General features: G+C 45.3%; 78 protein-coding genes, 1 pseudogene and 1 riboswitch. Of the genes and pseudogenes, 38 read left to right on the top strand and 41 right to left on the bottom strand.

Features of this window, described 5'->3' with window-relative positions:
* Positions 1-88 (top strand): annotated as a pseudogene (locus tag ACRN9H_RS14995) (IS5/IS1182 family transposase); the annotation flags it as partial.
* A 7-nt stretch (positions 89-95) separates the two neighbouring features.
* The gene (gene blaOXA / locus ACRN9H_RS14990; RefSeq protein ID WP_432314851.1) at positions 96-980 is read left to right on the top strand and encodes a class D beta-lactamase; all 885 of its coding nucleotides are present in this window, start codon (positions 96-98) and stop codon (positions 978-980) included.
* A gap of 148 nt (positions 981-1,128) precedes the next feature.
* Here blaOXA and ACRN9H_RS14985 read toward each other — a convergent pair whose 3' ends face one another.
* The gene (locus tag ACRN9H_RS14985) at positions 1,129-2,040 is read right to left on the bottom strand and encodes a LysR family transcriptional regulator (protein ID WP_220773329.1); all 912 of its coding nucleotides are present in this window, start codon (positions 2,038-2,040) and stop codon (positions 1,129-1,131) included.
* A gap of 120 nt (positions 2,041-2,160) precedes the next feature.
* On the opposite strand from ACRN9H_RS14985, the gene ACRN9H_RS14980 reads away from it, so the two are divergent.
* Together ACRN9H_RS14980 and fusA are read left to right on the top strand one after the other, a co-directional pair.
* Entirely contained in the window at positions 2,161-6,714 is a 4,554-nt protein-coding gene (locus ACRN9H_RS14980; RefSeq protein ID WP_432314849.1) for a biotin carboxylase N-terminal domain-containing protein, read from the top strand.
* A gap of 585 nt (positions 6,715-7,299) precedes the next feature.
* Positions 7,300-9,393: an elongation factor G gene (fusA, locus tag ACRN9H_RS14975; RefSeq protein WP_432314847.1), complete on the top strand. Its 2,094-nt coding sequence runs from the start codon at positions 7,300-7,302 to the stop codon at positions 9,391-9,393.
* A gap of 164 nt (positions 9,394-9,557) precedes the next feature.
* Here the strand turns inward: fusA and ACRN9H_RS14970 are convergent, their stop codons facing one another.
* Positions 9,558-10,445, bottom strand: a complete 888-nt coding sequence (locus ACRN9H_RS14970; RefSeq protein ID WP_220772421.1) for a LysR family transcriptional regulator — start codon at positions 10,443-10,445, stop codon at positions 9,558-9,560.
* A 93-nt stretch (positions 10,446-10,538) separates the two neighbouring features.
* Between ACRN9H_RS14970 and ACRN9H_RS14965 the strand changes: the two genes are divergently transcribed.
* Positions 10,539-10,691: a hypothetical protein gene (locus tag ACRN9H_RS14965; RefSeq protein WP_220772419.1), complete on the top strand. Its 153-nt coding sequence runs from the start codon at positions 10,539-10,541 to the stop codon at positions 10,689-10,691.
* A 276-nt stretch (positions 10,692-10,967) separates the two neighbouring features.
* Here ACRN9H_RS14965 and napB read toward each other — a convergent pair whose 3' ends face one another.
* Together napB and napA are read right to left on the bottom strand one after the other, a co-directional pair.
* A complete protein-coding gene (gene napB / locus ACRN9H_RS14960) occupies positions 10,968-11,399 on the bottom strand; it encodes a nitrate reductase cytochrome c-type subunit NapB (protein ID WP_432314845.1) in 432 nt (143 codons plus the stop codon).
* On the bottom strand, positions 11,396-13,891 hold the full coding sequence (gene napA, locus ACRN9H_RS14955; protein ID WP_432314843.1) for a nitrate reductase catalytic subunit NapA: 2,496 nt from the start codon (positions 13,889-13,891) through the stop codon (positions 11,396-11,398). The genes napB and napA overlap by 4 nt, the downstream gene beginning before the upstream one ends.
* 703 nt (positions 13,892-14,594) lie before the next feature.
* Here napA and ACRN9H_RS14950 point away from each other — a divergent pair.
* The 4 genes from ACRN9H_RS14950 (at position 14,595) to ACRN9H_RS14935 (ending at position 19,833) form a co-directional block, all read left to right on the top strand.
* Positions 14,595-15,890: a cytochrome c gene (locus ACRN9H_RS14950; protein WP_432314841.1), complete on the top strand. Its 1,296-nt coding sequence runs from the start codon at positions 14,595-14,597 to the stop codon at positions 15,888-15,890.
* Between the two features lie 18 nt (positions 15,891-15,908).
* On the top strand, positions 15,909-16,388 hold the full coding sequence (locus ACRN9H_RS14945; protein WP_076497719.1) for a (2Fe-2S)-binding protein: 480 nt from the start codon (positions 15,909-15,911) through the stop codon (positions 16,386-16,388).
* The gene (locus ACRN9H_RS14940) at positions 16,372-18,678 is read left to right on the top strand and encodes a molybdopterin cofactor-binding domain-containing protein (RefSeq protein ID WP_432314839.1); all 2,307 of its coding nucleotides are present in this window, start codon (positions 16,372-16,374) and stop codon (positions 18,676-18,678) included. Before ACRN9H_RS14945 ends, ACRN9H_RS14940 begins: the two co-directional genes overlap by 17 nt.
* 96 nt (positions 18,679-18,774) lie before the next feature.
* A complete protein-coding gene (locus ACRN9H_RS14935; protein ID WP_432314837.1) occupies positions 18,775-19,833 on the top strand; it encodes an XdhC family protein in 1,059 nt (352 codons plus the stop codon).
* 33 nt (positions 19,834-19,866) lie between these two features.
* Here the strand turns inward: ACRN9H_RS14935 and ACRN9H_RS14930 are convergent, their stop codons facing one another.
* Genes ACRN9H_RS14930 through ACRN9H_RS14920 form a run of 3 tightly spaced genes read right to left on the bottom strand, consistent with a single transcriptional unit; the run spans position 19,867 to position 24,333 of the window.
* A complete protein-coding gene (locus ACRN9H_RS14930) occupies positions 19,867-21,045 on the bottom strand; it encodes a lipocalin-like domain-containing protein (RefSeq protein ID WP_432314835.1) in 1,179 nt (392 codons plus the stop codon).
* Positions 21,045-23,669 (bottom strand): FtsX-like permease family protein, encoded by a 2,625-nt coding sequence (locus tag ACRN9H_RS14925; RefSeq protein ID WP_432314834.1) that lies wholly within the window; start codon positions 23,667-23,669, stop codon positions 21,045-21,047. The genes ACRN9H_RS14930 and ACRN9H_RS14925 overlap by 1 nt, the downstream gene beginning before the upstream one ends.
* A complete protein-coding gene (locus tag ACRN9H_RS14920) occupies positions 23,659-24,333 on the bottom strand; it encodes an ABC transporter ATP-binding protein (RefSeq protein WP_107883652.1) in 675 nt (224 codons plus the stop codon). The genes ACRN9H_RS14925 and ACRN9H_RS14920 overlap by 11 nt, the downstream gene beginning before the upstream one ends.
* A gap of 428 nt (positions 24,334-24,761) precedes the next feature.
* A riboswitch (glycine riboswitch) is annotated at positions 24,762-24,886 on the top strand.
* A 249-nt stretch (positions 24,887-25,135) separates the two neighbouring features.
* On the opposite strand from ACRN9H_RS14920, the gene ACRN9H_RS14915 reads away from it, so the two are divergent.
* The 3 genes from ACRN9H_RS14915 to ACRN9H_RS14905 all read left to right on the top strand — a co-directional run bounded on the left by ACRN9H_RS14915 (position 25,136) and on the right by ACRN9H_RS14905 (position 33,034).
* Complete coding sequence (locus tag ACRN9H_RS14915; protein WP_432314832.1) at positions 25,136-26,494, top strand: alanine/glycine:cation symporter family protein; 1,359 nt, start codon at positions 25,136-25,138, stop codon at positions 26,492-26,494.
* A 128-nt stretch (positions 26,495-26,622) separates the two neighbouring features.
* Positions 26,623-31,995 carry a PAS domain S-box protein gene (locus ACRN9H_RS14910; protein WP_432314830.1) on the top strand — a complete coding sequence of 1,791 codons (5,373 nt, stop codon included), beginning with the start codon at positions 26,623-26,625 and terminating at the stop codon, positions 31,993-31,995.
* Positions 31,996-32,017: 22 nt separating this feature from the next.
* Positions 32,018-33,034, top strand: a complete 1,017-nt coding sequence (locus ACRN9H_RS14905; protein WP_432314828.1) for an HD domain-containing phosphohydrolase — start codon at positions 32,018-32,020, stop codon at positions 33,032-33,034.
* A 71-nt stretch (positions 33,035-33,105) separates the two neighbouring features.
* Here the strand turns inward: ACRN9H_RS14905 and ygfZ are convergent, their stop codons facing one another.
* A complete protein-coding gene (gene ygfZ / locus ACRN9H_RS14900) occupies positions 33,106-34,068 on the bottom strand; it encodes a tRNA-modifying protein YgfZ (protein WP_432314826.1) in 963 nt (320 codons plus the stop codon).
* 161 nt (positions 34,069-34,229) lie between these two features.
* Positions 34,230-35,459, bottom strand: coding sequence for a phosphoglycerate dehydrogenase (serA, locus tag ACRN9H_RS14895; protein WP_432305169.1), 1,230 nt, complete (start codon positions 35,457-35,459; stop codon positions 34,230-34,232).
* Positions 35,460-35,613: 154 nt separating this feature from the next.
* On the opposite strand from serA, the gene ACRN9H_RS14890 reads away from it, so the two are divergent.
* Positions 35,614-36,210 (top strand): DUF2238 domain-containing protein, encoded by a 597-nt coding sequence (locus ACRN9H_RS14890; RefSeq protein WP_432314860.1) that lies wholly within the window; start codon positions 35,614-35,616, stop codon positions 36,208-36,210.
* Positions 36,211-36,623: 413 nt separating this feature from the next.
* On the top strand, positions 36,624-37,289 hold the full coding sequence (locus ACRN9H_RS14885) for a response regulator transcription factor (protein WP_432314825.1): 666 nt from the start codon (positions 36,624-36,626) through the stop codon (positions 37,287-37,289).
* Between the two features lie 212 nt (positions 37,290-37,501).
* On the opposite strand, the gene ACRN9H_RS14880 is transcribed toward ACRN9H_RS14885, so the two are convergent.
* From ACRN9H_RS14880 to sfsA, 10 genes are all read right to left on the bottom strand, one after another.
* Positions 37,502-38,992, bottom strand: a complete 1,491-nt coding sequence (locus ACRN9H_RS14880; protein ID WP_432314823.1) for a curlin — start codon at positions 38,990-38,992, stop codon at positions 37,502-37,504.
* Positions 38,993-39,006: 14 nt separating this feature from the next.
* The gene (locus ACRN9H_RS14875; RefSeq protein ID WP_432314821.1) at positions 39,007-39,426 is read right to left on the bottom strand and encodes a curlin; all 420 of its coding nucleotides are present in this window, start codon (positions 39,424-39,426) and stop codon (positions 39,007-39,009) included.
* A gap of 508 nt (positions 39,427-39,934) precedes the next feature.
* A complete protein-coding gene (locus tag ACRN9H_RS14870) occupies positions 39,935-40,462 on the bottom strand; it encodes a DUF4124 domain-containing protein (RefSeq protein WP_432314819.1) in 528 nt (175 codons plus the stop codon).
* Positions 40,463-40,743: 281 nt separating this feature from the next.
* Positions 40,744-41,589: a pantoate--beta-alanine ligase gene (panC, locus tag ACRN9H_RS14865; protein ID WP_432314817.1), complete on the bottom strand. Its 846-nt coding sequence runs from the start codon at positions 41,587-41,589 to the stop codon at positions 40,744-40,746.
* A 27-nt stretch (positions 41,590-41,616) separates the two neighbouring features.
* Positions 41,617-42,411 carry a 3-methyl-2-oxobutanoate hydroxymethyltransferase gene (panB, locus tag ACRN9H_RS14860; RefSeq protein WP_432314815.1) on the bottom strand — a complete coding sequence of 265 codons (795 nt, stop codon included), beginning with the start codon at positions 42,409-42,411 and terminating at the stop codon, positions 41,617-41,619.
* Between the two features lie 56 nt (positions 42,412-42,467).
* Positions 42,468-42,956, bottom strand: coding sequence for a 2-amino-4-hydroxy-6-hydroxymethyldihydropteridine diphosphokinase (folK, locus tag ACRN9H_RS14855; protein WP_432314813.1), 489 nt, complete (start codon positions 42,954-42,956; stop codon positions 42,468-42,470).
* Positions 42,956-44,500 (bottom strand): polynucleotide adenylyltransferase PcnB, encoded by a 1,545-nt coding sequence (locus ACRN9H_RS14850; RefSeq protein WP_432314811.1) that lies wholly within the window; start codon positions 44,498-44,500, stop codon positions 42,956-42,958. The genes folK and ACRN9H_RS14850 overlap by 1 nt, the downstream gene beginning before the upstream one ends.
* A 19-nt stretch (positions 44,501-44,519) precedes the next feature.
* On the bottom strand, positions 44,520-45,425 hold the full coding sequence (gene gluQRS / locus ACRN9H_RS14845; protein ID WP_432314809.1) for a tRNA glutamyl-Q(34) synthetase GluQRS: 906 nt from the start codon (positions 45,423-45,425) through the stop codon (positions 44,520-44,522).
* Positions 45,426-45,654: 229 nt separating this feature from the next.
* The gene (dksA, locus tag ACRN9H_RS14840) at positions 45,655-46,098 is read right to left on the bottom strand and encodes an RNA polymerase-binding protein DksA (protein ID WP_076497683.1); all 444 of its coding nucleotides are present in this window, start codon (positions 46,096-46,098) and stop codon (positions 45,655-45,657) included.
* Between the two features lie 163 nt (positions 46,099-46,261).
* Complete coding sequence (sfsA, locus tag ACRN9H_RS14835; protein ID WP_432314808.1) at positions 46,262-46,966, bottom strand: DNA/RNA nuclease SfsA; 705 nt, start codon at positions 46,964-46,966, stop codon at positions 46,262-46,264.
* A gap of 181 nt (positions 46,967-47,147) precedes the next feature.
* Here sfsA and pepB point away from each other — a divergent pair, with 181 nt between their 5' ends.
* Both pepB and ACRN9H_RS14825 read left to right on the top strand, forming a co-directional pair.
* Positions 47,148-48,440, top strand: a complete 1,293-nt coding sequence (gene pepB / locus ACRN9H_RS14830) for an aminopeptidase PepB (RefSeq protein WP_432314806.1) — start codon at positions 47,148-47,150, stop codon at positions 48,438-48,440.
* 170 nt (positions 48,441-48,610) lie between these two features.
* Entirely contained in the window at positions 48,611-49,120 is a 510-nt protein-coding gene (locus ACRN9H_RS14825; RefSeq protein ID WP_432314804.1) for a GNAT family N-acetyltransferase, read from the top strand.
* A gap of 443 nt (positions 49,121-49,563) precedes the next feature.
* Here ACRN9H_RS14825 and ACRN9H_RS14820 read toward each other — a convergent pair whose 3' ends face one another.
* The 3 genes from ACRN9H_RS14820 to ACRN9H_RS14810 form a co-directional block, all read right to left on the bottom strand.
* Positions 49,564-50,451 carry a phosphoribulokinase gene (locus ACRN9H_RS14820; RefSeq protein ID WP_220772362.1) on the bottom strand — a complete coding sequence of 296 codons (888 nt, stop codon included), beginning with the start codon at positions 50,449-50,451 and terminating at the stop codon, positions 49,564-49,566.
* 90 nt (positions 50,452-50,541) lie between these two features.
* Positions 50,542-50,787, bottom strand: a complete 246-nt coding sequence (locus tag ACRN9H_RS14815) for a YheU family protein (protein ID WP_432314803.1) — start codon at positions 50,785-50,787, stop codon at positions 50,542-50,544.
* A complete protein-coding gene (locus tag ACRN9H_RS14810) occupies positions 50,771-51,814 on the bottom strand; it encodes a hydrolase (protein ID WP_432314802.1) in 1,044 nt (347 codons plus the stop codon). Before ACRN9H_RS14810 ends, ACRN9H_RS14815 begins: the two co-directional genes overlap by 17 nt.
* 163 nt (positions 51,815-51,977) lie before the next feature.
* On the opposite strand from ACRN9H_RS14810, the gene ACRN9H_RS14805 reads away from it, so the two are divergent.
* Both ACRN9H_RS14805 and ACRN9H_RS14800 read left to right on the top strand, forming a co-directional pair.
* Positions 51,978-52,487, top strand: coding sequence for a TAT leader-containing periplasmic protein (locus ACRN9H_RS14805; protein ID WP_432314800.1), 510 nt, complete (start codon positions 51,978-51,980; stop codon positions 52,485-52,487).
* A gap of 127 nt (positions 52,488-52,614) precedes the next feature.
* Entirely contained in the window at positions 52,615-54,210 is a 1,596-nt protein-coding gene (locus ACRN9H_RS14800) for a GMC family oxidoreductase N-terminal domain-containing protein (RefSeq protein ID WP_432314798.1), read from the top strand.
* A gap of 141 nt (positions 54,211-54,351) precedes the next feature.
* On the opposite strand, the gene ACRN9H_RS14795 is transcribed toward ACRN9H_RS14800, so the two are convergent.
* On the bottom strand, positions 54,352-55,014 hold the full coding sequence (locus ACRN9H_RS14795; protein WP_432314796.1) for a cupin domain-containing protein: 663 nt from the start codon (positions 55,012-55,014) through the stop codon (positions 54,352-54,354).
* 178 nt (positions 55,015-55,192) lie between these two features.
* Entirely contained in the window at positions 55,193-55,975 is a 783-nt protein-coding gene (locus ACRN9H_RS14790) for an SDR family NAD(P)-dependent oxidoreductase (protein WP_432314794.1), read from the bottom strand.
* 102 nt (positions 55,976-56,077) lie between these two features.
* Here ACRN9H_RS14790 and ACRN9H_RS14785 point away from each other — a divergent pair, with 102 nt between their 5' ends.
* Entirely contained in the window at positions 56,078-56,413 is a 336-nt protein-coding gene (locus tag ACRN9H_RS14785; protein WP_432314792.1) for a winged helix-turn-helix transcriptional regulator, read from the top strand.
* Positions 56,414-56,743: 330 nt separating this feature from the next.
* Here ACRN9H_RS14785 and ACRN9H_RS14780 read toward each other — a convergent pair whose 3' ends face one another.
* Together ACRN9H_RS14780 and ACRN9H_RS14775 are read right to left on the bottom strand one after the other, a co-directional pair.
* A complete protein-coding gene (locus ACRN9H_RS14780; protein ID WP_432314790.1) occupies positions 56,744-57,205 on the bottom strand; it encodes a TIGR02444 family protein in 462 nt (153 codons plus the stop codon).
* 40 nt (positions 57,206-57,245) lie between these two features.
* Positions 57,246-59,156, bottom strand: coding sequence for an ABC transporter ATP-binding protein (locus ACRN9H_RS14775; protein ID WP_432314788.1), 1,911 nt, complete (start codon positions 59,154-59,156; stop codon positions 57,246-57,248).
* A gap of 253 nt (positions 59,157-59,409) precedes the next feature.
* Here ACRN9H_RS14775 and ACRN9H_RS14770 point away from each other — a divergent pair, with 253 nt between their 5' ends.
* The 5 genes from ACRN9H_RS14770 to dbpA all read left to right on the top strand — a co-directional run bounded on the left by ACRN9H_RS14770 (position 59,410) and on the right by dbpA (position 63,795).
* Positions 59,410-59,613 carry a YheV family putative zinc ribbon protein gene (locus ACRN9H_RS14770; protein WP_115407035.1) on the top strand — a complete coding sequence of 68 codons (204 nt, stop codon included), beginning with the start codon at positions 59,410-59,412 and terminating at the stop codon, positions 59,611-59,613.
* 424 nt (positions 59,614-60,037) lie between these two features.
* Entirely contained in the window at positions 60,038-60,541 is a 504-nt protein-coding gene (locus tag ACRN9H_RS14765; protein ID WP_115405184.1) for a hypothetical protein, read from the top strand.
* Positions 60,542-60,875: 334 nt separating this feature from the next.
* A complete protein-coding gene (locus tag ACRN9H_RS14760) occupies positions 60,876-61,049 on the top strand; it encodes a hypothetical protein (RefSeq protein ID WP_432314787.1) in 174 nt (57 codons plus the stop codon).
* A 186-nt stretch (positions 61,050-61,235) separates the two neighbouring features.
* A complete protein-coding gene (locus tag ACRN9H_RS14755) occupies positions 61,236-62,102 on the top strand; it encodes a pirin family protein (protein WP_432314785.1) in 867 nt (288 codons plus the stop codon).
* A 316-nt stretch (positions 62,103-62,418) separates the two neighbouring features.
* Positions 62,419-63,795 (top strand): ATP-dependent RNA helicase DbpA, encoded by a 1,377-nt coding sequence (dbpA, locus tag ACRN9H_RS14750; protein ID WP_432314859.1) that lies wholly within the window; start codon positions 62,419-62,421, stop codon positions 63,793-63,795.
* A gap of 224 nt (positions 63,796-64,019) precedes the next feature.
* Here dbpA and ACRN9H_RS14745 read toward each other — a convergent pair whose 3' ends face one another.
* From ACRN9H_RS14745 to rluA, 3 genes are all read right to left on the bottom strand, one after another.
* Positions 64,020-67,643: a S8 family serine peptidase gene (locus ACRN9H_RS14745; protein ID WP_432314783.1), complete on the bottom strand. Its 3,624-nt coding sequence runs from the start codon at positions 67,641-67,643 to the stop codon at positions 64,020-64,022.
* A 205-nt stretch (positions 67,644-67,848) separates the two neighbouring features.
* Entirely contained in the window at positions 67,849-68,310 is a 462-nt protein-coding gene (asnC, locus tag ACRN9H_RS14740) for a transcriptional regulator AsnC (protein WP_006080290.1), read from the bottom strand.
* A gap of 95 nt (positions 68,311-68,405) precedes the next feature.
* The gene (gene rluA / locus ACRN9H_RS14735) at positions 68,406-69,083 is read right to left on the bottom strand and encodes a bifunctional tRNA pseudouridine(32) synthase/23S rRNA pseudouridine(746) synthase RluA (RefSeq protein WP_432314781.1); all 678 of its coding nucleotides are present in this window, start codon (positions 69,081-69,083) and stop codon (positions 68,406-68,408) included.
* A gap of 178 nt (positions 69,084-69,261) precedes the next feature.
* On the opposite strand from rluA, the gene ACRN9H_RS14730 reads away from it, so the two are divergent.
* Positions 69,262-71,190, top strand: a complete 1,929-nt coding sequence (locus ACRN9H_RS14730) for a peptidase U32 family protein (protein WP_432314780.1) — start codon at positions 69,262-69,264, stop codon at positions 71,188-71,190.
* Between the two features lie 95 nt (positions 71,191-71,285).
* On the top strand, positions 71,286-71,660 hold the full coding sequence (locus tag ACRN9H_RS14725) for a PH domain-containing protein (RefSeq protein WP_432314778.1): 375 nt from the start codon (positions 71,286-71,288) through the stop codon (positions 71,658-71,660).
* 308 nt (positions 71,661-71,968) lie between these two features.
* Here the strand turns inward: ACRN9H_RS14725 and ACRN9H_RS14720 are convergent, their stop codons facing one another.
* The 4 genes from ACRN9H_RS14720 to ACRN9H_RS14705 form a co-directional block, all read right to left on the bottom strand.
* Positions 71,969-73,135 (bottom strand): membrane dipeptidase, encoded by a 1,167-nt coding sequence (locus ACRN9H_RS14720; protein ID WP_432314776.1) that lies wholly within the window; start codon positions 73,133-73,135, stop codon positions 71,969-71,971.
* Positions 73,136-73,305: 170 nt separating this feature from the next.
* On the bottom strand, positions 73,306-73,758 hold the full coding sequence (locus ACRN9H_RS14715; protein WP_432314774.1) for a SufE family protein: 453 nt from the start codon (positions 73,756-73,758) through the stop codon (positions 73,306-73,308).
* A 60-nt stretch (positions 73,759-73,818) separates the two neighbouring features.
* Positions 73,819-75,054, bottom strand: coding sequence for a cysteine desulfurase (locus ACRN9H_RS14710; protein ID WP_432314857.1), 1,236 nt, complete (start codon positions 75,052-75,054; stop codon positions 73,819-73,821).
* A gap of 191 nt (positions 75,055-75,245) precedes the next feature.
* Positions 75,246-76,286, bottom strand: coding sequence for an NADP(H)-dependent aldo-keto reductase (locus tag ACRN9H_RS14705; RefSeq protein ID WP_432314772.1), 1,041 nt, complete (start codon positions 76,284-76,286; stop codon positions 75,246-75,248).
* 454 nt (positions 76,287-76,740) lie between these two features.
* On the opposite strand from ACRN9H_RS14705, the gene ACRN9H_RS14700 reads away from it, so the two are divergent.
* From ACRN9H_RS14700 to nqrF, 6 genes are all read left to right on the top strand, one after another.
* On the top strand, positions 76,741-78,111 hold the full coding sequence (locus ACRN9H_RS14700; RefSeq protein WP_432314771.1) for a Na(+)-translocating NADH-quinone reductase subunit A: 1,371 nt from the start codon (positions 76,741-76,743) through the stop codon (positions 78,109-78,111).
* Positions 78,111-79,379: an NADH:ubiquinone reductase (Na(+)-transporting) subunit B gene (locus tag ACRN9H_RS14695; RefSeq protein ID WP_432314769.1), complete on the top strand. Its 1,269-nt coding sequence runs from the start codon at positions 78,111-78,113 to the stop codon at positions 79,377-79,379. The genes ACRN9H_RS14700 and ACRN9H_RS14695 overlap by 1 nt, the downstream gene beginning before the upstream one ends.
* Positions 79,369-80,175 (top strand): Na(+)-translocating NADH-quinone reductase subunit C, encoded by an 807-nt coding sequence (locus ACRN9H_RS14690; protein ID WP_432314767.1) that lies wholly within the window; start codon positions 79,369-79,371, stop codon positions 80,173-80,175. The genes ACRN9H_RS14695 and ACRN9H_RS14690 overlap by 11 nt, the downstream gene beginning before the upstream one ends.
* Positions 80,172-80,792, top strand: coding sequence for an NADH:ubiquinone reductase (Na(+)-transporting) subunit D (locus ACRN9H_RS14685; protein WP_076497629.1), 621 nt, complete (start codon positions 80,172-80,174; stop codon positions 80,790-80,792). The genes ACRN9H_RS14690 and ACRN9H_RS14685 overlap by 4 nt, the downstream gene beginning before the upstream one ends.
* Positions 80,793-80,801: 9 nt before the next feature.
* Positions 80,802-81,410, top strand: coding sequence for an NADH:ubiquinone reductase (Na(+)-transporting) subunit E (gene nqrE, locus ACRN9H_RS14680; RefSeq protein ID WP_076497627.1), 609 nt, complete (start codon positions 80,802-80,804; stop codon positions 81,408-81,410).
* A gap of 75 nt (positions 81,411-81,485) precedes the next feature.
* Positions 81,486-82,703 (top strand): NADH:ubiquinone reductase (Na(+)-transporting) subunit F, encoded by a 1,218-nt coding sequence (gene nqrF / locus ACRN9H_RS14675; RefSeq protein ID WP_432314765.1) that lies wholly within the window; start codon positions 81,486-81,488, stop codon positions 82,701-82,703.
* Between the two features lie 553 nt (positions 82,704-83,256).
* On the opposite strand, the gene ACRN9H_RS14670 is transcribed toward nqrF, so the two are convergent.
* From ACRN9H_RS14670 to yjjX, 5 genes are all read right to left on the bottom strand, one after another.
* The gene (locus tag ACRN9H_RS14670) at positions 83,257-84,033 is read right to left on the bottom strand and encodes a hypothetical protein (RefSeq protein WP_432314763.1); all 777 of its coding nucleotides are present in this window, start codon (positions 84,031-84,033) and stop codon (positions 83,257-83,259) included.
* A 50-nt stretch (positions 84,034-84,083) separates the two neighbouring features.
* Positions 84,084-84,389, bottom strand: a complete 306-nt coding sequence (locus ACRN9H_RS14665) for a hypothetical protein (protein ID WP_432314761.1) — start codon at positions 84,387-84,389, stop codon at positions 84,084-84,086.
* 1,262 nt (positions 84,390-85,651) lie between these two features.
* Complete coding sequence (locus ACRN9H_RS14660) at positions 85,652-85,810, bottom strand: DUF3565 domain-containing protein (protein WP_432314855.1); 159 nt, start codon at positions 85,808-85,810, stop codon at positions 85,652-85,654.
* A 377-nt stretch (positions 85,811-86,187) separates the two neighbouring features.
* Positions 86,188-87,255: a bifunctional helix-turn-helix transcriptional regulator/GNAT family N-acetyltransferase gene (locus ACRN9H_RS14655; protein WP_432314759.1), complete on the bottom strand. Its 1,068-nt coding sequence runs from the start codon at positions 87,253-87,255 to the stop codon at positions 86,188-86,190.
* A 4-nt stretch (positions 87,256-87,259) separates the two neighbouring features.
* Positions 87,260-87,820, bottom strand: a complete 561-nt coding sequence (yjjX, locus tag ACRN9H_RS14650; RefSeq protein ID WP_432314853.1) for an inosine/xanthosine triphosphatase — start codon at positions 87,818-87,820, stop codon at positions 87,260-87,262.
* Between the two features lie 269 nt (positions 87,821-88,089).
* Between yjjX and ACRN9H_RS14645 the strand changes: the two genes are divergently transcribed.
* Positions 88,090-90,654 (top strand): acylase, encoded by a 2,565-nt coding sequence (locus ACRN9H_RS14645; protein WP_432314757.1) that lies wholly within the window; start codon positions 88,090-88,092, stop codon positions 90,652-90,654.
* A gap of 465 nt (positions 90,655-91,119) precedes the next feature.
* On the top strand, positions 91,120-92,415 hold the full coding sequence (locus ACRN9H_RS14640; RefSeq protein WP_432314756.1) for an HAAAP family serine/threonine permease: 1,296 nt from the start codon (positions 91,120-91,122) through the stop codon (positions 92,413-92,415).
* Positions 92,416-92,519: 104 nt separating this feature from the next.
* Here ACRN9H_RS14640 and ACRN9H_RS14635 read toward each other — a convergent pair whose 3' ends face one another.
* Positions 92,520-92,963 (bottom strand): GNAT family N-acetyltransferase, encoded by a 444-nt coding sequence (locus tag ACRN9H_RS14635; RefSeq protein WP_432314754.1) that lies wholly within the window; start codon positions 92,961-92,963, stop codon positions 92,520-92,522.
* A gap of 375 nt (positions 92,964-93,338) precedes the next feature.
* On the opposite strand from ACRN9H_RS14635, the gene ACRN9H_RS14630 reads away from it, so the two are divergent.
* Positions 93,339-94,673: a dicarboxylate/amino acid:cation symporter gene (locus ACRN9H_RS14630; RefSeq protein ID WP_432314752.1), complete on the top strand. Its 1,335-nt coding sequence runs from the start codon at positions 93,339-93,341 to the stop codon at positions 94,671-94,673.
* Positions 94,674-94,784: 111 nt separating this feature from the next.
* On the opposite strand, the gene ACRN9H_RS14625 is transcribed toward ACRN9H_RS14630, so the two are convergent.
* Positions 94,785-95,201 carry an META domain-containing protein gene (locus ACRN9H_RS14625; protein WP_432314750.1) on the bottom strand — a complete coding sequence of 139 codons (417 nt, stop codon included), beginning with the start codon at positions 95,199-95,201 and terminating at the stop codon, positions 94,785-94,787.
* A gap of 70 nt (positions 95,202-95,271) precedes the next feature.
* Here ACRN9H_RS14625 and ACRN9H_RS14620 point away from each other — a divergent pair, with 70 nt between their 5' ends.
* The 3 genes from ACRN9H_RS14620 (at position 95,272) to ACRN9H_RS14610 (ending at position 96,572) form a co-directional block, all read left to right on the top strand.
* Entirely contained in the window at positions 95,272-95,502 is a 231-nt protein-coding gene (locus ACRN9H_RS14620) for a hypothetical protein (protein WP_220774811.1), read from the top strand.
* A gap of 84 nt (positions 95,503-95,586) precedes the next feature.
* Complete coding sequence (locus ACRN9H_RS14615; protein ID WP_432314748.1) at positions 95,587-96,129, top strand: GNAT family N-acetyltransferase; 543 nt, start codon at positions 95,587-95,589, stop codon at positions 96,127-96,129.
* 92 nt (positions 96,130-96,221) lie between these two features.
* A complete protein-coding gene (locus ACRN9H_RS14610) occupies positions 96,222-96,572 on the top strand; it encodes a hypothetical protein (protein WP_432314746.1) in 351 nt (116 codons plus the stop codon).
* Positions 96,573-96,610: 38 nt separating this feature from the next.
* Here the strand turns inward: ACRN9H_RS14610 and ACRN9H_RS14605 are convergent, their stop codons facing one another.
* Positions 96,611-97,015 (bottom strand): GNAT family N-acetyltransferase, encoded by a 405-nt coding sequence (locus tag ACRN9H_RS14605; protein ID WP_011845882.1) that lies wholly within the window; start codon positions 97,013-97,015, stop codon positions 96,611-96,613.
* Positions 97,016-97,228: the final 213 nt, after the last annotated feature.

Below are 97,228 nucleotides of genomic sequence, written 5' to 3'. Positions count from 1 at the left end.
ATCAACAAGATATGACAAGCTAGCAAGAAATTACGCCAGTATGGTGTCACTGGCGTTTATGTTAATGTGGCTGCCGATGTATTGCTGAGCAACATTTGTACAGCAAAGATCAACAGACCCTAGTCATATCGGCTGTGCTAGTCATATCCCCCTTCTTCGGTGCACCGACTTTTGCATCAACTACGGCTAAAGCATGGCAAGAAACCCGTAGTTGGGATGTTATTTTTACTCAGTACCAAACTCAATCGCAACAAACTCAGGTGCAACCCACTAAGTTGCAACAAATTCAGCCACAAAAAACGCAGGGTGTGGTGGTGTTATGGAACGAAAACAAGCAGCAGGGATTTACCAACAGTGTTAAACGCGCCAATCAAGGTTTTTTACCAGCATCGACGTTTAAAATCCCCAATAGCCTAATCGCACTCGATTTGGGTATCGCTAAAGATGAGCATCAAGTTTTTAAATGGGATGGTCAAACCCGCGATATCGATAATTGGAATCGGGATCAAACGTTAATTACCGCGATGAAATATTCAGTGGTACCTGTATATCAAGAATTCGCCCGCCAAATCGGTGAGGCGAGAATGTCGAAGATGATCGCCTCTTTTGATTATGGTAATGAGGATACTTCGGGAAATCTAGATAGTTTTTGGCTCGATGGCGCTATACGGATTTCGGCCATTGAGCAAATTAATTTTTTGCGCAAGTTGTACCACAACAAAATACATGCCTCAGAGCGTAGCCAACGAATAGTTAAGCAGGCCATGCTCACTGAAGCTAATGGCGATTATATTATCCGCGCAAAAACTGGTTATGCCGTTAGAGCTGAGCCGAGTATAGGCTGGTGGGTTGGCTGGATAGAACTCGATGATAATGTATGGTTTTTCGCGATGAATATGGATATTCCTGCGGCGGATAGCTTGCCACTACGTCAAACTATCACTAAGGAAATCTTGAAACTGGAGCATGTCATTCCTTAAGCTGTGTTTGGTATATCGCCCAAGGATTACGACGTTAATTCAAGTTGCTTGCTTGGCCTAAAACCAATTGTGACGCTAAAAGCCTAGATAACCGTCTAGGCTTTTTATTAGGTTTTTGAATAAGGCTTCGTTGATGCGTAGCGGATAACTAACCCATCAGGGATTGTAGGCTTTCTTGGCTGCTGAAACGTTTGACGAAAAAATCTAAGAAAACACTGATATTGGTAGCCAGTTGGCGCCTGCTCGAATAGACCCCGTAAACCTTAAAAGGTTCAATCGGCCATTCCTGTAGAATTGGCACGAGTAAGCCATTTGCGAGCTCTGTTTTACAGGCTGAATTAGATAACATGGCGATGCCAAAATCATCTATGGCTAATTGCTTCACCATTATCGGGCTGTTGACCCGCACTTTACGCTGAAAGTTCGCCATGGTTTTACGCGATCCTTTACCCAGTGGCCAAATGGGTGCCGAACGAGAAGTCCCTAATAAAATGCCACTGTGCAGACTGAGTTCTTTTGGCGTAGCGGGCGTGCCCTTGAGTTTTAAATAACCTGGGCTTGCGACTAAAATCGGTTGGCGTTCAAACAGTAATCTGGCGACGAGGTCTGAAGATTGCAGTGGACCATACTTGATGGCAATGTCATATCCTTCTCCGACTAACCCAATATCGTTATCGGTAAACTGGACATCTAATTCCACATTAGGATATAAACGCATAAACCCGCTACAGAGGTTAGCAATCAGTTCTTGGCTAAATGACACAGGGATCGCAATCCGTAATGATCCTGATACATCATCGTGAGTATTCTCGATAACAGCCTTGGCCGCTTCTACCTCATTGCGAATAGAATCACAGTGTTGATAAAACAGTGCCCCGACTTGGGTCAGACTCAAATTACGGGTGTCGCGTTGCAGTAATCGCACCCCAAGTTGTTCTTCAAGTTGGGCGATTTTGCGACTAATGGTGGATTTTGGGTGGCCGGTTTCACGGGCAGCTTGGGAAAACCCCTTGGCTCTTACCACGGCTGCAAATAGCATCATACCGTTTAAATCTGGCATGTTTTCCCACTGTCTCATATTTGGAACGAAGCGTCTTACGCAGTTTAATGGCATTAGACGGGATAACAAAGTTATATTTATTGGCTAAAAATTTTCAGAGGCTAAGCAGAGGATCTTTTGATGACCAGCAATAATCAGCCCAAACACATGACTCAAGCCCAAACGCCCGATCCGCTTTTTTTACAGGCCGAGCACTTGGCAAAGGATTTTTCTCTGTTTCCTAAGCACAGCAAACAGAGTTTATCAGAAGAAATTAAAGGTCTTTTAAATGATGATGCCATTCAGGCAAACTTAAAAGACTTGGCATTATTAGATGTCGACGGTTACGTTGCTAAGGTGATCCAGCCGACTCAAGATAAAGGTCGTCCTGGTGCAAAGCGTATCATTGCCGATCTTAAAGGTCGTTTGATTACGGAAACTCACTTGGGCTCTTTTTACAGTGCTGAGGTCGAGCTGAACTTTGGTTCACGCACTCGTCGTATTGGCTTTATCGCCCAAGAACGCACTACCGCTAACGGTGCTTGGATGCCTGAGCATCATTACGCCGCCTGTAAAGCAATTCGTCATTTTGCCGAATTATCTATGCCAATTATTTATTTAATTGACACACCAGGCGCGGATGCTGGCGAAATTGCTAACAGCCAAAACCAAGCACATTCAATTTCTAAAGCCATTGCAGAAAGTGCCAACGTTGACGTACCGACAGTCGGTATTGTTATCGGTGCTGGTTATTCTGGTGGCGCAATTCCATTAGCGGCGGCAAACATTTTGTTGTCACTGCGTGATGGTATTTTCAATACAATTCAGCCGCAAGGTCTGCAAAGTATTGCCCGTAAGTACAACTTATCTTGGCAAGAATGTGCAAAATCTGTGGGTGTATCACCAGAAGAGCTTTATACCTCGGGTTGTATCGACGGTATTATCGACTTTTCACCGGGCGATCGTGACGAGCGTCAACACAATTTACGCCGCGCGATTATTAGCAGCGTAGAGGCTGTTGAGCGTGCTGCAATAAATTTTGTGCGTGATTCTAAAGATTTACGTGAACATTATGATCGCAGCTTAATGCGTTTCCTCACACCATCTAAAAACCTGATGGCGTTGGAGCAAAATGCAGAACTGGCTGTGGCCAGCAGCCCGACCAGTCACCATAACCTGTTTGGTAGCGCCTACCGTTATTTGCGTTATTTAACGCTACGTAGCCGTATCCATTCTATTTCGCAAGAGCAATACGGTCGTTTGTCGCGTGCTAGCGTGCCAGAAGGTGACTTGTTGGCACGTATTCAGCAAGAGCAAGATCGTGTGTTCCAAGCTTGGTTATCTAACCCAGATAAACTGGTTTATGACGAAGATTTGAACAAATTGTGGACTACTTTTGTCGCTAAGCGTGACGAAGTCTCTACCGAGCGTAACATGCTGACACGTTTGATTTTGGGTGAACCAAAAGAGAACTATAAAAAAGCACGTAAAGCGCTGTTATTCAACATTAGCTGGTCTTTATACCACCGTTGGAAGAGCAACGCGGCCAACAACTTCAAAGGGCTGATTCAGCACTTAGAAAGCCTGCCAAAGTCGGTGACTCAAGCTAAATGGCCTGAGCTAAATCAACTGACTGTGCTCGATGTGGTGGTGAATGAAGAGCTGCGCGAAGATTTTATTTGGCAATGTCATAACATTCTCATTTTCAACGCCCTGTACGACAACGTTGTTGGCAGCTTAGCGTCAATCGCTAAAGAAGCCATGATGTCTAAAAGTTTGTCACGTAATTCAGTGAACAACCTGTTGCACAAGTCAATTGACCATGCATTGTCGACGCAAGATACCTCGAACGATAAAGCTAAGTTCTATAAGTGGCTCAAGTATTTTATGGGGCAATCGAACCGTGCCGATTTATTGGTACGTGTAGAGCAGTGGAAGAGTGTGGGTTTCCCGCAGCTTAACGACAGTTTATTCGTGGTGCTGACTTACTTCTTTGAACGTTTACTGCCTGAGTATTTTGATAGCGAGAGCGATAACAGTAAATATACTGGCGCAATTAACCCTGTGCGTATCGGTCGTCGTAAAGACTTCTGGAACCGCTTGACTATGGGTTATCAAGATCTGTTAATCCAAAAAGTGCTGCGTGACGAAAAACGTAAAGGCAACATGACGTGGGAAAATGTGGTTAAGCAGTTCTTTACCAATTTTGAAGAGATCAATAGCGACAAGATGTCGGCTAACCTATTGAACTTCCCTGGTTTCCGTTTATCAATTGAAGATGCTTTAGATAAAGGCATTCGTCCTTGTGGTTTGATTACGGGTATTGCCAACTTTAAAGAAAAGGGCCAAAAAGTACGTGTAGGTGTTGCTGTGTCTAACACGGCATTCCAAGCGGGTGCATTTGATATGGCCAGTGCCGAGAAATTCTCAGCATTACTGATCGAGTGTGCTAAGCATAAATTACCTGTGGTGTGCTTTATCAGTTCTGGTGGTATGCAGACTAAAGAAGGTGCTGCGGCACTGTTCTCTATGGCTGTTGTGAACGACCGTATCACACGCTTTATTCGTGATAACGAATTACCAGTACTGATGTTTGGTTTTGGTGACTGTACGGGTGGTGCACAGGCGAGCTTTGTGACTCACCCATTAGTGCAAACCTATTACCTGTCAGGTACTAACATGCCGTTCGCGGGTCAAATGGTGGTACCAGCTTATTTGCCATCTACAGCCACGCTGTCTAACTATCTGTCAAAAGTACCTGGCGCAATGGCGAGCTTAGTGCATAACCCATTTACCGACACTTTAGATAGCCAGCTGGCGGGTATCGATCCTCTGATGCCAATGCCAACGGTTAAAATTAACGACGTGATTATCAATGCACTGTCTACCTTAGTGGTTGAAGCGGCCGTTGAAGAAGAAGTGATCATACAGAACGACCCGCGTAAGTTAATGAAACCCATTAACAAAGTATTGATTCATGCCCGTGGTTGTACTGCAGTGAAACTGATCCGTAAGGCTCACGACAATAATATCAATGTGGTATTAGTCGCGTCTGATCCTGATATGACATCAGTACCTGCAGATATGCTAAAAGACACGGATAAGTTAGTTTGTCTAGGTGGTAACACCTCAGATGAAAGTTACTTAAACGCGTATTCAGTGTTAAGAGTGGCAGATTACGAGCAAGTTGATGCTCTGCATCCAGGTATTGGTTTCTTATCTGAAAGCCCTCAGTTTGCGGCATTATGTGTGAATAACGGCGTTAACTTCGTCGGCCCAAGCGTGCATTCAATGACGACTATGGGTAACAAGTCTAATGCGATTAAGACATCGCAAGCGCAAAATGTGCCTGTTGTACCAGGTTCGCACGGTATTTTGACCAATGCAGAACAAGCGGTGAATGTTGCAACTGAAATCGGCTACCCAGTACTGCTTAAAGCGGTACAAGGTGGTGGCGGTAAAGGTATTCAGGTTGTTAAGCGTCCTGAAGACATGATTGGTTTATTCCAAAAAACCGCGACTGAAGCGGCCGCCGCTTTCGGTAACGGTGACTTGTACCTAGAAAAATATGTGACATCTTTACGTCACATTGAAGTGCAATTACTGCGTGATAAGTTTGGTAATACCAAGGTATTGGGTATTCGTGACTGCTCAGTGCAACGTAATAACCAAAAAGTGGTTGAAGAGTCTGGTTCAACTATGTTGCCAGATGAGCTTAAAAAGCGAGTGTTGGATTATACCCGTGCTTTAGGTGATGCGACCGACTACATGGGCGCGGGTACTGTTGAGTTTATCTATAACTTAGATGCCAATGAAGTTTACTTCATGGAAATGAATACTCGTTTACAGGTTGAGCATCCCGTCACGGAAGCCACTTCAGGTATCGATATCGTTAGCGCGCAGTTTGATATTGCTGCAGGCCGCTCGATTGAAGCGTTAGAGCCAAAAGATATTGGTTATGCGATGGAAGTTCGTGTGACGGCTGAGAAAGCGGCGCTCGATAGCCATGGCATACTGCAGCTCATTCCAAATCCAGGCAAGATCACTGAATGTGTGTTCCCAGAACATCCAGATGTGGAAATCATTTCGATTGCTGCGCCAGGCAAAGAAGTCTCGCCATACTACGATAGCTTGATTGCGCAAATCATCATGCGCGGTGAAAACCGTGAGGATGTGATTAACAAGCTTTATGAATACTTAAACAGCGTAGTGCTAAAAGGTATCGCGACTAACATTCCGCTACTTAAGCTTATTCTGAAAGATGGTACCTTCAACGAAGGCGTTTACGACACTAACTATCTGCCACGCTTAATGGCTGAGCTGGACATTCCTGCATTGATCGCTGAAATGGAAGCTGCTGCTGAAACAGTCGAAGTCGATACTGAGTCACTGCGCGTAGGTGAAAGTAACGAGCTGAAAGTATTAGCCCAAGGCGCTGGTATCTTCTATACCTCTTCTGCACCGGGTGAACCTGACTTCGTTAAAGAAGGTGACATAGTTACGGTCGATCAAACGCTTGCACTGACAGAAGCGATGAAGATGTTCTCGCAAGTGACCTTAGCCGGCTTTAATCGTCAGAGTGCAATCTTGTACCCTGAAGACAAAAAGTATCGTATCGAGCGCATCCTGAACAGTAATGGTCAGCAAGTGTCGCAAGGTGACTTACTGTTCGTGGTATCACCCGTCGAAGAGTAAACCTTAGCGGTTAACGAGACAGATGAGTTTGAACATACCCGCCAATGGCGGGTATTTTTTTACATAAATCTGATAAACGTGACCTTTAAGTTTAATACAATGCTTAAGGCTATAAACGCAGAATGTGAATGCCAAATTTAAAGGCATGCAGGCCGATTATTTATTAACAAACAAGCATTAGTTTGGCGCGGATTATGGGAGGTGATTTTGAGGTATTAAGCGCGGTTATCTAAGCCGCTTACTTGCCGTTTTATTGTTAGTCCATAGTGCTTATGACGATATTTTTTAACGTATTACCGTTGGAAGTCGTTAAAAAATGTCATTATTAACGCATGTCAGGCTTTTTTAATGGCTTTTATTTTAAGGTTAAAAAATAAGCTGAAGTGTTTTACTTATTTGTTTTAACTTATATTTACGGGCATTTTGCTAAATTATTACGTGACTTTGTCGTGAAAAAGTACTCTAGCCATTTGCGCCGAGCAGGGTTCCAATTTACAATATGCGCCTAAATAATCTGATGTGCGGTGTGTCGGTGTTTGTCGCATACTCCGTCTACTCCTTAAACTACTCATTTAAAGTTGAATCATGACCGAATTATCCAAATACAGAAACATTGGTATCTTCGCTCACGTTGACGCGGGTAAAACCACGACCACCGAGCGTATCCTTAAGCTAACAGGCCGAATTCATAAAGCCGGTGAGACTCACGATGGTGAATCTACAACTGACTTCATGGTACAGGAAGCTGAGCGCGGTATTACCATTCAGTCTGCTGCTGTAAGCTGCTTCTGGAAAGACCACCGTTTCAACGTTATCGATACACCAGGACACGTTGACTTCACCGTTGAAGTTTACCGTTCTCTGAAAGTGCTTGATGGCGGTATCGGTGTATTCTGCGGTAGCGGCGGCGTAGAGCCTCAGTCAGAAACTAACTGGCGCTATGCGAACGACTCAGAAGTTGCTCGTATCATCTTCGTAAACAAGTTAGACCGTATCGGTGCTGACTTCCTACGTGTTGTTAAGCAAACTAAAGACGTATTAGCGGCAAACCCACTGGTTATGGTTCTACCAATTGGCGTTGAAGACGAATTTAAAGGCGTGGTTGATCTATTAACTCGTCAAGCTTATGTATGGGATGACTCAGGTCTTCCAGAAAACTTCAGCATTCAAGATGTCCCTGCTGACATGGTTGATATAGTTGAAGAATACCGTGAAATGTTAATCGAAACTGCTGTTGAGCAAGACGATGCAATCATGGAAGCTTACATGGAAGGCGAAGAGCCATCTATTGAAGACATTAAGCGTTGTATCCGTATTGGTACACGTACTATGGCGTTGTTCCCAACATACTGTGGTTCTGCCTTTAAAAACAAAGGTATGCAACTCATTCTTGATGCAGTTGTTGATTACCTGCCATCACCAGAAGAAGTTGATCCACAGCCTCTGACTGATGAAGAAGGTAATGAAACTGGCGAGTTTGCTATCGTTTCTGCTGACTTACCGTTAAAAGCGTTAGCGTTCAAAATTATGGATGACCGTTTCGGCGCCCTGACTTTCGTACGTATTTACTCTGGCCGTTTGAAGAAGGGTGACACCATCCTGAACAGCGCAACGGGTAAAACTGAACGTATCGGCCGTATGTGCGAAATGCACGCTGACGACCGTATCGAAATTGAATCTGCTCAAGCTGGCGACATTATCGCTATCGTGGGTATGAAGAACGTTCAAACAGGTCACACTTTATGTGACGTGAAACACCCATGTACTCTTGAGGCTATGGTGTTCCCTGAGCCAGTAATCTCTATTGCTGTTGCGCCAAAAGATAAAGGCGGCAGTGAGAAAATGGGTGTGGCTATCGGTAAGATGATCGCTGAAGATCCATCATTCCGCGTAGAAACTGACGAAGATTCAGGTGAAACCATCCTTAAAGGTATGGGCGAACTTCACTTAGATATTAAAGTAGACATTTTACGTCGTACTTATGGTGTTGAGTTGATTGTAGGTGAGCCACAAGTTGCTTACCGTGAAACCATTACTCAAATGGTTGAAGATCAATACACACACAAGAAACAATCTGGTGGTTCTGGTCAGTTCGGTAAAATCGAATATATCATCCGTCCAGGTGAAGCAAACACTGGTTTTGTGTTCAAATCTACAGTTGTTGGTGGTAGCGTTCCGAAGGAATTCTGGCCAGCAGTTGAGAAAGGTTTCGCGAGCATGATGAGCACAGGTACTATCGCTGGCTTCCCAGTGTTAGACGTTGAGTTCGAATTAACTGACGGTGCTTTCCACGCAGTTGACTCATCAGCTATCGCGTTCGAAATCGCTGCTAAAGGCGCTTTCCGTCAGTCAATACCTAAAGCTAAACCACAACTTCTTGAGCCAATCATGAAAGTTGACGTGTTCAGCCCAGATGACAACGTAGGTGACGTAATCGGTGACTTAAACCGTCGTCGTGGCATGATCAAAGACCAAGTTGCTGGTGTAACGGGTGTTCGTGTTAAAGCTGACGTACCGTTATCAGAAATGTTCGGTTATATCGGTACACTACGTACAATGACTTCTGGTCGTGGTCAGTTCTCTATGGAGTTCTCACACTACAGCCAATGTCCAGCTAGCGTATCTGAAAAAGTTGTAACTCAGGTTAAAGAACGTAAGGCTGCTGAAGCTAAGAAGTAATTCTTGCCTCCTATTAGCTAATTTAGTTAGCTAATAAAAACCGCTGTTGGCCCTTAGGCTTACAGCGGTTTTTTTATGGATGACATTCCGCTAAATCGTTTACGACTAATGACCAAGTTCAACCTTGACCCTGTTTATCATAACGTCTGTTGTCGTGCGACTTCTCAACGCTCAATTTTTTGTTTGCTCAATTCCAGTAAAGCATTAGCCGCTGGGGTCAAGGGTAAATTTTGCCGCCAAATAAGCGCGAGATCCCATGTCATGGCGGGATGCATCGGTTTAAAAATTAATTTACTGGCGCTTAATCGGTTACAAATAGGCTCAGGTAAAATGGCGACACCCATGTCTGCTTCAACCATAGCGGCAAGAAAATCCCATTGGCCACTGCGAAAGGCGATATTAAGCTGAACACCTGCTTTGCGGCTGAGGCGATTAATCAGTTTAGCGAGGGAAAAATCTTCGTTATAGAGAATGAAAGGATAGGGTTCAAAGTCCTGCCAATTTAAGTGGTCTCTCTCGGCTAAGGGATGCCCTTCAGGCACACAAGCAAGCAAAGGATACTTAGTCAGTGGTTGATTGACGAGCTGTGCCTCATGGGTTGTTGGTAGCGCGGTAAAGGCGATATCGAGACTGTTGTTGAGCAGGGCTTGTTCGCAGCCAAATCCACCGTACTCATACATTTGCAGTTCAACTCCAGGATAACGCTTACGATAGCTCGTCAGTAAACCAATAATAAGGCTACTCATCATCGGGCACACACCTAGACGCAGACGCCCAGATTTTAGGCCGCTGAGGTTACTCATGTCTTCCTGCAATCTATGCCATTGGCCTAGAATTTCCCGTGCACTGTGTTCAAATAGCTGTCCTGCTTGAGTTAACACTACCTTCTGGTTATTACGGATGAGCAAGGTTTCGCCTAGACTTTCTTCCAGCCTTTGGATCATTTTGCTCAGTGTGGGCTGGGTAATAAAACATTTTTGCGCGGCGCGGGTAAAGTTTTCGGTTTCCACTAAGGTTAGAAAACACTGTAAGGTCTTGATTGGAATATTCATGCTTAAATGGAATCCATATTATGGAGTTTATTCATTTTACTAATCATGGCTCAAGTATTACTTTGACCTTGTTAACAAAACAGGGGAATACCGATGAAATCCACTTCAAGTTTATGGGTGAGTGCTTTGTGGCAGGCAGCTATGCCTGTGGCAAAAGAGGTGCAAACAGCAAAAGTGGCGCAAGTCATTAAAGCGGCTCCGGTGAGTGTTTTGCATAAAGCAAAACAACAAGTCAACCCAGCCTAGGCTGGGTTTTATTTTTCTGCTTTTGATTCAAAGTGCATTTTTATTCCTCATAGCTCTGACTTCGTCTTTTAAAACCCCACGTAATCTTCCCTTCTCGATAATTAGCGCGGTGCTAGGTGTTTTTAACCTGCAATGAAATTAGCTATATCTATCTTTGATTTTACTTACTCGAACACTGACTAGCGTACTGCTAAGTAGCTACTTTAATAGGGGAGCTAAATAGCAAAAAGCCACCCTAATCAATTCGGGTGGCTTGGCTCTGCAGGGGAGTGTGGTTTATTTGCCGGAGAATTGATTCTCGACGAGTGGTTGCTTATTTTCGGCCTGAGCGACATGGCATTGAGTACAGAAATAGTTATGCCCGTTAACGGTGCCTTTATCATCAATCACATGGGACTTAGCTACTGGCGTGGCTTTCATGCGTTTTGCCTTGTCCCAACTATGGCAGCTTAAACAGCCATTTTTATCTAAGGTGATCTTGTAATCGTCCTTATGCGGGATGAGCGGTGGTTGCTCGCTAAAACTGCGCTCAATGGCGGTGCCGCGACTGGGATAAATCGCCATGGCATCGGCTGGGCGAATGTCGGTGATCGCCATGTTTCCTGCGAGGGATTGAATATTAACGGGTGCTGCGTTGGAGTCGGTTTGCTGACCTGAACAGCCGGTAATGGCGACGAGTAACGCAGTTAAGGTGAGTATTTTTCTCATTGGTTATTCTCCGCCTTGAAGACTTTCACTGGGCATTTTTTAAAGTCAGTTTCTTTTGACAGGGGATCGGTCGCATCCAATATCAGTTTGTTGACTAACTGGCGCGCATCGAAGAAAGGCATAAATACCACGCCGCGTGGTGGTTTATTGCGACCTTTGGTTTCAACACGTGTTTTAAGTTCACCGCGTGGCGATGCTACAACGACTTCGTCACCGCGTTGCAGGCCGCGAGCTTTGGCATCTTCTGGGTGCATAAATATCTGTGCATCAGGATAGGCGCGATAAAGCTCGGGTACGCGAGCTGTCATTGAACCTGTATGCCAGTGTTCTAACACCCGGCCAGTCGACATCCATAGATCGTATTCTTCATTCGGCTCTTCGGCGGCAGGCTCGTAGGGCAGGGCGAAGATCACCGCTTTACCATCGGGTTTGCCATAAAACTTAAAGCCTTCACCCGCTTTAACGTAAGGATCGCTTCCTTCCACAAAACGGCGCAGGGTTTCTTTGCCGTTAACCACAGGCCAACGTAGGCCACGAGTTTCGTGGTAACGGTCAAAATCGGCTAAGTCATGGCCATGGCCGCGGCCAAAGGTGGCATATTCTTCGAAAATACCCTTTTGCAGATAAAAACCAAAGTGTTCACTCTCATCGTTGAGCTCAGCTTTGCAATCTGAGGTGGGAAACTTGTCGATCACGCCATTGGCGAACAACACTTCATAAAGGGTTTTATCCGCGTATTCAGGTTGCTTAGCAATGAGCTCGGCAGGCCAGACTTCGGACACTTTAAAGCGTTTAGAAAACTCGACTAATTGCCATAAATCTGAGGTCGCGCCTTCGGGGGCTTTAACCTGTTGGTGCCACATATGGGTACGGCGCTCGGCATTACCATAGGCGCCTTCTTTTTCAACCCACATTGCCGTTGGCAAAATTAAGTCTGCCGCCATTGCGGTGATAGTGGGATAAGGATCTGAAACCACGATAAAGTTTTCTGGATTACGGAAGCCCGGATAAATCTCTTCGTTGATATTAGCGCCCGCCTGCATGTTATTGGTACACATGGTCCAGTAGCAGTTGAGTTTGCCGTCTTTGAGCATTCGACTCTGTTGCACAGCGTGGAAACCTGGCTTAGGCGGAATGGTGCCCTCAGGTAGTTGCCATATTTTTTCAGTGATAGCGCGATGTTTCTCGTTAGTCACTTCCATGTCGGCGGGTAAACGATGTGAGAAAGTACCGACTTCACGGGCGGTGCCGCAGGCTGATGGTTGCCCCGTTAATGAGAATGGACTGTTACCTGGAGTGGCAATTTTACCTGTGAGTAAGTGGATGTTGTAGAGCATATTGTTCGCCCATACGCCACGAACATGTTGGTTGATGCCCATGGTCCACAGACTCATGACTTTAACGTTAGGATCGGCATAGGCTTTTGCTAAGGTTTGCAGTTTTGCAGGTTCAACACCACTCATCTGAGCCGCATATTCTAGCGTATAGGTGCTAACAAATTTGGCATACTCATCAAAACTAATCGGCTTAGATTTGCCACTACCAGGATTTTTTGCTTTTTGTTCGAGTGGGTGTTCTGGGCGTAGGCCATAACCAATATCGGTGTCACCTAAGGCAAAGTTAGTGTGCTTAGTAACGAAGTCAGTATTGACTGCATTGTTTTGAATGATGTAATTGGCGATAAAATTAAGGATCACTAAGTCCGATTGTGGTCGAAAAACCATAGGGTTATCGGCTAAGTCGAAGCTACGATTCTCGAAGGTAGACAATACATGCACACGCGACGTAGGGCTGCTTAAACGTCTATCTGTGATACGCGCCCACAGGATAGGATGCATTTCGGCCATGTTCGCGCCCCAGAGTACAAACTGGTCAGCAGCTTCTAAATCATCATAACAACCCATGGGCTCGTCAATACCGAAGGTACGCATAAAACCGCCCACGGCAGATGCCATACAGTGGCGCGCATTGGGGTCGATATTGTTAGTGAGAAAGCCTGCTTTGTGGAGTTTAGAGGCGGCATAACCTTCCCAAATTGTCCACTGACCTGAGCCAAACATACCCACAGAGGTGGGGCCTTTGGTGGCGATACTGTGTTTCCATTTAGTGGCCATGGTATCGAAGGCTATATCCCAGCTCACAGGAGTAAACTCGCCTTCTTTATGGTATTTACCGTCTTTCATCCGTAGTAATGGCGTGGTTAATCTGTCTTTGCCATACATGATTTTTGATAAAAAATACCCTTTGATACAGTTAAGACCACGGTTGACTGGGCTTTCTGGATCGCCCTTAGTGGCAATGACTTTACCCGCTTTAGTACCAACTAACACACTACAGCCAACACCACAAAAGCGGCACGGAGCTTTATCCCATTTGATATTGTCGGGTTGCTCTGCAGCTTCAACCATTTTAATGGGAAGCGTTATGCCAACGGCGGTCGCAGCGGCAACTGCTGCGTTAGCCTTGAGAAACTCGCGGCGATTTATGCTCATAATCTTTCCTCACTCTTTTGCGCTAAGGTTCAGCTTACTGATATATCAAACGGGTAGATAACACGCTGGATAGGGATGAATAGGCTTTAATGTTGGCGAGTGTAGACCGCATAAATAGTGTGTGAATACCTCTGAAGAGGTATTGAAAGTGATAGTCGATCCGGATCAACTTTTCGCCAGTGATCTAACTCTCAGTTTGGAATGTAAGCCGTGAATTTTATCATCGATGGAAGTGGCTTTAATAATGATGTAGAGATAAACGCTGTGCTTAATAAGTGGTGTAATCACGGATGATACTGACTACAACACATAAACTGGATAATATATTTTGTTGATAGCAGTTAGTTGGATATACATTTCTTTACCGTCGCAATGACGCCATATCAGTCAAAGTTATATTCTATTAATACGATTTTTAATCAGCACTGATAAAGCCATGGTGCAATGTTAGTTATCGTTGCTTGTTTCTTCATCTATCATTAAAAAATCACCCGTTATAAGGCATTACTCTTAGCGGCTAAGGGAGTATAGGTTTACACTAGTGTACTTTTGTAAACTTGATCACAGTTTATGTGTACTTCGTGAGCACGATCGTCAGTATTTATTCGCGCAAACATAATCAAGTGATATTTATAAAGGGAATATGAGGTTTTTGCCTCGTCTTTTTACCATCAAAAACCAAAAATTTATGAGGCAATGTAATATGCGTAAACGCAGTTTATATAGCGTGTTTATTGCTGCTATCGTCGTTGTGGGCGCTTTTAGCATTTATGCTTGGCATCCATCGATGGCACCGATAACGCCACCCGTGAAAGAACAGTTTTCTGCAGATGTGATTGCGCAAGGTAAAGTGCTGGCCGCTGCCGGTTACTGTAGTACTTGCCATACCACTCCAGGTGGATCTCCGTATGCAGGTAATTACGAAATGCACACCGATTTCGGCACTATCTACTCTAGTAATATTACCCCTGACGTTCAGACCGGTATCGGCAATTGGTCAGAAGAAGCATTTATTCGTGCGATGCGAACTGGCGTGAGCCGTGATGGGCACCACTTGCTGCCAGCATTTCCATACGAGCATTTTAATAAGATGACGGATGAAGATATTAAGGCGGTTTATGCTTATATCATGTCGTCAGTCCCCGCTGTTAGTCAGCAAAAAATCGATAACGGTATCCCGTTCCCACTTAATATTCGTTTCTTGCAGTCGGGTTGGAAACTGTTGTTTGCCGACACCAGCCCATTTGAACCGCAAGCCGATGAATCCGCAGAATGGAACCGTGGTGCTTATCTCGCACAAGGCGTTGCTCACTGCGGGGCATGTCATACACCACGTAATGCGCTTGGTGGTGAAAAACGTGACCAGATGTATAGCGGAGCCGCTATTGATGGCTGGATTGCGCCATCGTTGACCACGAGCAGTAAAGCACCATTGAAGTGGCGCGCTGATGATTTTAATGAGTACCTACGTACTGGTAATTCTTCTTTCCACGGTAGTGCAGCAGGCCCGATGGCGCCAGTTGTGCATGCAGGTCTATCGGCCCTGTCTGATAGTGATCTCAAAGCGATTAGTGTTTATTTTGGCGCACTTGCGGGCAATCACAGTGATAATCCTGCCAGTAGCCCGGCGCTTAAAGCGGCTCTAGAGTCACAACAACTGCCTGATCCGCGTATTGATAATGGTGCTCGCTTATATGCGATTTCTTGTCAGTCGTGCCATTACAGTAGTAGCGAGCTTAACAAGGGGCGCCCACTACTGGCATTAGGCAGTGCACTGCATTTGGATGATCCTACGAATCTTATCAATGTCACACTTGACGGCTTCCGTGCTAATCAAGGTATCACTGGGGTGGTTATGCCCGCGTTCCGTGACGCATTATCGGATGAAGATATAACTGCGATTGCAACCTATCTACGTCAATCTGCCGGTGAACAACCTTGGCCTAACCTAAAACAAAAAGTGGCTGAGATCCGTCTTCAACCACGCTTTGAACATTAATCACGGGAGAAGTGAGCAATGGCTAAATTTATTTTGAATGGCAAGCCTGTGGCTGCCGATGTAGACGGAGAAACCCCGCTGTTGTGGGTTATCCGTGATGAACTGGATATGACAGGCACCAAATTTGGTTGCGGTATTGGCACTTGTGGAGCCTGTACTGTGCATGTTGGTGGCCGGGCGACGCGCTCTTGTGTGACGCCTATATCTGCCGTTGAAGGTGCCAGTATTACCACGATTGAAGGCTTATCTGAAACAGGGGCTCACCCACTGCAGATTTCTTGGCAGAAACATCAGGTACCACAATGTGGTTACTGTCAGTCAGGGCAAATTATGCAGGCTGCGGCGCTGTTGAAAGATATTCCACAGCCAACAGATGCAGAGATTGATGCAGTAATGAGTGGTAATCTTTGCCGCTGTATGACCTATGTGCGTATTCGCGAAGCGATTCACGAAGCTGCTGATTCAATGAAGGAGGCCAGCCATGTCAAGATTGCCTAATAGAAATAAAGATTCTGGCATGACACGCCGAGGTTTTTTAATTGCGATGACCGCAGTGGGTGTGAGTTTTGGTTTTCCGCGTACGTCTTGGAGTGCGATGGACCCTGCTACTGAAAGTGGGGCACTATTACCTGATAACGGCTCGCTGTATGAACCATCATTATGGTATTCGATTGATGCTAAAGGCAAAATCAAGGTCAACATTATTCGCGCCGAAATGGGTCAGCATGTGGGTACCTCCATCGCTCGCATTTTAGCCGATGAGCTGGAAGCCAACTGGGACGATGTAGAAATTGTCCACGTTGATAGTCATAAAAAATGGGGCTTAATGGTTACAGGTGGCAGCTGGTCTGTGTCACAAAGTTGGTCAGTATACCGTCAGGCAGGTGCTGCGGGTCGCACTGCATTACTTGAGGCGGCTGCCAAAAAATGGGCTGTACCTGTGGGTAAATGCCACGCCAGTAACGGCAAAGTTATCTGTGGTAACAAAGAGATAAGTTATGGTGATCTTATTGCCGCAGGAGTCAATCGCCAGTTCACTGAAGCAGAGCTTAAAGCGCTACCGCTTAAGCCTAATGACGATTTGAAATTAGTCGGCAAGCAGGTAACGTCGCTCGATATCAGCAATAAAACTACCGGTAAGACCGTATTTGGTATTGATGCCAAAATCGACGGTATGGTTTACGCTGCCCCTATTTTGCCGCCGACTCGTTATGGCTCAACTGTGACGGCAATGGATGACTCGGCTGCCAAAGCAGTTAAAGGTTATCAGCAAACATTAGTGCTTGAAGATCCAAGTCAGACGGTACCTGGTTGGCTTGTTGTTATTGCTGACAGTTATTACGCCGCGCATAAAGCTGCTGCATTAGTCAAAGTCAGTTGGCAAGCAGGCGCTGCGGCAAATGTGTCAGAGGTCGATATTATCAACCACGGCCGCGAGCTGCTAAAAGACAGCAGTAAAGGCGCCATTCTTGATACGGGCGATGTCAATACTGAGCCAGTATTTAGCCAAGCTGCATCGACTATTGAGTCTGAATATCTGACCAGCACTGTGTTACACGCGCAGATGGAACCGCTCAATGCGCTGGTATTTCAGAACGAAGACGGTATATGGGAAATCCACTCAGGTTGTCAGTGGCAGTCGTTAACGACCTCGGTATTGGCAGCAGCCCTTGGTGTCGCTGAAGATAACATTCTTATTCGCGCTTATATGCTTGGTGGTGGTTTTGGTCGTCGTCTTAACGGTGACTACACAGTGCCTGCCGCGCTGGTGTCTAAAGCTCTGGGCGGTAAGCCGGTTAAGTTGGTGTTTACGCGCGCACAAGATTTGCAGTTTGATAGTCCGCGATCGGCTTCTGTGCAACAACTGAAAATGGCCTTTAACGCCGATAAAACTGTTATTGCAATGGAACATCATGCCACTGCGGGTTGGCCGACCGAGGTGATGATCCCTGTCTTTATGCCTAAAGGGGTTAATGGCCAATCGTTTGATCCATTCTCTATTGCTGGCGCCGATCATTGGTACAGTGTTGGCGCACAAAAGGTGCGGGCAGTCTCTAACGATCTTGCTAACGCCTCATTCCGTCCCGGTTGGTTGCGTTCAGTCGGCCCTGGCTGGACCAATTGGGCGCTCGAAAGCTTTATGGATGAAGCCGCGCACCATGCGGGTAAAGATCCCTTGGCATTTCGTTTAGCACTGTTGACCGCTCAAGGCCGTAATGCTGGCAGCGGCCCTATTGCCTCTGGTGGCGCCGCGCGCCAAGCTGCGGTATTGCAAAAAGCTGCCGAGATGATTGGTTGGGGTACTGCTTTGCCTGAAGGCAGTGGTATGGGGATAGCATCGACCTTTGGACAAGAGCGTGATATGCCCACTTGGGTTGCCGTTGCTGCGCAAGTTCGAGTTGATAAAAGCACTGGACTTGTACATGTAGAAAAACTGCAAGTGGTCGTGGATGCGGGCATTATCGTTGATCCCAATGGTGCGCAAGCCCAGTGTCAGGGCGCTGCTCTTTGGGGATTGTCGATGGCACTGTACGAAGGTACTGAGTTGGTTAATGGCAAGTTCAAAGATTCAAACTTTGATAGCTATACACCACTACGTATTGGCCAAACGCCTGAGGTAAATATTGAATTTATCACCAGCTCCTATGCTCCATCAGGCTTGGGCGAACCGGCCGTCACACCCGTTGCGCCCGCCATTGCTAATGCGATTTATCAAGCCATTGGTGTGCGTCTTCGTAAGCTGCCCATGACTGCGAATGATGTTAAAGCCGCATTGATTAAAGCGTAACCCTAAAGGCCCGTTTTTTAATGCGGGCCTTATTTATATTCTTATGAAGTCAGCGGTAGCGTTAACGCCGTTTACTTGTCGTTGCAGGAACTGTTCATGTCGTATCTCTCCCAACCATTAGATGCCAAAGTACTACAACAAGCCGCAATTTGGGTGCAATCCAGCCCAGTATGGCTTTGTACCGTGCTGCATACTTGGGGTTCATCACCGCGTTCACCAGGCTCCTTATTGGTGGCTATGCAAGATGGGCGACAAGTGGGCTCCTTGTCTGGCGGTTGTGTGGAAGATCATTTTATTCGCGAGATAGCGAAAGGTCGCTGGCAACAACTCAGTCAAGTGATCCGTTATGGCGATGGCGAACTGGCTCCCGATGTTTCGCTACCTTGTGGGGGTATTTTAGAGATATTGGTGGAGTATCTGCCGGCAAGCGAACTGAGCGTGATATATCTACAGCAGCAGCTTCAAGCCGTGCAAGGTTATCAAGCTATGCGTAAACAACTGCGATTGCCTGAAGCCTGTAGCGCGATAGTGCCCGAAGAGTTAACTGGGACTACCGCTATTTGTTACCAACATCCCGACATTGAAATTCGTATCGCCGCCGCGCCGCGCCTGTTAGTGGCCGGTTACTCACCTGTAGCGCATTACTGTTTAGAGTTTGCCCATGCTTTGGGGTTTGAAACTGTGCTGTTGGAACCCCGTGAAAATGTATTGGCAACGCTGGCTGAGCAATGCCCACCCAATACGAATGTGATCAACAGCTTTCCTGCAAAATATCTGGAACAACATGGCTGCCATTCTAATACTGCGATAGTCGCCCTGACTCACGATCCGCGCATGGATGACTTAACGATGATGGAAGCGGTTAACACCCCCGCATTTTATATCGGGGCTATGGGTTCAACACGTAACAGTGCCAAACGCCGTGAACGTTTAGAACGCATTGGCGAGCTGACAAAAGACCAGTTATCACGTATTCATGCACCGATAGGATTAGCTATTGGCAGTAAAACTCCGGCAGAAATTGCCCTAGCGATATTAGCCGATATTGTGCGAGTCAAAAATCTGGGCACTGCTTCAACCCGCCCCTTGCTACAGGGTACGTTAGATCAACAGCTAAATATCGATGCTGACGTCGGCTCTAGCTGCATGATCTAATTGTTTTTAGATGCCCCAAAGTTTGTCATTCACTCAATATCCCGTCAGTTCCATATACCCCGTGCCAGTATGGCTGCCAGAGAGCTGTACTGGGCCTTCCCAGTAGGGCGTCGATAATGGCATGGCGCTATTAGGGTTAAGTGGGGTGATAGTGAGATTGATATTCTCGCTGGGAATTTTAACCTGCCAACTGACGGGGTAATCGCCATTGACGGTATATTGCCATTTGAGCGGCGTCATCTGAATGTCATTGGGGTTGTCGGTGGAATTGATATTACGCCCCGTGCCATCAGCAAACATTCTTCTGGCGCTATAAAATGCCGAGATAGGGGTATTTGTGGTGGCCTCTGTTGGTGATTGATCCCGTAACTGAAACAACATCAGCGTCGATCCATCGTTTAACCTGAGCGCGAACCAATCCCAACCTTGTTGCGTTTTAGTGAGGAACTGCGAACTCCATTCCCTGTCGAGCCAGCCTTGACCCGTCACTCGCTCAACTTTGCCATTACGGCTAATTTCACCGCTGATTTCAATAAAGGGTTGGCTGTAATAGTAAGATGCCACTTGTCCGTCGCGGCTTTTGAGGCTATAGCCGTTATCGCCTTGGTATTGCAGTGGCGCTTGGCTATTCAGCTTTAGTTGATAGCTAAAGTCAGGGTTTTCCACCGTTAATGTGGCGGGGAATAAGGCATTAGTCTCGCTCTGCCAGCGCCAGTTATCGAGGCGTATTTGATAGGGGCTTAATGTTACATCGGCAAACTCGTTATGACGGCGTGACCATTTTTCGTGGGCAAGGTGAGTCGTACTTGAAGTGAGTGCGCTGTGGGCCAAATACAGTTGGTCTGTAGCCCAAGTGGATTTGTCTTTAGGCAGCGTATCTTTTATTGATTGCTTGGACGATTTAAGGGCAACTCTAAATTGTGTCCATTGGGCACCGAGTTGCTCTCCTTTTTCGGTAGTTAAATTAGCCGTCAGATACCACCATTCTTGTCGAAAACCATTATGTGTTAAGTGATCGCGTGGGAATTCAAATTTATAGCCAGGAACGACCGGGGTGTATGCCAGATCATCTTGAGTACCCGAGGTATTCCCTACCACATTAGCCATCGATTTTGGCTGACTACTTTGCGTCGATGGTGCTTTACCGCAGCCGCCGATAAGCATTAAGCCAATAGCGGCCCATAACATACGCTTCAAATTAAGAGCCTTCATCACAGGGTCTCCTGTTGCAGACTGGCGACGAGAGGTTTGCGGGTTTGCCAATACAGTGGCAAGAGCACGGCTAATGTACACGTGGCTAAAGCAATCAATATGGCATGGCCATAGGCTTGCCAATCCCAAATCATTTTTATCGTCCAACCAAAGGCTTGCAAGGTGATCTTGTTAATCAGCAAGTAGCCTAACAGTGCGCCCGTTGGCATAGCTAGCAAGCAAGTGATCAGTACTACAATCAGCATCTGCATAAACACCATGCCGCGCAGCGCATTACGACTCACGCCGAGGGAATACAGCCGTGCTAGTGGCGCTTGCCTTGCCTGCGTCAACATTAAGCAGGCACTAAAAAGGCCAATAGCAGCAACAATCAGCGTCAAACTATTCAGCACTAAGGTAATGGAAAAAGTTCGTTTAAACATGGCGATAGCTTGAGTTTTAATCTTGGTTTGGCTGTAAATTTGTGCCTGGGATAAGCCTAGCTCGGCCGCCAATTCAACTTGGAGTTGGTCAAGCGCTGTCTCAGTGATTTTACTGCCTTGCTTATCACCGTGAAAACTCGCCGCCAAGCTGATGGGCAGTAGCGGCAATTGCGCTTGTTGCCAAAGTGGCTGGCTAATAATGACCTCGTTGCGGGTATTACCATGGTCATAATAAATACCGCCGATAATTGCTTGGCTGTTACCGGTTTTTGCGAGGGCATTTAATGACACATTGTCACCCAGTTTAAGCTGGTATTTGAGGGCAAGGGGTTCACTCACCAAAATAACGTGGGCGTTAAAGTAGGATTGCCACAGTGTTGGTAGGCTTTCCTTTAGGGCGCTGGTGTGGCGAACAGAATAATCATCGCGGCTGAGTAGACTGACGGGAATCGTCTGTTCGCTCGCATTCTCTGTAGATGCAGGCAGTGAAAGTTCGGCTTCAATTTGCCACTGTTGATAAAGGCCGCTGACTCTAGGGTCATGCATCAGCTGGGTTTGTATGGTATCGATGCGCTGACTCGGTGGACGAATATAAAGATCGGCATGTAAGCGGGTCTCTAACCAAGTGCGCAGGGTTTGTTCAAAACTGCCAACGAGCGTGTTCATCGACACATTGGCGCTTAGCGCCAGCAAGATTGCCATCATAGCTAAGGAGAGCGGCGCGATAAGCTCGCGGGTTTCGGCGAGTAGATATTGCCATAATCCAGGGCGTGCCAAGGGCATTAAGGCGCTGACGCCCCAATGTAATAGTTGTGGCAACAGTAGCGGGATAGCGATAGTGACGATACCGAGTAATACTAAGCTGATGTTATAGCTTTGGCTGAAGGGAAACAGCAACGCTGCTATGCCCAACAGACCACAAGCTGAGGCAAATTGAATACTATGAGTTTTGCGATGCGCCTGCATCTGCTGATAACGATTCGCCCCTTGTGCCAGTGCTTGGCGCGTGAGATCTCGATATAACGGTAAACAAGCGGCGAGGGCGGCGGCTAAGGTGAGGGCAATCGCTTCAAAAAGCCAAGTCCATTGCCAAATCCCGGGCAGCAAGTGGGCACCATACATTTGCTCTAAGGTCATGGCGACCATAGGTTGCAGCCAGTGGCTAAGCTGTAAACCACTGATAAAGCCCAAACTTGAGCCTATAACCACCAGCAAGACTAATTCAAGCATCAGCGCTGTCATTAAGGCGCGGCGCTCGATCCCCTGTTGCAGTAACTGCACTAACAGTTTTTGTCGTTTCATTAGGCTGTAGCGCACACCGTTGTAAGCGATAAACAGGCCGACAACGAAGGCTAACATGCTCATGGCATTGAGATTAAGGTGAAAGCTGCGGGTCAGCGCTATCAAGGCTTGGCCTTGATCTTGTTGGCTAAAACTGGCCTTTTGCGGCGTGATGCCCAAGGCATCGAGCTGGGATTTTAGTTGAGGTAGGTCTGCTCGTTCACTGAACATAGCGATATAACTGAGCTGGCCTTGCATGTTCAGTAATTGCTGGGCGAGGGAGATATCTGCCAAAATGGCACTGCCCAGACCAAAACTGTCATCAATATTAATGACGTCTAAGCTGCTATTTTCTAAAATAAGTTTACCATCTGGCGCCACTTTAGCGGCGAGACTTTGGCTCATGATTACTGTGGGCGCGCCGCTCAGTAGCTCGGCAAGTGGTAAGTCATTTATCTGCGGCGAGGAGGTGAGCGACGTTTCACTCGAGCCACTATTTCTGGATTGTTGTAGTGTTAATGCGGCAATCAGATCGCTACCTTCCAATTGCCAGAACTGCCCGTTTTTACCGCTTATTTTTCCATTCACCACGGCGAGACTTTGACTTAATCCGGCTGTTCTTAAGGCAAAATAAACTGACTCATTTAAGCTGTTTTCCCCAAGTGGCGGCGTAAGTAGCACATCTGCACGCTGGCTCAAAAGCTCAGTTGCGTCGCTATAACTGCGCACCGCATTATCGTTGGTCGCTTTTACCCCAATCAGCAGCGTCACAGCTAAGGCTATACCGAGCAAAATGGCGCCGGCTTGTAATGGCGCATGGCGGTAATGAGCAATAAAGACCTTTAGGCTGAGCCAGGTTAGGGTAAGCGAACGTGACTCAAGTTTTGTTGGAGCCGCCTTAGTGAGCTGTTTATTTTTCATAGATAGCCACTGCGCCTTGGGATAAATGCCAGCGTTTTTGCATAAAAGCGGCGCACTCTTCACTGTGGGTAACCATTAAGATGCTGGTTTGGCTTTCCTGAGCCAGTTCACACAGCAGTGCCATCACTTGTTTACCCGACACATCATCTAAATTACCTGTGGGTTCGTCGGCTAATAGCAGAGTCGGTTTATGAGCTAAGGCGCGAGCTATGGCGACCCGCTGTTGTTGACCGCCAGATAGCGCCTCAACCTGTCGATGCAGTAGTGGGAGTAGTCCGAGTTTTTCAACCAGATAATCGCACCAAGCTGACCATGGCTGCGCCGTTAAACTTAAGGGAAAGGCAATATTATCTTTGACGTTGAGTGGCGTGAGTAAATTAAATTGTTGAAAAACCACCCCTAAAGAATGGCGTCTGAAATGGCTCCAATCTTTATCCTGCCAATGTGATGTGGACGCTTGGTTGAGTAAAATCTCTCCTGAGTCTGGCATTTCAAAACCAGCAATCAAGTTGAGTAAGGTGCTCTTACCGCTGCCGCTGGGGCCTGTGAGGGCGACGGTATCGCCTCGATTAATTTGCAGGTCGACCGCTTGCAGTACCTGATGATATTGCTCGCCATCGCGAAAGCCCTTAGTAACTTGGTTAAGTTTAGCGACGTCGGCCATTGAGCCACTCCTTCATATCCATTGGCAGTGTGTGAGGTAAGCCGTTTTGTAAGTATGGTGATAACTTAGCATTGCAATCTCATGTTTAACATAAAGCATTTTCTATTCAGATAGATACTGATTTTTCCTGTAATGGGATCATAAACATAACAATTAACTGTAAATCATCATTTGACGCAAAAATAATCAATTGAATTAAATCTACTCCCAACAGAGGGTAAACGGCTTGAGCTGACGCCGTGTTTGTTGCATTCTGTGCGCCTGCTTGCATGAGATTGATATCTTAGGCTAGCAATCCGTTCGGATGAAGGTAGCAGGAGAGTGGGGAATTGACCCCACACCGACGAGGCAACTTTGGTTTTATCGAAGCAAATCTTCTGATAAAAACAAAGCACTCTTTCAGGTGCCATAAGGCGAGGACTGTTACTGGACGAGCCTCTGGAGAGACTACCAATTGCCTTTATTGTGCAGTCAGGTGGCGCCGAAGGCGAAAGTGTCGTGATGTTAAACGCTACGATGCGAAACGCTCAGGCAAAAGGACAGAGGAGAGGATGACTGCAGAGTCCCTGTCGTTTGTCGTCGTGGGCTATTTTTACCTTTTGCTTGTAATAGCGCATTTTTCCGCCATTAAAAGCACTCGTTTAGACTACTTACTTGCAACGTTTTTGGCGTTCAGCTTGGGCGAGTCTAAACTGAGAACAGGCTTAAAATAGTTTGCTATAGCGTCCGACTGCGGCGCGTCACAGCCATTTCTTTTCCTCCTCCGTTTATTAATTTTGTTGTTTAATATTCGAGGAATATCATGAGTTTTCAAGCTTTTCTTGCCAGCATTAATGGCATTGTCTGGGGCCCTATCACCTTGTGTTTGCTGGTGGGTACAGGCGTTTATCTCACCGTTCGTCTCAAACTTATTCAAGTGTTTCGCTTGCCTATGGCGCTGGGGTTGTTATTTAAACCGGCAAAAGGGCACGGGGATTTATCTTCCTTCGCGGCGCTGTGTACTGCACTATCCGCCACCATTGGTACGGGCAATATTGTCGGCGTGGCGACAGCCATCAAAATGGGCGGTCCGGGCGCGTTATTTTGGATGTGGCTGGCGGCGTTTTTTGGTATGGCGACCAAATATGCTGAGTGCATGTTGGCGGTAAAATACCGCACCACCGATGCCCGCGGGCAGATTGCTGGTGGGCCCATGTATTATATTGAGCGTGGCCTTGGGTTACCTTGGATGGCAAAATTGTTCGCCATTTTTGGGGTTGGCGTAGCCTTTTTCGGTATTGGTACTTTTGCGCAGGTCAACGCCATCAGCGATGCGTTGACCATCGCCTTTGAGGTGCCAACTTGGCTCACGGCGACGGTACTCACGCTTTTAGTGGCGGCGGTAACATTAGGTGGCGTTAAGCGTATTTCGAATGTGGCGCAAAAGTTAGTGCCTGCCATGTCAGTGGGTTATGTGCTGGCGTGTGTGTGGATCCTTGTTGGTTTTTCCGAAGAAATCTTACCCGCTTTAGGTTTAGTGATTGAATCGGCCTTTACACCCCTCTCGGCAGCGGGAGGATTTTTAGGAGCAACGGTGGCACAGGCGATTCAAATCGGTATTGCCCGCGGTGTTTTCTCCAATGAGTCAGGTCTTGGCAGCGCGCCTATTGCTGCGGCTGCGGCTAAAACCAATGAGCCGGTTGAGCAAGGGTTAGTGAGCATGACGGGCACTTTCTTCGATACCATTATCATTTGCACTATGACAGGTTTAGTGTTGATCATCACAGGCGTATGGAGTGGTGAAACGGCAGGTGCTGCAATGACTAGCGCGGCGTTTGCCCTCGGAGGCTCTGCGATAGTGGGTCAATATGTGGTGACAATTGCTCTAGTGTGCTTTGCTTTTACCACTATTTTAGGCTGGCATTATTACGGTGAACGTTGTTGGTATTACTTAGTTGGTGAGCGTGGACTGCGCGGGTATCAAGTGATGTTTTTAGTGTTGATTGCCGGTGGGGCTTTTATCAAGTTAGACGTGATTTGGCTGCTAGCTGATACCGTTAATGGCTTGATGGCAATACCAAACCTGATCGCAATTGTGGGCCTAAGGCATGTCATTATTGCTGAAACCCAAAGCTATTTTACCCGTATTTTGCCTAATCGCACCTTAGACACTGTTTATTAATGTTGTTAAAACAATAAATTACTTTATGTATTTTTAGCTTTAACATTGTCGCCACTAGGTTCTTCGTTTATTTTATAAGCACTATTTTAAAATAGTGCTTATAAAATCGGAGGCTTTAGGGCGGCGTTATGAATAAACATAAACTTCGTACGTTTCGCAGTAAAATTTTATCCCGCATTGCCTTGCCTTTGATTTTAATTATGGCGGGCGTTTATGCTGTCAATGCTTGGTTTAGTTATCTCTCTACTGAGAAGAGGCTGTACCATAGTCTGACACAAGAGGTGGGCCATTCGGCTTATCGCCTACAGCGTTTACTCGAATATGCACAAGCCAACACTCAAGGTCTCGCTGACTTCATCGGCTTTTTGTCAAGTAAAGAAGACATTAACGACGCCGAGAAACTCAAGCATGTCTTAATTAATCGACTTCAACGTAATTCTGATTTTTTTGGTTCTGCAGTCGCATTTAAACCCAATACCTTCACTACTCGAAAACTGTTCTCACCCTATGTTTATCGTGATACGAGCAATAATAGTGAACTGCTTTATCTCGATATTGGCGTTGAAGGTTACGATTATACCGATGGTACTTGGGATTGGTGGAGCAAAGCCATTAATCAAACTGGCGGTTACTGGACTGAAGCCTATTTTGATAAAGGTGCTGGCAATACACTGATGGTGACCTACTCTGCCCCCTTTGGTGCGATAGACCAGTATTTTGGTGTGACGACAGTTGATTTAGCCTTAGAGCGGTTACCTGAGCAATTAGGGGTTACTCCTAATCGTTTAGTTATTTTAGATAATCAGGGACGGCTGATATACCACCTCGATAGGGGCAAAATATTAGCGAGCAGTTCAACAGCATGGTTAGATAAAAACAAACCTATAAATGCCGACTTTTGGGCGTTGCAGGATAAAGGGCTTGATGGTCAGGTTCGGTTTATCGATGATAAAAATGTAGTGTATCTTGCGAGTATTGCTACCGTTTCAAAGTTGAAGTGGCGAGTGATTGTGCTAGCGCCAGAGCAAGATTTATTTAATTCATTACTCGATGATGCGATGGCGAGTATTCTCGATTTAAGTTTATTAATGCTGTTGTTATTACTGACCTGTTATTTGGCGGCTAAGCGGCTGACTCGGCCGTTAGAGTTATTAGAAGCCGGCATTATGTCTTTTGGGCAAGGTAAATTAGCGCCGCTAACGGTACCTAAAGGTGCGGTGAGTGAGATCGTGACGTTAAGCCATGCTTTTAATCATATGGCAGCATTGCTCGCTGAACGTGAACAAGCGATTCTTGATTCTCGCGGCAATCGGTTTGCCCGATTAATTGATGGTATGAGTGATAAATCCTTTTATTGCTCTCTCGCACCAGATGGTCATTTAGCGCAAGTCAGTGAAGGCGTGACTAAAGTGCTGGGTATCCCTCCTGATTTATTGAAGCGTAAATATCAACGGCTCTTTTCGGTTAACCCTCTAAATGAAAAAAACTGGCAATACACTAATTTGGCTTTAAACGGCGAAAACGTCCCCTCACATCAAGTCGAAATGCTTGATGCTAATGGGCATGTGAAAAGGCTTGATGTATTTATGCAACCCTTGGTTTCGGATACGGGTGAATTAATGTCTGTGGAGATGTTATTCACGGATGTGACCGAGCAGTTTTCGGCGGCAGCTTGGTCAAATGCCGTGCTTGAGGCCGCGCCAGAAGCCATGCTGATTGTTGATAAAAAGGGCCATATTGTTTTTAGTAATAGTCGTTGCCAGCAACTGTTTGGTTACGATGCGCAAACTATGCTGGGCTTGCAGGTTGATACATTAATCCCCCAAGCTCTTGGTGATAAAAGCCTACTTGAGCAGCGACAATTTATGCGCTCTGGCTTTGATAGCGCTATAGCAAGTGCGCGTCATGTACGGGCGCTAAAAGCTGACGGCAGTGAGTTTATTGCAGAAATTATGTTGAGTATTCTCCCTGCCGATATTGATGGCAACAGGCAAGTGGCTGCTTCAATACGCGACATGACACAAAAGCTCGCCATAGAGCAGAAAATCCGTGATAGCGAGCAACGTTTTCGCGGACTAGTGATGAATATTCCTGGCGCCGTATATCGCACTCGTCTGGGCAAAGTGTGGGTGATGGAATATGTGAGTGACAATATTGCTGAAATTACCGGTTATGCGGCGAGCCAGTTTATTGATAATAATCAGCGCACTTATTCTTCATTAATTTTGGAAGAAGACAGGGCGCTTTGCTATCAACATATCGATGCTGCTTTAGCGCAACAAGAAACCTTCGAAGTGGAGTATCGTATCCGCCATCGAGATGGCAGTATTCGTTGGGTACATGACAAAGGTAAGGCAAGTTACACCGAAAACGGTATCGCCCAGTGGTTTGACGGTAGTATCGATGACATCACAGAGAGTAAGTTTGCCTTAGGGCAATTGGAGGCATCGCGGCTGCAATTGACCAATATTACCGAGACGATTCCTTGTACTGTGTACCAATTATTATGGCATTCGGCATCAGAACGTCGATTTACTTTTCTCTCTGGCGCAGCGATGAAAATGTTAGGGCTGCCCCGTGATGAGTTAATGAATGATTTTAATATGATATCGGAGCGGATTTTTGACGAGGAAAGACCGGATGTTGTATTAGCGCTGTCAGGGAAAAGTGACGACAAGATGCAGTGGATCCGCGAGTTCCGTTATCGCCATCCTAATGGCAGCATATGTTGGATGGAAGCGGGCGCCAGTGGGAATATAGATACTGATGGGGTGATTACTTGGAATGGTTATGTGATGGACATAACCCAACGTAAAGCGATGGAGCAAGAGTTAGCGCTCAGCGAAGCACATTTTAAGGCGCTGTTTGATGGGGCGACAATTGGCATAGTCAATGTGGATATCAAGGGCGTTATTTTAGATTGTAACGACCAATTCTGCGCCGATATGACGCGCACCCGTGATGACTTATGCCAGAGCACGATTTTTGAGTTATTCAGTGCAGAAGATAAAATTATCGCCAAGACACAATTTAAACAATTAACCGACGGTAAAATTAGCCATTATCGCGGAGAACGAAGCTTTATTCGCCCCTCGGGTGAAACGCTCTGGATGACAGTTAATGTATCAGCACTAGTCGATGTTAATGGGCGTTTTGACTCAGCTGTGATCAGCATGGTCGATATGACAGAGCTTAAATTACTCTCCGATGAACTGTTACAGGCTAAAGAACAGGCCGATGCAGCTAATAAGGCTAAGAGTGACTTTTTAGCGAATATGTCCCATGAAATCCGCACGCCGATGAATGCCATTATTGGCATGTCTCAATTATGCCTACAGACGGGGCTCGATAAAAAACAAAAAAACTATGTAGAGAAAATTGAGCGTGCCTCAAAATCTTTACTTTCAATCATCAATGACATTCTCGATTTTTCTAAAATTGAAGCTGGCAAGTTAGACATTGATGCGGTGTCATTTCAGCTTGATACTCTGCTTGAAGATCTCAGTGATATGTTTGCCGAAAAAGCGGCACATAAACAGCTTGAGCTGCTATTTGCCGTAGCCCCTAATGTGCCACGATACTTACATGGAGATTCGCTGCGTTTAAGCCAAGTACTGATAAATTTAGTGAATAATGCGATTAAATTTACTGAGCGAGGCGAAGTATTACTGTCGCTGAATTTAGTCGAGCAACAAGATGATGATGTGACGTTACGTTTTAGCGTGCGCGATACCGGTATTGGTTTAACTGCTGAGCAGCAGGAGAAATTGTTTAAATCCTTTAGTCAAGCCGATACCTCAACCACCCGTAAATATGGCGGCACAGGGTTAGGGCTGGCTATTTCTAAGCAGTTAGTCGAGCTAATGGGAGGAACCATAGGTGTTGAGAGCCAACTTGGTCATGGCAGTAATTTCTATTTTACGGTGAAGTTACAAATCGCAGATGGTCAAAAACTGGTACTTGAGCAAGAGTTAGAAGGTATGCCTGTGCTGGTGGTGGATGATAATGCTACCGCTCGGGACATTATGCGCACCACACTCGAAAGTATGGGCTTTAGCGTTGACACCGTACGCAGCGGTGAAGAGGCCGTGATACGTTGTGCTCAGCAAGACTATGCCGTGGCCTTGATTGATTGGAAAATGCCGGAAATGGACGGGATAGAAACGGTTCGGCAAATTCAGCGACAGGCTCAATCACGGGCTTTGCCTGAGCCCAAAATCTTGATGGTATCAGCCCACGCCAATCATGATTTTCTCACTAAGATTGAGCAATTAGCATTGGCGGGATACATCAGTAAACCCATCAGCGCCTCACGTTTGCTCGATGGTATTATGAATGCGGTTGGCCGCAGCGGTTTATTACCCGTAAGGCGTAGCAGTGAAGAGTTGGACCCTCAATTGTTATTACCACTACAAGGAAAACGTATTTTATTAGTCGAAGATAACGAGATGAATCTTGAAGTGGCGAGCGAGTTTTTAGAGCAAGTCGGTATTATTCTCTCGATTGCGACGAATGGTCAAATCGCCTTAGATAAACTGGCTCAACAGTATTTTGATCTGGTCTTAATGGATTGCCAAATGCCGGTGATGGATGGTTATCAAGCCACTCAAGCCATAAGAAAAATCCCCCAATTTGCTGATTTACCCATAGTCGCCATGACGGCTAATGCGATGGCTGGCGACAAGGAAATGTGCATCAGGGCAGGCATGAACGACCATATTGCGAAACCCATCGATGTGAATGTGCTATATCAAACATTACTAAAATATCTTGCGCCCTCGAATAACGGCTCTACCACCGAAGGTGCTGTCACCCCAGAACAAACAATAATATCGAAGCGGTTGTATGAATCTGTAAAAAACATAGAAAAAGCGCAGTTACTTCAATGGCCAGAACACCCTGAGCTAGATATTGATCGAGGATTACAGCTAGTGCAGCATTCGCCGCGACTCTACCAACGTATTTTCGATCGTTTTGTGATGAGCCAACGTGATGTGGTGGCTAAAATTCAACAAGCTATTACTGCTAATCAAGTCGAAGATGCTGTGCGTATTGCCCATACTTTAAAAGGATTAGCGGGTAATTTAAGCTCACCTAAGTTAGTCGAGTTAGCGCGTTTATTGGAGTTACATTTAACTGAAAAGACGCCATTTGACGATGAACTTGCACAAATTCAACTCTTAGTGAGTTCTATCTGCGATGCAATCGAGTGCGCTAAGCCTGCAACAGTTAATGAGCTTGAGCCGCAAGCGGCTGATTTATTATCTAATGAAAATTTGAAGGCCGAATTACATGCCCTGCGCCAAAGTCTCGATGAGGCCGATGCTAGCGCTGTGGCTAAAATTGAGGCGTTAAAGCCCCAAGTCAGCAGCGCAATGTGGCAAGCGTTAAAGCCCATATTGTCTATGATTAACCAGTATCGGTTTGATGAAGCTATCGATTTAATTGATGATGCTCTTGGTCAGTTAGCACAAAAGAATCACTCCGTGAATGACAAATAAATAAGATGGATTGGAGTTGTTAATGGATAAGGCAACAGTATTAATCGTCGATGACACACCAGAAAATATCGATATTTTGGTCGGTATATTAAGTGAAGATTACAAAGTTAAAGTGGCGATTGATGGACCCAGAGCGTTAGCGCTGGTGGCAAAGTCTCGGCCTGATTTGATTCTACTCGATGTCATGATGCCGGGGATGAATGGTTATGAGGTCTGCAAGCTACTTAAGCAAGATCCGCTTGCTAGCCATATTCCGGTGATATTTGTGACCGCCTTATCTGAGGTGGCTGATGAAACTCAAGGTTTTGCATTAGGCGCCGTGGATTACATCACTAAGCCGGTCAGTGCTCCGGTAGTTAAAGCGCGCGTTAAAACACATCTTGCTTTGTATGATCAAAAACGCCTTCTTGAACAACAGGTTAAAATTCGCACCCAAGAGTTAGAAGCGACCCGTTTTGAGATTATTCGCCGGCTTGGGCGTGCAGCGGAATATAAAGACAACGAAACAGGATTGCATGTGGTGCGTATGAGCCACTATGCCCGCCTATTGGCCATAAAATTGGGCTTGCCGGATACTTTTTGCGACTTGATCTTTAATGCCGCGCCGATGCACGATATTGGTAAAATAGGCACACCTGACGCCGTATTGAAAAAGCCGGGCAAACTCAATGCTGAAGAGTGGGCCATCATGCAGCAACACGCTGTGATTGGCGCTGAGATTATTGGTGAGCATGATGATCCGTTATTAACTATGGCCCGTCGTATTGCTTTAACTCACCATGAAAAATGGGATGGTTCAGGGTATCCCTATGGCTTGGCCGGAGAGGACATTCCCCTTGAGGGGCGTATTGTCGCAATTGCGGATGTGTTTGATGCGCTCACATCACAGCGGCCCTACAAAAAGGCGTGGACCATTGAAGCGACCATGGAATTATTGGAAAGCGAAGCTGGAAAGCACTTCGATCCTAAGTTGGTGGCAGAGTTCAGACAAATCTTGCCACAAGTCGTCGAAATTCGAGACACACATTTAGAGTATTGAGCGGCAGTTGAATAAACTAAAGGTGCCAATGGCGCCTTTAGTTTTTATCGCTATTTTATTAAATCTAAGCCTTATGCTTCTTCTAATGAGTAGGGTAGGGCTTGAATCGTTAGGCTTGAGTGTTCATCGCCAGCAAAACGCAGTTTAGTATCGTTTTCGGTATCATTGGCCAGCACAGCGGTTAATAACACTTGGCTACCGCGTTGTACAAACTCAATAATCTGTCCGCCCCGACGAAAGCCGTCTTCTAGGGCAACTTCTAACCCCGATTCTAAGCTGATTTGCAGATCTGTGTGACCACGCAAAATATACAGGGCGCGCTTATTACCACCACGATACTTCATCCGCGCGATAGTCTCTTGCCCCATATAGCAGCCTTTGTTGAAGCTAATACCGTTGATCGCTTGTAGGTTACACATTTGCGGTACGTACTGACCAGCATGACTAGCGGCAAGGTTTGGATAACCAGCTGCAATTTCTAACGCTTGCCATGCATGGGCATCAAATACACTGAGTTTTGATTGAGCCACTAAGGTGGATGCAGCATCAGGGCTGAGCATTAATATAAAACGCTCAGCGTCTTTTAAAATTGCGCCATGCTCAATGACTGTGAGCTCTTGATTTATGTCACCAAAATGTTCAGTTACAAATTGGCTTGCTTGTTCTCCAGCAACACCCAGCAATGTCCACTCGTCACTGGCGTCACTTAGGGTTGCCTTGCTAAATACGGCATATTTTTGCAGTTGCGGTAAATCTACTGCGATTGTGTCTCTTGGCATTAACATAAACAGTGCATCTTTAATGGCAAAAGTTCTGAAAGTGGCCAGCATCTTACCTTTGGGATCGCAATGTGCGCCCCAGCGCCATTGGTCGTCAGCTAATGAAGTGATGTCGGTGGTCACTTGGCCATGTATGAAACTGCGGCCTTGCTCGCCAACCACTTTGATAAGCCCAAGGTGAGATAAATTAGCTAGCATAAGTGGAGGCAAAGAAGCATCCAGATCCCAATGGGGCGTAGAAACTGAAATAGTCATAGCGAGATCCTGAAAACGAAGACGATGAGAGAGGTTAGATTGTAACGGAATTCCTGCAGGCTCAACAGCATAAGGCGCACATATCTGTGAATGATATGCGCGCCTTAATATAGGTGTCATCGTTGTAAAGCGTCGATACGCTTAATTGCAGAGCTTAAAGCTTAAAACAATACGCGGGTGCGCAGTGTGCCTTCAATCGCTTTTAGCTCTACGAGCGCTTCTTCCGCTTGGTTAGTATCCACTTCCATCACTACATAACCAATCTCTGCGGTTGTTTGCAGATATTGCGCGGCAATGTTGATGCCTTTTTCCGAAAATGCTTGGTTGATTTTAATCAGTACACCCGGGCGGTTTTGGTGAATATGCAGTAAACGTGAAGTGCCTTTATGCATTGGCAATGAGACTTCAGGGAAGTTAACAGCAGAGACGGTTGAGCCGTTATCTGAGTATTTAGCTAACTTACCCGCTACTTCAATGCCAATGTTTTCCTGTGCTTCGGCCGTACTTCCACCGATATGAGGCGTCAGTAACACATTATCTAAACCACGCAGTGGGGTGATAAACTCATCATCATTTGATTGCGGCTCAATCGGGAAAACATCAATTGCCGCGCCCGCAAGGTGACGCTCTTTTAAGGCGATAGCTAATGCATCAATATCCACCACAGTACCGCGTGAAGCATTGATGAAAATACTGCCTTTACGCATAGCGGCAAACTCAGCGGCACCTATCATATTTTTAGTTTGTGGGGTTTCGGGAACGTGTAAACTCACCACGTCAGCTTGTGCTAATAGCTGCTCCATCGAATGGATTTGCAGTGCGTTACCTAATGGTAGCTTATCTTCAACATCGAAGAATACGACGCGCATGCCTAAAGTCTCAGCCAAAATACCCAGTTGAGTACCAATATGGCCGTAACCGATTACGCCTAAGGTTTTACCACGGACTTCGTAACTGCCTGCGGCCGTTTTCATCCAGCCGCCACGGTGGGCAATGGCATTGCGTTCTGGAATGCCGCGCATCAGCATAATGATTTCACCAATAACGAGTTCAGCAACACTGCGTGTATTGGAGAATGGCGCGTTAAATACGGGGATACCCAAGGATTCGGCGGTAGCAAGATCAACTTGGTTGGTACCAATACAGAAACAGCCTATTGCAATCAGCTTTTCGGCGCGTTTTAGCACTTCTGCAGTTAATTGGGTACGCGAACGAAGGCCAACAAAATGCGCATCTTTAATCGACTCAAGTAGTGCTTCGTCGCCCAATGAGGCTTTGTGGTATTCGATATTGGTATAGCCTGCGCGTTCCAGTACATCGACCGCAGATTGGTGGACGCCTTCCAACAGCAGGATCTTGATCTTATCCTTGTCCAGCGAATGTTTCGCCATGATATGGGTACCCTCTGATTAATAGAAATGTTTCTTATGATATGCTGACAACCTTCGCCGACCAAAGTAGCACTTTTTTTGCTTTTTGTGGAGGGCTAGATGGCTAAAGTTAATATTCTAAATTTAGAACAATATCTCATAAGAGGAACTAATGTTGAATAACAAAATCGTGTGGTGCGGCATTTATCTCAGTGTATTGGTCTGGTCAGTGATCAACCCCGCAGATATGTTCACATGGTGGCTCGAAGCTGCTCCAGCATTAGTGGCAGTACCACTGTTATTTTTTACCCGTAAACGCTTTCCATTAACTCCCTTGGTGTACTTTTTAGTGTTAGTACATTGCTGTGTATTGTTTGTTGGAGCGCATTACACCTATGCAGAAGTGCCATTATTCGACACCATCGCTCATTGGATGGGCTCAGAGCGTAATAATTACGACAAATTAGGTCACTTTGCCCAAGGCTTTATTCCTGCCATGTTGGCGCGAGAAATTATGCTGCGTAATCAAGCGATTAAACCTGGTGCTTGGTGTGCGTTTATGGTGACCTGTTTTGTTCTCGCTTTTTCGGCGTTTTATGAGTTGATTGAATGGTGGGTTGCAGTTGCAACTGGCGAAGGTGCTGAAGCCTTTTTAGGAACCCAAGGTTATGTGTGGGACACGCAATCGGACATGTTAATGGCCTTGATTGGCGCTATCGTTGCACTTGTTTTATTGTCTCGCGTTCAAGATAAACAAATAGCTAAGCTTTAATAAGCAGCCTAATCGAGTGCCGCGATTACTGCATTACATTGGAATGATAAGCTATTTTCCCTCAGTGTTTTCAAACAGTCGTGTGATGACATTCAGTTGTCACACTCTAGCGCTATTTTAGTGTTGATTTTATGTTGCAACTGGCGAGCGTTATCTGCATAGTCAAAATGTACTAGGAATAACAGAGGAGTCCTATCTTGTGGTTTTTTACACCATTATGCTATTTCTCTGGGGTAAAACAGTCTTTTTTACCAAAGCAAAGTAGGGAATAGTACATTTGGGTGATGTTTTTACCTCCTTAACTCGTCAGAATCGACAAGGTTAATAAGATGTTTAAAATTAAAACAACATAGGTTGGTCAAAGCATCCTCATTTGCGCATCAAGACACCATACTTTTCAGGGAGAAGAGTCAGTGAGCACAATTAATGAATTGGTTTTTTTACATCAAATGGCTGCTCCATGTCATTTAGCTTTACTCGCCGAATCCATCGGACTGAAAACCCGCATAGTGAAGAATACCGCAGAGTTAGAACTGGATAAGAGTAGTCGCAGTTTTTATTTGATTACCCAAAAAGGTGCTGCATTAGATAATAAAGGGATCCCTTTGCTGGCTTCGCGTTTAGTGTCGCACTTCCCTGTTGCCTTGTATCAAGTTGAGCGAGATTCTCTGGACCAAGAGTCAGCTATGCTGCTGGGCATTCGAGGTATTTTATTTGCCGATCAACGTATGGATTTAATGTTGACTGGGTTACGTAAAATGGTGGCTGAAGAGCTTTGGTACGATAGAACGCTGTTAAGTAAGATGTTTCGTCGTGTAGTGCAAAAACTAGATGGTAATAATGAAATACCATCAGACACCGTCGCTATGTTACAGATGCTGACATCCCGTGAGCGCACCATTATTCAATTTGTCTCCAGTGGTGCGAGGAATAAAGAAATCGCCCATAGGTTATGTATTAGCGAACATACAGTGAAAGCGCATATTTCCTCTATTTTCCGTAAAACTCAATCTAGAAACCGTGTTGAATTATTACGTTGGGCGCAAACTTATCAAACTCACTTCGAGTTATGTAGCTAATATTTAACAATTCTCGCCCCCTTATTTTATTGCTGATTTTAGGGGGTTATGGTGAGTTTATAGGCTTAAGCTGATGTGCTTATTGCAGTCACAGCCTTTGTATAAAATGGACACAGTAAAAAGCGGAAATGTTGATATCAACATTTCCGCTTTTTTATCTGCGCTTTGGTTAACAGCCAAATGATTTGGCCGTTAACCGTTATTGCAGCTGATTAGTATTGCACCACACTGGCAACGTTCATGTTGCCTGATTGGTTAACACTAATGCTATTATTATTACCCGCCTGAGAACCTACCACTAAGTTGTCATTGCCCGCTTGAGTAATTAATAGGCTGTTATTATCACCGGCGACAATAAATGAGCTATTGTCATCACCGCCGACCCAGTTACCATTACCTGATTGAGCAATTTGTGCTGTGTTTTCATCACCTTCGATAATTAAATCGATAAGGTTTAAATCGCCATCTTGAAGCGTGGTGACATTAGCATTATTGTTGCCAGCAACAGATATGAGTGCTTCGTTTTGAGCGCCATCTTGCTCAACATCAACTTCGTTATCGTTACCCACGACATCTACATAAGCGAAGTTAACATCACCTTCTTGGCTAACTTCGATGCTGTTATCTGTACCGTCAGCGAAGGCAATGATTTGGTTGTCATCGCCTTTAGAAGATAAATCGAAGTCGTTATCTGTACCGTATGCGCCAAAAGTCGCGAAGTTTGCATCGCCTTTTTGTTTCAAATCAACGTCGTTGCTATTGCCCCATACTTGGAACTCCGCACCGTTGACATCGCCTTTTTGAGTGATAGTAATATCGTTATCATCACCTTGGATATCGGCCACTAAACTATCACCGATAGTGTTACCGCTGCCATTTTGGGTAATATCGACACTGTTGTCATCACCCGTAGTCATAGCAAGATAAGCCGTGTTGCCGTTACCTTTTTGATCCATTGCAATATCGTTGTCGCTGCCCGCCAGTGCGTAAACGAAGCCCACATGGTTATCACCCTTTTGGACCATGTCTACTGTGTTATCATCGCCTGCAATACCTTTAGCTGCGCCAAAGTTATTGTTACCAATTTGCTCAACAGAAACGTCGTTGTTGTTACCCACGTTAGCGGTTAAATCAAGGGCAATTAAACCCGCTTGGTTGTTGTCACCGATTTGGGTGATGTTACCGTCGTTGTTGCTGCCTTCAACACGAAATACTGCAAAGTTAGCATCGCCTTCTTGCTCAACAAACACGCTGTTTTCAGTACCAGTGATTTCAACTTGGCTTTCGTTGACTTCACCTAATTGGCTAACGATTACTGTGTTATCGTCGCCAGTAACATCGTTAGTGCTTTGGTTAAAGAAACCATCTTGCGACACATTTACATTGTTGTTGTCACCTACAACATTTGCACTTGCCACATGCCAGTCAACTTGTTGCGTTATTTTGACTGTGTTATCTGTGCCAGTAGAATTGATAGTCGCTTCGTGCCACACACCGTTTTGTTGCACAGTTGCGACTTGATCTGTACCTGTCTGCACTACTGAAGCATAGTTAATAACACCGGTCTGTGAGACTGAGGCTTCCTGACCTTGGCCAGATTGCACTACGCTAATTTCGCTCACTGAGCTGGCTGCAAACGCATTGCCGCTTAAACCTGTTGCAATGGCCAAAGCAATAAGAGATTTTTTAGCTTGTGATTTCATGTGACACTCCCTGTTTAATATTGAGTTATTGAGATTGCAGCACCATCTGCAATCTGTTGAATCGAAAAATTACCGCTGCCTAGTTGGTTCAGTTGCACGAGATTGTCATTGCCAATTTGTGTCACTGAAGCCGTATTTTGACTGCCGACTTGCAGTAGTTGAACTTCATTATTTGACCCAATCTGTGTAATTAGCGCATCGTTATCATTACCGACTTGTGTTACATCGGCTTTGTTATCGTTACCTGATTGGAACAGTAATCCTTGATTTGCATTACCTTGTTGAACCAGCTCGATAAGGTTATCGCGACCAGAACGTTCCAGTAATGCCTGAAGGGTTACGGGTAACTCGCTGACATTCAACTCTTGTGCTGAGGTCATACAACTACATAGCAAGATGAGCGATACCAAAAAGCGTAGAGATAAATTTGGCACGTGTGACTCCCTACATGCATCAAATACTTCGATTTATCTAAAATACGAATAAACCAAGTTCAGGCATAAAGGTACTGGGCATACGAATATCAATCAATTGGTCGAAAGGGTATGAATATAGAAATTTTATATAAGATAATTTTTGTTTTATCTTTATTATCACATTGATTAAAAAGTCTTTTTATCTGCGGTGTCGACTTTTTGTTGAGTGTGACTAACCTAGTTGGTCTAGTAGTTAAGTCTTATTTTGTGTAAGTCGTTTTTTGTGTTTACATAATATAGGGAGTATGGCGAGTAATGACTAACCGTTTACAGTTTGTGGATTTGATATGTCCATAACACTCAGATCTTGTTTAACCTTCTGGTTTATTTACATTATATTTTATAGCAAATTAGCTGAGATATAATTGGTAAGACTGTGACGTTAAAGTCGGGAGGAGTTAGCCATAATAGATGTAATCGTGCTTGCTGCCATCATCGATGGAGTAGTAAAGCGCCTCAAACAGTCTTAATGTGTTTCAGACTCTTTGACAGCGTTAGGGCTATCTTCGGTAGTGATGTGTTTTTTTCGAGCATTCAGCAGCTGTATCGCCTTATTATTATTGACTGATAATGTCTTAAAGTGACTGTTGATATCGTTCATTTCCTTTATATATTCAGGATCACTTTTCTCTTGGTTTTGCCAATAACGTTTGCGTTCTAATTTTTGTAATTCACTGGCGCGCAAAATTTCAAAATAACTATTTTCTTGCTTGAGACGATAGATTTCGCCGTCGATCAGTTTCAATAATTTTTCTTTTGAAATGGATTGGCTATTCAGTAGAGCTTGTAATGGGTCGACTCGAATGTCTTTTTTATCAGAATCAACTTCGGTCGTTACTCCTAATTGATACTCGATTTTATGCTGGCTAAATTCTTGTGGGCAAGCGGTTTGGCTAAAAATTACTTTATCATCTTTGCGGCACTTATAAATAGTATTTGCCTGAGCGAGACAGGGCAAAATAACCCAAATTAGGGTGAGTATCAGTCTTGCCATTAGGCCACAAATCCTTTGTAAATAGCATAGTGATTATGATGGTCGTCTTTTTAATATATGAGATAACTCGTTACGGCTATTTAGCCTCTATCTGGGCGTAACGTTACCTTAATTTAACATCTTCACCATACTATGACGTAATTTATTTAATAAAACTAGTTTTTGATAAGACAATTTTTTCGTGGTTTAAGTTGATGATAAAATAGGGAATATTGTATTTTCATGATATTGAAAACACAAAAAAGGAGCTCTTAGCTCCTTTTTTATTATTGATTGCAGGGTTAGCGATCAAATCTTAAATTATCAATAAGCCGCGCTTTACCAATATAAGCAGCCGCTAGAATGACTAAGGCTTGATCTTGTCTTTGCGCTGCTTCAAGCGTGTGAGCATGGCGAATTTCAAGATAATCGGGCGTAAATCCTGCGGCCACTAAACTGGCTTTTGCTTGTTCAGTCACAGCGTCAACACTCTCGCCTTGTTTTATCCCTTTTGCCATGGCATCGATGGCTTTTTTGAGCGCTGGTGCTGCGGCTTTTTCAGTGGCAGTGAGGTAGCCATTACGTGAACTCATGGCTAAACCAGAGTTCTCACGTATGGTATCTACACCAATAATTTCAATCGGTAAGGACAAATCTTCAACCATAGTTTTGATCACTAACAGTTGTTGATAATCTTTATTTCCAAAAAAAGCCACATCGGGTTGGACAATGTTGAATAGCTTACAAACTATGGTCGCTACTCCACGGAAATGTCCTGGGCGACTGGCTCCGCAAAGTACGTCAGAAATCATCGGTACTTCGACAAAGGTTTGTTGGCTTAACCCTTTGGGATACATCAACGCAGGCGTGGGCGTGAACAACAGTTCGGCTCCGGCTGCAGTAATGGCCGCGCTATCGGCCGCAAGTGTACGTGGATAGGCATCGAGATCTTCATTTTGGCCAAATTGCATTGGATTAACAAAAATCGATACCACCACATGGTCGCACTTTTGCGCCGCTTCCCGTACTAAAGTAATGTGTCCCTGATGGAGGTTACCCATGGTTGGCACAAAAGCGATGGTTTCGCCCTGGGCACGCCATGCACGCACTTGAGTGCGAATATCATCAATATGGGCGCTAGTGATCATTGAGCCTTACCTTGCATAAATCTATGACTAATTAAAAGTGTGTTCGTCGCTAGGGAATATCCCTTGGGCCACTTCGTCGATATAAGCTCGCACTGCAGAACGGATTTCGCCAGTTTGCTTTAGGTAGTTTTTCGAAAAACGTGGAATATAACCACTTGAAATACCTAGTACATCATGCATAACTAAAATCTGACCATCAGTTGATGCGCCAGCACCAATGCCAATAACAGGGATTGTTAAGGCTTCAGTGATTGCTGCGGCTAATGGTGCAGGAATGCATTCTACGACCAACAGTTGAGCTCCAGCGGCTTCCATCGCTTTGGCTTCGTCAATAATACGTTGAGCATTTTCTGCATCGCGGCCTTGTACTTTAAAGCCACCAAATACATGGACAGACTGCGGCGTTAAACCTAAGTGAGCACATACTGGAATACCGCGCTCGGTCAGTTTAGTCACGGTTTCTAGCAACCAATGGCCGCCTTCGACTTTGACCATGCTGGCACCGGCCTGCATTAACTCAGTCGCGTTAACCATGGCTTGCTCTGGTGTGGCGTAACTCATAAAGGGCATATCGGCGATCAGCAGGGCACGTTCAATCCCGCGGCGGACACAGCGAGTGTGGTAAGCGATATCTGCCGTAGAGACGGGCAAGGTATCGTCATGGCCTTGCAGCACCATTCCTAAAGAATCGCCGACGAGCAGCACATCTACACCTTCGCTATCGAACGCGCTGGCAAAACTGGCATCATAGGCTGTCAGTGCCGTGAATTTTCTACCTTCCCGCTTATATTTCAACAGGGTTGAGCTAGTAATTTTAGACATATGGATGATCTTCAAACCAAATAGAAGTGGTGTTATAAGCTAACTGGAGACGGACTTCAATGATCAATGCCCAGTTGTTGTAACTCGGCCAACATTTTTGTATCGATAAGACTGTCGATGGCAGTGTTGCACGGCAAAATAAGACACGGTGCAATAGCGGCTAAAGGTACGAGCACAAAGCTGCGCTCTTTCATGCCGTAGTGGGGCACTTTGAGTCTGGGAATATCAATATTCTCATTGCCATACAAGAGTAAATCGAGATCTAAGGTTCTAGGCCCCCAGCGTTCAAGGCGTACTCGTCCTTGGGTATTTTCGATATGCTGCAATGCATCGAGTAAGGCTAATGGCATGAGTTCAGTATCGAAACTGGCCACCGCATTAACATAATCGGGTTGCAACACATCGCCCATGGGCGTCGAATGGTAATAGGGGGAAACCAGTAGACTATTGCCTAAGGCTAATGCGGACAATGCCGTGACGGCATTGTCCAATTGCGTCTTAGGATGTTCAAGATTTGCGCCTAATGCGACGTAGACGCGAGGCATTATTCAACCGCTTTCGCTTTTGGCGTGCCACTTGTTTTAGGCGCACTGGTTGTGGCAGAACCATCGGCATTTGGTGCACGAGGAGGACGACGGCGACGCTGAGTGGCATTACGGTTACGGCTTGGTGATTTACTGCCGCCACGGGCAATGGCTAGGCGCTCTGTTTCATCGGCTTCGACAAATTGTTGCCACCAAGCTGCACTCTTAGCCAGATTACCGGCTTCGACTTCACCTCTGAGCAATAGCAAATCGTATGCGGCTCTAAACTTAGGATGCTCCATTAGTTTAAAGGCGCGGGTACCTTGGCTGCGGTCAAAGCGTAACTGTAACTGCCAAATATCTTTTGCCGGCGTACTAAAACGGCGTGGAATGCTAATGGTTTGGCATTGCTGCTCCATTACATCACCCATCGCGGCAAAAAAAGCATCATATAAGGTTAAGCCACTTTCAAGCGCAATATCTTCGGCGCGTTGGCGTAGTGGATACCAAAGTATGGCGGCATAGAAAAAAGAGGGAGTGACTGGCTTATCTTCGTTAACGCGTTGGTCGGTACTCTTCATGATAGCTTGTAGCATCTTCATGGGAGCGCCTTTCGGATCATCCTTTAGCAGTGCAGCCACTTGCGGAAACAGTGGTTCGAACAGCTTGTATTCTTGCATTAGCTCAAAGTTGGCTAAAGCTTTGCCTGCAAAGAAGAGTTTTAGTATTTCTTCATACATGCGCGCGGCGGGAATATCTTTTAACAGTGGCGCTAATTGTTTAATTGGCGCTGCTGTTACGGGTTCGATAGTCATGTTGAGTTTAGTGGCGAAACGCACCGCCCTTAACATGCGCACGGGATCTTCACGGTAACGGGTTTCAGGATCGCCAATTAATCTTAAGGTACCGGCTTTAAGATCGCTCATACCGCCGCCATAACTGCGAATAGAGTAGTCGCTGATATCGTAATAGAGCGCATTAACGGTAAAGTCGCGGCGTTCGGCATCTTCGTCGATTTCACCATAGACGTTATCGCGCAGCAAACGCCCTTCGGCATTGGCTTTAGAGACTTTTTCGTTGTTCTCGCCATGGTGACCGCGGAAGGTCGCGACTTCGATAACATCGCGGCCGAAAACGATATGCGCCAGACGGAAACGACGACCGACAACACGGCAATTACGGAATAGCTTTTTGATTTCCTCTGGCGTTGCGTTGGTGACAACGTCGAAATCTTTCGGTTCAATCCCTAAAAGTAAATCGCGTACGCCGCCGCCGACTAAATAGGCTTTAAAACCTGATTTATTCAGTCGATATAATACCTTAAGGGCATTTTCGCTAATTTGTTTGCGCGAGACGGTATGGGCATCTCTTGGCACTAACTCTAAGCTTAACGCCCCAGAACTTTGTTCGGGCGTGGTGGGTTCAGTCTGAGCTTGAGTTGGAGCGGTCGTTTTAGGCGCGTCTTCAAATAGCTGTTTGCAGAATTGGCTGATACGGCGAAAAATGGGACACCTCGAAATATGATCTGTTATTTGATTAAAAATCTGGCGGCTATCATATACCAAATGCAGCCTAATGAGTATATCAGGGCTCGATCAGTATCTCAGATTGTTGCGGGATTGCAGATAATTGAAACTGAATCACTGCTTGCGCGAGCATTTGTGCCACATTAGTCTGCTTTTCAACCGGTGCTTGGCCTAAAAAAGCCAGTGCCGCATTGAGACTCGCCTGTGGATTCTGCGTATCAATCGCCTGTGCGTGATTTTGTTTGGAAAGCTTAAAGCCCTTACTGATACAAGCAAGTGGGAGGTGCAACCATTGCGGTGTAGTCAAACCAAAGTGTTGATACAAGCTCAGTTGACGGCAACTGGCTTCGATTAAATCACATCCTCGCACCACTTCAGTAATCCCTTGATAGGCATCGTCGAGCACCACGGCCAATTGATAGGCGTACAGGCCATCACTGCGTTTTATAATGAAATCCTCTGCGGCAAAATGGCTGTCGACTTTAATATGACCCATTAAATTATCATCAAACTCTTGCACCCTGGCCGTATTGACGATTCGTACTGCGCCCATCTTTAAAGCGTGGGCTGCGGGTAATCGGTGGCAGCGACCATCGTAGACACCGCCCATGGCTTGAATTTGTTTGCGGCTACATTGGCAGAAATAAGCTTTATCTTGGGCGAGTAGCGCATCAATGTGCGCTTGATAGGCCTCAGTTCGCTGGCTTTGATATAAAGGTGCATCATCCCATTCAAACCCATAGGCTTCTAGGGTGCGTAAAATATCATCGGCAGCACCTTTGACTTCACGCGGAGGATCAATATCTTCGATGCGGATTAACCACTTACCTTGTTGCGATTGGGCGCGCAAATAACTACCAAGTGCAGCGATAAGCGAACCAAAATGCAAGGCGCCTGAAGGCGAAGGGGCAAAGCGGCCGACATAGGGTTGGCGGGATAAATCACAGTGCAATGGATTTAGCATAATATCTAGCAAGCATTTGAAAGCTGGGGAGTAATAAAAGTTGACGTATTTTAGATGCAGATAAGAATAAAAGCGAATGCTGGTGTGTGGAGGCGAGTAAGGCGTTAACTTAGATTTTAAAACCTAGATCTTAAAACTCGCATTTTGAAATTGAGATATTGAAGTTGAAGTGTTGAAATTGTTTGGCTACAAAAAAATAGGCGGGGAAATCCCCGCCTATGATGTTTGATTAACCAGCCATTTGTTTCTCTTTGATCTCTGCAAGCGTTTTACAGTCGATACATTGATCGGCTGTTGGACGCGCTTCGAGACGGCGAATGCCTATTTCAACACCGCAAGAATCACAGAAGCCGAAGTCGTCTTCTTCAATTTTTTGCAGTGTTTTTTCGATTTTCTTGATCAGCTTACGTTCTCTATCGCGAGCACGAAGTTCGAGACTGAACTCTTCCTCTTGTGCTGCACGGTCAACAGGATCGGGGAAGTTTGCGGCTTCATCCTGCATGTAGTTAAGAGTACGGTCGACCTCTTCACGCAACTGATTGCGCCAAGCTTCAAGAATTGTCTTGAAGTGACCCAGTTGCTTAGCGTTCATGTACTCCTCACCCGGTTTTTCCTGGTAGGGAGTTACACCTGCGATAGCGAGTACGCCAAGTTTTTTGGTGCCTTCAGGCATAACGCATCTCCTGTAATCATTTGCGTTTGTAGGGCGTCCTTAAGAACGGCCGCTATCTATACCAGAATCTTTACATCGAGGCAAACTTTTCATAGTGCTTTGTTTGAATTGTTTGACTGCGTTCGCGAATGTAAACGAAATAATTTTTAACGCAGAATTAACATTATGTTCGGACAACGCAGGTATGGACTAGGTTAATCTCTGTGGGGGATATTTCGCAGCGATAAGCTAATACTTCAACTCCGGCTAATACGGCTATTTTCAGTAACTTAGCATATTCAGGGTCGATATGTGCCGCTGGAGCGACGCAGGTTATCTCTGAATGTTGTACTACAAATAACAGCACCGCCCTATAGCCAAGGCTCACCATATGTATTAATTCTCGTAAGTGTTTTTGGCCTCGCAGGCTTACGGCATCGGGGAAATAGCCCTGACCATCCTCAAGCAAAGTACAACTTTTGACTTCTATATAACAGGTGGGTTTTTGAGCAGCTTGCAGCAAAATATCAATGCGGCTATTTTCATCACCGTATTTTACTTCTCGGCTTAGGCTGTCATAACCTGTGAGTTCGCTGATGATCCCTTTATTGATCGCATCCTCCGCTAAGGCGTTAGCTTGGCTAGAGTGAATGCCAATTAAGCCGCCATTAGGTGTGGTCATTAATTCCCACGTATGGGCATATTTGCGTTTAGGGTTATTAGAGGTCGAAAACCACACAGTTTCACCAGGATACAGGCAGTTTCGCATCGATCCCGTATTGGGACAATGTAGGGTGATTTCACTGCCATCGCTTAGCTGCACGTCGGCCAGAAAACGTTTATAGCGGCGCAATAAAATGCCCTGTTGTAGTGGCGGAGCAAATTCCATCAGTAGACCTATCTCGGCTGTTCTAGGTCGCAAAGCCTAGCAAATTTCGCAAATGTTTACAGATTTTACCTGAGTAACTTCAGCCAATCGCTTTGCGTCATCGCCTGCTAGCAGTAAACTGCCGCCATAAAGTTTGTTCTGATTGACTGTTCTAAAACGAATCGAAAAATAAGGATCCCTAATGAGTGAACTAAAAGTAACTGAATTGATGAAAGTGCAATTAACCAAAGAAGCACCCGCCGCGCACTGGGGCAAGGCTGATGTGACTTATACTACCGATGGCGCGCAAATTCATTTAGCCGGTGGCGATGAGCTGCGTCAAATTCAAATGGCGGCCCGTAAACTGCGCAGTCAAGGCATTAGCTGTGTGGTATTGGCTGGGCAGTTGTGGGATCTCAATAGCCAGTGGGTGTTTGCCCAAGGTTTTGCTACGGCCAAAACAGGCTATCAAATCCATTGGTGTGGTGATGAAGCGGTACAAGCCGAATTGCAACGCCGATTTGATGTGGCAAGCTTTGCCCGCAAGCTTATCAACGATACGCCTGAGAACCTGTCGCCAGTGAAGCTTGCCCAACAAGCGGCAAAATGGTTGGCTGACGTTGGTGGCGACAAGGTAAGTTATCGGATTATCGAAGGCGAAGCGCTGCTTGAAGAGCAGTGGATTGGTATCCATGCCGTCGGTCGCGGCAGTGAGCGTCCACCGGCAATGTTAGAGTTAGACTTTAACCCATTAGCCGCCGATGCACCCGTGTCTGTGGCGCTTGTGGGTAAAGGGATTACCTTTGATTCTGGCGGTTACAGCATCAAAGCCTCTGAAGGCATGTTAGGCATGAAATGCGATATGGGCGGCGCCGCCACTGTGACCGCCGCGCTCGGTTTAGCGATCAAATCTGGCCTAAATAAACGGGTTAAACTGTTCTTATGTTGTGCTGAAAACCTGATCAGCGGCCGTGCTTATAAGTTAGGTGATATTCTGACCTACAAAAATGGCGTAACTGTTGAAGTAGTTAACACTGACGCAGAAGGGCGTTTAGTGCTAGCCGATGGTCTGCAGGCCGCTTCTGCTACTGGTGCGCCTTTTATTATCGATGCCGCCACATTAACGGGCGCTGCTGTAATGGCAGTTGGCTCAAACTACAACGCAATTTTCTCGCCACAGGCTGATGTATTGCAACTCGCTCAGCAAAAAGCCATCAGTGTTGCCGAGCGTGTTTGGCCGCTACCGCTGGATGCTTGGCATAAAGACATGTGCCCGTCGGCTTATGCCGATACGGCGAACAGCCGCGCCATGAAAGGCGGCGGTGCGGGCGGCGCTTCCAATGCAGCTGGTTTCCTATGGCGCTTTGTTTCACCAGAAGCCAAATGGTTGCATGTTGACTTAGCGGGCGCCTTTGAAGATTCAGCTTCTGCACTGTGGGGCGCTGGCGCCACGACTCACGGTGTATTGACCATCAGTGAATTGATCAAAGGCTAAACCTAGGTCAAAGCCAGATATGTTAGCTAAGTTCTATTGAGGTTTTATTGAATTGATGAAAACCGCCTTCGGGCGGTTTTTTATTGGGTGAAATCTGATGACAAACATCCGCTTGGCTATTATATGGCTTCATGGCATGTTATGGCTGAGGTGTATGTTGAGGAAACGTGATGATAACAATACGAAAAGCGACTAAAACGGATGCTCAGGTCTGTTGGGATATTCGCAACGCGGCGATTGATAAAGGCTGTAGCGGATTTTATGATGCGGGCGATTTACTTATTTGGACCGAAGGTGAATTAACCGAGCAGTTTAGCCGTATTGTTGCCGCACATTTTTATGTGGCAGAACAGTTTAGTACAAAAACGCAGCTTAAAACCGTGGTCGGTAGCATTATGCTTGACGAACCCTATGCCCAGTTAGAAGCACTGTTTGTTGCTCCAGATGCCATGGGGATTGGTGTAGGTAAAGCTTTATTGCAGTTTATTGAAACCATGGCTTTTAATCAGGGTATTGCCCAGCTCAGATTAGAATCAACCCTTAATGCGGTAGATTTTTATCGCCACTGTGGTTTTGGCGGTGAAGGCCTAGAAGAGGACTCTATTTACTGCTCGCCCAGAGGTATCGCCTTAGAATGTAGGGTGATGTACAAGAATTTAGTGCGCAGAAAACGACTTTAAAATTTGTGCTTATATATCTAATGGAGCCAAGCATGGATATGGAATTAACACGTTATAACTGGATAGGTTGCTGACATACTCAAGGAAATCAACAGATCAAGTATGGATGTGGAATTAACTGTTCATAAGAGGTTGCTGGCATACTCAAGGAAATCAACAGATCAAGCATGGATAAGGAATTAACTTATAAGAGGTTGCTGACATACTCAAGGAAATCAACAGATCAAGTATGGATGTGGAATTAACTGTTCATAAGAGGTTGCTGACATACTCAAGGAAATCAACAGATCAAGATGGGGGAATTAACTCCCAAGAGTATGCCAACTATCGTTCTTTCGCCTGAAATCCCGATGCCGATAAGATTAACGTTAATGGCTTAAATAAAACTTAATCCATTAGTAAAAGGCATTATTTAGCTTGTTTTTAATCTACTTAACCTGAACTTAGTTGGCTTCTGGGCTATTGAGTTGTTGGCGTTTTTCCATCAAATCTTTAACCAAAGGCGTGAGGATAAGCTCCATTGCCAGTGACATTTTTCCGCCAGGAACCACTAAGGTATTCACCCGTGACATAAATGATCCTTGGATCATGTTGAGATAATAGGGGAAGTCGACATTATTGATACCGCGAAAGCGGATAACAACAAAGCTTTCATCTAAGCTCGGAATACTTTTGGCGCTGAATGGATTAGATGTATCGACTGTAGGTACCCGTTGAAAGTTGATATGCGTACGGGAAAATTGCGGCGTCATGTGTTTAATATAGTCGTCCATACTGCGCACAATTGATCCCATCACCTTCTCACGGCTATGGCCACGTTCAGAGGTATCGCGGATAATTTTTTGGATCCACTCCAAATTGACAATAGGCACCATACCTATCAGCAGGTCGATATGCTGCGCGACGTCCGCTTCACCGGTAACCACGCCGCCGTGTAAGCCTTCGTAGTAGAGCATATCGGTATTTTCAGGCAGAGGCCGCCATTGGGTAAATGTGCCGGGCATTTGGTTAAAAGGCACGGCTTCATCGAAGGTGTGTAAGTAGCTGCGTGTTTCACCTTGACCCGTGGCACCGTAATCGCGAACGCATTGTTCTAACCGTGCAAAATTATTGGCTTCGGGGCCAAAATAACTAAGGTTACGATTCTCTGCTTGAGATTTACGGATCATCACTTCCATTTCAGCGCGGGTAAAATGATGAAAACTGTCACCTTCGACAAACGCGGCGTTGATCCCAAGTTGGCGAAAAATATGGCTAAAGGCGGTGGTCGTGGTTGTTGTTCCAGCGCCTGATGAGCCTGTTACTGCAATTATGGGATGTTTTGCTGACATGTATTCTACCTAACTAGCAACCAAAAGAGCCGCTTATGGGGAAGCGATAAAAACGCGAGTACTATTTATACGGTACAGAGGTAGGACTGGTCAATCTTGCTGCTGTGCTATTTGATCCGCCGAGCGTATGGCGAAGGACTCATCGTCCTCACTGTATTCTAGTTTTAGCTTACCCTGTTTAAGTGCTTGTTGACATTGGACTATCGCTTGAGATAATTCCTGTTCATCAAGGCTGGCAAAGCTGCCATCTTCCACTTGGCCTAACAAATATTCACGGATTAAATTGACTAGGGTTTCTTTAGGGAGTTGTAACAGGGTTTCATAGGGAATGAGCATCGGTATTTCCTTGTACGACAGCGTCGCGATTGATTGGGCTGGCACTCGATTGCTCAAGGTTATACTCGCCCATTAAAAACTGTAACACTCGGCTTTCTAGATAGAAATGAGGTTTCCAAGGTGTGCCGCCATCAATAAAACCAACATGGCCGCCATAGGCATGTAATTCATATTCCACATATCCTGATAATTGACTTGGATGCGGGATCACCTCGTCAGTCATAAAGGGATCGTCTTTGGCATGTATGATCAATGTCGGTTTAGTGATGCGGCTGACAAAGGGCAAGCCACTGGCACGAGTATAGTAATCGTCAACGCCATTAAAACCGTGTAAAGGTGCGGTGACTTTATCGTCAAACTCATAGAAGGTATTTAAACGCTCGACCTCTAGCTGGCTTAGCGGCATAGAGATGGCTAAGTCGGGATCGCTCAGCTTATGGCTTATTTTTTGTCGTAACTGCTTAATTAAATGACTTTGATAAACCTTTGAAAAGCCATTTTCTAAACGTTTAGCACAGGCCGATAATTGCAGCGGCGCCGAGACAACTACGGCGCGGGCTAATAGGCTGTCATCTTGATATTCGCCCTGATATTTAGTCAGTACGTTACCGCCTAAACTGTAACCTACGGCTAATAATGGCGATTGCGGGTACGCGCTCTTCAGTGTTGATAAGCTAAACTGTAAATCGTCCGTGTCGCCACTATGATAACTACGAGCGAGTCGATTAGCCTCACCAGAACAACTTCGGTGATGATGTACTACCGCTGCCAACTGTTGTGCTTTACAGGCTTGCAGTATCCGCCGCGCATAATGGGATTGAGCACTGCCTTCTAAGCCGTGGATAATCAGCACAATCGGTTTGCCCGCCTGTGGTATATCCTGCCAATCTAAATCGACAAAATCGCCATCGGGTAACTCTACACGTTGGCGTTGTAATTCAGGTTTAGCCACTTTAGTGAATACGGGTAAAATCGTTTGTATATGGGGGCTCTTGGCCCACCAAGGTGGCATAAAGGTATTTGGCATGGGTATTTATCTTGGTATCGGCTATTGCTGAAAATTAAAACGTGTGTTTAATTTGTACCCAATTCTCTCGCAATGGAGAAACTCGTATGTTGAGGTCGCTTAGGTATAAACAGACCGCTATTGTAGCACAATTGTTTTTTATGCTGATATTGAGGAGCGACAGATGAAGCGACGAACCTTTTTAATGAGCGCGTTTGCCGGTACGGCGGCGTTAGCCTTAGGGGTTAATCTCTATTCTCCCGAGTTTAGCTTGCCTGAAGACAGTGAGGCTAAAGATTATCGTTTGCTGTTTAGCGTACTCTTACCTGTCATGCTCGACGGCGCCTTGCCCGATGTGACGCTCCCCAAGTTAGCGGCGCAGAATCGCACCTTAAATGCCATTAAACAATCTATTGCAGTATTACCTGATGAGCAGCAAACCGAATTGTTTGAACTACTCGATATGCTCGAAAACCGCCTTGGATTATTGCTACTTACGTCAAGTATGACGCCGCTATTAATGCGTTCTCCCGCTGAGTTAACACAAATGTTGGAAACGTGGCGTCATAGTTATTTTGCACTATTACAAACGGCCTATTTAGGACTGCGAGAACTCATCATGGCCAGCTTTTACGCCTGCCCAGAGCATTGGAGCCGTTTGCATTATGCTAAACCTGAGCTATTTAAATCCTAAGCCTTTTAAAGTCTAAGTCCTTTAAAACCTGAGTTCTTTAAAACTTGAGTATTAAATAAAAACTGACTTGCATGCGTATTAAAAGTCGAATAATAACAACCTTACCCGCGACAGTGGAGCACCCAAGTTGGCAATTATAGATCCCATAGTGAATGGCTTAAACTCAGGTTGGTTGCATACCGATGCGAGTCAATTGCAAGAGAACCAAACGTTTGAAGCCGATGTGGTTATCGTTGGTACGGGGGCTGGCGGCGGCGTTGCGGCTGAAATCCTCACCCAAGCGGGGCTGAGTGTCATCATGATTGAGGCGGGGCCGCTTAAATCGTCTAGTGATTTTAATATGGAAGAGCGCGTTGCTTACCCCAACTTGTATCAACAGGCGGCGGCGATGAAAACCGCCGACAAGACGATTGGGATTTTTCAAGGTCGTGCTGTTGGTGGCTCAACCACAGTGAATTGGACGACTTCTATTCGCACGCCGACGCAGGCGTTAGCTTTTTGGGCGCAACATAAATCAGTTGCTGGACTCAATCGCGAGAGCTTAGACCCTTGGTTTGAAAAAATGGAGCAAAGGCTCAATATCCATGAGTGGAATTACGAACCCAATCGGAATAATGCCGCCCTAAAACAAGGTTGTATCAATCTCGGTTGGGATTATACCGTTATCAAACGTAATGTAGTGGGGTGCTGGAATACTGGCTATTGCGGTATGGGTTGCCCCGTCAATGCTAAGCAGTCGATGTTAGTCACCACGATACCCGCATCGCTTGATAAAGGGGCACAGCTGATCAGTCGCGCGAAAGTGATTAAAATTGAACACCATAATGGTCAAGTCTTTGCGCTAAAAGCACAGGCGCTGGATATCAATTTACGCCCAACTGACGTGGAGCTGTTATTTAAAGCTAAACATTATATTTTAAGCGCGGGCGCCATTCATACACCCGTGCTGTTAATGCGCTCGCAAGTGCCCGATCCCTATCAGTTATTAGGTAAACGTACTTTTTTACATCCAACGCTATTATCAGGTGGTGTATTTGCCGATGCAATTAATGGTCATAGCGGCGCGCCGCAATCTATCTACTCCGATGAATTTGTGTGGAAAAATACCGCCGATGGTGAGCTAGGTTATAAACTTGAAGTGCCGCCAGTGCACCCAATTTTAATCGCCTCTAAAACCTTAGGATATGGTACGAGTCATGCCGAGTTAATGGCGCAATTTAATCAATTACAAGTGACTATCGCCCTCATCCGTGATGGTTATCATCCCGATAGTCAAGGCGGTGAAGTGCACTTAACCCCTAAGGGGTTTAATTTAGATTATCCGTTGACCGATGCCTTTTGGCGCGCCGCCCGCCGCGCCTTTGCCAGTATGGCGGAATTACAATTTGCGGCAGGCGCGCTAAAAGTGCTACCGATCAGCGATGGCATGCCATATTTATCGTCGTGGAAAGAGGCGAAAGAGAGTATTGCGCAGATGTCGCTGGCACCGCTGCGCACTGTGGTTGCATCAGCGCATGTGATGGGCGGTTGCCCTTTTGGGGAAGATGAAAAGCTTTCTATGGTCGATAGTTATGGTCAGTCGCACTATTTAGCTAATTTATCTGTGATGGACGGCTCTGTTTTTCCGACTAGCCTTGGGGCCAATCCTCAGTTATCGATTTATGGCATCACGGCACGTAATGCCACTAAGCTAGCTGAGAAGTTGACCGCTGGCTTAACTTAACTTTCAGCTAAAATATTTAGCACAAATATCATCAAACCTATGACAGCATCAAAGAGTATGCAACCATTTGATGCTGTTATTCTTTTTCACTACGACGTAGGTCTGTTACGGCTTATCTCTGCATTGTGGTATTGAGTGTTATCACTCAGATAAACTCACTGGTAAGTGCCCTGTTTTAACTAAGATAATGGTTTCTTCTTTTACAAACGGAAAATGGCCGCTCATGTGTGGACTACGTATCCAAGTGTGGCGCGGATATTCGCCCTGTTCATCTTGAAACTTACCCGTTAGTACTAATATTTCTTCGCCGCCAAAATGGCGATGGGGCTGAAATACTTCATCTTTAGGCCATTTAACTAGCGCGGTATGCTCATGCTCAAACTCGTGTAGTGGCATAACTTGTAGGCCACCCATTCCTGTTAACCATGGAGTATGTAGGGTATTGAGTTTAACAACATCAGTATCGCGCGGATCAAACTGATTAAGTTTTACAAAGATGATGCAACCTTCTTTACTAAAGGGCGCATGCTGGCTTCCCGGAGGATTGCGCAGATAACTACCCGCAGGATAATCGCCATTTTCATCGGAAAATACGCCCTCAAGCACAAAAATCTCTTCGCCAAACGGATGCTGGTGGGTCGCAAACTGGGAGTGCGCATCATATTTCACTATGCTACTGGTGTGTCCTGACTCTTTAGCTTCCCGTTCCAGCGGTTTGCGCCACACGCCTTGAGCAGGACTTGGCTGCCATGGTTGCTGCTGCGTATCGATAACGATGCGTTCGCTAAAGTTCATGTTGAGCATAGTGTTACGCCTTATTTATCTTAAGTGTCGGTGGTTTAAGTGGCTTCATTTTAATCGCTGTTATGTAAACTGATTGGCCTTAAATATCGGCCACTTTAAATTAATAACATTTCAAATTTGAGCCACTGTTAATGTAACTCACTTTTAATGTGGCTCACTTTTAATCTGCAAGGTTAAATCAGTTTCGTCCAGCCATCACGCCGCCGTCAATATCCCAAATGGCACCTGTAACCCAACTGGTTTCATCTGACAACAGAAAGCAAATACTGTTTGCCACATCAAGCGCTGTGCCTACTCTACCAATAGGATGAAAACCATTAAAGCTTGTCATCACTTGGTCAATTTGTGTCGCGTCAATAAAAGTATTGTAGATGGGTGTATTAACAACGGCGGGAGATACCGCATTCACTCTAATATTCTGGTCGGCAAGTTCCATGGCTAAGTGCTGCGTTAATGCATGTAATCCCGCTTTTGCCATTGAATACGCCGATGATGGCGTTGCTTTTATAGCTTGCTTCGCCCACATTGAACCGATATTGACTATGCTGCCCCCTCCGGCTTGGATCATTTTATGGGTCACTGCTTGCGTAATTTTAAATAGCGCTTTATTTAAATCCATATAAAGATCGTAATCAGAGTCTGAATGGTCGATAAAGGATTTAGGATTAAAGTAACCTGCGGCATTGACCAAATAACCTACTTTTTGTTCGAGCTGGTCAATGTGATTAATCAGGCGATTAATATCCGCAGCTTGGTAAAGGTTTGCTTGAAAACCCTCAACCTTCACGCCTTGTGCGCGGTAAGCATTGTTAAGTGTTGCCACTGCAGTGGTGAGTTTATCTTGCTGATTACCCACAATCAGCAGTGACACACCTTGCTTAGCAAGTTGTTTCGCTGTTTCAAAACCAATGCCGCTGCTACCACCGACAATAATCGAAAGATGTGCGCTATTAAATTTCATATTTTTATCCTAAGAATGATCAACGTGATAATCTTATGAATTCCATAACTATTTTAACAGTAAGTACAAATCGGTAAGTCAGGTACTTTTGGGTACATCTTTATGAATAACAATGAAAAAATTATTGTGAGAAAAACGCCGCCAGAACGTTCTGCCCGTATGGTGGAAACGATTTATGGCTGCAAATGGTCATTAACGGTTTATCAGCTTTTGGCTAGCGGTGTACAGCGGCCGGGGGAAATGGTGCGTGCTGTTGATGGGCTTTCAACTAAAGTGTTGAACCAATGCTTAAAAAAGAACATCGAATTTGGCATTTTAGATAAAATTATTTTTAACGAACTTCCGCCACGAGTTGAGTATCAAGTGACTGACTTTGGCCAAAAATTTCTGCATATTTTGGATGAGCTAGAAAAGTTGCAGCAAGAAATCGACGCTTAATCTTACTGTTAGCGTCAATGTTTGCGATATTTTTATGGTTTGAGTCATGAACGTTAATAATGGCAGTCGGTTAATCTTGACTCATACAGGTGAGAATCGTTGACTGTTTGGTGATGGTTAACGGTTTTATAAAACAGTCGCTTGTCGCTACAAGTTTGTAGCGCTAGCGAGTGACGAGAGGTATTAATCGATAGAGCTTAAATACCTTGCCATGCAGCATTCAATTACTGCTGCGCCGTAAACGTGTCATGCAATCTAAGTGATTATTAGCATTTAACAAAGTGTCTAGAAAAAACGATTACATTTCAATATATCTGCATCGCCGAGAGCTTAGGGCGCTAACATGCCCATACTGTTGACATCCGCGTCACCAAGGCCAAATAAACTTAAATAACTCACTAGGTTACTCGACTGGCCGCTTGGCAGTAATCCATTGAGTTTATTTAAAATAGTCCGCTGGGCTTTGCGTTCCATCATCAACTCGACATCCAGCATTTGCTGATATTCGTTTTCGGTTAGGTTCGTTTTAGCCAGACGGCGCAGACGGCGATAGGGCGACACAAAGCGTTCATCCCATTCGTTAATTGCAGTCGCCAGCATTTGCCACTGCTGCACGCTATATTCTCTTGGCCCTGCAACATCGAGGGTAATATCTAAATATTGCGCTAGCAAAAGTAGGTTTACGTTGACTTGGCAACTGTCTTGTAATTCGAGGCATAGGGCTTTATTTTGCCCATAACTCATATCACACCATTGCCAAATTTGACTGTCTAATTGGGTTACATCTGACATACTTTTCCTTCAAACACTAGGGTGCTTTTATGTGCGCGTATTACTGGCTCAGTATCTCAAGTTCCAATGCATCAATCTCTTCTTGCAACTCGAGCCATTGCATTTCACTTTCTTCTAAGGTTTGCGTCAAGCGAGTTCGTTCGTTAAGTACCGCGGTTAGTTTCGCTTTGTTATCTTGATCATATAATTCGCTATCAGCCAATAAATGCTCTAACTCCGCAAGGCGCTCGCTCAGCTTATGTTGATCGGTTTCTAACTTAGTTTGCTTACGCTTTAAAGGCGATACTTTTTGGCGTACTTCTGCTTCGAGACGCTTCTGCAGCTTTTTATCTGCCGCAGGTTTGAGCTCGTCATTATTGCTGTTTTGGCTAGAACTCGCCTTTGCTGCATCGAGCAACCATTGATGGTAATCCTCTAAATCGCCATCAAAAGCGCGGACTTCACCCTGATCAACCAGATAGTAATCACTACAGGTTAAGCGCAGTAAATGACGGTCGTGCGATACGATAACCATTGCACCTTCAAAGGTTTGCAGCGCCATAGTTAAGGCGTAGCGCATTTCTAAGTCTAAATGGTTGGTGGGTTCATCGAGCAGTAAAAGGTTAGGGCGTTGCCATACCAATAGCGCTAACACTAAACGCGCTTTTTCGCCGCCAGAAAAGGGGCGTACTGGTGAGAGCGCCATATCGCCGTTAAAGCCAAAACCGCCTAAAAAGTTACGTAATTCTTGTTCTCTGGCATTAGGCGCTAAACGCACTAAATGCTGCATTGGCGTATCGTCAAGGCGTAAAAACTCAATTTGATGCTGGGCAAAGTAGCCAATATTGACGCCAGGATTAGGTTCATACAAACCGATTAGTGGCGACAGTTGGCCAGATAACAGCTTGATTAATGTTGATTTACCCGCGCCGTTACGGCCCAATAATCCAATGCGCGCACCCGGTACTAAGTTTAAATGCACTTTACTGAGGATTTGCTTTTCGCCATAGCCAACGGCCACTTGCTCCATCTTAATCAACGGATTCGGCAATGCTTCTGGCGCACGAAACTCCATATAAAATGGACTATCGGCTTGTGATGGTGATAGTTCAGCCATACGCTCTAGCGCTTTTAAGCGGCTCTGTGCCTGCTTGGCTTTACTTGCCTTGTAGCGGAAACGGTCAACGAAGGATTGTATATGCGCGCGTTCTTTTTGTTGGCGCTCATAGGCGACCTGTTGCTGCGACATACGCTCGGCACGAATACGCTCAAAGGCACTGTAATTACCTTTGTAGAAATTGAGTTTTTGATTTTCAACATGGACGATTTCATCAACGATTTCATCGATAAAATCTCTGTCATGGCTGATTAGAATTAGCGTGCCTTGATAGGACTTAATCCAACCTTCGAGCCAGTACATGGTATCTAAGTCTAAGTGGTTGGTGGGTTCGTCGAGGAGCAATAAGTCAGAGCGGCACAGTAGCGCTTGGGCTAAGTTAAGGCGCATACGCCAGCCGCCCGAAAAGCTTTTTACGGGATTGCTTTGATCGGCTTCACTAAAGCCCAGACCCGCTAACAATGAACCCGCGCGCGAATGAATCGCATAACCACCGATAGCGTCGATTTTGCCGTGTAAGAGTGCGATGGCATTGCCGTCGTTATCTTCTTGGGCCTTGTGTAATAAGGCTTCTAATTGACGATATTCGCTATCGCCATCGATCACATATTCCAGTGCCGAGACGTCGAGCGCAGGGGTTTCTTGGGCCACTGTGGCAATTTGCCAGCCAGAAGGCAGGCTAAACTCACCTTTATCTAGGCTTAAGTGACCTAAAATTAATGCGAGCAGTGAAGATTTACCTGTGCCGTTAGCACCGACTAAACCGACCTTATGGCCAGGATAAATCGTAAGAGAGGTCTCATCTAGCAGGGTTTTGCTGCCACGGATTAATTGCGCTTGGTTGATGCTGATCATTGACTACAACTTGGTTAACACGAGAATTTATCAGGGCACAGATAATAGCGTACAACCCTGTTTCAAACCACAACCTGACTCGATAACTCGGACAATTAATCGACTTTTCAGGATGATCTTTCGTGAATCGCATCACATCGCCCTAAGGCTTCATACTTTAAGGTAACGCTGGTATTCAAGCATCAGTGTGGCAAAATAGCAGCAATTTATTCGGCCGAATCTCTTGGCCCTGCTATCTGGTCCCTTATCTATTATGACAAACACTAAAATCAAAAAGCGTTTCGTAGCCGGTGCTAAGTGCCCAAAATGCAGCGCCAAAGATACTATTTTGCTCTACAAGGAAAACGGCATCGAAACCGTTGAATGCACAGAGTGTGACTACCGTGAACAGCAAACCGATGAAAAGGTCACTGAAAAAGCCACCGGCGCTGTGATAGGCGTGTTTAAGCCTGACTAGGTTTCGCTAGGTAGTCCAGAAAATTAGATTCGTAAAAAACATCTCCGATGTGCAGTGTCGATTGGCAATATTACTTCAGTGATACGCCGCCTATTGTTTTTAAAATAAGCTTCCCTGAGGGCTCGTCGATGGCATCCATGCCACCGACGGTCACTTCCGTAATAATGCCAATCCTAACTAACCCTCTCGCTATTCGTTTAACTGCCTCAACGGCTCGAATGTCAGCCCTTTGTGAGCTTATAATTTGAGATACATAAAGTAATGGATACCATAAAGTAAAGCCTAGCGATGAGGGACTTCAAAAATTGTTTCAGTGAATCAGACTTACCTAGTCTGGTTCAGGCACAAAATCCTACCATTTTGCGCTGGCTTCGGGCTAACGCGCATGCGCACTATATAAATATTAGGGAAGTCAACAGAACTCATGTACTCAAAAAATACACAAAAGCTTGTAGAAATACATATATCTGAAGCTAAAAAACATGCATTACAGTTGTTCGCTTTCACCAGCGCCATATTCCCAGCAGAGTGGAGTAGCTCTTGGAATGAAGTAGTTACTTTTAGTCTTCTAGAATTTTCATTTCATGCCAGAAAAGTTAACGAGTTATGTGAGTTTAAAAATGAGGCTTTTCCTAGCATTAATCAGTTAATGGTTAAAATATCTGAGAATGACCCTGGGAATTGGGAAACCAATTACCATTTTGCCTTAAATGCTTTTATACATATTAAGTCTTTCATAATTGGCCAGGCGCACGCTGACCATAGAGTTATATTTCCGAGTTCATCGGCCAACTTACAAACAACGTATGTAAAAATTAAAACGGACAACTATCAAGAAAGAACCATCAGTATTTGTGGTTTAGTCTTTTGTTTTTTAAATCATGTAATACCCTTGCTAAGGAGTAAGTATCCTGATTTAAAGTTTTAATCGCGGCGTTAGCGATAGATTTCCTCATGGTCGTTTAATCCGTGAATCACTCTACACCAGACTGATTCACGCTATCCCCTAAAACCCGCCCTAACCCCCGTTTGCGACTATTCTGGGGCATTTTTTCCCTTAAGATGAATCAAATCTCTAGAGAACTGATTCATCTTCCTGTTACGTCCATTCTGACTAGTTATATCAAGTGTTGATTGGTTTGTAGTCGAAAGAGGCGTTACTGATAGAATATCTAATCCGAATCTGGCTAATAAGAGTAAATTATCTAACAAGGTTATGCTCCATATTTTTAGATGACGAAACAGTTGTATGGGGTGTGAGAATGGCCATTGGGGCATCTGTGACCGTTGGCGACATGGATGTCGCCGTCGAGCCCTCACGGAAGAGTTTACGGCGTGTCACTGGGGAGACAATGGCCATTACCTCTGAACCAGTGATTAAACGTTATTCCGTTTTTCTTTCAAAACGCTTAAGCGATCAGTCTCGTTTAAGCTAGCTAGAACGCCTTGTACTCAATCTTCAACCGTTCTATATTTTCGAATGTTTAGGCCGTGATTTCGCGTTATTCTTTTGTAAACTTCCTTGTTATTCTGCCTCCATCAGCAAAGCGTTTGTGTCTTGTGTTAGCCGTAGTATTTTGGCGTTGTACGCACCGCTTTGCTCAACCGATAGGAGAGCAGCAATGAAAGTATTAAGTCAGTTTTCCGCCAAAGCCGCGATGGATGGCGATGGGGTCAATATTCGCCGTGTCGCCGATTTTGTGACGACTAAATTTGATCCTTTCTTGATGATCGACGAAATTAAATCCGATGATGAACAAGACTTTATTGGCGGCTTCCCCGCACATCCCCACCGCGGGATGGAGACTTTCACTTATATTCGTAAGGGCGGTTTTGAGCACCGTGACCAAATGGGCAATGTGAAGGCGATTCGTGCGGGCGATGTGCAGTGGATGAGTACCGGGTTTGGGGTAGTGCATTCTGAAATGCCGCTGGCCGATGCTGTTGATGGTCTGCATGGGTTCCAAATTTGGGTCAACATGCCCGCCAAAGATAAGTTGCGCCCCGCGACGTACCAAGATACTGCGGGTAGCACGAGCGTTGAAGCGACCAATAACACGGGCGCTAGCCTAAAAGCCCTAGCAGGTGATTGGGGCTTTAAAGATCAACCGCTGATTAGTGCGACCATTCAAGGATTAGCGGGCGAAGCTGCTATTGCTGATTTGAGCTTAGCGCCAAACGCTGAGGCTACGCTTGATTTGTCTCAACATGAGTTTGTGGCTTTGTATTTATATCAAGGTGGCTTACATAACCGTGACTTAGATGAAGGCGCAGATCGTTCCTTTGATGAGGGCGATTTTTTAGTGCTTGATAGTCAAAGTGAGATCAAATTTAAAGCTGATGAGCGCGGCGCTGGCATGTTACTGTTTGCGGGTAAACCTATCCGTGAAAAAATCGTCCAGATGGGCCCCTTTGTGATGAACACCCAAGCAGAAATTCAACAGGCGCTCCGCGATTACCAAGAAGGGCGTTTTGGCCATATCGCGTAATTTATTAAATCTGCCGTACTGAGTTAATTCTGAAGCTAAATCTAAGCCCTGACTTCTAGCAGGGCTTTTTTGTTGCTGTTCACGCCTGCTATGTCTATTGCTTAAGGACTTGAGGCAAAAGTCGCGCTTTGTTGCTACAATAGCCGTGCTTTTGGGTTGAGCTGGCTTAGATTTTTAATCTAGCCTAAAGCTAACCTGAATGTAAATAAATCAGTTTAATCGATAAGTAACGCAATTTCAGTAACCTAGCAGCCGCTTCGTTACCCACCACAGGATATTCACCTTGAGCAACTCTGATACTAAGCCTAATCCATCAATGGCTTTTTCGACTCTTAAGCTAAAACCCGAACTGCTTGAGAACCTTTCTTCTATGGGCTACAACGAGATGACGCCAATTCAGGCGCAAAGTTTGCCACCCATTTTAGCGGGGCAGGATGTGATAGGTCAGGGTAAAACTGGCTCGGGTAAAACGGCCGCCTTCGGCCTAGGGTTACTGAACAAGTTAGACGTTAAACGCTTTCGTATTCAAACCTTAGTATTATGCCCAACCCGCGAGTTGGCCGACCAAGTGGCGCAGGAAATCCGTACCCTTGCCCGTGGTATTCATAACGTTAAAGTGCTGACACTTTGCGGCGGCGTGCCTATGGGGCCACAAGTTGGCTCGTTGGAACACGGCGCGCACATTATTGTGGGTACGCCGGGTCGTATCGTCGATCATTTAGATCGCAATCGCTTAGATTTAAGCAATCTCAACATGTTAGTGCTTGATGAAGCCGATCGCATGTTAGAAATGGGCTTCCAACCCGCCCTCGATGCCATTATCGAACAAGCCCCGCGTGAGCGCCAAACGCTGCTATTTAGCGCAACGTTCCCTGAACAAATTGAATCGATTGCTAAGCAAATCATGTATGAACCGACCATGGTTAAAGTGGAAGGTAATCACGACAGCTTAAGTATTGCTCAGCATTTTTATCACTTAGACGATGACAAGGCGCGGATGCAAGCGCTGCAATTATTGTTGTTAGAACATAAGCCTGAAAGTGCGGTAGTGTTTTGTAATACTAAGCGTGAAACCCAAAAAATGGCCGATGAGCTTGAAGAGTTAGGCTTTAGCGTATTGGCACTACACGGCGATTTAGAGCAAAGAGACCGAGACGAAACCCTGCTGCAATTTGCTAACAAGAGTGCTTGTGTACTGGTGGCGACCGACGTTGCTGCCCGTGGTTTAGATATCGATGCGCTCGATGCCGTGTTTAACTATCACGTTGCCTATGACACCGAAGTGCATATTCACCGTATCGGCCGTACAGGCCGTGCGGGCAGTAAAGGCGCCGCTTATACCTTCTATAACGACCAAGATGGTTACAAAATTGCCTTGTTAGAAGAGTACTTAGAGCGCGAAATTACCAGCGAATCACTGCCATCTGAAAGTCTGCTCGGCAACACGCCTGCAGCGCCAACCATGATCACTTTACAGATCGATGGCGGTAAGAAGGAAAAGCTGCGTCCTGGGGATATTTTAGGTGCACTGACGGGTGATAACGGTATTGAAGGCTCGCAAGTCGGTAAAATTCAAGTAACCGATTACCGCGCCTATGTGGCGGTTAATCGTCAAGTCGCTAAAAAAGCTTTGAATAAACTAACGGGTGGCCGCATTAAGGGTAAATCTTACCGTGCTTGGCCGATGAAGTAAGACATATAAGCTTAATAAGGTTAATTGAGAAATGACTCGATAAACCTAAGCTGCAGTGATTGAAGGGGAGTGGACTTAGGTTCATTCCCCTTTTTTATATAAAAAATCCGAATGTATTTAATACATTCGGATTTTCATTTAGGTCAATAAGCGGCTAACTGAGCGTTTTATACCAACGATCGTTATTAGCCATCAACATTGCCTTTATTCGGTCTATTCATTTGTTATTTCATGCGGCGACGTATTGCTGCCAAAGGTAATAACAAGGCTGTTAACCAACCCAGTGCACCGCCACCTGACGATTCGACTTTTTTAGCATTTACAGTAATCGTTGCAGTACCTGGATCACTTTCAAGTTTTCCGTCAGAAGCGATCACTGAGAAGGTGAAGACATGCTCGCCAGCAGGAGCCGCGAAGTTAATTTTGCTACCACCATTGGTAAATGCGACTTTAGTACCACCAGTTTGTACCCAGTTATAGGTTAACGTGTCGCCGTCAGCATCTTTCGCATTGGCCTCGGCTGTTACAACATAGCCTTCAGTGCTGACCATACCTGTCGGTGAAACTGTGGGTTTTGTATTATTAATCAGTACAGTTACCGTTGCAGGTGCTGAAGTGTTACCCATAGTGTCCAGTGCAACAACTTCAACTTCTATCGTTTTGCTTTGTTGATTAATCACGGCATCAGCACTTAAACGTACCGTGCCATCCTTATCGACTATAACCATACTGCTGCTAGAACCTAAGGTCACAAACTCAGAGAATGGGCTGGTAATCATATCTGGATCGGTTGCGGTGAGTTTACCGATCACAGCACCTACAGCCGCACCTTTATCTACTGAAAGTGTCACGTCTGCTACTGTTGGTGCAGAGTTACCTTCATCTGAAGTATTGGCTGTAACTGACATAGAACCTGAGTCGGATAAAAACATAAAGCCGATAGCGTTGTCGCCAACTTGAGTTTTTAAGGTTGCACTAGCACCCGGTTTTAGCTCAGTGACTTCATTACCTTCGGTATCAAGGAGCATGGCTGAGGTTCCTGAACCATCCAATAGCAATGTTGCGGTTACACTGTCCTCATCGCCTGAGGGGGTTGGCGCCCAGTCGCTATCTTCGGCGCGAAAACGAACCGTGATAGTTTTGCCTAAATCGGCTTGAGTTAGCCCTAAATCTTCAAAACAGGCGGTGCTAGTTAAAAAGTCATTACCTGTCACATGGTACACAGGCTCTAATATTGCACCCTCATCGCCATAGGGAGAGACTACGCCATAAATCACTTTAGGATAAGCCTCATTAAACCAGCTCAAATTAGCCGTGGCTACGGTGTAATCCCATTCGCCATCATTATTGAGGTCATAATCGACCGAATAGTTACCCGCTAAAGGGTGAATAATCGGATCGCGCATTTGGAAGGTGTTATAAATCGCAATACCTGCATTACATGAGCCATCCACTAAAAGCTCACTTGATGCATTGAGCAAGTCGTGACGCTTGGTGATATCTACTGGGCTAGTTGCTAACAACGGCGCTGTAAATGGATCGCTAATGGATGTTGCACCTACGTTGGTGAGTGTACGCACTAAACCATCGGCAGTTTTTTCGGTAGTCACAGAAATGGCTGCCGCTGCTTTCGGTAAAATGTGATAAACCAAATGTAATGCTTTTTCTTCGCCATCCATGAATTGAATCGCGCCATCGTATTCTGATAGCGTAAGTGCTGTTGATGCATCCTCAGCAGTACCATCAAGCTCATAGGATGATGTGAGCGTCCATTCAGGCAGTTTTGTTGGATCAATCGTTGCGGTTACATCGAAGCTAACCGTTTGTCCTGCTGGAATTGTCACACTTGCTGGTAATTCAAAGCTCAGCGCTCCAGAGTCGATATCATTTTGGAAACGTTGCTCGGCTTTGAGCGTATAGGTTTTCTCTGCAGTGGAGAAGTTTTTTACCGAAACTGTTTTAGTTACGGACGTAGTTTTATTGAGTGCGAGCAAGCCAAAGGCTAGTGCGGCTTGTTTCGTCTCTTTATTCCACGCGATAACAGGTAAATTAACTGCTTTTTCAATATCGACTAAACCTGAACCAATATAGCTAATCGGTGCTAATTCGGCATCGGGATTAATTGCTTTTGGCTCAAGTGTTACGTCTAGATTTGCTGAGTTCATCATCGTTGCTTTAATTTCAAAGGCACTACGATGGGGTAAGGCTTCACGTACGATACTGATAGCACCAGCTGTGATAGGGCTAGAGAATGAAGTACCACTAATTGGGGTTAGGCCATCACCTTTACCTGGTTCAGCGGTAAGGATATCGGTACCTGGAGCGGTAATTTCAGGTTTTAAAGTACCCGCAATAGAAGGGCCGCGTGATGTAAACGTAGCAATAGCACCTGCAGTCGTCACTTCTGTTGATGAAATACTAAAGGCTACATCGCCTGCAGCTAGAGCTGCTTTAATTGCATCACCGTCTTCTTTTGACACCATAACTGATGGAATAGTGATGTTATCATCCTCACCGCCCATCACTATGGTGCCAGCTGCGTTGTTTGCTACGACGACAAATGATGCGCCTTTAAGCTGAGCATTCAATACTTTAACAGCAAAGCCACACACGCCTCGATCGATCAATACCGTTTTACCGGTTAAATCTTCAGTGTATGCGAGGCAACCATTTTTATTGGCGGCAGGATATACCATTGGCGCCGTTGCATTGCTGAAACTATATTCATTTGATTTATTAAATCCGGCACCCATTGCATCAATAGCCCCGCCCATGAACATGGCATCTATTTTGCCAACTTTGGTGGTGGGATGTGTCATCGCTCCAACTGACAGGGCGCTATTGGTGGTACTCGGGCCGCCAACGATAAAAGGGGTTGGGCCATCATTACCCGCAGAAATAACCAGGTTAACGCCAAGCTGCACCATTTCATCGATTAATACTTGAACGGCGCCGCCATCGGTATCACCAAAATCGCCGCCTAAAGACATGTTGACTGTATCAACGCGATCGCTGATATCACCATCGCCATTAGGGTCCATTGCAGCTTCAAGAGCATTAAGCTGTGCAATACCCGAACAAGTTCTCTCACAAATAGAATAAACCAGTAGTTCAACGTCTGGCGCAACACCTACTACAGAGTGGCTAACATGGGTACCGTGGTTAGTACCGACATCAATCGGGTTAGGGTCGTTATTAACAAAATCCCAACCGCCAATCACTTTTCCTTGTGGCCAATTAGGCGCTTCACTCTTAGCGGCAGCGGCAGTGTTATAGTCAGCAATTACGCCTGAACCGCCTAGCGCTTTGTGAGTGTAGTCAACCCCTGTATCAAGAATGGCAACACGCTGGCCTTTTCCTGAGGCAACGCCTGCTTCAATAATGGCTTTGGCTTTTATGTATTCAGCACTGGCTTCAACATTCAGCTTGTAGTCATAGATAGGTAATATCTCGGCGACTTCAGCATTTTTGAGTAAAGAGGTAATTTTTTTATAATCGCCCTGAACAATAATGGCGTTAACCAATTTTGAGGTCGTTGCAACAACCTTAATATCGGCATCCATGCTCTGAATGGCATTTTTAACTTTTGATTGTGAACTTTCGATATTGCTCATCACCGATTGACGATTCATGCCTTTCAATTGACTTTGCTGAGCAATCGAGGGGGCTTTTAAGCGGATCATCCAAGCCGAAGCTTGTTTTTGTTCATTACGTGGATTTTTAGTGACGCTCTGACCCGCATACTTGTCCGTTGTTTGGTTCGTTGTATTGTATTGGATTGGTGTACCGGCGAGTGCAGCGCTAGATAATAGGGCTGCAGAGATAGCGATTGATAGTTTTGTTTTCACAACTTCTTCCTTGTCAATTAATACGTTAGCACTTTATTTTTTAAAGCGCTGACGGTCGAATTGTTATTGTTATGCTTCGCTCTTTGGCGATGGCACTAGAAGTTGTAACACGTAACGATAATATAGTTAACAGTTTGTAGCGAAAAAGATGTAAATCACATTTTGCCGTATTTTGTGCTGTTTGTGCGTTTTTGATAGTATTCGCTTAAGGCTTAACGGCTCTTACTATGGGGTTTTGCAAGCTAATTAGGGTTTCTGTTGACTGGATTTCATCAATGGATTGAATGCGATTAATCAATACATGCTGTAAACCATCAATGGATTGGCACATAACCTTTACAAAAATACTGTAATTACCAGTAGTATAGTAGGCTTCTACGACTTCTTCTAAGGCATTGAGTTTTGCAATCGCTGCTGGGTAATCGCCCGCACTCTTCAGATTGATACCAATAAAACAACACACGTCATAGCCGAGGGCTTTTGGGTTTACCGTGATTTGTGCGCCGGTAATAATGCCTGCTTGCTTCATTTTTTCTACGCGAACATGAATCGTGCCGGCACTCACGCTGAAGCGTTTTGCGAGTTCGGCAAACGGCGTGCGCGCATCTTGCATTAGGGCTTCGAGGATATGGTTATCAAGTTGATCGCGCTGAAATGCGGTATCCATAATTAAATTCTCTATAACGTAATGAATTATCATAAAGTTACGTTTTTTTATAGAGAATTGCTATAGCTTTTGGCGGTATTAGCCGAGATTAATGATCATTGTTCGCCTTGTGGCTCACAAAAAGGCGGTTCAGCGCTAAAAGTCATACTAATCCCTGAGTATGGATGTTTAATAGTGAGTTCTGCGGCATGCAATAACAGGCGTGGTGCTAATGATTTTGCCAGTGGATCAGCATAAAAACCATCCCCTAAAATAGGATGACCCAGCGCCATCATGTGTACGCGTAGTTGATGTGAACGGCCAGTGATAGGCGTGAGTTTAACAAGACTTGAGCGTTTGGCACGACTCAATACTTGGTAGTGGGTTAACGAGGGTTTGCCAACAAGATGATCAACTTTTTGTTTAGGCCGATTCGGCCAGTCGCAGATGAGCGGATAATCAATACTACCCGTGTCATTTTTGACATGGCCCGCAACCCTAGCAAAGTAGGTTTTGCTGGTTTCTCTATCATGAAACTGGCGTTTTAATTCACGCTCGGCGCTGCGGATTAAGGCCACAACAATCACGCCTGAGGTCGCCATATCGAGGCGATGGACAATTTGGCTGTGGGGATACTCGGCTTTCACTCGGGCGTAAACACTGTCGTAATGGGCAGGCGAGCGACCGGGCACAGACAACAACCCAGAAGGTTTGTTAATCACGATAATGTCTTTATCTTGATAAAGAATATCGAGCCAAGGAGTGGTCGGTGGTTGGTAAATAAAGTCAGTCATAAGGAGGCCTATTCGTCAATGCGCGGCAAAGATACCCTGCTAGGCTTGAGGGTGCAAGTTCAGGTTAATAAGCAAAAAAGTAAAGCGTATTAGTTGATGATTTGCTGATAGAGCTAAATTTTAGATTTTGTTATACTCACCTCCTTTTCGTTATCGATGATTTTGAGCCTGTAAAGCCATGAGCCAGCCAGATATTTACACCCCTGAGAATCTTTCTCATGTTCATAACCGCCTAGAGTTATTGGCGCCTGCAAAAAATGCCGATTATGGTATTGAAGCCATTCGCCATGGTGCCGATGCGGTTTACATTGGTGGCCCAGCATTTGGCGCACGGGCAACGGCGGGCAACAGTGTTGAAGATATCGCGCGTCTGTGTACTTATGCTCATCAATATCATGCGCAAGTATTTGTTGCCCTCAACACTATTTTGATGGATGACGAACTGAGCGCCGCCGAAAAACTCATTTGGCAATTGTACGATGCAGGGGTTGATGCGTTGATCGTACAGGATATGGGCGTGTTGCAACTTAACTTGCCCCCCATTGCCCTGCATGCCAGTACCCAAATGGATAACCGCAGCCCAGAAAAAGTGGCATTCTTAGAGCAAGTGGGCTTTTCTCAAGTGGTACTCGCCCGTGAGTTGGGCTTAAGCCAAATCCGTGATGTTGCAGCGCATACCAATATGCAACTCGAGTTCTTTATTCACGGTGCGCTCTGCGTGGCTTACAGTGGTTTATGTAATTTGAGTCATTCTTTTAGTAATCGCAGTGCTAACCGCGGTGAATGTTCACAAATGTGCCGTTTACCGGGCAATCTTAAGACTCGTCAAGGCGATGTGTTAGCGCAAAACGAACATTTACTGTCTTTAAAAGACAATAACCAAACCGATAATCTCGATGCGTTAATCGATGCAGGTATTCGCTCGTTTAAGATTGAAGGTCGCTTAAAAGATTTAAGCTATGTTAAAAACGTCACTGCGCATTATCGCCAAAAGCTCGATGAGATTATCGCGCGTCGCCCTGAGTTTAAGGCGTCGTCCCATGGTCGTTGTGAGCACAGCTTTATTCCTGATCCCGAAAAGACCTTTAACCGTGGCAGTACCGATTATTTTGTTAATGAGCGTAGCCAAGGCATTAAAGATTTCCGTTCGCCTAAATACATAGGTGAAGAAGTGGGTAAGGTCACAAGCATAGGTAAAGACTTTATCCAAGTAAGCTCAAGCCATGAGTTTAATAATGGTGATGGTTTAGCGTTTTTCCCGGCTAACTTTGCTACGGCAAAACAGTCCGATGATAAGCTGCAAGGTCTGCGTGTTAACCGTGCCGAAGGGCTTAAATTACATGTATTGCAAGTGCCACGGGACTTAAACGTCGGCATGACTCTGTATCGTAATCATAACCAAGCCTTCGAAGCCCAGTTAGCAAAGGAGTCATCTAAACGAATTATTGGCGTTGATTTACGTTTGAGTGACACCGATGATGGCCTAGCACTGACATTGACCGATATCTACGGATTAAGCGCCACCGTTAACTTAGCGGTCGACAAAACGCCAGCCACCGATATTGATAAAACGCTGCAAAATACTCGCACTCAGTTGGGGAAACTCGGTAGTACCGACTTTGTTGCCCGCAGCATTAGTATCGATACCGCGCAAGCATGGTTCTTGCCCGCCTCAGTGCTTAATGGCCTGCGCCGTGAAGGCGTTGCAGCGTTAGAGGCCGCCCGCGTGCAAGGTTATGTGCGTCCATTGCCGTGGAAACATAATCAAAATGCAGTGTATCCAGTTAAACATTTAAGTTACTTAGGCAACGTAGCGAACGAAAAAGCGAAAGACTTTTATCAACGCCACGGCGTGATTGAAATCCAAGATACCTATGAGAAAAATGGCGTAACAGAAGACGTACCATTAATGGTAACTAAGCATTGTTTGCGCTTTAATTTTAATTTATGCCCGAAAGAAGTGCCTGGAATTAAAGCCGATCCTATGGTGCTTGAAATCGGTAACGATGTGCTTAAGCTGGTGTTTGATTGTCAAAAATGTGAAATGATGGTTGTTGGTGAGAATCGCCAAGTCAGAGGCAAAAAGGATCTCTGGACCGAAGCGTAACTAAAGCGCCTACTGTCTTAAAGAATATAAAAGTGCGTATTAATATCGCACTTTTTTTATATTTATTTTATGCATCAACGGGAAGGAGAGTCAGTATGGGATTATTAGATGGCTTGCTAGGTAATGCGGCTGAGGTTGATTTGCAAGAGTTAGCTGAAGAGCTAAGGCCGATTATGGGCATTCAAGAAGAGTTAAAACTCGCTTATAAAGTGATCCGCGATCTATTCATCTTTACCAATAAACGCCTGATATTAATTGATAAACAGGGGCTTACTGGCAAGAAGGTCACTTATCATTCTATACCCTATAAATCCATTACCCATTTTGAAGTAGAAACCACGGGCCATTTTGATTTAGATGCCGAGCTTAAAATCTGGATCTCAGGCCAGAGTGACCCTTTAATAAAAGAGCTCAAGCGTGGTACTGATGTTGTGGGTATTCAAAAAACGATCGCCACGTTCGCACTGTAGTCGTTAGCCGAGTTAATAGCAGATCGCATACAGAGATGTAACCATGTTATTGCGTTATGTCTTCTTGGTTTTTTAGGAATAACCTTAGTTAACCTGAACTCTGTATAAGCTCTGCGTCTCTACAGGTTATTTTTCCCTTTATCTACGTTAACTTTGCTACTAATAACCTGCTATTAGTAGCAAACTTGCCTTGATAACGGAAAAACTACCTCTGTAGAGTTAATTATTTCGAATAAGGTAATAAGATTAATCAGTTACACAGCCACTATCCCGAATTCAGGTTATTTCTTTTATTGTACCAAGGGTCATTACAGTAGCACTTTGTTGAGCACGCGTTGCCAGTTGCCGCCCATAAAACGGTCGCGATCAGTGGCTTTAAAGCGCGCCTTGGCTAAGGCATCGTCGATACGGCTCATGCGGTCGATATGATTCAGCTCGGGGATCACGACATGCCTTGGCTCTGCATCAAAACCTAGCACGCCTTTTGCCCTCAGGCTGTACCACCATTCTTGATATTCTTTAATGCCTTTGGCGTTTTCATTACCGAGTGCCAGTAGGTTTTCTTGGCCACGGAGCGGGAAGTCATTAGCGATTGCCACGCAGTCCACTCCACCAACACGCATAACGTATTCCAGTTGGCGAATATAATCATCAATCGTGGGCACAGCATTATTGGTGAGCCAAAAACTCATCATAAACACACCAAATACGCCGCCGCTATCGCCAATGGCGCGGATCACTTCATCAGGAGAACAGCGGGCATTGTTTACAATACCGCGCGCCGCGCCATGACTTTGTACAATTGGTGATTTCGTTATCTTAGCCACATCTAATGCGGTTTGGGCGCTGGAATGACTCACATCGACCAAGATATTGGCGTGATTTAGTTTGGCGATAAGCTCGCGTCCGTGGGCGGTGAGTGGCTTATTAAGTCCGCCATTGGCATCGCTATCTAATGCGCCGCCAGCGAAGGTATTGCCATAGTGGTGAGTGAGTTGCAGTACGCGCAGCCCTTGTTGGTGGAACTCATCTACCCGCGCCCATTGGTTAGCTTCACTGTCTGCTTCGACACAATCAGCCCCTTGGATTTGAAAAAATACCGCAGTGCGCTGGCTATCGCGGGCACGTTGAACATCGAGTCCCCTCAACCCTTGCAATAAAATATCAGGACTCGCGCTGACCCGTTTAGCGGCTTGCTTGATGCTTTCCATGCAGGCTTTATAGGTGCGTTTATAGTTTTGCGTGCCATCGGCTTGTTCTATGGTCTCAACGGCCGAGATATCGCAAAGATAGGCATCGAGTTTAGAGGCGGTAATATCACTTAAGTCATCGGGCAGGAAGGACAAACCATCAACATATAACCGCCTTTGTTCGGCGGCAAAGCTAGGTAAACTGGCGAGTGGGCTTAACAGGGTTGCTGCGCCAAAACCTTTAAGGAGAGTACGACGGTAGTGATTAACAGCCTTAATGGGCATGCTCAGTTCCTATCAATAACGCAAATGTATCTTCTTTATACCTTTTTGAGACGTAGAAGTCTTTGATTAAATCCCTTTGTTGGCCTTTGTCCCCGAGCTGAACTTATGTTGATTTGGTATTGCTAAGTGGCTTTTTTTCTCGCTTATCGGGGTCAATCAAACCCCTCGGGTTATGATGATCGCGTGGCTTCAACCATAGCTTTTGCCAATGAGTTAAGGCCGTTGGTGCGTGATGGGCTGAGCTGGCCTTCTAGGCCCAATTGTTTGAAGTAAGCTGTAAGATCAAATGCTTGGATCTCAGCGCGACTTTTGCCATGGCAGGCACCAAGCAATAATCCAATCAAACCCTTCACGATGCGAGCGTCGCTGTCGGCTAAATAATAGTGTTTTCCTGCTTGTTCTAGATGATAAACCCACGCATCACTCTCACAGCCTTTAACCTGCACCGCATCGATACGAAGTTCAGGGCTTAAGCTTGGTAAGTCCTTACCTAACAACATTATTTGACGATACCTTTCCTGCCAGTTAGGTGCTTTGGTAAAGCGCGCCAGCAAGGTGTCTGTATCTTGCACTGTATAGTGGAAATCTGCCTCGTTTGGCATAGGCATAATCGAATCTGTCATGGTGCTACATCCTATCTTACTTATTTGAGCATCGTATGAGTGACATGTGAAACATACTGCTTACAGCAGTAAGTCTTTTACCGAGGCTAACGCGGTAATAAAGCGGTCGATATCGTCTTTATCTGTGTAGATACCAATAGAGGCGCGGCAACAGCCCTTAAGATTCAGGCTCTGCATTAATGGCATAGCGCAGTGGTGGCCGCAGCGTACGGCTATGCCTTGTTGATCTAATAAAATGCCCACATCTTGATGGTGTTCATCGGCAAGATTAAAGGCGACGACGCCGATATTGTCATCAAAGGCGCCGTATAAGTGCACTTCCCCGAGTGCGCGTAATTGGCACTGTAAATAGTTAAGCAGCTCGGCTTCATAGGCTTGAACTTGCCTCGTGAGCTCCGTTTGTAAAAAGGTAATGGCCGCACCTAAGCCTATTACTTCGGCAATCGGCGGTGTGCCCGCTTCTAAGCGGTTCGGCAGGCTACCAAATTCTGTTACCTCAAAGCTCACGCGTTTTATCATCTCGCCGCCAGTTAATAATGGCGCGAGACTATCTAACACGTCAAAACGGCCGTAAAGCACGCCAACGCCCGTGGGACCGTACATTTTATGCCCCGAGAATACGTAAAAATCACAATCGATGTCAGTCATATCCAGCGTTAAGTGCGCCACTGCCTGCGCGCCATCGACTAAGGTTATTGCGCCTTGGGCTTTTGCTAACTGAACTAGCTGAGCCACGGGATTGACTGTGCCTAGTGTGTTAGACACATGGCAAAGCGCGACGATTTTAGGCTTAAGTGCTAACAAAGCTTGATAGGCATCGATATCTAAGCGGCAATGTTTATCTAGCGGAATCGGCTTAATCACTGCGCCTGTACGTTTTGCCAGTTCTTGCCAAGGGACAATATTGGCGTGGTGCGCCGCCGAGTCTATTAAGATCACATCGCCTGCGGTTAATTGTGCGGTAAGCCCAAATGCGACTAAGTTGATTGATTCAGTGGTGCCGTGGGTAAAAATGATTTCTTCGCGGCGTTTTGCCTTTAAAAAATGTTGTAATTGGTCCCGCACGTTCTCATAACTTAGGGTGGCTCGCGCCGATAGCTGGTGCGCCGCGCGGTGCACATTAGCATTGTCGTTGGCGTAATATTGCGCCATCGCATCTAGCACTATTTGTGGTTTTTGGCTGGTGGCCGCGGTATCGAGATAACATAAAGGATAGCCATCAAGCATCTGCTTTAAAACAGGAAATTGTGCACGGATGTTTGCATTGTGGGGTGTTAGCAAGGCAGATTGAGTCATGGATGAGGCTAAGGCAATTAAAAAGGCTAATAGATCTTCTGTTATCTGCAATATGAATGCAAGTGTTAGCGAGGCTAGGGTGAGAAGCCAGAGCGTGGCAGAGCCGTTTATGATGGCAGAGTAAATTTATAATAGATATAACATCTGGCAGTGTAACCAGATGTTATATCGCACTTAATGCTTACTCATGCCTATGGACAAGGCAATCTAAATTTCTCGGACAGTTCACTTAAGCGCACGAGTAACTCAGGCGATAGCATAATGTTGAGGCTATCGATATTTTCTTTCAGTTGATATAAGTCGGTGGCGCCGATAATGTTAGAGCCGACAAACTTACGAGAGTTAACAAAGGCTAATGCCATTTGCGCGGGCGTAAGCTTAAACTCGTGGGCTAAATCGACGTAGGCCTTGGTGGCCTCAAGCGCTATTTGTGAGCCTGTGTAGCGGGCGAAACGCTTAAACAAGGTCAGGCGCGCGCCTTCAGGCCATTGGTCGTTGCAGTATTTGCCAGTTAAGGCACCAAAGGCCAGTGGTGAGTAAGCGAGCAGTGGCAGGTCTTCACGGTGACAGATTTCGCTCATACCGACTTCGAAACTGCGATTAAGCAAGTTATACGGGTTTTGCACACTCACAATACGCGGCAAGCCGTGCTTTTCGGCGAGTTGCAGATATTTCATCAAACCCCAAGGCGTTTCGTTCGACACACCGATATAGCGCACTTTACCTTGGCGGATCACTTCGGCGAGCGCTTCTAGGGTTTCAAGTATCGGTGTTTGATGTTCATGCTCTTGTTGATCGTAAAACAGTTCACCAAAGAAATTGGTATTACGGTCAGGCCAATGGATTTGGTAAAGATCGATAGTGTCTATTTGCAGCCGCGCTAAAGAAGCATCAACGGCCTGATGGATATTGTTCCAGTCTAGCGCCATATTTTTACGAATATAATCACTCTTACCACCTGGTGCGGCAATTTTAGTGGCGATCACTAAGTCGTCTCGGTTGCCCCGAGCTTTTATATATTGGCCTAAAATCCGCTCCGTTTCCCCTTGGGTTTCTGGCTTTGGCGGTACAGGGTACATTTCCGCCGTGTCAATAAAGTTGATGCCATTGCCTATGGCGTAGTCCAGCTGTGCAAATGCTTCGGCTTGGGTATTTTGCTCACCCCAGGTCATAGTGCCCAAACAAATTTTACTGACCTCAAGATTAGAATGCGGTATGCGTCTGTATTCCATCTATTTCTCCTACGGAAACTCTCTTAGTTTGAGGCTACCAAGCTTTTGCTGTAAAGCAAAGGTTAAACCATAGGTTGAAATGTTAGTGCGCTAAAAATAGCCAGTAAGCTTATCCCTTTTATACTCGATTAATGGGGTAAGTTGGTTGAAGTTTGTTCGTGAACGCACAGTTTCAACAGCTTTAGGACATTACTGCGCTAAAGCCGCTGTTTTAGGACTTATATCTCCAATATATTATTTCGCTAAATCAGCCATAACGCATTAATTAATAAATGGTTATAAAACTACATTTACAAGTTTAAGCAGGCATATATGTCGATCTACATCACACATAATTGTAAATACATGTATTTAACTTACGAATTGGCTACAGAGTGTGACGCCAATAGCGGAATTTCTGTTAATAAACCTATACCCTAAATGTATCTAAAAATTTTTATGGTTGATATTTGTGATGGCAGATTTTTCAAACCAAATTGTAACGATCAAAAAAGGTCTTAATTTACCCATAGCGGGCGAGCCTTTGCAGATCATTGAACCCAGCAATAGGCCATCTCTAGTGGCCATAATGGGTGAAGAATATATTGGCTTAAAACCGACGATGTTAGTTGAAGTGGGTGACAAGGTTCAAAAGGGCCAGCCATTATTCGAGGACAAAAAAACGCCAGGCGTACTCTTTACTGCGCCAGCCAGTGGTGAGATCGTGGCCATTAATCGGGGCGATCGCCGAGTGCTGCAATCTGTGGTGATCCGTTGTGATGGCTTAGACTCTCAACAGCAGATTCGATTTGATATTCACGCCGATGTCTCAGTGTTATCTAGAGAAGTGATTCAAAACCAACTGTTAAATAGTGGTTTATGGACGGCATTACGTACCCGCCCTTTTTCAAGGGTGCCGGCGGTAGATGCCATACCTGCGGCTATTTTTGTTACCGCAATGGATACCAATCCTTTATGTGCTAATCCACGATTAATTATTGCCGAGCAAGCCGAGGCTTTTAAAGTGGGATTGCAAGTGCTGAGCCGTTTAACGGAAGGTAAAGTTTACCTGTGTCAGGATAAAGGTGAAGCCATTGTCAGCGAGTCATTGCCGCAACTTGAGGTGCGCCGTTTTGATGGTGTTCATCCAGCAGGTTTAGTCGGCACCCATATCCACTTTACTTTGCCCGTGAGTTTAGCGCGGCAGGTGTGGCATATCGGTTATCAAGACGTAATTGCCTACGGTAAATTATTCCAAACCGGTGAGTTGTATACTGACCGCGTTGTGGCCTTAGGTGGCCCTAGCGTGCTCAATCCGCGTTTATTGCGTACCCAGTTGGGCGCAGAGTTAAGTCCCTTAGTCGCCAATGAAATCAAACCCGGCAATCAGCGTGTGGTATCAGGCTCTGTGCTATCAGGCCATACCGCTAAAGATGTGCATGACTTTTTAGGCCGATTCCATAACCAAATCTCAGTATTAGCCGAAGATGCACATCATGAGGTTTTATCTTGGGTACGCGGTGGTACAGATAAGTTCTCTATCACCCGCGCCGTGACTTCGCGTTTATTTGGCGCAACTAAGCTGTTTGAGTTTACGACGCATCAAGGCGGTTCTGCGCGCGCCATGATGGCCTTTGGTCAGCTTGATCGCGTTATGCCTCTGGATATTTTACCCACCTTATTAGTGCGAGACTTAGTCGTGCGTGACACCGATGAAGCGCAAGCTTTAGGGGCATTGGAGTTAGATGAAGAAGATCTGGCGCTGTGTACCTTTGTATGTCCCGGCAAATATGACTTTGGTAAAGAATTACGTGCCTGTCTAGATGTTATCGAGAGGGAAGGTTAATGACCAAACAAGTTAAAAAACCTGATTTACAGGAAGCCACTGATTTACAGCAAGCGACTGATTTACAACAAGCCACTGACTTACAACAAGAGTATTACGCCACCGGTAAGTCAATGAAGGGCTTTTTGCGCTCATTGGTAATTGCAAATGGCCGCAGTACTAAGGGCAAAGTGCATGTGCGTGATGCGATTGACGTAAAACGCACCATGACGCTGGTGGGCATATGTTTGTTACCTGCTATTTTATTTGGCTTATACAACATTGGCCTACAGGCTCAAGTCGCGCTAGCAAGTGGTTTAGCGACTCCCGACATCTGGAAACTGGCTATTTTTAATAGCTTGCTCGGTGGTCTTAGCCAAGACACTGGCGTACTGGGCTTATTTCTCTATGGCCTTAGCTTTTATCTGCCAATTTACCTCACTGCACTGCTCACTAGCCTGTTTTGGGAAGTGGTGTTTGCACGGGTACGTGGCCAAGAATTGCACGAAGGTTTCTTTGTAACAGCACTGCTGTTTACCTTGATTCTGCCGGTATCGACTCCGCTGTGGCTGGTCGCGATGGGGATTTCCTTTGGTGTGGTGGTGGCTAAAGAGCTGTTTGGCGGTATGGGGTATAACTTCCTCAACCCTGCATTGGCAGGTCTTGCCTTTATCTATTTTGCTTATCCGTCAGAAGTCGCCACGGTACAACAGTTAGTCGCTGTCGATGGTTTTACTGGCGCAACGGCGCTGGCGCAAACCGCTGCGGGTAAACTGAGTTTTGCTGATTATTCATGGTTTAGTGTCTTTAGTGACCCTAATTGGTTGAATAACTTTTTAGGCTTTACCGTGGGAGCGATTGGCGAAACCAGCACGCTGGCAATTTTGCTCGGTGGACTGATGCTGCTTATCACTCGTTTAGCGGACTGGCGTATCGTTGTTGGCGTGATGCTGGGCATGATAGCAACGGCAACTATTTGTAATTACATTGGTTCTAGTAGCAATCAAATGATGCACATGCCGTGGACTTGGCATTTGGTGACAGGCGGTTTTGCGCTGGCGATGATGTTTATGGCTACCGATCCGGTGACGACCTCCTATACCCGCCAAGGAAAATTTGCCTACGGCGCCTTGATTGGTTTTATGACTGTACTCATCCGTGTGGCAAATCCAAAAATGGCAGAGGGGGTCATGTTAGCCATTTTGTTCGCTAACCTTTGGGCGCCGTTGTTCGATTATTTGGTGGCCCGCGCCAACATCAAACGGAGAATTAAACGTCATGGAATTTAAAAAAGATACTGTGGCGGGGACTATGGTCTTCACCATTACGCTCTGTCTGCTGTGCTCTTTTATGATTACAGGCACCGCTGGCATATTAAAAGAACGTAAAGTGGCTAAAAAGCGCGATGAAGTACAACGCTATGTGCTGATGGCCGCCGATGTAGATTTAGGTCAAGGTAATGAGTTTAGGGAGATTTTCGCTAAATCCGTTCAACCATTATTGATCAACCTAGACACAGGTAATGTGGACTCAGACGCTAACGTACTCGATTTTGATGAGCGTATGGCGGCGATTAATCCTGAGACATCAAGTACACCTAAAAAAGATATCGCCAAGATTAAAACCCGTGCGAACGATGCCCGTGTGTTTAAAGTATTAGATGCCAACGGCAAGTTAACCAGCGTGGTGGTGCCTTTTTATGGCAAAGGTTTGTGGTCGATGATCTACGGCTATGTGGCAGTTGAACCCGATTTCAACACCATTAAAGGGCTAGTAGTTTACGAGCACGGCGAAACCCCTGGTATCGGCGATTTTTTAACGGATCCTAAGTGGATGTCACTGTGGAAAGGTAAACAATTGTTTGATGAAAAAGGTAAGTTTTCGATACGTCTTGTGAAAGGCGGCGCTAAAGAAGGCGATGTTCACGGCGTGGATGCGGTGAGTGGCGCAACCATGACAGGTCGCGGCGTACAGCGGGCAATGGAGTTTTGGTTTGGCGTGGAAGGGTTTCAAACCTTCTTCAACCAGCTGAAAGCATCGGCCACGCAGGGTGAATTGCAAGGTGAGTTGGGAGAGGCAAAATGAGCAACACTTTATCCATGCGCGACATGCTAACCGGGCCAGTGTTTGCCAATAACCCTGTTGCGATGCAAGTGCTGGGCGTATGTTCGGCGCTGGCAGTCAGTAACTCAATGCAAACCGCAGTGGTCATGACGCTGGCGGTAACCTTTGTGTTGGTGTTTTCTAACCTAATTATCTCCGCTATCCGTAACTTTATCCCTAACAGTGTGCGTATTATCGCGCAGATGACAGTTATCGCCTCTTTGGTGATAATCGTCGACATGGTTCTGCAAGATGTGGCTTATGAGCTTTCAAAGCAACTATCTGTATTTGTAGGGTTAATTATTACCAACTGTATCATCATGGGCCGCGCAGAAGCCTTCGCCATGAAATATCCTCCGCATTTAGCGGTTGTCGATGCGCTTGGTAATGCGACAGGCTATGGTTTGATTTTGATAAGTGTAGCCTTTGTGCGTGAACTACTAGGTACCGGTAATTTGTTCGGTCATCCGATATTTACCACTATTGAAAACGGCGGCTGGTATTTACCTAATGAGATGTTCAAGTTACCACCCAGTGCCTTCTTCCTGATCGGTGTGTTGATTTGGACCATCAATGTGATCCAGCGGAAACGGGGTTAAGGAGCAGATATGGAACACTATATAAATCTATTTTTGCAGGCCACTTTTATCGACAACATGGCGCTGTCGTTCTTCTTGGGCATGTGTACCTTCTTGGCCGTGTCTAAAAAGGTGTCTACCGCCTTTGGTTTAGGCGTCGCCGTGATTGTGGTGATGACCTTAGCCGTACCGTTAAATCAGCTGATTTACGTCAAAGTGCTCGCACCCGGTGCATTGTCTTGGGCGGGTTTACCCGGTATCGATTTAAGCTACCTGCAATTGATCACTTTTATCGGTGTGATTGCGGCGTTAGTGCAAATCCTGGAAATGTTTTTAGATAAATACATTCCTAGCCTGTATGACTCCCTCGGGATTTTCCTGCCTTTACTCACAGTAAACTGCGCGATTTTTGCTGGAGTGATTTTTATGGCCAACCGTGACTACAACTTCGGTGAGTCAGTGGTGTTTGCTATGGGCTCGGGTGTCGGCTGGGCGGTAGCGATTGTGCTGCTGGCGGGACTGCGCGAAAGAATGAAGTTCAATGCGATTCCTGAGGGCTTACAAGGTATTGGTATTACCTTTATCACCACAGGTTTAATGGCGCTGGGTTTTATGTCTTTCTCTGGGATCTCGTTGTAAAGAGCTGCAGGCGAACCATTAGCTGAGAAAGCGCAACCGCATTCTTTTTAGAAAGAGCTAGAAAAGGGTAATACGATGGAAATGGCAATTGGCATAGGCATGTTTACGCTTGTAGTGTGTCTGTTGGTGATAGTGATTCTACTCGCCAAAAAACAATTAGTGACAACGGGTGAAGTCACTATCGGCATTAATGACGACGCTGAAAAAAGCATTAAAGTTGCGGCGGGTGACAAGTTGCTCGGCGCGTTAGCAAGCCAGAGTATTTTTATTCCGTCAGCCTGTGGCGGCGGCGGAACCTGTGGCCAGTGCCGCGTGACCATTAAATCGGGCGGTGGGGATATTTTACCGACCGAAATGGGTCATATCACCAAGAAAGAAGCCAAAGAAGGTTGTCGTCTTGCTTGCCAAGTGTCAGTGAAAACCGATATGGAGCTAGAGATCGACGAAGAAATCTTTGGGGTGAAAAAGTGGCCATGTAAAGTGATCTCTAACGATAATAAAGCAACTTTTATCAAAGAGTTATTACTCGAATTACCCGAAGGCGAAGATGTTCGCTTCAAAGCGGGTGGCTATATTCAAATTGAAGCACCCGCCCATGTGGTGAAATACGCTGATTTTGATATTCCAACAAAATACCGTGGCGATTGGGATAAATACGGCCTGTTTGACATTGTCTCTACCGTCAACGAAGAAGTGTTGCGCGCTTACTCTATGGCCAACTACCCCGATGAAAAAGGCCGCATTATGCTGAACGTGCGCATTGCAACGCCGCCTTCAGCTAGTGTACCGCCGGGTAAAATGTCATCTTACATCTTCAGTCTGAAAGCGGGCGATACCGTGATCATCTCTGGGCCATTTGGTGAGTTCTTTGTAAAAGAGACCGATGCTGAAATGGTGTTTATCGGCGGCGGTGCGGGTATGGCGCCTATGCGGTCACATATATTCGATCAGCTTAAGAGCAAAAAAACCACACGTAAAATGAGCTTCTGGTACGGCGCCCGTTCAACCCGTGAAGTGTTTTACCAAGCAGATTTTGACGCCCTAGCGGCTGAGAATGAAAACTTCGTTTGGCATGTGGCGTTATCTGAGCCCTTGCCTGAAGATAATTGGACTGGCTACACCGGCTTTATTCATAATGTGATTTATGATAATTATCTTAAAAATCATAAGGCACCAGAAGACTGCGAGTACTACATGTGTGGTCCTCCAATCATGAACTCTTCAGTGATTAAGATGCTTGAAAGCCTAGGCGTTGAACCAGAAAACATCCTACTCGATGACTTTGGTGATTAGCCATTAAACTTAAGCTAGAGCCTAATCAGAGCTTCAATTAGCTGTTAAAGCTTGAAACTAAAAACTCGTGTCAAGGTAACTTAACGCGAGTTTTATTTTCTGAGGTGTTTTGGGGGATTTGACGTATTAGGTGGGGGAAGGCCTTAAATCAAACGCAAGTCGCTTTTGGATAAAAGAGTGGTGGAAAATTGTGCCGTGCTAGTACAGCAGAGTACTCTGTAACTTCAGTTATTAGGCACTTTGCGTTCGCTGATGTCCACTCATACTGGTGCGCCATGGCATTCACTCATCGACACGCAGCTAGTCCATCCGTGGATGCTCGACCGCCCCGTCCATGGGGCGGACGGTCGTCTCGCCAATCACCATGGCGCACCTTTCGAGCATTCGCGTAATCTGTAGATTTACAAGACATACGCAACATACTTTGGGATATTTCCAAGTTAGAACATTAACTCTAATTTGTGAGTTTCAGGTTAAATTTTCTATGTGTAAAGCCGCCATAAGCGGTGAGTAATAGTTGTCCAAAATGTGAAGCGAAGCGAAACCGAGTCAACTATTTCGAATCCGATTTTAAGGACTTGTTAGGCCGTTTTAATATAATAGTCTCAATGACTTTGTCTATTCTCGTGGAGAATGAAACTTTTTTATGTGTGTAGTGCTCTATGTACACACCAGCTAAATATAATTTAGGCTCAGCAATATTAGGAATTACCCACAGGCCACCACCACTAAGACCATTAGGCTTTAAAGGGGCTTGGTTGCCTTGCTTTCTGCCATGGGCACTACAGTAGTGCCACTCCGGATCTTTGTTAACGTCATCCCATTGATCGAAGTCGTAATTTAGGTAGGAGACAAACGAATAAGATTTAGATGCATATTTTGTAGATTGCCTTAAGGTTTTGCTTGGCTTATTTTTAGACGAGGGGTAGCCATTTACAAGACAAAAGTGTTCTCCTTGCTTAGGTTCTGTATGTAACAGGTTAGAACTTGGCAACGCTTTCACTTCAGCCGCAAGCTCAGCACTAAGTTCAGTAAATGCTACGTCAAATTCGACACCATCAAGCTGTTCGGCAAAAAACCATTCCGTGCTTATGGGGGTGATCTTTCCTTCCAAACCTATAGCTATAATATTCATTGACGCAGCGCTAGTTAATACGTGTGCAGCTGTTAATAAATAAATTTTGTTATCTAGCTCTATTGTTACAGATGTACCTATCAAGTCTGGCTTACTATTGTGACCGACCGTAAATATTGGATGAGTATATCTTCCGGCGGTTTGTTCCGCATTTTTGATCAACTTATCAATCACTTTTTTTTCTTCTAAATTCAAACCAGATCCTCAAACACATTCTGCTGCCTAACGCCGGATTACCTGAGTATTTACATTTTTAGTATTATTTCTAAAGCCATTTCTTTTATATTAGGAGCAACTAAACCCAAAGTATTTCTATTTAGATTGGCTTCACTCATATTATCTATGTGCTTTAGCCAATTAAGATGATAATCCTCTGAACGATTGATCGTACTAATACGTGATTTCTGAGTTTTTATCTTAGCCCAGTTATTATGAGTTGAATCAATATGCTTGTGGTATAGATACGAAACTAAGAAGGTAGCACCGATCGTAGTTAGCAGATCACCTCCTTCAAACGAAAAAACATGTCGCTCAGAAATTACACTCATCATAATAACTCTCTAGTTAAAAAATAGTTGCTGACTCAACAGTGAATATACGCCTAACATTTTAGTATTTATGCTTTGTCCTGTTTGCAAAGCATAAATCGTTTGTTGGACTGACCGATGCCACGTCCATATTAATCGGTATGTTTTATGCTATAGGAATTTGCTTTTTAACGGTAGTGATATTTTGTACAGTTTTCCGCTTAATTGCTTGTTCTGATTGCACATTTTAAGGTGGCTTTTATAGTATTTCATCTTTTTTATTTATCGATTCTTGTCTTGGCCCTGATATACCTTGTTAACTCGCAATGGGGCAATAACTTTTTAGCTAAACGAGCAGCTAGAGGGTTAGTTAAGATTGGCATTGTTGTAGCAGCGACCGATGGCGACATGGATGTCGCCGTCGAGCCTCAGGGATGCTTCTTTTAAAAGAAATAGACGGCGAGTTACAAATTTATTGAGGCACCCATTGTTAAATTTTCTAAAAGTGTTGTTAGGCATCAGTCTGTTTTTGGGTCACAGATGGGACATGCGTAACTCTTTTGGGATTAACAGCCAACACAGAGGCTACAGAAGTTCCCCCTACCCTCGGAGTTGCCGCAGGGCATTTGCGTTTGTTGCGTGAGCGAGGCATGGATGCCGAGATAGCGTCAGTCGAATCAGGGACGAGCGTCTGACGCGATAGCATAAGGACGCTTAATGCCTAAGGAGCTTTCAACTCCGTTAGGGGCGTCTTGGAGAATCCAAGGAGGATAGGACGAGCAGTCCTCCTTGGTCGGGTGTGGGGTGAAGCCCCACGACTTTGATTCACCTCGGCCGAAAGGCCGCAATCGAAAGATGGGACAGAAAGATGGGACATGCATAACTTCTAGGTCGAACGGGATCCTTTCACATCAACTTTTCTATAGGCAAAGCTTTACTTAGCCTATTTCCCTTTTGAGCTGTGAAACCCATTTTGGAACAATAGTTTTTTAGCTAAGTGAACAGCTAGAGGGTTGATAAGGGTTGGCATTGTTGCAGCAGTGACCGCTGGCGACATGGTTGCTCATTCACTCCATGTGATCGCAACATTCGTACATCGATGTGCAGCAGATGCCGTCGAGCCTATAGGGATGCTTCTCTTAAAAGAAATAGACGTCGAGTCACTGGAAAAATAGTAATGAAAATATAACTAGCTTTGGGGCTAAAGCATCTAGGACAATAGATCTATATTGCTTACGTTTGAGTGGCTTGTGAGGCACGGCTTACAGGGGCAAACGAAACCATACTTATTCTTGGTCTGGCGGTGAGCCTGTATCACATTTCTTGCAGTTCAATTTAAAGCCAAGCATACCCGTCCTTCCGTTTTGTGATATTACCCATGGCCTTTCTGACCACGGAGGATTGTGGCGTACATGCTGAAAATGACCGCAACTTAATTTCGCCACCCAATGATTCTCTGCATCAAGATGGAAACCTATTATCGGTTGTTCCACAAAACACCTATCCTTAATTCTTTGACTATATGTATTACATTCGATTTATCGTTTTTCATATACAAAAAACCATCAAAAACGTACAAGCATATTGATTTATAAATGTTAAAAAATGAGTAGTTAAAATACTAGCGCACAAGGGGTCGTTAGGATTGGCATTGTTGCCCTAGTAACGGTTAACGATATAGATTTTATCATCGCGCTTATTAAGGGGGATTCTAATAAAGCTAAAGTGCGTCAAGTCGGGGAGCAATGGCAGTCATTGTTGTTCCCCTTGACGGTAGCATCGATTTATTCCTGAACGCCTTTCTCCAATTCTGCTTCGTATTCTATTGATTAAGTTCTAGCAGCATCGGCATTTCACAGGCATCGTGGCCTGTGTTACCCAGCGGTGCAGATAAATGTACAAAGCCCAATTTCTCATAGAGTTTTACGGCTTCATTTAACGCGGCTGTGGTTTCTAAATAGCAGCTTTGATAACCCGTTTCGCGGGCGAAATCGAGTGCCATTAAGGCTAAGCGTGTTGCGAGCCCTTTGCCGCGAATTTCGGGCATAAAGTACATTTTTTGCAGTTCACAAATGCCATTATTGTTGGCTAATGGCGCTATGCCTGCGCCGCCTAAAATGCGGCCTTCTAACTCAATAATCCAATAGTTAGCGCCCGCTTGGGAGTAAATCTGGCTGAGGCAATCTAAGGTCGGGTCGGCCACGCTATAACCTTTATCTGCGGTTAAGCCGTATTCGGCGGAAACATCGCGGATGACTTTGGCGATAGTGGCATCATCTTGGGCTGTGGCTTGGCGAATCTTACAACCACTTTGCTGCTTGGCGTTATGTACGGCTTGGTTATATAACATAAGAGCCTCTTCGATTTGTGAAGTTTGTGCTGGGATCAGTTGGGCTAAAATTTCTTGAAATAATTGATTTTGCTGAGTATCTAATTTTACGAGTAATTTTTTACCAGCGAGCGTGAGTTGCACCACTAAGCAGCGGTTATCCCGAGGATGAATTTGACTGTGGGCAAGGTTTTTATCAACCAAATGTTTAATAGCACGACTGGCATTGGACTTATCGATGCTGAGTTTGCAGGCCAGCTCCTTGATGGTCAATGGCTGCTTACCTAGCTCAAATAAAGCATGTGCTTGCACGGGCGAGAGGGGCAAATCCCCAAAGGCGGCGTTGAGCATGCCTAAATTTCTCACCAGATAGCGAGATAAGTGTCTGAGCTCTGTGGATGAGTCTAACTCAGCCGTTTGCCTAGTTTGAGGCGTTGGCTTAACTTGCGTCGCCATTATTACTGAGCCTTGAGTCGATACTGCGTCTGTTTTAGCCATAGTCGAATAGGTTTGGTTGTAGGTCACAACTAAGTTAGCGGGCTTCAATGGTGCTTGCAACATATAGCTAACAATTTAGTGCGTAAATATCGGGATTTAACAGTGGCGCCATCGCGAGAATAATCGCTTGGGTGTAATTACTTTCACGGGTCGCATGGCCGTGGGTTAGTAAACCTATGGCACCGCCTTTTTGCTTAATATTGATTGTATTGAACAACCTATCCATGACATCCCCGAGTTCTTCTCCCGCTTCTAATGCCCGATAAACTTGCATTGGTAAAGGTAAAATTGCACTGCGGCCAATGGCAAGCTGGTCTTTATGGCCAATAGCGATATAGGCGAATGTGGCTGGGCCAAAGTCGAAACAATCAACGCCACCTTCCATGGCAAAGTAGTAATCAGCCTTGGTGTCTTGCGTGTCTTGTTGTTGACAATAGTGCACTCGATTAATGGCGCCTTGGCGAGTTTCACTATCCGTCATCGGCTGCGCAGCTACGCCTGAAGGCGCATCCATACCCATTACTTCGATAATGCTATCGGGGAACAGTTGCGCCATCGCCGTCGTTGCTGCATTGATTTTAATTGGGTTTTTAGAGCCCACTTTTATGTTAATTATTTTTTTCTGCACACTTTGTTTCATATATGTTGCTTATTTTAGTTTTTAATGTGGACGCTCGTTTGAATCATTGCTTAAATGGTCTGAGGTGTCTAAGCGTTTGGGTTTTCTATTTTGCCACAGTCGTTGGTGAAGCTCAGTAAAAAAGCCAACAGTAGGGGAGGAAAAATAGCCAGCTTAGGCACTAGGAAGCGACATGCAACTATTGCTCCTTCAGTCATTCGTCTGGAAAGGCAGTAAGGCTATGTCATTGAAGGAATCAAAACCAAGAGATAATAATAATGAAATTCAACAAACTCATGATCGCTATGGGAATGGCCTGCGGTGTCATACTCGCTGGCTGTAACGATAGTGACGATAGCCCTACGCCTACCGAACCTGAAACCCAATTACAAACCTTTGCGCCTAATGGTTTACTTAAAGCCAGTATTCGCCGTACCACCTACGGCGTGCCACATATCCAAGCCGATAACCTAGAAAGCCTAGGCTTTGGCAGTGCTTATGCGCAGGCGCAAGATAATTTATGTGTGTTAGCCGATGGTTTTATTAAAGCGAACTCACAACGCTCAATGTACTTTGGCCCCCATGCGTCAATTGATTTTACGACCGGCCTCCCCACGGCTGAAGACAACGGCAACTTGATTTCAGACTTTGCCTATAAAGCATTAAAAATCAGAGCACAAGCCGAAGAGAAGTGGCCTAGTTTTAGTGAAAACTCACGGGCATTAATCCAAGGTTTTACCTCTGGTTATAACCAATATCTTGCTGATGTCGAAGCGGGCACACAAACGGCAGAACCTTTTTGTGGTGGTCAGCCTTGGGTGAAACCCATAGTGCCAGAAGATGTGGTCACGTATCTGTTTTCTATCGCCTTATTACCGGGCGCCGCTAATTTTCTTGATTTGATTTTCTACGCTAACCCGGGGGATGCGCAGGAATATATGCCGCGTATTGTTGGGCCAGCGCCAAGCCAAGACCAAACGGCATTTGTTGCCGATATGCAATCTAAGTTGATTGCCCGCGTGGCTCGTATTACTACGCCAGAGACTAATCCTGGTGAGTTAGGTTCTAACGGTTGGGGTTTAGGTAAGGATAAAACTGAAAACGGTAAAGGCATGGTGCTGGGCAATCCGCATTTTCCGCATACAGGCAACCTGCGTTTTTGGCAGTCCCATATCACTATTCCTGGTCATTTAGACATGATGGGCGGCTCGTTGGTGGGCATGCCTGGATTGATTAATATAGGTTTTAACAAAGACTTAGCTTGGACTCATACCTTCTCAACCGCCGAACATTTTGTGATGTATAACCTTGAGTTAGTCTCAGGCGATCGGATGCAATATCTGTTTGATGGTAAGCCGATGCCGATCACCAAAGAGACGGTATCGATTTTAGTCAATGGCGGCCCTGCGGGCATGCTGTTAGCTGAGAAGGATATTTATACCACAGCAAAAGGTCCTATGGTTGAAGCACCCGCCGCGTTAGCGCCATTTGGTTGGGATGATGGCGGCGCCTTTATGCTCCAAGATGCCAATATGGGCAATATGGACCCTGTCGACCATTGGCTAGCAATGGATATGGCGACCAATAAAGAAGAGTTTCAACAAGCCTTTAAAGATTACGACGGGGTTATTTTTAATAACACTATGTACGCCGATAAAGAGGGTAATGCCTTCTATATTGACGATTCTACCGTACCGGGATTATCAGAAGCGGCGGTAGTGTTACTCAAAACCTCGCCAGATATTAAAGCGGCAAAGGCGAAAGCTGGGTTTACGATTTTACCCGGTAACACCTCGCTGTTCAGTTTTGATGGCCCAACGCCCTATGAGCGTGCCCCCAAACTTGAGCGCACTGACTTTGTGCAAAACTCTAATGATTCATTCTGGTCGACAAACTTAAATGAACCACTCACTTATTTCTCGCCCATGTATGGTGTAGAAGCGGGGCAATTGTCGTTGCGTACACGTATGGGCCTGAGCTTAATGCAGGACGCTGCAGGTGCAGATGGCAAGTTTAGTTTGGAAGAACTCGAAGCGGCTGTGCTGTCGAATCGCAGTTATTTAGCTGAGCTAGTGCTGCCTGACTTGATTGCCCAGTGTGATGCCCAAGGCAGCACGCCTGTGGTGGTGTCAGCGAGTTTATCAAAAGATGTCACTTCGGCTTGTGCAGCGTTAAAAGCATGGAATGGTAAGCAAGATAACGACAGTAAAGGTGGCGCCTTAGTGCGTGAGTTTGCTCACCAGTTTAGCCAAGCGACGATGTTGACCCAAGGGTTTGATCCTGCCAATGCCGCCACAACTCCTAAAACGTTAACTGCCGATGGCAGTGCATTAGTCGCCTTGGCTTACGGTGCACTTAACCTTGAGGCGGCAGGCTTTGCCTTAGATGCACCATTAGGTGAGGTGCAGTTTGTGGAAAAATCTCTGCCCGATGGAACGCCAAGTGGAACACGTTTACCTTGGCCGGGTAGCCATAATACTGAAGGTGGCTTTAACGTGTTCTCGACCAGTTTGTCGGGCGATGACACTTTGATCCCGCAGCACAAGTACGCACCTGTTATGGACGTGGTCACGGGTAAAGCCATGAGTTCAGGCTTAACAGCGAAGGGATACCAAATCCGTTATGGCTCGAGTTGGATGATGGCGGTGCACTTTACCGACGAGGGCCCTGTAGCGCGGGGAATATTAACCTACTCTGAGTCGAGTAATATCTTAACGCCTGCTTTTGCCGATCAAAGTCTGTTGTACTCGAGTGACAAAAGTTTCAGGCCGCTGTTGTTCAAAGAGGCTGATATAGCGCCAGCCGTGCTATCAACAACGGAGCTGAGTTTACAGAAACCTTAAATCCGATAGATTTAATTGCTCGCCGTTTGTTTATCATTAACGGCTCACTGTGAAGCTTAATTCGTGGTGAGCCGTTTTTTATACAGGGTAAAAACTGATAGTTATTTGTAAAAATTTAACATTGTCAGTGGTGATCTAGATCACCATTCCGCGTATGGTTGTGGTGGGATGTCACGTTTTGATGTTTTTTGCGATCAAAGTCCGCCTAGCTGTTTTTATCAACACACGCCTAATGTCACGCCATTGAGTTTTTGGTAAAAAATTTGTGATTTAATGCGATTTTAGTGTTTATTTTTTGATGTTAAATTGGTGCTTTATTACATTGAATCAGCGATCTAGATCCCAATATCAGTTTATTATGAAATTCCCTTACATTAAGCGGTGTCAGATCAACTTTTATAGACATTTTTTGGTTATCCTTAGCGCGAATTTATTATGTTTAGTCACATGTAAGGTAACTTCTATATGCAAAAAGATGCGATCAGTGTTCTTGGAACACCTCAAAGCACGCAAGAAAATAACACCGCAAAACACTTACCTTGGACACGCCAAGATACGACTTGGATGTTGAGCTTGTTTGGCACCGCAGTGGGTGCTGGAATTTTATTTTTACCTATTAACGCAGGCATGGGCGGTTTTTGGCCGCTGGTACTAATGGCCATAATTATTGGCCCTATGACTTATCTTGCCCACCGTGGCTTATCTCGTTTTGTGTGTTCATCAAGTATTCCTGGTAGTGATATCACCCAAGTGGTGGAAGAACATTTTGGTATTGGTGCAGGCAAGGCGATTACTGTTTTGTATTTCTTTGCCATTTACCCGATAGTACTCATTTACGGTGTGGGTATTACCAATACCGTTGATAGCTTTATCGTTAACCAGTTAGGTATGGCGTCGCCACCACGCTTCATTTTATCAGGGGTGTTAATCCTAGGTATGATGGCTGTAATGATTGCTGGTGAGAAATTTATGCTGAAAGTGACTCAACTTTTAGTGTATCCGCTAGTGGGTATTTTAGCTTTTATGTCTTTATATTTAATGCCTGAATGGAAAATGGACGCGCTGCAAGTGGTACCTGAAGCGGGTGCATTTTTAGGAACGGTTTGGTTGACTATCCCTGTGTTAGTATTTGCCTTTAACCATTCGCCTGCAATTTCACAGTTTTCAGTATCATTAAAACGCGACCACGGCGCGAATGCTTCTCGTAAAGCCGATGTGATTTTACGTAACACTTCGATGATGTTAGTTGGCTTTGTGATGTTGTTTGTATTCTCTTGTGTATTGTCGTTATCGCCAGCCCAGTTGGCTGAAGCTAAAGCACAGAATCTACCGATTTTGTCTTACTTAGCTAACGTACATTCAAGTGGTTTTGTAAGCTACTTTGGTCCGTTTATTGCCTTTATCGCGATTGTGTCTTCTTTCTTCGGCCATTACATGGGCGCGACAGAAGGCATGAAAGGTGTGATTGTTAAGCAGTTACGCTCAAGTGGTAAATCGGTTTCTGATGTGAAGATCGACAAGTTTATCTTAGGCTTTATGTTCCTTACTATCTGGGCTGTGGCTGTGATTAACCCAAGCATCTTAGGTATGATTGAAGCTTTAGGTGGTCCAATTATCGCTGCAATTCTGTACATCATGCCTATGTATGCTGTGTATAAAGTGCCAGCATTAAAAGCGTATCGCGGCCGTATTAGTAATATCTTTGTTGTTATTGCGGGTTTACTGGCTATGACAGCAATCGTATTTGGCTTCTTTAGCTAGGTTTGAATGTTAGTCGGCGCGCAGCATTAAGCTGTTGCGCCATTTATAAAAAAGGTCGAGCCACTGGCTCGACCTTTTTTATGTTTGTGAATATTTTAAAGCACTTATTTTTCTTCAAACATTAAGTAGTAACTCTGCTTCATCCCTAAGGCTTGGTAGGTCTGCTGGGCTGCAAGGTTTTCTTGTTCGACATATAAACGAAAGCTTGCCGCGCCGCCATGGGTTTCGGCCAGTTGTTTAACTTCGTTATAGAGCTTGCCATAGATACCTTGGCGACGATTTTGTGGGCGAATATACACACTTTGGATCCAGTAATAATCCTTAGCACGCCAATCGCTCCATTCAAATGTCACCATTAGTGAGCCTACGATTTCACCGGCGATTTCTGCGACGAGATAAAACCCTTTTTGCGGGCTTTCAAGTAACGTACCCACGCCTTGCGTGAGTGTGGCTTCATCTAAGGCTAAACCTTCGGTTTCTTCGGCCATGGCTTGGTTAAATTGCACTAAGGCCGTGAGGTCTTGGGCTTTCGCTTTACGAATTAACATATTACTCCTAGGCGGTTATTGGCATATATTCCTCTTATTAATAGAGGGATTTTTAGCGCCACTTTAGCATGAAGCACAAAGCAATAACGACTAAATACACGTTGATATGATTGTTACTAATGGGGCTATTAGCGCAGTCGACTTAGTGTCAGCTTAGGTTGTTCGCTGTTGATAACGTCGTAGTTAAGGCGTTTTAATCGTCCTTACTGACACATTTGGCTGATTTTGCGGCGGTTGATTCTTACGTGATACAGATCATCCTTAGATTTTTATCCTTTATGCTAGACTCTGCGCTCTGCTAATTAGGGGAATCGATTAGCGCCTGCCAAGGATGGAATTTCGCCATATCTTCATTTCAAATTCAAGGTTATTAACATGTCAAAACAAACGTCGTCAGCGTTAGGCCGTGTATGGTCCTACTGGATGTCAGTACCTTTGTGGCTACAAATTCTCGTGGGTATGATATTGGGTATTACGGTCGGCGTGATATTCGGTGAGCAAGCGACCGTGTTAAAACCGATTGGTACCTTATTTGTTAACATTATTAAAATGTTGATTGTGCCCTTGGTATTTTGTTCGCTGATCGTTGGGGTCACTTCAATGGAAGATACCGCTAAGATGGGGCGAATTGGTTTTAAATCTTTTGCTTTTTATCTTTGCACCACGGCAATCGCGATCAGTATTGGTCTAGTTGTCGGGTATGTTATTCAGCCAGGAGCGGGTCTTAATTTACCCCTACCTTCTGGCATGTCTGATGTGGTTAAAGAAGTGCCTTCTGTCATGCAGACACTGCTCGATATCGTACCGACCAATCCGATTGCGGCATTAGCAAACGGCCAAATTCTGCAAGTGATAGTGTTTGCCGTTGCCTTAGGTATCGCCTTGGTGTTGATAGGTGACCACGGAAAACCTGCAATTAAAGTATTCGAAAGCTTAGCTGAAGCCATGTATAAACTTACCGATATGGTGATGAAGTTAGCGCCCTATGGGGTTTTTGGCTTAATGGCTTGGGTGGCGGGTGAATACGGTATCGAGATGTTATTGCCGCTGCTTAAGGTCATTGTTGCTGTATATATTGGCTGTATTATTCACGTATTAGGTTTCTACAGTATTGTCTTAAGCGTGTTTTCTAAGTTGAATCCTTTGCATTTTTTCAAAGGGATCAGCAATGCCATTGCAGTGGCTTTTACGACCTCAAGTTCGGCCGGCACGTTACCCGCTAGCATGAAATGTGCAAGTGAGTATTTAGGGGTTAATAAGAAGATTTCGAGTTTTGTACTTCCCCTTGGCACCACGATTAACATGGATGGTACTGCACTATATCAAGGTGTGACGGCACTTTTTGTGGCGCAGGCTTTTGGTATTGATCTCACTTGGGTGGATTATCTCACTATTATTTTGACTGCAACCTTAGCCTCTATTGGCACTGCTGGCGTGCCTGGTGCCGGTTTAGTGATGTTGACCTTAGTATTATCGACTGTGGGTTTACCGTTAGAGGGCGTGGCGTTAATTGCGGGGATTGACCGTATTTTAGATATGGCGCGAACTGTCGTAAACGTCTCGGGTGACTTAGTGGCCACAACCGTGATTGCCAAATCTGAGGATGAGCTCGATATGGAACACTACAATGCCGATATGGTGCAAAGTGCTGTGCTAGCAGAGCAGAATATCATTCTCGAAAATACGGCAGCTAAAACCGTTAAGTCATAGCGACAAAAGTGTATTTTGAGTATAAAAAAACCGCCAGATGGCGGTTTTTCTCATTATTTATCTTATATCGATTCCGCGTCTGCTTGACCTGAATCGATTGAGACATAATGCTTATTTCAGTTGGCTTAACACCAGCAAAGGTTTGTCGTCGCTGCCGAGTAAGGTCAGTCGACCTTGGACTAATTTGGCTTGGGTCACTAACGGCATCGCTTGCATCACTTTATGCTCTTGCTGCATTAAAGCATCAACGCAGGCTTTCATTGTACTGCCAGCAGGAGATAACTTAAGCTCTTGGCCTTGTTGAGTATATTGGCCAAAAAAGTTATTACAACTGTTGTTGCCGTGCAACTGACCTTCTGCTTCGAAGGTGATTTGTGCCGGGCTATAATCGATAGTGGGTTGACCTTGCACCATCTCAATATGCCAACTGCCCAGCAATGGAATTGTGTCGGTTTTAGCGCTATCAGCACTCTCACAAGCTGTGAGCCCGAATAGTAATGCACTTAATATGAATGCTTTTTTTAACATTGTCGCGGTTCCTTTTTCATTATTCTTGCCATAGTGTGACAAGTTTAGCTTAAAATCTAAAGAGGTTTATATGACGGATAGCATTAAAAATACTATGAATTTGTTGAAGTTTTTACATTGGTTAGGTGTATTGATGTTAGTTTGTGGTCTTGGACTGTATATGTTGACTCAATGGAGCTTAGATATCAGTGGGATGTTAGTCATTGCCAGCTTGATTGGTTTAGGGCTTGTGCTCATGTCTCCTTATCCGGTAGTGCTATTTATCCAATGGGCTAAACGCCAAGACGATATCGGTAAATAAAACCTTGGCTTAGCTGTGGCTCTATTTTTTAACTTGTATACTTACCGCGATAAGTGCCCCCCAAAATGATACTGCGAGAATGCTGTGAAGATTAGATTAGCCTTACCCCAAGACATTGATTTATTAGCGATGCTAGAGAAAAAACACCTCAATGATGAGTTAACATCCGCCGCTATGGGGCTGCAAGGCCAAGCGTTTTCCCATAGTGAGTTAACTGAGCTAGTAAACAAGCATTGGGTTGTAGTGGCGCAGGTTGGGCAAAAAATGGTGGGTTATGTCATCGCAGGTCGCTGGGGCTTTTTTGAGCATTGGCCCATGTACCGCACTTTACTGAATCGTTTACCCCAACTTGATTGGGAGGGGCCTAAATTAACCAAAACTAACTCTTGCCAATACGGGCCCATTTGGGTGCAACAAGCCTACCGCGGACAAGGGATTTTTGAGGCATTAGTCAGTGAAATTCGTCGCCAAGTTGCTCCGCATTTTAGCTATATGTTGACCTTTATTGCCGAAGATAATGAACGTTCCTTTGCCGCCCACTCGGGAAAAGCGCACATGCAGGTAGTGGACTTTTTTACCGTAGCAGCGCGGGATTACTATTTAATGGCTGCAAAAACGCAGCTGTAATCACGCCAATTGGTTTGCAGTGGCTCAGGTTTATATATGTATGCTTTAGTATTAATGGCAGCCAATGCGACAGTGAATGATGGGAGTCGTACATGAGTACACAATTTGTTGAAGCATTGCTAACAGCTTATGCGAAGGTTAATTTAGCGGCTTGGGATAATTTGAGAGTTATCTTATCTGAGTGTGCTCAGCATGGGCATGAGGCGAGGGGATTTGAAGTCGAGTTTGCTTCAGGCTCAGGGCAACAGCCGCACTATTGGGTACAAATAGGCTATATTTGGCTCGATTGCGGCCGAACTAATGCCTATTCGGCGACGATAATGCAACTGAGCTATGCGCAAGTCAGCCGCACGAATACGAAAAAGGCGCTAGAGTGCGCCATTTTATCCCAAGAGCAGATTGGTCTACTGTGCATGCAAAACGCCCATTTTGACCATTGCTGAGTGCGCTTATTCTGCCCCTGCCTCAACCACTTTTTTGATCAATACTTCTTCATCAGAAAGATGCGCTGAGGTGTAGTGGTGACTGTACCTATGATCTCAAACCCTTGTTTTTCATAAAATACCGGAGCTTGAATCGATAAGGTATCCACTTGAGCTACCAGGCATCCCCGTTGCTTAGCCTCCGCTTCGGCAAGCGCCATTAGTTTATGCCCAAGCCCTGTACCTCTGGTTTGGTCATCAACCCAGACAACATTGATTAAGAAGTTTTTATAGATAGTCCGTCCACCCACACCACCAATTAACTTGCCATTTTCATCACGTGCTATGACAGTCAAAGGCACTGATTTCTCAGGCCCTAATAGCCCAGCATTAAATTGCCTAACGCCGTCTACTAGCGCATCCACAATCGCGTTATTTTCTTCATGAATAACTTCAAATTTCACTTAATTTTCTTCCTTAAAAATGTTTTTTTGCTTCTAAATCATATAGCAACAATCAGTAAACTCAATATTGGACAGAAATGTGTTGGAAACTAGGGTCTGTTGATCTTTCGAGAGTGATTTTTAGACAGCATGACAAGACGTTATAATTTGCTTCGCCAAAAGTAACCATAACCTCAAGCCATGCCAAGACTTATGCTAACCGATGAACGCTGG

It is taken from the genome of Shewanella sp. MF08487, from assembly GCF_050848685.1.
GTDB lineage: Bacteria > Pseudomonadota > Gammaproteobacteria > Enterobacterales > Shewanellaceae > Shewanella > Shewanella glacialipiscicola.
The sequence above is the reverse complement of the archived record's forward strand: the minus strand, read 5'-3'. Positions and strand labels throughout refer to the sequence as shown.

Bases quoted from the DNA above. Each gene is read 5' to 3' on its own strand.
- ACRN9H_RS14985 (WP_220773329.1), bottom strand. From the start codon at position 2,040: ATGCCAGATTTAAACGGTATGATGCTATTTGCAGCCGTGGTAAGAGCC.
- ACRN9H_RS14980 (WP_432314849.1), top strand. From the start codon at position 2,161: ATGACCAGCAATAATCAGCCCAAACACATGACTCAAGCCCAAACGCCC.
- fusA (WP_432314847.1), top strand. From the start codon at position 7,300: ATGACCGAATTATCCAAATACAGAAACATTGGTATCTTCGCTCACGTT.
- ACRN9H_RS14970 (WP_220772421.1), bottom strand. From the start codon at position 10,445: ATGAATATTCCAATCAAGACCTTACAGTGTTTTCTAACCTTAGTGGAA.
- ACRN9H_RS14965 (WP_220772419.1), top strand. From the start codon at position 10,539: ATGAAATCCACTTCAAGTTTATGGGTGAGTGCTTTGTGGCAGGCAGCT.
- napB (WP_432314845.1), bottom strand. From the start codon at position 11,399: ATGAGAAAAATACTCACCTTAACTGCGTTACTCGTCGCCATTACCGGC.
- napA (WP_432314843.1), bottom strand. From the start codon at position 13,891: ATGAGCATAAATCGCCGCGAGTTTCTCAAGGCTAACGCAGCAGTTGCC.
- ACRN9H_RS14950 (WP_432314841.1), top strand. From the start codon at position 14,595: ATGCGTAAACGCAGTTTATATAGCGTGTTTATTGCTGCTATCGTCGTT.
- ACRN9H_RS14945 (WP_076497719.1), top strand. From the start codon at position 15,909: ATGGCTAAATTTATTTTGAATGGCAAGCCTGTGGCTGCCGATGTAGAC.
- ACRN9H_RS14940 (WP_432314839.1), top strand. From the start codon at position 16,372: ATGTCAAGATTGCCTAATAGAAATAAAGATTCTGGCATGACACGCCGA.
- ACRN9H_RS14935 (WP_432314837.1), top strand. From the start codon at position 18,775: ATGTCGTATCTCTCCCAACCATTAGATGCCAAAGTACTACAACAAGCC.
- ACRN9H_RS14930 (WP_432314835.1), bottom strand. From the start codon at position 21,045: ATGAAGGCTCTTAATTTGAAGCGTATGTTATGGGCCGCTATTGGCTTA.
- ACRN9H_RS14925 (WP_432314834.1), bottom strand. From the start codon at position 23,669: ATGAAAAATAAACAGCTCACTAAGGCGGCTCCAACAAAACTTGAGTCA.
- ACRN9H_RS14920 (WP_107883652.1), bottom strand. From the start codon at position 24,333: ATGGCCGACGTCGCTAAACTTAACCAAGTTACTAAGGGCTTTCGCGAT.
- ACRN9H_RS14915 (WP_432314832.1), top strand. From the start codon at position 25,136: ATGAGTTTTCAAGCTTTTCTTGCCAGCATTAATGGCATTGTCTGGGGC.
- ACRN9H_RS14910 (WP_432314830.1), top strand. From the start codon at position 26,623: ATGAATAAACATAAACTTCGTACGTTTCGCAGTAAAATTTTATCCCGC.
- ACRN9H_RS14905 (WP_432314828.1), top strand. From the start codon at position 32,018: ATGGATAAGGCAACAGTATTAATCGTCGATGACACACCAGAAAATATC.
- ygfZ (WP_432314826.1), bottom strand. From the start codon at position 34,068: ATGACTATTTCAGTTTCTACGCCCCATTGGGATCTGGATGCTTCTTTG.
- serA (WP_432305169.1), bottom strand. From the start codon at position 35,459: ATGGCGAAACATTCGCTGGACAAGGATAAGATCAAGATCCTGCTGTTG.
- ACRN9H_RS14880 (WP_432314823.1), bottom strand. From the start codon at position 38,992: ATGAAATCACAAGCTAAAAAATCTCTTATTGCTTTGGCCATTGCAACA.
- ACRN9H_RS14870 (WP_432314819.1), bottom strand. From the start codon at position 40,462: ATGGCAAGACTGATACTCACCCTAATTTGGGTTATTTTGCCCTGTCTC.
- panC (WP_432314817.1), bottom strand. From the start codon at position 41,589: ATGATCACTAGCGCCCATATTGATGATATTCGCACTCAAGTGCGTGCA.
- panB (WP_432314815.1), bottom strand. From the start codon at position 42,411: ATGTCTAAAATTACTAGCTCAACCCTGTTGAAATATAAGCGGGAAGGT.
- folK (WP_432314813.1), bottom strand. From the start codon at position 42,956: ATGCCTCGCGTCTACGTCGCATTAGGCGCAAATCTTGAACATCCTAAG.
- gluQRS (WP_432314809.1), bottom strand. From the start codon at position 45,425: ATGCTAAATCCATTGCACTGTGATTTATCCCGCCAACCCTATGTCGGC.
- dksA (WP_076497683.1), bottom strand. From the start codon at position 46,098: ATGCCTGAAGGCACCAAAAAACTTGGCGTACTCGCTATCGCAGGTGTA.
- sfsA (WP_432314808.1), bottom strand. From the start codon at position 46,966: ATGGAATTTGCTCCGCCACTACAACAGGGCATTTTATTGCGCCGCTAT.
- pepB (WP_432314806.1), top strand. From the start codon at position 47,148: ATGAGTGAACTAAAAGTAACTGAATTGATGAAAGTGCAATTAACCAAA.
- ACRN9H_RS14825 (WP_432314804.1), top strand. From the start codon at position 48,611: ATGATAACAATACGAAAAGCGACTAAAACGGATGCTCAGGTCTGTTGG.
- ACRN9H_RS14820 (WP_220772362.1), bottom strand. From the start codon at position 50,451: ATGTCAGCAAAACATCCCATAATTGCAGTAACAGGCTCATCAGGCGCT.
- ACRN9H_RS14815 (WP_432314803.1), bottom strand. From the start codon at position 50,787: ATGCTCATTCCCTATGAAACCCTGTTACAACTCCCTAAAGAAACCCTA.
- ACRN9H_RS14810 (WP_432314802.1), bottom strand. From the start codon at position 51,814: ATGCCAAATACCTTTATGCCACCTTGGTGGGCCAAGAGCCCCCATATA.
- ACRN9H_RS14805 (WP_432314800.1), top strand. From the start codon at position 51,978: ATGAAGCGACGAACCTTTTTAATGAGCGCGTTTGCCGGTACGGCGGCG.
- ACRN9H_RS14795 (WP_432314796.1), bottom strand. From the start codon at position 55,014: ATGCTCAACATGAACTTTAGCGAACGCATCGTTATCGATACGCAGCAG.
- ACRN9H_RS14790 (WP_432314794.1), bottom strand. From the start codon at position 55,975: ATGAAATTTAATAGCGCACATCTTTCGATTATTGTCGGTGGTAGCAGC.
- ACRN9H_RS14785 (WP_432314792.1), top strand. From the start codon at position 56,078: ATGAATAACAATGAAAAAATTATTGTGAGAAAAACGCCGCCAGAACGT.
- ACRN9H_RS14780 (WP_432314790.1), bottom strand. From the start codon at position 57,205: ATGTCAGATGTAACCCAATTAGACAGTCAAATTTGGCAATGGTGTGAT.
- ACRN9H_RS14775 (WP_432314788.1), bottom strand. From the start codon at position 59,156: ATGATCAGCATCAACCAAGCGCAATTAATCCGTGGCAGCAAAACCCTG.
- ACRN9H_RS14770 (WP_115407035.1), top strand. From the start codon at position 59,410: ATGACAAACACTAAAATCAAAAAGCGTTTCGTAGCCGGTGCTAAGTGC.
- ACRN9H_RS14765 (WP_115405184.1), top strand. From the start codon at position 60,038: ATGTACTCAAAAAATACACAAAAGCTTGTAGAAATACATATATCTGAA.
- ACRN9H_RS14760 (WP_432314787.1), top strand. From the start codon at position 60,876: ATGGCCATTGGGGCATCTGTGACCGTTGGCGACATGGATGTCGCCGTC.
- ACRN9H_RS14755 (WP_432314785.1), top strand. From the start codon at position 61,236: ATGAAAGTATTAAGTCAGTTTTCCGCCAAAGCCGCGATGGATGGCGAT.
- dbpA (WP_432314859.1), top strand. From the start codon at position 62,419: ATGGCTTTTTCGACTCTTAAGCTAAAACCCGAACTGCTTGAGAACCTT.
- asnC (WP_006080290.1), bottom strand. From the start codon at position 68,310: ATGGATACCGCATTTCAGCGCGATCAACTTGATAACCATATCCTCGAA.
- rluA (WP_432314781.1), bottom strand. From the start codon at position 69,083: ATGACTGACTTTATTTACCAACCACCGACCACTCCTTGGCTCGATATT.
- ACRN9H_RS14730 (WP_432314780.1), top strand. From the start codon at position 69,262: ATGAGCCAGCCAGATATTTACACCCCTGAGAATCTTTCTCATGTTCAT.
- ACRN9H_RS14725 (WP_432314778.1), top strand. From the start codon at position 71,286: ATGGGATTATTAGATGGCTTGCTAGGTAATGCGGCTGAGGTTGATTTG.
- ACRN9H_RS14720 (WP_432314776.1), bottom strand. From the start codon at position 73,135: ATGCCCATTAAGGCTGTTAATCACTACCGTCGTACTCTCCTTAAAGGT.
- ACRN9H_RS14715 (WP_432314774.1), bottom strand. From the start codon at position 73,758: ATGACAGATTCGATTATGCCTATGCCAAACGAGGCAGATTTCCACTAT.
- ACRN9H_RS14710 (WP_432314857.1), bottom strand. From the start codon at position 75,054: ATGACTCAATCTGCCTTGCTAACACCCCACAATGCAAACATCCGTGCA.
- ACRN9H_RS14705 (WP_432314772.1), bottom strand. From the start codon at position 76,286: ATGGAATACAGACGCATACCGCATTCTAATCTTGAGGTCAGTAAAATT.
- ACRN9H_RS14700 (WP_432314771.1), top strand. From the start codon at position 76,741: ATGGCAGATTTTTCAAACCAAATTGTAACGATCAAAAAAGGTCTTAAT.
- ACRN9H_RS14695 (WP_432314769.1), top strand. From the start codon at position 78,111: ATGACCAAACAAGTTAAAAAACCTGATTTACAGGAAGCCACTGATTTA.
- ACRN9H_RS14690 (WP_432314767.1), top strand. From the start codon at position 79,369: ATGGAATTTAAAAAAGATACTGTGGCGGGGACTATGGTCTTCACCATT.
- ACRN9H_RS14685 (WP_076497629.1), top strand. From the start codon at position 80,172: ATGAGCAACACTTTATCCATGCGCGACATGCTAACCGGGCCAGTGTTT.
- nqrE (WP_076497627.1), top strand. From the start codon at position 80,802: ATGGAACACTATATAAATCTATTTTTGCAGGCCACTTTTATCGACAAC.
- nqrF (WP_432314765.1), top strand. From the start codon at position 81,486: ATGGAAATGGCAATTGGCATAGGCATGTTTACGCTTGTAGTGTGTCTG.
- ACRN9H_RS14665 (WP_432314761.1), bottom strand. From the start codon at position 84,389: ATGATGAGTGTAATTTCTGAGCGACATGTTTTTTCGTTTGAAGGAGGT.
- ACRN9H_RS14655 (WP_432314759.1), bottom strand. From the start codon at position 87,255: ATGTTGCAAGCACCATTGAAGCCCGCTAACTTAGTTGTGACCTACAAC.
- ACRN9H_RS14645 (WP_432314757.1), top strand. From the start codon at position 88,090: ATGAAATTCAACAAACTCATGATCGCTATGGGAATGGCCTGCGGTGTC.
- ACRN9H_RS14640 (WP_432314756.1), top strand. From the start codon at position 91,120: ATGCAAAAAGATGCGATCAGTGTTCTTGGAACACCTCAAAGCACGCAA.
- ACRN9H_RS14635 (WP_432314754.1), bottom strand. From the start codon at position 92,963: ATGTTAATTCGTAAAGCGAAAGCCCAAGACCTCACGGCCTTAGTGCAA.
- ACRN9H_RS14630 (WP_432314752.1), top strand. From the start codon at position 93,339: ATGTCAAAACAAACGTCGTCAGCGTTAGGCCGTGTATGGTCCTACTGG.
- ACRN9H_RS14625 (WP_432314750.1), bottom strand. From the start codon at position 95,201: ATGTTAAAAAAAGCATTCATATTAAGTGCATTACTATTCGGGCTCACA.
- ACRN9H_RS14620 (WP_220774811.1), top strand. From the start codon at position 95,272: ATGACGGATAGCATTAAAAATACTATGAATTTGTTGAAGTTTTTACAT.
- ACRN9H_RS14610 (WP_432314746.1), top strand. From the start codon at position 96,222: ATGAGTACACAATTTGTTGAAGCATTGCTAACAGCTTATGCGAAGGTT.